The following is a 109,327-nucleotide window of genomic DNA, read 5'->3' as shown; positions in this document are numbered from 1 at the left end:
CCGCCATCGGTACGCCGAGTTGGGTGGCGGCAGCCTGAAGCAGCATCTGGCGCGCGGCGGCGCCGAGCTGGCGCATGGCATCGTAGCTTTTGCGGACCGACATGCTGCCGCCTGTGAAGCGGTAGCCGCCGATCAGCGTGTAGTCCGGGCCGGGAGGCGCCCCTTCCACGACGAACTGCGTGGGATCGACGTCGAGTTCCTCGCCCACGATCTGCGCCATGGCGGTGAAGATGCCCTGGCCGCCCTCAATAAAGGCGCTGCGGAACAGCACCGTGCTGTCCGGCTGGATCTGGATATAGGCATTGACCCGCGTGCCCGGCACGATGGCGGGCGCGGCCTCCTGGGCGAATGCACGTCCACCGGCCGGAAGAACCACGCCCAGCGCCAGGGCGCCGAGCGAGGCGCCGAGAAAGCTGCGGCGCGAGAGGTTGAGGGGCAAGGCGTCGGATTTGCGGGTCGCCGCCTTGAGGAGGGGTCTCATCTCGTTCATCGCGCCGCTCCTCAGGCCTGCGCCGCGTGCCGGACGGCAGCGGCGATTGCGTTATAGGTGCCGCAGCGGCACAGATTGACCATGGCCGCCGCGATGTCCTCGTCGCTGGGCTTGGGGGTCTGCTTGAGCAGCGCGGTCGCCGCCATTACCTGGCCGGACTGGCAGTAGCCGCACTGCGCGACCTGCTGCGACACCCACGCCTCCACCACCTTCTGGCCCACCGGATCCTGCGTCACCGCCTCGATGGTCATGATCTGGCTGCCCGCAACCGCCTCGACCGGCGTCACGCAGGAGCGCGTGGCCTGACCATCGACCAGCACGGTGCAGGCGCCACACTGGGCAACGCCGCAGCCATATTTGGTGCCGGTCATGCCGAGTTCGTCGCGCAGCACCCAGAGCAACGGGGTGTCAGGCTCGATATCCAGCTGGTGCAGCTGCCCGTTAATGGTGATGTCCACCGTCATTCTCCTTGTAAAAGGCCGCCGGAAACGGAAATGCTGCGCATGCAGGCGATCGCGACGCTGCGCAAGGCAGCGCTATCGTCGGTCATTCCACCGCTTCCATTTGGTCTAATTCTATCAGCCGCCGGATCGACAGATTAGGTGCACACCCCGCTTGCCCCCATGAGCCGCGCTCATGAACGGCTGCGTCAGAGCGCCTGAATGCTCGACGTCCGGCCTTCGTGCCCGGCGGCGCACTCGGCAGCAGTGAAACCGGCAGGACCGAAACCGGCGGGAGCGACGTGGGAGGGGCCCCTGCGGGAGGTGGCGTCCGCGAAGTCCGTCTCGTCATCGCTGGGGTCGAAGCGGGCCAGCGACAGCACCACGATGGCGGGTTGGGCGGCGCTCAGCGTGGCATGATCCGCGGTGGACGTTTCCGGAAAACACTGGGCGAAGAGTACGCCCAGCACGATGGCCGCGAGGAGATAGCTGCTGCCGAGGCGCCGGGAATCGACGACATAGTGGTCGGGGTCGTAGGACATGCTGTTCCTCTTGTGTTGCTCAGCTGCCCCCAGCCAATATTCAAGGTCTTGCCCGCTGTGTTTACGCATTGATCCGGCGCGCGGCGCAGCACACGCCGAAACGTGTTCTTGTGGCCGGACACGGTGGTCGACGCGACGCTCGCGTCACCCGGCAAGCGTCGCGGTCAACGGGAATTGCCCGCGTGTCAGCAGCGGCGTGATCCCGCCGTCGAGCCGCCCGAGCCGGATCAGGCCGGGCCAATAGTGGTAGTCCGCATAATAAAAGACGAGATTGCCCCAGGGCGCGAAATAGGCGATGTCGCCAGGTGCCTCATTGCCGAAGATCCCGCTGCCCGCTTCGGTCAGCTTGCGTGGTAGATGGGCGATCTTCTCGTTGGTCGAATAATCGTCGATCTTGAGCGTGAGCGGAAGCATCGACACGAAATCGCGCGTTGTCGGGTTGTCGAGCAGAGTCGCCGTGAACATCTGTCCACTGAAGGCAAATTCGAATTTCATGAACGGCTTCTCCGTTCCCTGGCCCCACGCGGGCCCCGACGCGCCAATGACGCGCGGCCACACAGGCTCCGAGCACCCTCCTGCGCGTCACAACCATGATCACTGTTCCATTTCCGGGCGTGGGTCGCCCACGACACGGCACTTGTCCGCCGTATCCGACGGTAAGGTAGCGAGACTGCCGGGTGTCCGTTAGCGGTGGGCTTCCGCATGGAGACATGAGGACGTTTCATCAATCTGGCCCGCCGCGATCATCGGGTTCTCAGCGTCGGCTTTGAGGGAGAGTTGATGAAGTCGTGACGGGAGGAGTGGCGCCGGGTGCCGGGCGGCACCTATCGGCCCTTCGTTCTTACGATATAATCAATCTGATCTTATGAGAGGTGATCATGGATGGCGCGCGAGAACATCAATGACCTTCTGGCCTTCATCGCTGTCGCCCGCGAACGCAGTTTCACGCGGGCGGCCTCGCGCATGGGTGTGTCGCAGTCGGCCCTTAGCCACACGATCCGCCAGCTCGAAGCCCGGCTCGGCGTTCGCCTGCTGACGCGCACCACCCGCGCCGTCTCGCCAACCGAGGCCGGCGAGCGCCTGCTGCAAGGGATCGGCCCGCACTTCGACGAGATCGAGGCGCAGGTCGATGCTCTGAACGATCTGCGCGACACCCCGGCGGGAACGATCCGTATCAGCGCCTCGGACTACGCCATCAGCAGTGTCCTCTGGCCCAAGCTGCAGAAATTCCTGCCCAGATATCCGGATATCAAGGTCGAGCTGATGCTCGACAATGGCCTCACCGACATCGTTACCGAGCGCTACGATGCCGGCGTACGTATGGGCGAGCAGCTTGCCAAGGACATGATCTCGGCCCGTATCGGGCCCGATTTCCGCTTCGCCGTGGTCGGCACCCCCGTCTATTTCGCGGAGCATCCGGTGCCCGAGCATCCGCAGGATCTCGTCCAGCACCGCTGCATCAACTACCGTTTCCAGACCTCCGGCGGCCTGTGGGCCTGGGATTTCGAGAAAGATGGACGCGAGCTGAAGATACGGGTCGACGGCCAGTTGGCCTTCAACAACATCTTCCATGTGCTCGACGCCGCGCTTGCCGGCGCAGGCCTTGCCTTTGTCCCCGAGGAAATCGCCCGCGACCATATCCGCGCGGGGCAGCTCATCCGCGTGCTGGAGGACTGGTGCGCCTATTGGGATGGCTTCTATCTCTATTACCCCAGCCGACGTCAGTCCTCGCCAGCCTTCGTCGCTTTGCTGGACGCCCTGCGCCATCGGACATGACGCCCACACTTGCGGAAGTTCAGCAGGCCATCTTTGGATGCCGATCAATCGATTGATGAGGCACGCTCATAGCTTCTAGCCAATTCATAGGCCTACTTACCGCGTCTGCCTCGCGCCACATTGTCTGGCATGCAGAGCCGCCCACGGCTCGCAAAGGAGACTCCTATGGATCGACACGCAAAAGACAAGACCGCTACGACGCAAGCCGCTGGCGAGCAGATCGACCGCCGCGACTTGCTCAAAATGACCGGCGTGGGCGTGGCCACCGTCGGTATGATGTCCCTTCTCGACGCGTCATCGGCCAACGCGCAGGACATGTCGCGCGGCGCCGCGAATTTCTACACCAGCGACAAGGTCACGCTTGAGAAGGTCACCTTCAAGAGCCAGTACCAGATGGACGTCGTCGGAAACCTATTCGCTCCGAAGGGCCTAAACCGGGGCACACGCAACCCGGCGATCATCGTCGGCCATCCGATGGGCGCGGTGAAGGAGCAAAGCTCCAACCTCTACGCGACCAAAATGGCGGAGCAGGAATTCGTCACGCTGGCCATCGATCTGCCCTTCTGGGGTGAGAGCGACGGACAGCCGCGCAATATGGTCTCGCCGGACCTCTATGCCGAGGCCTTCAGCGCCGCGGCCGATTATCTCGGCAGCCAAGCCTTCATTGATCGCAGCCGCATCGGCGTCCTCGGCATCTGCGGCAGCGGCAGCTTTGCCATCAGCGCGGCCAAGATCGATCCGCGACTGCGCGCGGTGGCTACGGTTTCCATGTACGATATGGGGTCGGTCAACCGCAACGCGCTCAACCATTCGCTCACCACGGAACAGCGCAAGGAGATCGCCGCCGCCGCCGCCGAGCAGCGTTATGTCGAATTTGCCGGAGGCGAGGTGGCGGTCGCCGGTGGCACCGATCTCGTGCTCAGCGCCGATACCCATCCGATCCAGCGCGAATTCTACGACTTCTACCGCACGCCGCGCGGTGAGTTCACACCGGCCGGCGCATCCGCGCAGAGGACGACGAAGCCGACGGTGACCAGCAATGTGAAGTTCATGAACTTCTATCCCTTCAACGACATCGAGACGATTTCGCCGCGTCCGATGCTATTCATCAGCGGAGATCAGGCGCACTCGCGCGAGTTCAGCGAAGACGCCTACAAGCGCGCGGCCGAGCCTAAGGAACTTGTCTGGGTTCCGGGCGCCGGCCACGTGGATCTGTATGATCGTGTCGATCTGATCCCCTTCGCCAAGCTCACGAGCTTCTTCAAGCAGAACCTGGCGGCCTGAGGGCCGGATCGCCTGCCGTAAGGTGCTCGCCTCATCTGCCGCTTCCTCCCGGCAGGACGCGCCCCGCGCGGCCTGCCGGATAATCGCAACGTGAGGAGCAATAATCCCCATTTCATGGGCTGCCTGAGTGTCGTGAAAGGGCTCAAGAGCCGCGGCCACGAGGGCCTTTTCTCCGTATCCTACAAAGCCAGTAAAGCCGTCGCCTTGGTGCTGAAGGAGATCTACCCGGCCGTGAACGCGGCTCCCGGGCGACTGACCGGCAGAGGGTGCAACTGCAGGGATGGGGACACCGCCAGCTATCGACCCAATGTTTGATAAGCGGCAAAATCATAACGCCATGCGCACCCCGGTGAGTAGCCGGTGACTGCAGATGCATTATGATGACTAGGGCTTTTGGGCAGAGAAAATGAGCGTCAGGCGTAGCTGTGGCGATGCCAGTGCAAGAATTCAGGTCCAGGATTAAAGACTTCCCGTCCTGTGACCACTCCGGAGGATGGAAATGTGGCGAATGACACGCGTGGCAGCGATCGTGGTCCTGGCACAAGGATTTATTGGATCCGCTATGGCCGCTGAGCGGATCCAAATTTCATCTAGTTGGGGGCGGGTGACCGCAACGCTGGTCGACAACGCGGCGACGCGTGCGCTCGTCAAGATGCTGCCGGTCACAGTCAGTATGAGGGACCACCTTCGTCAGGAGAAGACCGGCAATTTGCCCGCGCCGCTGCCCGAGGTTCGACGGCAGGTCGAATTTAGCGCGGGAACGCTCGGTCTTTGGAGTTCGTCCGACTTCGTGATCTACTATCGTGCCGGGCGTGTTCCGCAACCCGGCATCATTATGCTCGGCCAAGTCACGGGCGACGTATCAATATTCGACCGTCCCGGCCCACTCACCGTCAAAATCGAAGCAGCGGATTGAGGCCACGGGGGCGCTGATCGCAGCCTTTGGCGTGCCCAGACGGCCAGCTGGATGGTCACGCATGGATCGTATCCCACAGCGGGTGACGCTGTTGATCTACTGACCAAGAACTGGCGTACGCGCCTTCATAAACCGGAGCGGACCGGCCATTGTGTTTCGGCATGCAAGTTTGGCTCTGACGCATATTTGGTGGTGAACCCTCATGCCGGCGCGACGAGGCGTGCCTCCAGCAGGTCGAGCTTTCCGCAACCGTACATCTGGCGCTTCACCAGCTTGAGCTTGGTGATCTGTCCCTCGGTCTGTCCGTTCGACCAAGGGGATGTAATGGCTGCGGCGACCGCGGCATGATCATTTCTGACGCCGCGGCCGAACGCGGCCACGAGGCTTGAACTCGCGCGTTCCAGCCAGGGGCCGAGATCGGCAAGAGCCTTCTTACGGATCATGGTATGGAAGGCAGCGATGATCTCGCGGGCCTCGACAAGCGAGGGCACGCCGCTCTCGATCGCCGCGATCGGCACGGTTTCGGATCTGGAGAGCTTGTCCCGGGCGATGGTCATCAGTCGTGCAAGGGTTCGCGCCGATGGCGTCCGGTTCAGGGCGCCGCCCCTCGCCGCGTCGGCTCGCCGGCGGCGCGTGGTCCATTCCGTGACGACCCTCAGGCTGTCGCGAAACCCCTGCTGTCCGAGCCGACGCCAGAGTTCGGCACCATTGCGCTGCCCAGCCGCCCACTGCGCGTCGAGCCAGGGCAGGAACAGCTCGAGAGAACTTTCGCGAGTGCGGAAGATGTCCGAGCGCTGCCCGCGTATGACGCGCCGAACCAGACCGCGGCTGTATCCGGTGCGGCGAACGATCTCCTTGATCGTCACCTCCTCCTTTGCGAGTTCGAGAATGGCCATGTTGGTCTCCTCACGGTGCAGATATCCTTCATATTGGATGCGTTCGGCAGCGGTGAGCAGATCTGGGTTGATGGTGGATGTGCCGATGGCGGCGCGGATCTGGCGCATGGATTTGCGAACGGCGTCGACGAAGGCCCGGCTCGCATTCTCCATCAGGTGCTAGCGATCAGCGACCCGTGTCGCTGCTGGAAGGGCCTTAGCCGCGGCCAGGGTTTAGCCGCCGCCCCGGTCCCGGGCGACAATGGCGATCTGAGGCTGGGCCGTAAGCCACGTCTGCGCCGTTGCCGGCTCCCGGTCAGGCAATAGGACGATGGTCTGGCGCCGCTCCAGATCGCAGATCAATGTTCCGTAGCGCTGATCACGTCGCCAGGCCCAATCGTCGATCCCGATCACTGTAGGTGGAATGAAAGTAGGTCGCCCTCGTCTTCGGATCACCCGGAGCAACGTGTCGTTGCTCGCCGGCAGCATGAGCCGCCGCGCAAAGCGCGCAGCGGGCCGGCCACCCAAGGCGAGCCCCAGATGGTGGATGATGTAGTCGAGCCTCGCCATGCGCCGGGACCAGGGCGCTAGAACCTCGGTGTCGAAGTGCTCCGCGAAGATGCGGCGCGGACACAGGACCCCATCGCAATGAAAGCGCCGCGCCCGAATGAGGAGATGGACCGGCCTGCCGGAAAGCGACAGATCCGCCAGTTGCCGGGTATAGCGGCTGTGAACGCGCGTTGAGATCGTCCCGCATCCAGGGCAGCAACTCCTCGCGCTGGATGCTCGGAGACAGATCCGGATGCCGGATTCCGCGTCGGCCACCTCATCGACGATAAAACCGCCCGGCACCAACTCTGAGACCCGCAAATGCTGACCCATGGCATTGTTCTCCACGTGAACCAATGCCAGCCAGACGCTCAACTCCATCAAAAGTGAGTCAGAGCCAATATTGAGCGCCGTTTGACACTCATACGGCACCGCGTCGATCGCGGCCGTGAGCTGCATGTCCATCAGCAGCAGCGCGTGATTCAGCACGTCGCAACCGAGATAGGCGGTTGTGCCGATCGGCACTTGCGCCGCCCACTGGCAGACCGAGCGGCGGAACTCCCGCACCTGCCGCTGCATCTCCGCCGCCTGGCCGGGGTGCGGCCCGCGCTGTGTACGCTTCGCCATCACGACGCCTCCCGATGCCGAGACGGCCTGCCTCGCACGTAGCCCCAGCCGGCCTCTTCGCGGCCCTCCTCGAGAGCTATTCCCAACAGCTCGCCCGCGACCAGCAGCGCCTTGATAGCAGCACGAGGATCGCCGTCACAGGTCGCAATGGCCTCGTCGACGTCGGCCTCGGTGATGGGTTTTGGGTGTTCGTGTCCGGTCATGTCCGCCTCCTGTTCCCTATTTCATCATGAGAACAAAAAGAGAAAAATCCCGACCTGGGTAGGGTAGAAAATTTGCTCCGCGGCCCTCTTGCGAAGCTCCCAAGTGAAGTTAGATTTTTGCCGTTTCGTCAATTATCGCGGGTGTTTGTGAGAGATGCCGTCGCGTTTCATGCAATTTGAACCCGAGACGATCGCAATCCTCGACCGGTGCCTGGCCGCTGCCATGCGAGACGCTCAGGTTTTGGAGCCAAATGGCGACACCGACGACCACCGCAGACGTATTGCATCCGCCCTGATCGAAGCGGTGCGTGACGGAGAACAGGAAGAAAAACAGTTGCTTGAATTCGCCCTGCGGGTCTTGCCGGCCTATCGCGAGCGAGGAGCCCGGGCATTGGCTGCCGGCGGCTCTGAGGCATTATAGCGCGACCCCTTAGGGCTTCAGCTTCGGCTCGACGTCGACCGTGCGCGGCAGGCCAAAGCTGCACGCCCTACGCCCGCGCCCCGGAACAGGCTGGTGCGGATGTGCGTTGTTATCTGGTCCAATGGAGGGATTAGCCATGCCAATCATGGACCAGCTTCACACCGCACAAGCCGCCACCATCCCGATGGTTCGTGTCCGCCACGGATCGGTGGTTTTCGACATCGATTCGCTTGACGAGGCATTGGCCTTTGCGACGGCCCACCCCCATCCTGGGGGCGCCTATGAAGAGATGCTCCGTCTGCTGCGGGGCGCAACAGATCCCGAGGACGTTGCCGAGGCCGGCCACGCATTCCAGTGGTGGGCAGAAGCCACCAACTTGGTGGCGGGGCCTGTGCGCTGCTGAGGGGACACCTACACCCGAACCGCCCCGGCAGCCCGCACTGTGGTGATCAGGAAACCAGCCCATCGCTCCCCGCCGGTCGCTCATATGGGACCTGTTCGATGGCGGCGGTGAGCTGCACGCCCACCAACGGCGGGTTCGAGCCGGTAGTGATGATCGCCCGCTACGGCGAGACACCCGACGATTGGAGTGGGAATACGCTTTCAGCCAGGGTCACCGCGCGCTCAGGCAAACGCGCTTACGTAGAGATAATTCGGCACGCATATTTGTCGTCAGCGCTCAATCTGTGTATCCTAACGTTATCTCGTCATATCAATGTCCATCGCGTCGGAAAGAGCGGATGATGTCAATTGATTGGTTCGACGGAAAAGAATTTACGAGCAATTTTGCTACAAAACGCGTCTTGATATGGACGCCACTGTTCCAACACTGGGCTGACAAACCCATCAAGGTGCTGGAAGTCGGCTCCTATGAAGGGAGCTCCGCTGTTTTCTTTGCCAGGTTCTTCCCGAATGCCGAAATAACTTGTGTTGACACGTTCTGGAATTCCTACGAGATCCTGTTCGATAAGAATATCGCCGAATTCGGAGACAGGATCGAGAAGGTTAAGGGTAGCGGTATCGGCGCGCTGGACAGGTTCAAGGACGAGCGACGCCGTTTCCAGCTGATCTATCTGGACGGAGGTAAGAGCCGGGACCATGCGTTGGGCCTTGCGTTGCTGGCCTGGCCCATGCTGGCGTCCAACGGCATCATGATGTGGGATGATTACAATTGGGGCTCGAACGCCAAGCCCGAACAGCGCCCACACGACGGCATCGATGCTTTCCTCGCCCTGCACAGGGGGGAGTACCGCATTCGCTATTCAGGCGCGCAGATGATTATCCAAAAATTGACCCGACAACAATTAGCTAAAGCCGAGGCACAGGCGAAGACAGCAAAGGTTCGCTCTTCCTCATCCAGGGCGCCAGCGAACAACGGTCAGCTGCAGCTTGACGGCAGTCTTCTCGCTGGACTGCGCGGTGTGTGGAGCGGCTCAATCTCTCTTTCACGCAAGGCAATCAAGCGAGCACTTTCTTCGACGCGCTGACGAGAACTCCATTGACAGGCGATCCGTACGTGAATGTCGTCCTCTAATAGGTGACGGCCTGCGCGGCGTGCCTGCCTCACCCTGCCAGCGGGGCCCGTGCCCCTCAAACGCAAAAAGCCCCGCACACCCTCCTAGGAAGGCGCGCAGGGCGAATAAGGTCAGCATCCGGGACTATGCCGCGAGACGCTTGCCAATCTTGTACGAGCGTCTCGGCAGAATTCGCCATGTGCATGGCGGGGCAGTGATATGCAACGGCTCGGAGAATTGGCCCGTACTATCTGCGCACTCGGCCTCGCTTCATCCGGCGTGCCGCGGGAAGACATCCCGGCAATGGTCGAGCGGTTCTGGCCCGTCGTCGCCAACGAGGCGCACGACAGTGTGACCGTGATCGGGGTGTGGCCCTTCACCGACGACGAGATTGCAATGCTCGCCGAGGATTACCGCGCAATTGTCGGCCCGCACAGTGATGGCGGGATGCGGGGGGAGCCCGCTTCAATCCTCGAACGCCACTGACCACCACAACACGTGAGCCATGCCGAGGGGCGCCAGCCCCTCACGCCAATATCCCGCCTCTCGGCAGCGGCGATGAAGGCAAACCGAAACGGTTCGACAAAACTGGCCCCGATCAGCGCGTCCAAGGCGGATTCACGAGCCGCCTGGTAAAGGTCGGTATCATCGACTTTGGGCCACTTCTCCAGCATGAACCGCGCAGCCGTCTCGACATCCGTCAAGGTCCGCTTGACGCTATCGTTTTCGCAGACGCTGATGGGCTGCATGTGCCTGCGTATGAGGGGCGCAACGAAGTCGAAAGGGAAAGGTTGCAGTTAGACGCCTTCGTCTTCCAGTGTGCGCCGGCTACCAATTGGGCTGTACGGCAGCTGCTTGGACGTGGCGCCGAGGGCGCGGGCCTTTCGCTCCCAGTCCTTCAGGTCGAACTGGACTTGCATCAGAACATCCCCTAGCACGTCACGCCAGATCCATACTTGGCCAAGCTTGCCGGAATTGGCAAATATACTTCAGGACAAGGCGATCACAGCATTCTCGCTTGCAGATCATGTGGAGCGGCTGCGATAACTGACGCCTAAGAACTATTGTTCAAATCTAGAAAAGGGAGGTAGATAGTTGGATTTCTACGATAAATTCGGAACAGCAGCCGTATACGCCAAAATTAGCTACTTGATTACCTGGGAGGGCAAGCCCGTGGCACTGATCTCGCGCAATGCTCTATTTTCAATGCGCGGAACTCATATCGGCTTCATCAGCAGCGGATGGATTAGGGATAGGCACGGTGATGCGATTGCATGTGCCCCGACCCGGCGCGGGGTCGGCCCGATGACGCCAATTCGCGCTGTGCCCCCGGCGAAGGCGATTGCAGCTACGCCGCCGACGCCGGAGTTCTTGCCGGACGCGCCAGAAATGCCGAAACCGAGATCGTCATGGTCTGCAATTTCAATCGCTGACTTCTTCGAGGATAGACCCGCACGAGGCGGCCGGCTCAATTCAATTCTCCCTTGGCCCGCAGGAGGTCCACGGCCCGCCTAACCGCCAGCCGTTTCGTTCCCCATCAGCGCCCTCACCGCTCGCTCTTGGCGATATTCGGTGCCAGCAATGGCACGTTGCCCGCGTTGGTACATTGGGATAACGCAGCACGATGATCGTGAAACTGAAAACTCTTCGCACCCGGCTGCTCACCGCCCAGCGCGAACTCATCACCATCGCAGCGAATGCCGACACCATTCCTGCCGACAACGTGATGCGGAAGATTGCCGATCTCGAAGTGACGATCGGCGCCATCGAAACCATGATCGAAGAAAACGAGAAGTGAACACCGAGGAGCAACCCGCGTCCGGACCCGCGCCATACCGCAGCATGGGGATCCGGGCGCAGTCACCGCAGCGGAGGTGTCGTTGCAGGTGAAGTGGAGACGATGCCCGCGAGGGCTGCAGTCCCCGTGCCAGCGCGCTAAAGCGGCTGGGGGAGCATCGTCTTTCTCTGCGCGCCACGCTGGTAGCGGTTCAGCCCGCAGGCATCGCCTTAGTCGCGTGGTGCTTTAGGCATGAGGCGGGTCGGGTAGTGGCTGCCTTCTGGCGCGCTTGCTCGACACTGTCGCCTCAATCTCGGTGGGGATTTTTCATCCCCTTCATATAACCCGCTTGAAACCCCCATTTCGGTTATAACCAACTAGGCGGCACGCAAACTGGGCGCCGTCTCGTCCATGCGAATGCGGGCCAACTCGCTCGCTACGGCGTACAGGCCGATCAGCACCAGCGCCTTGCCAGCGCCCATGGCCCCTGCCGGATTGCCGCTGCCGGCCGTTCTGCCAACCTGCTCGAGCGTCTCGCCGTAGATCGTGGCGGCCTCGAATGCGTCGATGAGCGGACCAAGAACCCGATGCAGTCGCGTCAGCCTGCGCTGGGTCGTCCACCCGAGCATTGACCTTGGCGTCGCCATCCCATGCCTTTGGCACCGGAGCCGCTGTCCGCATCATGCCGTCGGATGCACGCGACGCCTGCGTCGGCAGCACCTCGGCGAACTTGGCCGCAGTCAGCTTGCATTCGCCCTTGTAGACGATCTGCCCGTCAGGGCGGATCCACGTCCGCTGGTCGATCTGCACCGGTTCAAGCCCAATGGCGGTCCCGCCAAGTTGCGCGCCGCTATTGGCGCTCGCCTCGATGCGGCGGTATTCCATCGCGGCCCGCAGAAGGTGCTCCTTGCCGTCGGCAATCAGGGCCTTGGCCAGCGGCCAGGTGCGGTTGTCGTTGTCGGCCTCGCCGTCCCAGCTCTCGCCAAGTAGCTGACGGTGACGGGCCTGTGCGCCAGCCCGGCGGCATGCACGAGATTCAAGCTTCGCTGCCGCGATCATTTCCTTGCGGTGCTTGTCAGCCAACGCCGCCGATGCCGCAGCAAGTTCGGGGTCGGCCTCGCGCCACTTGGGCTTGGCGGGGGTAGCGTCTACGGTTGCCGTACTGGGCACGTTATCGTTCGAAGCGTCGCACACGGGCGCTCTCCTGATTGGGTGAAGGTTCGTGTGCGGCTTTGAGGTGATGTACTAGATGTAGTGCTCTGCGCCATGCGGCGCCACCGGTGGCGGCAGGTGGGCGGGGCGTGACGCACAGGGTGTGCGGGCGTTAGGCGCCCATGGGCACAGGCATCCTCAGCGTTTGGCTTGGTCGGTGGATAGGCCGAAATCGGACCACCCTATTGGCCAAGCAGAGATTGCGTCGCCCCATTCGTTAACGATAAATTAATCTCAGTATCTGCTTCGATTGGGGGTGGGGAGATGCTGGCCCGGATTGACCGCAACACGATTCCGCTGTCCTGCAATGCATACGTTCGGTTCGTGCCGTATGGATCCGATACTTCGGCTCGTGTCATGACCACTCGCTTGGTCGAGCTTCGGCGCTTGGCCAATGATTATTGGTATATTGCGGATTCGCCTTCGCTAGTGGCGTTGGGCATCTGGGTCGATGGGCTAGGTCGCATCGACGGCGTGGCGGCCGAGACCTTTATCCGCACGATCGCCCGGCGGGTCGATGAGGCCATGGACCGCTGCTAGCCGCAAAAAAGAAGCCGCCGGTCTCTGCCGGCGGCTTCCAGAGGTCGCAGTCCCCGGCAGGACACCGGACGCAGCAAGGTACCATCCGGAACGCGAAGCGGTAAGGTTAAGTCGGGCGAGCACGGTTGAGCCGAAATTTTTCCGAAACCGGCTAATTGACTGCCGCAATTTACCACCATTCCAAACAAAATTTGGACAATGATTGCCGCATAGGCGCAATGAAAAAACGCCAATAAGTCGGAGGAAATTATGCCGAATTTGACGCTAAATAGCCAAGTCGATGTCTTGACGATCCGCGAAGGCGATGTGAACGTGACACTTGCTGAAGCTCTCGAGATGGTCGAAGAAAATCCGGCTTGGCACGTGAAGATTCCGGAGAACTATGTTCCGCACGGAGGTGAGGTACTGGGGCCCAATCAAGTGAAAGTCTTGATCAAGGGACTTCCTCGCCAGTGATAATGAGCCATAGCCGTTGAAGTGAACCCGCATCGCCACGGCGTGATGCGGGTAAAGAGGACCGACTGGATGAAGCCCGTGTGCGTCACCGGCAGACTGGAGCCGGGATATGGAATCTGCGGGTCGAGGAGCAGGTTTTTCGGAGCTTTTCGACGGTGATCAGCCGGCGAGGAGCGCCCGATGCTGAACGGAGGTGGTGTTGGAACCGCTCGGCATAGTCTCCTGCCACCGCGGCGATGACGCTCGGTCGTTCTGCCAGCGTCGACCGCCACGCTGTGACACGGGGCAGGTTCTCGAAGATTGCCTGCGACACTGCCGGGTCGAGGATGTCGAAATAGTGGAAGATAGGCGCGAACACGGCATCGACCATGCCGAAGGCGTCTCCGTTGAAATAGGGGCCTTCCGTGAGCACCGCTTCCAGTCGCAGGAGCCTGTCTCGGAATGCTGCCTGCTTCGCATCGGCGGTCTGGCGATCCGTGGCGTTGAGGAATTGCCAGGCGCCGGTGAGCGTCGCCGTACCGAACTCGATCAACCTCCGCTGCCGGGCACGAGCCAGCGCGTCGTCCGGATATAGTCTTCCGCCACTCTGGGTTTCTTCGAGATATTCGCAGATCACCATGCTTTCGAACAGGACGGCGTCCTGTCGATCTGCTTGGCTAATCTTGAGCAGAGGTACCTTGCCGGTCGGCGACAGCGCTAGAAACCAGTCGGGCTTGGCCGCGAGATTGACGTCGATCCTGTCGAACGACACACCTTTCTCCAGCAGGACGATCGCCGCCCGTTGAACGAACGGGCAAAGCGGATGGCTGATGAGCGTGACCTTGGCGTCGGGCATCATGTGTCCTCGTTCGGTGAAGCGCAGGCGGAGCTGGTCACTGATCCTTCGCGATCTTCTTGCCGAAATTGACGTCGAAATATTGCTCTATCGTCTCCTGCAGGGTCCGCAGGGGGGGCCTGTTGCGCCAGATCGCCCAGCCCGAGGGTGCGCTGGGCCGTATCCGGTGAGCGGTGGGGTGGATCAGGGACAATCACAACACACGGCTGCGCATCGAGGCGCTCTGCGATGCCAGCGGCATCAGCCGCGCCAAGAGGGCAATCGACGGTATTTGGCGCGCCGATGCTGTCTTCGTCGAGGCAAGGTGGAGGCCGGATGGTTAGGCTCAGGACCCATTGATTTGGTTTGGCCGATCTGATTCAGGCTCGTGAGGAGACTGGATATGAGTGACCTGTATTGGCTGACGGACGATCAGATGGCTCGGCTGCAGCCCTATTTCCCCAAGAGCCACGGCAAGCCCCGGGTAGACGATCGCCGGGTGCTGAGCGGGATCATCTTCGTCAATCGCAACGGGTTGCGCTGGCGCGATGTGCCGGCAGCCTATGGTCCGCCCAAGACGTTGTATAATCGCTGGAAACGGTGGAGCGATGCGGGTGTCTTCATCAAGATGATGGAGGGGCTGTCCGCCGCAGAAGCCGAGCGTCGAACGGTGATGATCGACGCGACTTATCTCAAGGCGCACCGCACGGCCTCGAGCCTGCGGGTAAAAAGGGGGATGTCGGGCGACTGATCGGACGCACCAAAGGCGGCATGAACACCAAGCTTCACGCCGTGACCGATGCGAACGGACGTCCGATCAGCCTCTTCAGACAGCGGGCCAGGTCAGCGACTACACCGGCGCCGCCGCCCTGCTGGACAGCCTGCCCAAGGCGCAATGGCTGCTGGGCGACCGGGGTTATGACGCCGACTGGTTCCGGGATGCCTTGCAGGCCAAGGGGATCAAGCCCTGCATCCCCGGGCGGAAATCCCGCACCGAGCCCATCAAGTACGACAAGCGGCGATACAAACGACGAAACCGCATCGAGATCATGTTTGGCCGCCTCAAGGATTGGCGCCGCGTCGCCACACGCTACGACCGATGCCCCACCGTCTTCATGTCCGCCATAGCCCTCGCGGCAACCGTCCTCTTCTGGCTATGAGTCCTGACCCTAAGGCCCTCCTTTCGCAAGATGGTGAAGGCTTGCCGTCCTGTTTGGTGAAGAGGTTTCGGATGCCGGTAGGCGTACGGTCTCGGCCGATGTCGTCGTCGGTGCGACGGCTGCCGGAACCCGGTGCGGTCTCTTGCGGACGGAATCATCCGGATCCCTTATTGTCTCACGTGGTCGCTTCAGTTCGCTTTGGCCTGCGGATCGAACGCACCGTGGCGCTGTTTCCGCCTCCGCAGAAAAAACGATCGCGTCCATCGGATTCAAGCCCCGTAACCCCCGCTCCCGTCGGCATGTCCAGTCGTTCCAGCACTTCACCGGTCGAAGGATCGATGCGGCGAACCTCGCTTTCGTCGTTCTCCCAGGTGCCATGCCAGAGTTCGCCGTCGACCCATGTGACGCCAGTGACGAAGCGATCGGTTTCAATTGTGCGCAGCACGGTTCCCGTCTCGGGGTCCACTTGATAAATCTTGCGGCCGCGATGCTGTCCGACCCAGAGTGCGCCTTCAGCCCAGGCAAGGCCTGAATCCTCACCATCGCCGGGGGCCGGGATCGTGGCGAGCACTTCGCACGTCTTTGGATCGATCTTCCGGATCACCGCTTCCGCGATCTGGAACAAATGCTCGCCGTCGAACGCCGTGCCCGCATCCGCGGCCATGTTGAGCGAACTCAGCATGTCTCCGCTGTCCGGGTCGAAAGCGAGCAGCTGCGGACCTGTCGCCATCCAGACCCGGCGACCGTCAAAGCTGACCCCGTGGACGCACTCCACCCCGGGAAAGGGACCATATTCACGGATGATTTCGGCGGCTGCGTGTCTCATGCTTCCATCCTAGCCGACAACGTCGATGGCGGGGAGCAACAAGCTTGTCGGGAAACCCGGAACGCTCGTCGCGATCCAGCGACGTGCGCGCCCTTGGCCGAACCATTCCGCCTTGCCATTTTCCGCAAGGCTGTGGAGCGCCCGCTGCACGGTGCGCGGACTGACATCGAGCGCCAGCGCCAGCGCGGAACTGGACCAGGCCTCGCCATCGGCGAGAAGCGCCAGCACTTCGCCATGTTCGTCTTCGACGGGCGGTGCCAGCACCGCGACCCCATCGGCTTGACGCGCGCCCAATACGAACCCCCGTTCGGTGGCGTGTATCTCCGCCCGGGATCCGATCGCTTCGCGCAGGCGCCCGATCTCGACCCGCAGCCGGGCGCGATGCGATTCATCGGCTTCCCGCGCGCTAAAGGCCCGCACGAGCAGCTCTTCGCGCGAGGCGTCTTCCGGCCAGGCCTCGCCGAGCACACGCATGAGCGCGAACAGGACCGGACGGCTGGCCAGAGAAAAGATGGTCGTCCCGGCGCGCACGACATTGCGGCACGCATCGATGACGAGCGCGTCCGATGCGGTCAGCGCCTCGACCTCCTCAAGCCGAAGGAGCCGTTCTCCATTGCGCGCGACCAGACGTGCGGCGGGCGCGTCGAACGCCTGCACGACTCGATCGACTTCGGCCTTCAACGCAGCGATTCCGATGCCGGCGGCGGCAATCCTGGCGCGCTCCAGCGCATCCTGTGCAGGTTTCGCGCTTATGCGGCGCATCGCAATGCCCGCCGCCGCCAGTTCGCAGCCCACCCGCGATGTCGCTGGCAACGCACCGGCATCTAGGCCGCCCAGAACCCGCTCGGCCTCGTCCAGGCGACCGATCAGCAGCAAGCCCCGTGCTTCGAGATAACCGGCATGGGCAGCATTCGCGAAGTCTCCGAACGCTTCCAGCGTCGCCTTGACTGCGCCCAGCCGCTCCATGGCCCGGCCGAGATCGCGTGACACCAGCGCGATCTCGGCTTCGGCGAGGCTACATCGCGCACGGGCAACGGGTTCCCTGTCGCCGAAGGCGCGCGCGGCGCTTCCCAGCAGCTCTTTCGCGCGTGCAAGGTCGCCGAGCTGCGCCATGGCGATGCCGCGCAGGGCAAGCGCCGGCGCGTCATCGCGCAATGAAACGCGCTTGAGCGCCGCAAGCGGATCGCCCGCAGCGAGAGCCTTCGCCGCGGCGGTCGTCAGAGGGTCCATTTGAGTCCCGTCAGACTTGTTACTCACGCTCTCCGGTCCTTCGGCCGTACCTCTTTCTGACGCCGGTAAGTAATGGCAAGGCTCAACGGGGCGTTCGAAAATGACGACATCCATAGTAGCAAGAAAACGCTCTGCCGATATCCGGCCGTCTCACCACACCGCGCGCTGGATCGGTCTTGCCGCTTCGCCAGCCTTCGCCCTGATGGCCTGGGCCTCGGCGAATGACATGCAAAACATGCTGTGCGCTTCCGCCCCCGGCATTCTGCCCCTCGGCGGCATGGCCTTCATGTACCTGCTGATGAGCTTTTTCCACCTGTCGCCCTGGCTGAGGCTCGCGCCCGCCTTATTGCGGCAACCACCACTCCAGGACCGAGAAGACTGACCATGCGTTCCATCGTTTCGCGCGAAGATTGGCTCACCGCGCGCAAGGCGCTTCTGGCCAAGGAACTCGAGATGACACATTCGCTCGACGCCTTGCGCGCCGAACGCCGGCGGATGCCCTGGGTCAGGATCGAGAAGGGCTATGTCTTCGACGGTTCCGACGGCAAGTGCACCTTGCTCGACCTGTTCGGCGGTCGCAGCCAGCTCGCCGTCTATCACTTCATGCTCACGCCGGGCTCGGATCATCTCTGCTCGGGCTGCTCCTATACGATGGACCACGTCGATGCCGCACGGCAGCATTTCGAACAAGCCGACCTCGCCTTCGCAGCCATATCGCGCGCGCCGATCGCGCGGATCGAACAAGTGAAAGCCCGAATGGGCTGGACGTTTCCTTGGGTTTCGGCCGGAGACGGCGACTTCAGCTACGATTTCGGCGTGTCGTTCACCGAGGCTGATCGCGCCGCCGGCCGCGCGCTCTACAACTACGACAAGATCAGAATCCAGAAGTCCCCGGACATGTTCGGCGTCAGCGTCTTCGTCAAAGACGGCGACGATGTCTTCCACACCTACTCGACCTACCACCGCGGCACCGAACTGCTGATGGGCGCCTTCAACTGGCTCGACCTCGCGCCCGGAGGCCGCAACGAGACCGCGGGAATCATGAGTTGGGTTCGCCTGCACGACGAATACCCGCAATCAGACTAGCCACGCGCGGCGACCCGCCGCGATACCAGGAACAGGAGGGCGTGATGTCCACAACCGTTTCAAATCGAACCTCTTGGCCGATCTCGACTTGGCTGTCCGTCGTCTCGCTTACCTTCGGCAGCTTTGCTTTGATCAGCAGCGAATTGCTGCCCATGGCAGTGCTCACACCAATGGCCGCCGATCTTGGCATTTCAGAAGGCGCTGCCGGTCAGGCGGTGACCCTCACCGCCCTGTTTGCCGGCATCGCGGCGCCGACGGTGGCGCTCGTCATCGGGCGACTGGATCGCAAGCTGATCAATCTGGTCCTCTGCGCCCTGGTGATTGCTTCGAACGTCACCGTCGCTTTCACATCCGACTACGTCGCGCTGCTAGCCGCCCGCATGCTCCTGGGCATCGCCATCGGCGGCTTCTTTGCGCTGGCTGGGGCAACTATCGTCCGGCTCGTCACCATGGAGGACATGGGCAAGGGCATGTCGATCGTCTTCATGGGCCTTTCGGCGGGGCTCGTTGTCGCTCCGGCGCTTGCCACCCTGATCGGAGAAGCCTTCGGCTGGCGCACGGCATTCCTGGCCGCGGCCGCCTGCGGCCTGGTCGCACTACTCCTGCAAGCTGTCTGCTTGCCCAGCGTGCCCGCGACAAGCGCGACGAGTCTTTCGAGACTGTTCGGTTTGTTGAAGCGGCGGCCTGTACGGGTGGGACTGGTAGCCGGACTGCTGTTCTTCGGGGGCGAGGTGAGCGGCTTCACCTTTATGCGGCCCCATCTTGAAACCAATGGCGGACTGAGTGCGACGTCCATCGCCCCTGTCCTGTTGGTGCTCGGCCTCGCCAGCCTGCTGGGGAGCGCAGTCGCCGGTGTGTTCGCAGATCGCGTGCTGCGCACAGGATTCGGCGTCACGTTCGTGATGCTGGCTATCGCCACGGTAGGTCTATTAGTGCTCAGTAACGTCTACGGTGCGGTCTTCGTCTTTGCCGCTGCCTGGGGCATCGCCATCGGCGCCGGACCAGTGATGACCCAGACGTGGATGGGACGGGCCGCGCCCGACGAACTCGAAGGCGTGGGTGGCCTCTTTCTCGCCGTCATCCAGCTTGGCGTCACTTTGGGCGCGATCGCTGGGGGCGTTGCCGTGGACCTCATCGGCACAAGCGCTTCGCTCTATGTAACTGGCATCTGTGCCGCTCTCGCGGCCGTGTTGATCGCAACGCAACGGGCTCCCGATGGGGAACCCCGGAATGCCGCTTCGGCGGCGGCCTTCGCCCAGTGAATGGCGGTGCTGATCGAGAACGTTTAGCGCCGCTGGTCAAAACAGGAAGGAAACGATCATGGTCCGCAAAACGGCTGATTACCCAGCACCTGAAATCGCCGATCGGGCAATATTCCAGGCCAAGGTGGATGCGCTGCGCAGTCGCGAAAAGGCGCATACCCGAGAAGGAGACGCAATCGCGGCGGCGCGGCGGCGGCTGCCGATGGTGAAGGTCGATGGCGGCACGCCCCTCATCGGCGGCAACGGATCGGTCACATTGCTGGACGCGTTCGAAGGACGCCGAATGCTCGTCGCCTATTATTACATGTGGTTCGACGGCCAGCCCGCGTCCGAGCAATGCGAGGGCTGCACCTTCTTCACGACGCAGGCGCGCGAGCTTTCCCATATCCATTCGCGCGACGCGACCTACGCCACCTTCTGTCAGGGCTCATATGAGGAGAGCGTCAGATACCGCGACTTCATGGGCTGGAAGATGCCCTGGTATTCGGTGCCGGAAGCATCGCTCCAGGCGCTCCTCGCCGGCCGGCCGCCGGGCATGATGTACCTCATCTGTTATCTGAGGCAGGGATCGGATATCTTCGAGACATACTGGACGACCCGCCGCGGCGTCGAGGCGATGGACAACAGCTACCGTCTGCTCGACCTGACGGTCTATGGGCGGCAGGAGGATTTCGAGGACTCGCCCGCCGGCTGGCCGCAGCACTGGGGCGAAACCAATCATCCGTTTCGCCGAGACGGCCGCCCGATCTCCCAATGGCGCCGCCTGGAGGCGGGATATTCAGACGATTTGGGATGTGGAGACGGCTAATTGTGGGCTTGCAGCACGAGCAGCAGCGAATAGCCACACGACATCTCGGTTCGGTAGCGGTAGTTCTGTAGGGGCCCACTCGTGTCTGCCGTCAGCGCGCATGAGACCGAACTCCGGGCCGGAGAAAGCGACGGCAGAACAGGTCGTGCAGGATCTCCGCCGAGCGACGCGGCGGCCGTTTTCGCGACGTACGCTGGACAAGCTCGGCATTCCCCGCGCCACGTTCTATCGCTGGTACGATCGCTATCTCACCGGCAGGATCGAGGCGCTTGCCTATCATCGCTCGCGGCCGGATCGTGTCTGGAACCGGATTCCTGATCCAATCCGGGCCGAGATCGTCGAGCTGGCGCTGCGCGAGACGGACCTCAGCCCGCGCGAGCTTGCGGTGCGCTTCACCGACGAGAAGAGGTACTTCGTCTCGGAGGCGTCGGTGTATCGGCTGCTGAAAGCGCATGATCTGATCACCAGCCCGGCGTACATCGTCATCAAGGCGGCGTCCGAGTTCAAGGACAAGACGACGGCGCCCAACCAGCTCTGGCAGACCGACTTCACCTATCTGAAGATCACCGGATGGGGCTGGTACTATCTTCTCCGGAACAGAGGGCGCATACCGATAATTCAAAGCCCCCCACGCCATCTCTGCAGAGGAGAAAAATCAGACTGACGCCCGTCAAAGTTCTTGAGCGTCAAGGATGTGAGGCCCAAACGATGTCGCACTTTCTGATGGTCATCCTCGTGATCCAGGGCGTCTGATGGATCACGAGGATGTGGGCGCGAGCAAATTCCTGAGGTGCCGACGCTACCGTTGGCGTGGAGATACGGCCACGCCTGGAGATGTTTCTGGTGCGCTGATTTCCGCGTCTGATAGCTTCTCGTCCAGGAAGATTGGAAAAAGCTGGCTTTTGAATTGGCCGTTATGATGGTTAAAACTCAGCTGCACGAAAACGAGGTGCCATTCGGAGGAACCTGGTGAAGCATTGGATTGATAGGCTTACCGATCTGACGGCGGTTGGATCGGGTGAAACCGATCTCAAATCGGCGCTGACAGATCTAGCAGAATCATTTGGCTTTGGTGGGTACGCCTATTTGCATATGCAAATGAACAATACGTTTGCCATTTCAAATTATTCTAATGAATGGCAGCGTGTATACTTCAGCGAAAGGTACGCCGGCGTTGATCCCGTCGTGGAGCGGGCACGGCGGCTGAAGCGGGCGTTCTCCTGGGACGGCGAGGCGGATCGCTCACGCCTGTCGAGGGAACAGCGCTCCTTTTTCTCACACGCCGCCGACTTCGCGATCCGGTCTGGATTTACCATTCCAGTCACCACCGCGAACGGCTTCATGTCGATGTTCACGTTGACATCCGACAAGCCTAGGATCGACCCAGAAAGGGATATTGACGCCATCGCGGCCGCTGCCGCTGTGGGCCAGCTCCACGCGCGCATTGCGCATCTGCAGGCGACACCGACGATCGAGGAGCACGCATGGCTCGATGCGAAGGAGGCAGCCTATCTGCGCTGGATTGCCCTGGGCAAGACGGTGGAGGAAGTGGCCGAGCTTCACAACGTCAAGTATAACAGCGTGCGGGTAAAGCTCGCCGAAACAAAAAAGCGGTTCAACGTGTATACGATTACGCAGCTTGTGGCCGTGGCTATCCGCCGGAAACTGATCTGATGATTAATTTACCGAAACATTCGGCGTATAGCCGAGAAGTGCGATAAGGGTGGCGACGGCAGCCATTTGGGAGTGCATCTCGATGGCTGCCTCAATATATCGGACATGCTGTTCGCCCCCTTGCGTCTTTCCGGCCTTGCAGGTGTCGGGAAGTTCGTGGAACAGCTCATCGGCGCGATCGACCAACTGCCTGTGGATGCGGATCGCATTGACCGTGATGGCCTCAAGATCCGACTGTGGCAGCCCTCGCGTCAGTCCGATGAGGGGACGAAGCTCGATTTTGGTCTCCGATGCGGACTCTTTCGTTTCCATCTCCTGCTCGCCTGAAGTTGTCCGCGGTGCGCCCCCGCCGACGTTAATCCCATGAACCCTAGCCGGGGGTTAGAATCCGAGATGAATCGGCCCTGCGACCTTTAGCACCGAAGCGCCTGGACATGCGTCACAGGCCCCCGGCCGTAAGGTCAGAGGATTCTGGTGCCATTCCGGTCGGCACCAACCGTTCATCAGGGGATTCTAAGCCCCAGGACAGCGCGTACTGCCCCAATCTCCTTATACGGAGCATGAGGCCGTCACGCCAGTGGCGGGCCTCACCAAGGCGATCCGCGTCCTAAGATCTGGCAATGGAAAAATCCGTGCCTGCCGGGTCAATGGAAATCAACAGCCCTGACGTCTCCGATTGCCGCTTGTCGGCGCGGGAGAGTCGACAGTCTTCCTACTAGAAGGTGGAATAGCATGAGCAATGTGTCCACGACCTCCGGCGACATCCTGGCCTGTGCGCGCTCGCTGATCGTCGCCGACGGCTATAACGGCTTCAGCTATGCCGAGCGAGGCGTGTGCTCGGGCTGTAGGTGCCGTTGGCGGGCCTCAGCAAGGCGGTCCGCGTCCTAAGGAACCTGTCAGAGGAACACTACCTTGGCGCGATCCCCTATCCCCGATATACGCCCGGAAACACGATATCCTGATCGACCAGCACGTTGAACTGGTAGCCCGGGCCGATCTCAAGCGTCGGCTGAACGTCCATATTGCGCTGGATGGTCTGTTCGGCCATCCGGCCGAAGGTCTCGGCAAAATTTATCCGGGCCGTATCCTCGGGGCTGTTGGAGTTGAACGGGTCATTGTTCTGCGGGATCGCCATGTCGATCCCGGTGCCGATCAGGGCGATCAGAATGGCGGAGCCGAAGGTCTCCAGCCATTTGCGATCGACCTTGTCGCGGAAGCCGCCATAGCCCTGTGCGTCCGTTCCCGCCATACCGCCGATCTGCAATGTCGAGCCATTCGGATAGATGATGTCAGTCCAGACGACGAGGACACGGCTCTGCCCGAACGATATTTTGCTGTCGTAGCGACCGAAGAGTTTCGTGCCTTGCGGAATAAGCAGGCGATGGCCGGTCGCGCTGTCATAGACATTCTGGCTCACCTGCGCGGTGATGCGCCCCGGCAGGTCGGAGTTGATGCCGGTGATCAGGGTAGCGGGGATCACCGAGCCGCGCTTCAGCTCAAAGGGCGAGAGCTGCGGCACCACCCGGTTCGGCAGATATCCGATGTTTTTGAGATCGGCATTGTAGAAGTCTTCCTTGGCGCGCTGACCGTTGGGATCCGGATTGATGCCGCCTGCGCCCGCTCGCAATGCGGCGGCGAGGAGGTTCGAAGCGCCGCTCGTGCCCGACGCCGGAACCGGTTCGCCGGGACGGGAGGATGAGCCGACGCCTCGCCCGTCGAGCTTGCTGCGATCGATAGCGAGGGGGGCATCATAGGCCGCGTCGTTCGCTTGCAACCGCGCCATGTCCTGACGATGACGCTCACGCAGATATTGCTCTTCCCTCTCGCGCTGCAAACGCGCCCGCCAGACCGTTTCCGGCTCTAGCGCAGGTTCCGGTCGTATGCCGGCCCGCTGTGCGGGCGGGGTCTTGAACGGGTTGGCCGCCGGCTCCTCCTTGGTCGGAACCGGCACGGGCGGGAGCGACGTCGCCGGCTGGGGCTCGCCAATGATCGCGTCGCCGACGCCGCGTTTGAGTTGGTCGGCGAAGGTGGAAGCCGGATTGCCGGCGCTCTCCCCAGGTCCGGTCGCGTCTCCCACGCGTAGGCCGCGCGACGCCAAGCCGTAGAAGATCACACCCAGGAAAGCGATGACCAGCACGATGACGATAGTGACGGGCAGCCGGTTGATCCGGCGCATGCCGGCATCGGCCCCGTCATTCGCAGCACCGCCGAGCTTGAGGGATTGCGTCATGGCAGTCTTCCTATCCGCGTCGCATGACGGAGACCGGGCTCGCCGGCGTCGCGCCGGCTGCCGTCACGCTATAGGCGCGACCCAGTTCCACATCGGCTGTCGAGAGCCGGGCCAGAACCTGGCCCTCGAAGGGAATGATCTTGTAGGCAAGCGGGACAATGCTCGATCCGCCATCGGTCTTCTGGTCCGTGACGACGGAATAGCCCCAGCCCTTCAGGGCGGTTTCAAGCGCCTCTCCGAAAGGCGAACCGTCCTGCTTGAGCGCGATCGTGGCAGTTCCCGGCCCGACCTGTTCGGCCAGTCGGCTCACCATTTCGCCGGCGATGGCGCCTGCGGCAGGGCCGGACACGGCGGCGGGCGCGTCGCTCACGATGAGGCTACTCTGCCCGGCGGTCTGACATCCGGCAAGGACAAGCGCGAGCACTGCCACGCCGGCGAGGGACCGCAATGTGGGAGCAAGGAGCATCAGCCACCCCTCCGGATCGTCACCTTCTCCTGGTTCCAGCCGACGCCCGACACGAGTACCGCCCCGGCGACATGATAATCGACGATCATCATGTCGCCCTTCATGCGGTAATTGACGATGCGGTTCTGTCCGCCTGAGGTCAGGAAGAGAACCGGCGCATCCTGGCCCGTGATCGAGCGCGGAAACTGGATGTAGGTTTTCTGGCCGTCGCTATAGACCCGGCTCGGCCGCCAGCCGGCCCGGCCGGAGATCGAATATCCGAACTGGAGCTGCTCGGCCGGCACGCCGGCGCCGGGGATCGTGCTGGCCTCGATCCGGGCATTGATGTCTGCCATTCTGGCGGAAACATCCTCGGGATAGTCGAAGCCGACGCGGGCCATGTACTGGGTTGCGTGCGACTTCAGTTGGATGTGGTAGGTGCGGCGCGATGTCGTCACCACCATCGAGGTGATGAGCCCCGGCTCCGACGGCTTGACGATCAGGTGGATCGCCTGGCCATCGGCCGCTCCCGACGTCGCTGGCTCGACCTTCCAGCGGACGGTGTCGCCGACGAGCACGTCACGGACCACCTCGCCCGATTGGAGCTCGATGTCGCAGACCTGCAGCGGCGAGCAGACGACGGAGGGCTGTATCTCGCCATAGAGAAAAACGACCTTCCCGTCGGGCCCTCGCGTGACCAGGCCGGGGCTGCCTCGCCAGCGCCCGGAGAGGCCGGTGCCCTTGGCCTCGTTGGCGCTGAGGCCCTGCGCTTTCACGGGGGTGGGGGGCGTAAAGAGGGAGGCCAGGAGGGCAATAGCGATGGCGGTCGGCAGAAAAGGCCGGACTGCTGCGTGTTGTTCGTGCATGCGTGCGTGCGAGCCTTTCAAAGCTGGGCCGTCCAATCGAAGTCACGCAGATAGAGGCCGATCGGGTTGAGACGGATGCTCGCCTCGTCCTGCGGAGGCGTCAGGGTGACGGTGGCAATGCCACGGAACCGGCGTGTCGCGGTCTCCTTGCCCTTGCGGTCGCGCTCGAACTCGGTCCAGTCGATCTGGTAGCTCTGGTTCGACAGCGCGACGATGTTGTTCACTTCGATGGCGACCGTCGCGTTCTTCGCCTTGTCGAAGGGTGGGGAGGAACGGAACCAGGCATTGACCTTTTCGGTCGCCGGATCGGAGGTGCGCAGATGGGCATAGGTGCGGTCGATATACTGCTTCTGCACCACGGCATCCGGCGTCACGCCACGGAAGTTCGAGACGAAGCTTCCGAGCGTCGCGCGCACGACGCGCGGATCGGCATATTCGATCTGCTGCGGATAGCCGGCGCTCGAGGCGGTGCCGAGTTTGTCGACTTCGACGATGTAGGGAACGAGCCTGACCTGCGTGCTCTGGAACAGCGCGTAGGAAAAGCCGATCACCGCCATGACCATGCCGGTGATGCCGACGGCACGCCAGCCGGCGGCGGCCTTCACATAGGAGCCATAGCGCTCGTTCCACTCCTGTCGGGCGGCAATATAGGGGTTCTCGGGTGGATTGCCGGAGGCCATGCCGGGCGTCTCCTTATTTGTTGTCGTCGATGGGCGGTGGCACGGGGCGGGATGAGCGCGTGCCGCCCGACTGCCGGCTCTGGTCGAGCTTGGCATTGGCGAGCCCGAGCAATGAGCCGGCATAGGCGCCGGGTGCGGCGATCGCCTTTTCCTTTGCCGCCGATCCGGCCGCTCCCGCGGCGCTGCCGATGCCGGACGCCATGCCGCGCAGGGCGGCGCCGGCCAGCGAGGAGCCGGCAGCTCGGGCGTCGCTCGCGGCCTGCGCGCCCTTCCCGGCCGCGCTGGCACCGAGAAAGGCGCCACCCGCCGCGAAGGTCGCCACCTGTGCGCCGTGCCGGATCGCCTCCATGCCGCCGGAGATCGAGGCACCCTGGACGACGCCCTGCATGATGGGCGGCACATACATGGCGATGACGAAGACGACGACCGAGATGCCAGCAATGGCCAGCGTGGTGATGAACTGGTCCGAGGTTGCGGTCGGGGCCTCGGCAAGGCCGAGCAGGATGTCCGAGCCGATCCTGGCGATCATCACCAGCGCCATCAGCTTCATGCCGACCGAGAAGGCATAGACGAGATAGCGGATGGCGAAGTCCTTGGTGAAGGACGAACCGCCGAGGCCGAGCATGATCATGCCGGCGAGCAGGCCGACATACATCTCCACCATTACCGCGACGAAGATCGCCGCAACCAGCGAGAAGGAGATGACGACAACCACCATGGCGAAGACGGCGGCGATCGCCAGCGCATTGTCCTCGAACAGGCCGAACTTGGCCTGTTCCGACATCTTGGACGCGACGCGGATGCCGGCATCGAAGATGTTGGCGGGTGAGGCGTCTCCTCCGCTGCCGCCCATCTGGAAGAGGCTGTCGACGACGGCCTTCGCGAAGTCCGGGCCCTGGTCGAGAATGAAGGCGAACAGGCCGACGAACATGATGCGGCGTACCAGCTCGGCGAACCAGGCGTCGAGCGAGGCGGCATTGATCGCCAGCCATACGGCGGCGACGCCGATCTCGATGCCGGCGAGAATCCAGAACAGCGACCGGGCGGCATCCATGACGGTGGTTTCCCAGCCGCGGGCCGCGGTCACGACGGAGTTCTCCAGTGTGGTGAGGACGGAACCCTCCTGCGCCAGCGCGGGGGAGTTCGTGAGCAAGACGATCGCTGCGACAGCCGCCGCAGCCCCGAACGGAGGGCAAGGACGGAGGATTACCATTGCGGCTTCATCTCCTGGCCACCGCGAACATCCCTGTTCGGGTCGCCGCCGAAGAAGCGTTCGAGATGGTTGCGACGTGCTGCGTCGGATGCCGGAGGTGGCGATGGTTCGGCTGTCGCGGAGGCAGGCTCGGTGGACGATGGCCCGACCACCCGGACAGCGAGAGCGGCGCACAGGCCAAGTGCCCCGGCGAGCAGGAGGATAACGACAAGACGGTGGCTCACCAGCGCGGTTCCATGGTCTGCCCGCCGCGAATGTCGTGGGTGGGGGCGTTGAAGAACTGCTCGCGGCGGGCCTGGGCGAGATCCTTCTGCGCCTGGTCGGACTGATACCAGGTGCCCATCATGGTCATCTGCTGGGACACGAGGCCGCGCAGCTTCTGCATCTGCGCAACCTGCTGGGTCGCAATCTGGTGGCCGACCTGAAGGGCCTTCATCTGGCCATCGGCACTCTCCGACATCGCGCGCAGCGACGACATGGTGGCCTCCTCGCTGCCGAATTGCTGCGCGGTCAGGTTGGCGGCCTTTAGCGTGCCGGCGACGGTGTCGCGATTGGTGGTCGACCAACCCTGATAGGTGGAGGAAAAGGAAGCGCCATCGGGCAGGTTGCTCTTCATCTCGGCGAAGCTCTGGAAACGCTGCCGTAGCACGTCGTCGACATTGCCCATGGAGAAGGCGATGCCCTGGCCCTGCGAGACAACGTTCTGCAGGCCCTTCAGGTCGTTCTCGGCTTGGCCCCAGACATGGTTCGGCAGCTGCGCCGTGTTCTGCAGCATGTTGTTGTAGATATTCAGCTGGTTCTGGATCTGCTCGGCGAGCTGGGAAATCTGTTTGATCTGATTGTTGACCTGTTCGGCGGACTGGCCGACCAGGCTCACCAGCTCGGCATTGTTGGCGAGCTGCGTCCATTCGGTCGCGCCACCCGTGGCACCGCCGGCGGGTGCTTCTCGAGGCAGTGTCGAGATGAGCACCATAGTTGCCGTTACGAGAACGATTGGTGACCTACGCGATGGGAAGGATGGTTTCGGCATGGGCGATCCCCCTCTGCTGGAGCCAGGAGAGAGGCCAGCCGGCCCCCTGTTCGGAATGCAGCGCGCGGATGCGCTTGAGATCCTCCTTGCCGGACGCTCCTACGAAGGAGAGGGCAATGGGACCGAGCGCCATGTCGAAGAGCCGCCGGCCGTCCGGAGAGGCGACATAATATTCGCGCTTGGGCAGTGCGCTCGCGACGATCTCGATCTGACGCTCGTTGAAGCCGAGGCGCTCGTAGAATTCGCGGGTGCCCGGCTCGCGTGCCGATCCGTTCGGCAAGCAGATCTTTGTCGGGCAGCTTTCCCTCAGCACGTCGATGATGCCGGAGCGCTCGGCGTCCGAGATCGATTGGGTGGCGAGGACGACCGCGCAATTGGCCTTGCGCAGCACCTTCAGCCATTCCCGTACTTTGGCGCGGAAGGTCGGGTGTCCGAGCATCAGCCAGGCCTCGTCGAGAATGATCAGGCTCGGCGCGCCGGTCAGGCGCTTCTCGATGCGACGGAACAGATAGGTGAGCACGGGAACGAGATTGCGCTCGCCCATGTTCATGAGTTCCTCGATCTCGAAGCACTGGAAGGTGCCGAGCGACAGACCGTCCTGTTCGGCATCGAGCAATTGTCCCATCGGGCCGTCCACGGTGTAATGGTGGAGCGCGTCCTTGATCTCGCGCATCTGGACGCCCGACACGAAATCGGAGAGCGAGCGCCCACGCGAGCTCGCCATCAGGCCGATCTGCCGGGAGATGGCATTGCGATGGTCGGGCAATATCGTCACGCCCTGCAGCGCGACGAGGGTCTCGATCCATTCGCTCGCAAAGGCCCTGTCGCCATCCGTCGACAGCTCGGCAAGGGGGCAGAAGGCGAGCGAAGCCCCCTCCCCTGCCCCGGCGCTCTCGCCGCCGATCTCGTAGTGTGCGCCGCCGATCGCCAGCGTCAGCGGCAGCATGGAGCGGCCTTTGTCGAAGGCGAAGACCTGCGCTTGGCAGTAGCGTCGGAACTGCGCGGCGATGAGCGCCAGCAGGGTCGACTTGCCGGAGCCGGTCGGCCCAAAAACCAGCGTGTGCCCGACATCGTCGACATGGAGATTTAGGCGGAACGGCGTGCTGCCGCTCGCCACCTGCATCAGCGGCGGCGATCCGGGCGGATAGAACGGACAGGGTGCATCGACGCTGCCTGACCAGACCGAGTTGAGCGGGATGAGGTCGGCGAGATTGCGGGTGTTGATTAGCGGCTCGCGGATATTGGCGTAGGAGACGCCGGGCAGGCTGCCGATGAAGGCGTCGGTGGCGTTGAGCGTCTCGATCCGGGCACCGAATCCCTCCGCCTGGATCAGCCGGCGCACCGCTTCGCATTTTTCCTGCAGGCGGGTCTGCACCGTGTCGAACAGGACGATGACCGGCGTGTAATATCCATAGGCGACGAGCTGCGAGGAGGCTTCGGCAATGGCATCCTCGGTTTCCGCCACCATCATCATGGCGTCCTGGTCGACCGATCGGCTCTGCGTCTGGAACAGCTGGTCGAAGAAGGGCCGCACCTTCTGCTGCCATTTCTTGCGCGTGCGCTCGAGCCTCGCCCGGGCCTCCTGCTCGTCGAGACAGACGAAGCGCGACGACCAGCGATAGGTCAGCGGCATCAGGTCGAGGGCGTTGAGAATGCCGGGCCAGCTCTCGGCCGGCAGCCCGTCGATGGCAACGACGCCGAGATGGCGGTTCTCGACGAGAGGTGTGAGCCCGTGCCGAAGCTCGGCCGTGGCCAGCCAGTCGAGATACATCGGGATGTCCGGCAGCCGGACGGGATGGTTCTCGCCGGTGATGCAGAAGCGGATGAACTGGAACAGCTCATCATAGCGTGCGGTGCGAAAACCTCCGGCCTCTTCGGTCTCGCGGGTCACCATGCGGCGGATCGAGACGACATTGGCGAGATATTGCTCGATCTCCCGGATCGAGGTCCGGAAGGTGTCGAGCGTCGCCGAGGCATAGGAGGCGGTGCGGCTTGCCGCGTCGGAATAGATATAGCGCGTGAGGCCGGAGCGCCGCGGCTCCGGCGGGCGCCAGGTGAGGATGAGCGCGTGGCGGCTCTCAAAATGGCCGCGCTCGCGCTGGAAATGTGACCGGCGCTCGGCGTCGATCGCGCGGGTCACCGGATCGGGGAAATGGCAGTCCTGCTCGTCGGGATAATCCGATGTCGGGACGCGGACGGCCTCGACCTGGATCATCCAGCCGGAGCCGAGGCGCGACAGTATGGTATTGATCTGGCGTGACACTTCGTTGCGCTCGACCGGAGTGGAGCTCTCGCTGTCGGGGCCGGCAAAGTACCAGCCGGCCATCAGCGCGCCGTCCTTGAGCAGGAGCACGCCATTGTCGACGAGGCCGGCATAGGGCACGAGGTCGGCGAAGGACGGACCGGCATGACGAAAGGATCTGAGCGCGACCATGGGCGGACTCAGAACCGCCGCCAGGGCGTCGAGGTCGCCCGGTAGTCCGACTGGTAGGTGATGTGGCGGACATAGATGCGCCGCATCAGCGGGTCGGATTTGGCCATCATGCGCAGTGCTGCCACCACGACCAGCCAGATCGTGACGCCGAACAGCGTGGCGTACCAGGTCAGTACGACGAAGATCAGGATCGCGGAGGCAAGGCCCGTCAGCAGCACCAGTTCCCGGTCGGCGCCCATCAGCAGGTTCGGGCGGGACAGGGCGCGATGGATGCGCGATCGTGCGAGGCTGGAGCCGGTGTCAGCCATCGGTCTCCTCCCCTGCCCCGGCATGGGAGGATCCGGGAGCCGTCGTTTGTGCAGGTGCGACCGGTGTGCCGATCGAGGCGCCGGTCGATCCGAACAGGGCGACGATCTGGGTGGCACCGAGTAGGATGCCGGCGACCAGCACGACATACATCAGCCGCCGCGCGAAATCGTTCAGCTCGCCGCCGAAGATCAGCATGCCGCCAGCGACCGCAACGGCCGCCAGGGCGATGAAGCCGGCGACCGGCCCGGTGATCGACTGCTGGATCTGCTCGAGCGGACCTTCCCAGGGAAGGCTTCCGCCTGACGAGGCGAAGGCCGGCTCGATGAGCGAGGTCGCGACGAGGGTCGCAAGGCCGGCGCTGGCGAGAGCAAGGAGAAGACTACGCGACATGGCTGTCCCCGTCGGTTTTCCCATAATGTTCGGTCTGATACCGGGAGGCGCAGAAGCCCTCGACGTGAAGGATCTCTCGCACCCGCCTCCCCCGGCCCGAGCGTTCGATCGAAACGATGAGGTCGACCGCCTCACCGATGACGTCCTGCATGGGCTGTTGGCTGACCTCGGCGGTGAGTTGTTCGAGACGGCGCAGGGCCGACATCGCGGTGTTGGAATGGATCGTGGTGACGCCGCCGGGATGGCCGGTGTTCCAGGCCTTGAGCAGTGTCAGCGCCGCGCCGTCGCGGACTTCGCCGACGATGATGCGATCCGGGCGCAGGCGCATCGTGCTCTTGAGCAGGCGCGCCATGTCGACGGTGTCGCTGGTATGAAGGCAGACGGCGTTCTCCGCCGGGCACCGGATCTCCGTGGTGTCCTCGAGGATGAGAACGCGGTCGTCGGGAGCCTCCGCCACGATCTCGGCGATGACCGCATTGGCCAGCGTCGTCTTGCCGGAGCCAGTGCCGCCGGAGATGACGATGTTCATCCGCGAGGCGATCGCGCTGCGCAGGACCGAGGCCTGAGCCTCGCTCATCACCTTCGCCTTCACATAGTCGTCGAGCGGGATTAGCTGCGAGGCGCGCCGGCGTATGGTGAAGGTGGGAGCCGCCACGACCGGGGGCAGCAGCCCCTCGAAACGATGACCGCCGATTGGCAGTTCGCCGGAGATGATGGGCTGCTCGTCGTCGGCCTCCGATTGCAGGGCATGGGCGACGCTACCGATGACGACCTCAGCGGCGGCCGGATTCATGGCCCCCACCTCGGTGACCCCATGGCCGAGCCGTTCGATGAACAACCTGCCGTCGGGATTGAGCATGATCTCTACGACGGTGGCGTCGTCGAGGGCGACGCAGAGCTGGTCGCCCAGTGCCTCCTGGAGCTTGCGCACCAGCCGGGAATGGGAGCGGAGCGGGTTCACGCCGCGCTCCTGAGCGTTGCGAGGGCGTTTTCGCTGAGTTCGGACTGGTAGTTGACCGGACGCACATTCCGGAGGCTGGACACATCGATGGGCAGGGCCCCCGCGACCGCCATCGTGTTGCCGATCCGGACGGGTTCGCCCAGCCGCTTCATCGGCCAGCCCGCGCGCTTCAGGATCCGCTCGAAGCGCAGGTCGGTGGCGGTGACGAGTTCACGGTGGCCATTCGCCATCGACCATTCGATGATCCCGGCGAACAGGAGCAGCGTCGTCTGGTGTAGCAGGCCCCCTGCCCTGTCGGTGGCCAGCGTGGTGTCGACGCAGAAGCGTGAGCTCTCGATCATCGCGGCATGGGTATCGAGTGCACCGTTCGCGAGAAGCTGGGGGAAGGTTCTCTCCAGCATCGTCGGTCCGACCGCGGGCAGCAGACGACAGCATCCGGCAACCCGTCCCGAGGCGGTCACCGCCAGAACGTAGGAGGGCTGCTCGTCGTCATACTGATCCCTCTCCTCCCCGTTCTCGATGGTGACGTCCCATTCGAGGCGTCCGGAAAAGACGGCGGCGCGCAGGCGCCGCATCTGCGCCAGAAGGTCGGCGCACGTCTCATACTGTGCCGGGGTAACAACCTGAATCCGCATCAACGTCTCCACATGAACGCGCTGTGTGGAGACAGATCATCGGTGCCTTGGTCCGGCTATGTGCAGATTTGCAGCGGGTGATTCTGGTGCCTGGGTGATCGAGAGGACGACCTCGGAGGCGCGGGATCAGCCCGCCTATGGGTGCAAATTTGCAGTTCCCATGGGGCACGCGCTTCGCGGCGACTCACGGTAAGTCTCGGAAAACGTAGCGAAACGTCCTGCGGACTGACGAAGGGCGATCCGCGCCTTAAGTTGTTGTTAACCTTAAGGCTCTGGACGCGGAACCAGAATCGTGGCCTACCTTTGTCGGGTAGAGGGCGATAAATCGCATGTAGGCCGACAACGAGGATCAGAATCGACAATGCCTACGCAGGCCGCAACCAGAATGCAGGGCGAGGACCCGGCGGACAAGATCGTCCGGCACGCCGGTATGCTTTCCGAACATCTGCAGGCTCGGCGCCAGCAGATGTATCCTCCGGACGCACAAAAGAGTCTCAGAACCTTCATGATTCATGAAGTTTCCAAGCTGACGTCGATTCCGGAATCGACTCTTAAGTTGATGTCAAATGAAGGCAAAGGGCCGGTGCCCGCCCGGCTCGAAAACAATCATCGCGTCTATACGCTGGCGCAAATAAACGAACTTCGCGAACTGTTCGCGGCTCAGCGTCCGGCAGAGGCGTTGCGGTTTCTACCCCACCGACGCGACGGTGAGCACCTTCAAATATTGGCCGTCGCGAATTTCAAAGGCGGCAGTGCCAAGACCACAACGAGCGCGCACCTGGCACACTATTTGGCCCTTCATGGCTACCGCGTCTTAGCCATCGACCTCGACCCTCAGGCGTCTTTGTCGGCGATGTTCGGCGCACAGCCGGAAATGGATGTGCAACAGAACGAGACGATCTATGCGGCGCTACGGTACGACGATAAGCGCCGACCGATCGCGGAGATTATTCGGCCCACATACTTCACCGGAATCGACCTGATTCCGGGAAATATCGAGGTCATGGAATATGAGCACGAGACGCCGCGATATCTCTCGAAAAGGCCGACGAGCTCCGACAGCATCTTTTTCGAACGGCTGCGTCTCGCATTGGCGGAGGTGGAAGATGACTATGACGTTGTCATCTTGGACACCCCCCCTTCCCTCGGCTTTCTGACGCTCGGTGCGATCTACGCCGCAACGGGTCTTCTCGTGACCGTCCATCCAGCGATGCTCGATGTGATGTCGATGAGTCAGTTCCTTCTGATGATGGGCGACCTGATCTCCGTCATTCGCGATGCGGGCGCGACGATGAGGCAGGACTTTCTGCGCTACGTCGTGACCAGGCACGACCCGATGGACCAATCGCAGGTCCATGTCGTTACCATGCTTCGGCACCTTTTCACCGAGGACGTTCTGACGTCGACGGCGGTCGAGAGTGCGGCGATTGAAACGGCTGGCCTGGCCAAGCGGACGCTCTATGAGCTCGAATCTGGGAACATCTCGGCTGCGACCGCCAAACGTGCTCGGGAGTCGATCGACGCGGTCAACGATCAAATTCTCGGCTTGATCAAGCAAAGCTGGGGACGAACATGATGTCCAAGCGCCCGGGTGGGAAGTCGATTTTAGCGAACTTCGGATCCTTCTCGCAGCCCGAAGCCGCCGCCACGGATGCCGCAGCAAGCGAAGAGCAGAAGCCGTCAACGCCGTCTCAGCCATTGGCTCGGGTCGGTGCGGGCGTCATCGGCGCTACCCAGAGATCGCTTTCCGAGTTGCGAGAAGAGCGGGACAGCTTACGGGCGCTCGTCGATGCCGGTGGCGGTTCTGAGATCGATCCCAAGCTTATCGATCCGTCGCCTTTTCCCGATCGGTTGCCCGACGACAGCGATGCCGACTTCGAGGCACTGAAGAAGCTAATTCTGGAAGAGGGCCAAAAGGTTCCTATCCAGGTGCGCCGGCATCCGATTGCCGAAGGCCGCTTTCAGGTCGTTTACGGGCACCGCCGTTGGCGGGCTGCATCTGACCTCGGCATTAAGGTCAAGGCGACAATCCTGGCGTTGTCGGACAGCGAACTCGTTGTCGCGCAGGGAATAGAGAATGCCGCTAGACAGGACCTGAGTTGGATCGAGCGCGCACTCTTCGCTTGGCGGATGGACGAGGCGGGGATCAAGGCGCGTGACATTCGAGCGGCCTTGTCGATCGACGATCCAGAATTGGCCCGGCTTAGGTCTGTCTGCAGGACGCTTCCTGTCGACGTGATTGAAGCGATCGGACGCGCTCCGAAGGTGGGACGCCCGCGCTGGGTCGCCTTGGCGTCGGTGGTGAGCGAGGACGAGGCCGCGTTGGGCCGGGTGCGCAAAACCTTGTCAGATGACAAGGTTTTGCAACGGCCGTCGGACGATCGGTTCAAGCTGGCATTGGCGGCCGTTAAGAAGCCCGCCGCGCGACCCCGCAGCCAGGTGGAAATCAGAAGCCCGGCTGGGAAGGTCGTTGGGAAGGTGACATTCTCAAGCGGTGACGTCAGATTTGCGGTTTCGACTGATCATGCTCCGGCTTTTAGCTCCTTCGTGGAAGATGAGCTGCCGGCGCTCTTAGAGAAGTTTTTCGCCCGGGAGGGCGAAGGATGATTTCAGCGGTGCTCACAAAACCTTGTCAGCTGACAAGGGTGGATTGGCCCGTTGGAGGGGTGGAAGCCTCGGCTGACGCCGAACGTCGATGCAACAAAGATAGAGGTCGCATGAGGTAAAAAGAAAGGCCCCCGAAACAGTGTCCCGGAAGCCCCTCTCGTTCGTTTGGCGACAATGAGAATCCCACTTCCGCGAATCACAGTCAAGAGTCTTCGCAAGAAGATTGGACACCGTTTTGGTGAGCGCTTTCGCTTTGCCTGAAAGCTGAAGGGCAGAACCATGACGGAACTAGTAGCAACGACGCCCTTTGGGCGGCGACCAATGACGCTCGGCCAAATTTCTAGCCAGCTCAGAGCAAAAGCGGTGGCAACGGACGCCGTCGCTCATAAATGGCAGGTGTTCCACGACATCCGGAACGCACGCGAGCTCCTCGGTGCGACAGATCGTGCGCTCGCGATCCTAGAGGCGCTGCTGACGTTCCACCCGGAAACGGCGCTCACTCCTGACAGCGGGCTCGTGGTGTTCCCGTCGAACGAGCACCTGATCAGCCGCGCCAATGGCATGTCGCCAGCGACGCTTCGGCGTCACCTCGCTGTCCTGGTGCAATGCGGGCTGGTCATTCGCCGCGACAGCCCGAACGGCAAGCGCTACGCCCGGAAGGGGCGGGGGGGCGAGATCGAGCAGGCCTATGGCTTCGATCTGACGCCGATCCTCGCGCGTGCGGCCGAGTTCAAAGACCTGGCCAATGCCGTGGAAGCCGAGAAGAAGGCGTTCAAGCGCGTTAAGGAGAAACTAACCATATGCCGCCGCGACATCGTCAAGATGATCGACGCAGGAATTGGTGAGGGCGTGCCAGCCGATTGGCGTCGCTTCCGTCGTGAATATGAGACGATTATCGGGCGCCTGCCGCGGACGGCCCCTCGACAGGTGCTGGAGACGATCGCGCAGGCCCTCGAAGCGCTCTGGCTCGACATCAACAGCGTATTGGAATCCTTCGTTAAATCAGAAGATTCGAACGCCAATGAGTCTCATAGTGAACGCCACAAACAGAATTCAAATCCAGACTCAATTTATGAAATTGAACAAGCTTTTCGAAAAGACGAAGAAGCGAGCGGCAGCGTTGCGGAGACCGACAACCTGCGGAGCTTGCCAAAGCGAGATCTGCCCTTGGGCATGGTGCTGAGCGCCTGCCCGGATGTGGTGGACTACGCCAAGGGCCGCGAAATCCGGACCTGGCGTGATTTTTTCGCCGCGGCGGAGCAAGCCCGCCCCGCTCTGGGCATCAGCCCGAGCGCCTGGATGGAAGCGCAGGAAGCAATGGGGGCGGAAAACGCGGCGATCACCGTTGCGGCGATCCTGCAGCGGGCCGAGCGCATCAGCAGCGGCGGGGGTTATCTGCGAAATCTGGTGGAGCGCGCCCGGGATGGAAAATTCACGGTTTGGCCGATGGTAATGGCGTTGCTACGGGCGAAAATTGAGGAATCGAAGCTCTCTGCGAGGGCTAGCGGGGCAGGGGGCGGCGATGTCGCTCGGCCCGATGATAGCAGCGCCGGTGGAAACTCTTCCTGGACGGTGTCTCCGGCACTCCTGAAAAGCCTTGAGAAGCCGAGGCGGCCATGATGGTCTCTCAATTGTCGCTCTCGTCGAGACGTCCACCGAACATTTCGACGAATGGTCCGATCATTGACAGATCGGCGCGGTATGATTGCTCAACGGCCGGAGGCCAGAAGCTGGTCGCCGAGTTCCCGCAGGGGCAATACTTCGATTTTGTCGGCAAGCGGAAAGGCTTCAGTTCCCGGATAGACGACAATCCTGCGGTCGGGCAGCAGGTCCTCGCAGGCATGATGGAAGCCGCGTTCGACTTTCGGACTCAGGCTTCTCTTGATCTCGATCGCCCATTTTTGGCCGCCCGGAAGCGTGATGACCAGATCGATCTCGGCGCCCGCCGAGCTACGGTAGAAATTCGACCGGCTGCCGTCAGGCAGAACCGCATGCACGGTCTCGATCACAAAGCTTTCCCAGCTCGCGCCGCTGATTGGATGGCCGAGGACGTCGTCGAGCGTTTCAAGCCCGAGAAGCGTGTGAACAAGTCCGGAATCGCGAACATACACCCGAGGCGATTTCACGAGCCGCTTGCCGGCGTTGCTGTGCCAGGGCTCGAGCCGCCGCACCAATAGCAGATCGACCAACAGATCGAGGTAAGAGGCGACCGTTTTGCCGTCGACGCCCAGCGAGCGCGCGAAATCCGCCGCGTTCAGCAATCCCGATTGGTGATGCGCCAACATCGTCCAGAAACGCCTCAGCGTTTCTGCGGCAATGCGAGGGCCGAGCGTCGGGATGTCGCGCTCAAGATAGGTGCGGATGAAATCGGCCCGCCAGCGCTGACTGGCGCGATCATTCGCGGCGAGAAGGCTGTCCGGGAACCCGCCGCGGATCCATAGCGTGTTGAGCTCGCCGGCGTCGACCTCCAGTCCGTCGATCGGCGCCAGCTCGACATAGGCGATCCGACCGGCAAGGCTCTCGCCGGACTGCTTCAGAAGATCGATGGATGCCGAGCCTAGCAAAAGGAAGCGCCCGGAGCGCAATCCCTTGCGGCGGCCGCAATCGATCAGCCCGCGCAGGTTCTGGAACAGGCCCGGCAGCCGATGGACCTCATCAAGGATGACCAGCCTGTCCTCGAACCGGCTGAGATACAATTCCGGTTCGGCGAGTTTGGCGCGGTCCGCGTCGGACTCGAGATCGAGATAGATCGACGGTCGTCGTTCTCCGATCTCCAAGGCGAGCGTTGTCTTGCCTACCTGGCGCGGTCCCAGAAGGGCGACGGCTGGGCTGGCATCGAGGAGTTCCTCGACCTGTTTGGCTTTGCGACGGTGAATCATCCTTGCAATTATGGATCGCAATTCCTGATTTGCAAGGCATCACGACTCGATCCGATATCGCGTTGCAACGTCCGAAGGGCAGGGGAGGGGTTCTCGTGGCTGGCCATAGCCCCGCCACCTTGGTGAGATTGCCCCGGAAGCGATCGCGCCTGCGCTGGTAGCGCCGCGTCATCTCGGCCGAGGCATGGCCGAGCTACAGGGTATTTTGTGGTGTCCTTGAAACTTGGCCATCCATGTAATACTTTTCTCATCAGGGTCCTTACTTAGGTGGAAGAATGAGCACGACCGTGACCTCCAAGGGCCAGGTGACAATCCCTAAGTCGGTGCGTGACTTGCTCGGCATCGCACCTGGCAGCCGTGTTGATTTTCGGCGTGCGCCCGATGGCAGCGTGGTGTTGGCCCGGGCTGATGAAAAGCGCCCACCCAGCCGGTTCGCCAGATTTCGTGGGCATGCTGGCAAGGGACTGACGACTGATGCGATCATGGCATTGACCCGCGGTGATGTGTGACGTTGGTCGACACGAATGTTCTGCTGGATCTCGTCACTGACGATCCGCATTGGGCAGATTGGTCGGTTGCCCAGTTGGAGACCGCGTCGCTGCGCGGTCCGCTGCTGATAAACGACGTCGTCTATGCCGAGCTCTCGGTGCGCTATGAACGGATTGAGGATATCGAGGCCGTCTTGACGGAAACTGGGATCGACATCGTTCCAATGCCGCGGCCGGCCCTGTTCCTGGCCGGCAAGGTTTTCGCTCAGTATCGTAAGGCGGGTGGGACACGGACCGGCGTGTTACCCGATTTCTTCATTGGTGCCCATGCGGCCGTAAGTGAACTACCGTTGCTGACGCGCGATAGTGGCCGATATGGGCGCTACTTTCCGTCGCTTGTTCTCATCACACCTGACGCTCGGAGTTAGGGAAGGGGAGGACGCCTAACCGTGATCATTCATAGGCCTGCTGCTTTGGTGAGATTGACGCGGAAGCGATCGCGCCGGCGCTGGTAGCGCCGGGTCATCTCGGCGGAGGCATGGCCGAGCTGTTTCTGGACGTAGCGCTCGTCGACCTCGGCCGAGGAGGCGAGGCCGGCGCGCAGCGAATGGCCAGCAAACATCATCTGGCGCTCGCCCTCGCTGAGATCTGCCCGAACGCCGGCGGCGAGTGCCGTGCGCTTGACCAGCCGCGCCACCTGCTGGTCGGTGAGGCGGTCCGGACCGACGTCCTTGCCCCGGCTGGTGACCCGCCGGAACAGCGGTCCGTGGCCGATCTTCGCCAGCTTGAGCCACGTCTGGACTGCGACGACCGGGCAGGTGGAATCCGATGAGCCCCGACCGATCTCGACCTCGCGCCAGCCGGTCTTGCCGCGCAGCGTGACCAACATTCCCTTGTCGAGGATCTCGATCCAGCCACGGCCATCCTCGGTCTGATCGCGGCCGGCATCGAGCGCGACGATCTCGGACCGCCGCAGTCCGCCGGCGAAGCCGAGCAGCAGCATGGCGCGGTCGCGCAGGCCGCGTAGCGTGCCGCGCTCGAGCGTCTCGAGCATGGCGATGACGTTCTCGGGAAGCACCGCTTCCTTCTGCACCGGCGGACGGCCGTGGGTGTTGCGGATGCCGGCCAGCACAGTGGCGATATGGCGATCGGCACGGTCGAGGGGCGTGCCGTGCTGGGCAAAATTCCAGCCAAGGGCCGACAGCCGCCGCTCGATGGTTGAGACTGCGTTCGGCTTGCCCCCCGGAATGGCGGCGCCAGAGGCACAGGCCGTGATGTAGAGTCCGACCACCTGAGGGGAGGGCGGGAACAGCTCGAGGCCCTGCCGCCGGCACCAGCCGGAGAAATGCTTCCAATCGGCACCATAGGCCCGGCGAGTGTTCGCCGAGCTCGCTGCATCGACATAGTCCCGCGCCCGTTCGGTGAGACGCTCAAGATGCGCGGGGAGGGTAGGGGAGGGATGCTCGGAGACTTCTGTCACTTGTCCCGCGACCTGCGCCGGCGCGTCGTCGTCGGTCGTCCGGGTAGCTCCGTCGGATGGCCCGGATGTCATGGGCTCGCCTCCCATGGATTGATCACCGAGGCGCCGGTATCCTCGAAGTCCGCGATATTGCGGGTGACAAGAATGAGGTCGTGGACGATGGCAGTGGCGGCGATCAGTCCGTCGATGTCGCCGCGCGGCCGGATGGCGGCGATCCGCCCCCACTCGACCGAAATCGGGTCGGTGACCGGCAGGATACGCTCGGCATGATCGTGGCGGATCTTGCGCAGCCACTCGGCGAGGTGCCCGGCCGTCTTGGGCTCGGCCTTCTGCTTCAGCGCGATGCCGCGCATGATCTCGCCAAGGGTCAGTGTGCTGAGATGGACGCTGAGCGGATCCACGCCGCGCAGCCAGGAGGTCGCCTGCGTCGAGCCGCGCCGGGCCTCCGAGATGATGTTGGTGTCGACCAGGTACATCAGAGCGCGACGTCGCGGCTCGGGGCGCTGGCGCGCGTTTCGACCGCCTCGGTGAAGTCGGCGTCCCAGGCCGGCCCGGAGAGCAGGTCGTCGACCAAGCTCGGCCGGCCGGCGCGCAGCGCGTCATAGTCGGCGGCCGAGAGTACGACGGCGGCGCGATCGCCGCGCAAGGTGACGATCTGCGGCCCTTCGGCGCGGGCTTTCTGCACCACCTTTGAGAACTGGTTCTTGGCGTCCTGCAACGGCCATTCCATGCGCGGGCACTCCTAGCTAGCCTGTCTAGCTATATAAGGGGCGAGTCCGATGGGTCAACCAGCGGGATTTTTAGCGAACACTGGATTCTGGCGAGAGCGTGGGGTGGCGCATAGAGCGTGATAGACAGGCTCGATAATCATGCAACTCATAGGAGTGATCTGCGAACACGGCGCGGATTGCATGATGCGTAACGGACAGGGCACTCGGTCTTGGGGCGCCTGTTCGATTAGACAGGAGAACCAGTTCAGATACAGTCGAGGGATGGCGGCTCCGTTGATTCCCCGAGCTCACTTGTTCGGCAACCCGAGCAAGGCATCTACTCAAATCAGTCCGGACGGACGCTTGCTCTCGTGGTTGGCGCCGGCCGATGGGGTGCTTAATCTATGGGTGGCTCCGGTTGAGGCGCCACATGAGGCGCAACCTGTCACTGCCGATCATGGCAGCGGCATCAGGGCATATCGCTGGACCTATGACGGCCAGCATCTGGTCTACCTACAGGATCAGGATGGCGACGAGAATTACCACATCTATGCCGTTGATCCGATATCGCGCACCACCCGGGATCTGACGCCATTCAACGGCGTCACCGCTGTGATTCGCGGGGTTAGCCGTGTGATTCGCGATCGAATCCTCGTTGGATTGAACCAACGCGATCGACGTTTCCACGACCTTTATACGGTTGATCTCGTCACGGGGGATATTGCCCTTGTAGAAGAGAACCTGGGCTTCGCCTCCTTCGTCACCGACCGACTTTACAAGACCCATCTCGCGGTCAGGAATGCGTCCGACGGAGGCCGCGTCATACTGCATCGTGCCGGAGACGCCTGGAGGCCATGGATCACTTTCGCGCCGGAAGATGCCCGTGTTTCCATGCCGAGCCACCTTGATGCACGAGCCAAGGCTGTTTTCCTGCGGGATAGCCGCGGACGGGATACCGCCTCACTCAGCCGCGTCGATCTTGCCACTGGCGAGACCATGGAGATCGCAGCCCACGCCACGGCCGATCTCGGATCGCTACTTCTCGACCAGGATACTCTTGAACCACTGGCCTACAGCGTCATCACCGAGCGTCAGGAATACGTCGTGCTCGATTCTCGGGTTCAGGCCGATCTCGACTTCCTCCAGGAGCAGGATATCGGTGACTGGTCTCTTAAAAGCCGGACCGAGGATGATCGCACGTGGATCATTGACGTAACCTCCGACACTGAACCAGGGGCCAGCTATCTCTACGACCGCCAGGCAAAATCACTGCGGGAGCTACACCAAAGTCGTCCGGAGCTTGCCGATGCGCCGCTTGCATCGATGCGTCCAGTGACGATCGTTTCGCGCGATAAACTCGACCTGGTCTCCTATCTCACGCTGCCCAGGGAGGTTCCGGAGGGAGTCCTCCAACCAATGGTACTTCTTGTTCACGGAGGCCCGTGGCAGCGGAACATCTTCGGCTACCATTTCTTGCATCAATGGCTCGCCAATCGCGGCTATGCCGTTCTCAGCGTGAATTTCCGGGGTTCCACCGGCTTCGGCAAAGCCTTTGTGAATGCCGGCGACCAGGAATGGGGCCGGCGGATGGACGACGATTTGCTCGACGCTGTTGCCTGGGCTGTCGACCGGAAGATCGCCGATCCAATGCGAGTCGCGATCATGGGAGGAAGTTACGGTGGCTACGCGACGCTCGTCGGCCTAACCCGCAATCCCGACATCTATGCCTGTGGCATCGATATCGTCGGCCCCTCCAATCTCGAAACGCTCCTGCGCACCGTACCGCCCTATTGGGAAGCCATCCGCGTCCAAATGCACAAGGCGATCGGCGACCCTGACACGGACGAGGGGTTAAGGCTCGCCCACGAACGCTCGCCGCTCTTCCAGGCCGACAAGATCTCCAAGCCGCTGCTCATTGGGCACGGCGCAAACGACCCACGAGTGAAGCAGGCTGAATCCGATCAGATGGTCGCGGTTCTCAAGGATAAGGGCATCCCGGTCGACTATGTTCTTTTTCCCGATGAGGGCCATGGCTTCGTGCGGCCTGAGAACAAAATAGCTTTCTACGCCGTGGCCGAAGCTTTCCTCGCCCGTCATCTCGGCGGCCGATGGGAGCCTATCCACCCGGAAGAACTGAAGTGTAGCTCGATGCTGATAAAGGAAGGCATAGAGGGCTATCTCTACCCTTGTGAGCAGAAAGATGAACCGTCAACTGGCTCCAACCGATATGACCGAACTGATCGACATCCGCGCCATTGAGCCGCACGACGCGCCTGCAATCTCCGTACTGATGCGCGGCCTGGGCTTCAAGCATTCGGTCGAGGAAATCGCCCGACGCTTGGCTTTGGCGTCCGATCGCAAAATGGACCCGGCGTTCCTGGCAGAGCAGCGAGACGCACCGGTGGGACTCCTCGCACTTCATATCGCGCCGCTGCTCTTCTATCCGCAGCCGCTCGCGAGGATCACGACGATCGTGGTGACGGAAACAGCTCGGCGACGCGGCGTAGGCCGAAGTTTGGTGGAGTTTGCACGGGCCGTTGCCAAGCGAGCAGGTTGTGACACGCTGGAACTCACAAGTGGTCTCGGCCGAACAGAAGCCCATACGTTCTATGAGGCCGTCGGCTTCCACCGGTCTGGAGTGCGGATGGCCTGCCAGATAGCATGAAATGACATCGTTTCCGATCGGGAAGCGGTGTTGGGAGGAGGGAGAGATGACGCCGCCGCATGATTTCGAGCATGTTCGGATGCTGGAAGAACAACTGCTGGATCAAGCTGTGCGCGTTAAGCCGGAGATCGTCGCGGGACTTCTCGCCGACGATTTCCTCGAATTCGGAAGATCGGGGTGCGTCCACAGCAAGAACGACGTGGTCCGCAGCCTCGCCAATGAAGGCGAGAGCTCGCGAGCGTTGACCGCTCACGACTTCAGGTTCAGGTCTCTCGCAGAGGACGTGGTGCAGATCACCTATCGAACCGTACGAAGTGACGGTGCCGGTGAGGCCTATTCCCTGCGAAGTTCCATCTGGAAACGGACCGAGGGCCGCTGGCAAATGCTGTTCCATCAAGGAACGCCCTCAGGGACTCAGCACGGAGAGCCTGAGTGATCAGACAGGCTCCCAGGGATTGACTACGGACGCGTTTGTGCCGTCGAAATCCCGCTCGATGCGGGCGATGAGGATGAGCACATTGACGATTGCGTGGCGGCGATCAGGCCATCGATATCACCGCGCGGCCGAATCGCGGCGAGCCGAGGCTACAAGCGCGGAGGACAGAGGTGCGCGCCCCCGTCTCGGGCGCCTCGCGCGCGTGGCCGCCGACTCGCTCGCACGCAGAATACCTGGCGCTTGCATGCTCGATCCTGGCGAGTGAGGAATGGCGTGCTGCTCAAGGTCGCGACCCGGCGCAGCGTCGGACGCTCAACTTGCTAGTCGACAAGACATTGGGCCCTCGCCGGAATCATCATTGCCGGAAATCCGAGTGCCGCATTGTGCGCACCCGGAACCCTAGGAACGGAGTGAGATCAGGTCACGTCCGGCGTGGCGAATGGTGGCGCAGCAAAGCGATCGAGAAAGCGGTTGGCGCGCGGTAGGGCATCATGCAGGAACTGTCCCGGCTCTCTCAGTCGCAGGCCGGGAAACGTGCGGGAGCGCGCCTCGCTGACGAGAACATCTCTGGGCAGCGGAACGATGTCCGCATTCCATCCCGGCCAGAGTTTGCCCGCTCTGCGCCATGTGTGCGCAAGATAGCGACGTCGATCGGAATAGCCGTGGTAGTCGAACGCCCATTCGCCCCCGGCCACAAAAATATGGTTGCCAGTGTATCCCTCGATGGGTTTGATCCAGAGCACCTCATGCTCCGGGCGGCCGTGTCGATGCAGGAATGCATGCGCGAGAATGTGGCAGGCGCCGCATGCGAAGAATATCCGGTCTGGCAACGCCCAGCGCATGACCGGATCCTGCTTCGAGTAGCCGGACGTGCTGATCTGATACATGCGGGCATGCTAGAGATGACGCGAGCCAGTTTCCACCCGTTGCGGCCCTTGGGAGCCAAGGGCATTGTGAAAAGATGCGACAAGCGTTTGATGACCTCGACGCCCTCATAGAGCGCGCTGGCGTGCCGGGAGCATCGGTCGCGGTGGTGCGGTCGGGCCGTGTGGATCTGCGCTGCGCGGGGGTCATCCACACTGTGACAAGGGTTGCGGTGAACGACGAGACCATCTTCGACGCGGCGTCGCTCAGCAAGCCGGTGTTCGCTTATGCCGTGTTGCGGTTGATCGATGCGGGTTACCTCTCGCTGGAGACCAAGCTGTCGGCTTGGGTTCCCGAATATGTGGATGACGATACGCGGTCCGCAGTCGTTACCGTCGGTCAGGCGCTCTGTCATTCGACCGGATTGCCCAACTGGCGCTCGGCTGAGTTCCCTCTGCGGTCCCATTTCGCGCCCGGGCAGCGCTTCTCCTATTCGGGGGAGGGCTATACGTGGCTCCAGAAGGTGGTGGAGCGCATAACGGGGGAACCTCTCGAACAACTGATGTGCAGCCTCGTCTTTCAGCCTTTGGCGATGACGAGATCGAGCTATGTCTGGCAGCCGGCCTTCGAGACCAATCACGTCGCGCCGCATGACAGCGCGCAGCAAGCCGGACCGAAGCGCAAGCCTCAGGAGGCCATGGCGGCGTTCTCGTTGCATACCACGGCGGGCGACTATGCGCGCTTCCTTCAGGCGGTCTTGACAGGCGCGCACCTTCGATCCGAAACGGCGTCACTCTGGCTGAAGCCTCATGTGTCCGTGCGCCGACGTGGGATTACGGCCATTCGTCCCGGGTTAGATGTAGATACTGACATCTCCTGGGGACTGGGGTGGGGACTCGACCCGGCACAGGGCGCCTTCTTCCAGTGGGGAGACGGCGATCAGGGGCGACACAAGACATTCGCGATTGGCTCCGTGTCCGAGCAAGCAGCCACGGTGATTCTGACCAATGGATCGCAGGGAATGGCGATCGTGCCCGAGCTGGTTGAAGGCGTGCTTGCGGGCAATCAACCTTGCATCGAATGGCTTGGCTACGAACGTCTTCCCAAAGACAGCTCGTAGCGACAGGATTACCCGTCGTCGCGAAGAAGGCAGCCGGCTGCCATCTACACTGGCAGCCGTCACGCTGATCTGGCGACAGCCGCCAGCATGGAAGGTCGGAACCCGCAGCATGTCGCTGACGATCAGCTTGAAGCCCGCTGAAACCGTAGACTACGCGTTTGCGCTGGATCTCTATCTCATGACCATGAGGCCGCTGACCAGCCAACTCATGACGTGGGACGAAGGCAGACAGATCGCCAGCTTTGCGCATCAGTGGCGAGGGGACGAAGTGCGGATCATTTTGCTCGACGGATCGGAAGTTGGCTGGATCCAGACACGTGAAGAGGCGCCGAAAATCCGCTTGCTTCAGTTTTTCATCATGCCCGACCAACAGGGCAGGGGTATCGGCTCGGAGGTGCTGGCGCAGCTGCTTGCTCAAGGCGATTCCGCTGGCAAACCGGTGACCCTAGCCGTACTTCGCAACAATCCAGCGCGCCGCCTCTATGAGCGATTTGGATTTACCGTAGTTGATGAGACCGGCCTAAAACTCCGAATGGAGCGGCAATCATCTCCAATGTAGCGCGAGGACGCCCCACCGTCCTGCAGCACGGGGACTGACGCCGTCCTCATGCCACTCATGCATCCTCCTGCGGCTGCGGGACGATTAAGCCCAGCCGGCGCGCCTGGTCCAGCAATGACTTCACCGAGGAGGCGGCCCATTGTCGCCCGCCACGCGGCGTGCGCTCCCGCATCCGCTCGAGCTGGGCGGCGATGTCGCGCAGGCTGAGATCCGGGTCGGCGATGGCGATGCCGGCGACGAGGGTCATCAGCCGGTCCTCCGGCGGCCGCCGTGGCGAGCGCTGGAGCAACTCGGCTTCCGCTATTCTCTCGCTCACCAGCCGGTGCACGGCGCGCCGCAGCTTCTCGATGGTCCAACTCTGGCCGCGATAGTTCAGCACCCGCACGACGTCGTCCCAGCTGTGCTGCGGCCGCATCCGTCTTACGATCGGCAGCCAGGTCGAGGCCGAGGCGATCAGGTCGCCGACATAGACCCGTTGGCGCGCCGCCGCTGCGGCGCGGATGGCTTCCGGCCGGCGCTCGCGCAGGCCAGGGTTGCCGGCCAGCTTGCCGCGGGCCTTGGCCGCCTTCATGCCGGCCTTGGTGCGCTCGGCGATCAGGGCGCGCTCGAGCTGGGCAACGGCGCCGAGCACCTGCAGCGAGAACATGCCCTGCGGCGTCGAGGTGTCGATCGGGTCGCGCAGCGAGCGGAAATGCGCCTTGCGCTCCTCGAGATCCTCGATCACCGCGAGGAGGTGGCTGACCGAGCGGGCGAGGCGATCGAGGCGCACGACCACCAGGACATCGCCGGCGCCAAGCTCGCGCATCAGCCTGGCCAGCACCGGCCGGGCCCGCGAGGCGCCGGAGCCGTGCTCCTGATGGATGATCTGGCAGCCGGCCGCGCGCAGCTCGTCGACCTGCGCATCGGTCGCCTGTTCCTCGGTCGAGACGCGGGCATAGCCGATCAGGCGGCGGATCGGCCGGGGAGGGGAGGCGTAAGGTGAGGCCATAGGCTTTCCGGCGACGATTCATGCCTATTGTACACTCTCGACAGATGTCAAGAAACGGTCCTTTGCAGGCGCGTTTTATCGGCCGCCTCAGAGAGTCATAGAGGCCGATCTGGCGTATTGGATGAGCCAAGGATGGAGAGATCCAGAATCGCCGCCTATGGGGCTCTGAGGCGATTTTCGCCATTTTCAGAGCGTTCTCGGTCCAAAGGGCAGCGGAAACGGCGTTCGCGGCTCGTCGACGCCGCCGGCGAGCCGTCATACCGGGCAGGCGAGGGTGAAAGTCCGCCGATCTGGACGGAGCATCCGCCGAACTAGGATGAGGAATCCGCTCAATCGGGATGAGGAAGACGTCGAAATCCAGCGCTTTCGGCCTATCCCGCCGTCTCGGCCGAGCAATATCAGGCTTCTCCAGCTGCCTCGGTATAACGACCGATAATGCAACATTATCGGTCGTCCTCATTCCCAGACATGGCGTGCGGTTAATGCGCTTTTTACTGGATATAAGCGCACCACGCGAGTAGGCTTCCACCATGGATGTTGCGCTGATTCCGCCTCCTCCGGGGCCCTTTACTGTCCCGGCCGTGCCGGGCTGGGCGATCCCGCGTGGGTCGGTGGCGGACTTGGCTGAGGCTGCCTTCCTGGCCGGCGCGGCATTGAATTCCCTCGACAATCTGGTGCGAGCGAACCCGCCCTGGGCCGGCGCGTGGCGCGCACGGCTGGCGCTCTGCTGCGCCGCCGCAGCGGCGCGCTACGCTGGCCGGGCGGAGGACGAAGCCGCCCTGCGCGATGCCTGGATGCTGCGTCCCGCCGATGGCGATCCCGGCCCCGCCGGCCGGCTGTTGGCTGCCTGGCGGCGCCTCGCCGAGCGCTCCCCAGGTGCCGATGTGACGAGCCTTCAATCGACCTGCGGACTGCTCGGCATCGGCTGGAGCCCGGAACTGGCCGCTCTTCCAGAAGAGATCGATCGCGAGCTCGGGGCCGCTCGTCCGGCGCCACTGGCTGCGGCGGCGATCCTTCGCGCCATCGACGCCGCGGCGCCGGGCGCCGGGCTGCTCGGCTGGTGGCTGGCCGAGCAGGTGCTGGCGCTGCGGCTGCGCTGGCCGCTGCCGGTGCCGTTGCTGATGGGCGAGGCACAGAGCTCCGCCTTCCGTGGCCCCGGCCGGGGAGGGCGGCTGCGCCCCGCCGACGACGGCTTCGACGCCGCGGTCTGCCTCGCTGTGGCGCAGGCCTCGGCGCGGGTCCTGCGTTGTGCCGCCGAGATCGCGCCGCGTGCCGGCCGGCTGCAGGCGGTCGCCCCAAAACTGCGGGCCAAGGGGGCAGGGGAGGCGATCGCCCGACTGCTCGACGACGACGCGGTACCGGGCACGCTGACCACGCCAAAGCTGTCGCGCTGGGGCGCGCGGCGGCTGTTCGAACGGCTCGAGACGCTGGGAGCGGTGCGCGAGCTCACCGGCCGCTCCAGCTTCAAGCTCTACGGCCTTTGAGATGGGGCGGCGCACGAAAACCCCGGTGAGCTTCGACGCCGAGCTCGGGCATCTGCCGGCCGCGCTGCGCTGGCGTGAATGGATGGGTCGGGTCGAGGCGGTGATCTTCGCCTCACCGGAGCCGGTGACGCGGGAGGTGCTGGCCCGGGTGGTCGGCCGCGACTGCAGCCTCGACCTGTTGATCGACGACATCCGCGCCGAGCTGCGCGGCCGGCCCTACGAGTTAGTGGCGGTCGCCGGCGGCTGGCAGCACCGCACTCGTAAGAGCTTTGCCGAGGCGATCCAGGTGGCCACCGGGCTCGGCACGGACGATCCCAAGCCGCTGTCGCCCTCCGAGGCGCTGGTGCTGCTGTGTGTGGGGTATTTCCAGCCGATCACCCGCGGCGAACTCAGCGCCTTCTTCGGCAAGGAGATCAGCCGCGACACCATCGGCCATCTGCGGCGGCTGGGCTTCATCGCCGCCGGGCCGCGGTCGCCGCAGCCCGGCGCGCCCTACACCTATGTGACGACCAAGGAATTCCTGTCTCATTACGGGTTCGACACCCTGCGCGACCTGCCGGACATGGAGGCGCTCGAGGATGCCGGCCTGCTCAGCAAGGACAGTCTGCTGGCGGGGGATATCCCGCTCGGGCTCATGGGCGGGGACGGAGGCGATGAGGATCCGGACGAGGAGGTCGACGCCGACGACATGATTTGACCGCCCGCCTCACGCCGGGATCTGGTGCTGTCCGTCGTCGTTATGACCAGTTTCGCAAAAAGAGTCATAGCTCGTCCAACAGGTCATTCTGTGTTCTGACCATGTGGCAGAAATGGTCAGAACACGATGAAGCTCCTCGATCACAGCTACCGCCTTCGGGCCATGAGCGAGGACACGCGCGAAAGGCTTCTAGTTGCCTTGACGGCCGCCGTTCGCGCGCTCGGTGCCGATCCGGTGAGCTATCATCTGCCAGCGTGATACCGCGCCGATGTTCGGGCTCTCGGGCTTTGCGAAGCCCGCTCTCAGGCGAGGAGTGCACCGGCTCGTGCCGGTGCCCCTAAGTTCATGCGGCTTTCAGCGCCTTCTGGTTGGCGACCTGATCAGCGAGCTTCGACAGGATCTCGTCGGTCATGGTCTCTTCCTTCAGCGTCGCGTCGAGCAACTGCACCGCCTCCTTCATGCCAAGCACCTGCGCCCAGCGCTTCAGCGTGCCGTAGCGGCTGATCTCGTAGTGCTCGACCGCCTGCGCGGCTGCGGCGAGGCCGGCATCGAGCGCGGGCTGGCCCTTGAACTCCTCGAGGATCTCCTCGCCTTCCTCGATGATGCCGTCGATCGCCGGGCAGGTCTTGCCCTGGGCGCGTTTGCCGATGAGGTCGAACACCTGCTGCAGGCGTTCGATATGGCCTTCAGTCTCGCCGCGGTGTTTCTCGAAGGCGGCCTTGACCTCCGGCGACTGCGCGCCGCGCGCCATCTTCGGCAACGCTTTCAGGATCTTGCGCTCGGCGTAGTAGATGTCCTTGAGGGTCTCGTGAAAGAGGGTGTCGAGGGTCTTCTCAGCCATGTCCGTCTCCATCGGGATGTCCCCCCAAGCCCGAGCGAAGAACAATGACGGAGGCGCTTCGTTCCGCCTCGGGTTCGGGATTTATGGACCGAACTGCCCGGGCAGCTCCGCTGCCCGCAGGACGCTGATCTGCTCGGCGAAGCGGCTTCGATAGATCGCCAGAGCGGCGTCATGGGCCTGGTCGGAGGAAGAACAGACCGCATCCTCCACCACGACGATGCGGTAGCCCCGGTCGAGGGCGTCCATTGCCGTCGCCAGCACGCACATATCGGTTTCGGCGCCGGTGACCACCAGCGTGTCGACGCCATGGCCGTTGAGGATCGGCGCGAGTCCAGGGGCGGAGAAGGCCGAGAAGCGACGCTTGTCTACGATGTACGCGGGCGGGCAGAAGCCTTTCAGCTCGTCGATGAGGCCGATCTCGCCGGGATCGAGCCGTTCCAGCGTGAGGTGCGACCAGCGTCGGTAGTAGTGCCGCCAAGTGCCGATCTCGGCCTCCGGATCGGCGGCGGGAATGAAGCGGGTGAAGACGGTGCGCGTGGCGAACAACTCCGCCACCGCCACCACCTCGGGCAGCACCCGCGCCATCCACGGCGTCGGCCAGGGCCCATCCGGCGAGAACAGCCGCTGCATGTCGAGGCACAGGTGAAAGGCGGTTTCGACCCGCACCGGGCGATCATGCATACCCATCGCGGCGACGTGCTGCTAGCTGCGCAGCCGGCGGCCGGCGTCGCCGCTCATCGTGCCGACCGGGTCGCCCGCTGGCGATGTCTTTCCGCGGTGCGCCGGAGGCACCTCAAGCGTGCGATGTATGGTGTCGATTTCGCTCATTGGCTCGTTCTCGCCGGCCATCGCCACATTGGGGTCGACATCCAGGGCAGGCTCGGGTCGATGAGGGAGCTGCATCCCGCCCTGGTCGGCCAAAGTGGGGAAATCGCCGGCATTGGCTAGCGCATCGATAGGCTCGACCGGCGGCGCCTCGGCGGCATCGACCGGCCTGAAGGTATCGGGGCGTTCTTCCATCGCCACGAGCTCCTTGGCCTGGAACCAGTGTTCCTCTGCCCGCCCTTCGCGACATCCCTCCTCCTCCCAGAGGCGGTGCGCGCTCGCCAATGAGGTGTTCTCGCTCGTCCATCGTGCCCTCCTATTTCGTTCGGGAAAGAACGCATGGGCGGGTAGGAACGTTCCGGCTGGAACGCGTCGGATGCGCCAACGTTTAGGTCGGCGTGCGGAGGCGCTTTCATCGATCATGGCTGAGAAGACTACCATCGGGCGCCTGGCGCGCCGTTTCAATCTGCGGATTATCTCTCCCGCCGAGCTCACCATCCGCCGTAGGCTCCGCGGACGCGGCTTCAGTTATGAGACCGGGGATGGCAAGCCGGTGAAGGAAGTGCAGCTCATCGCACGGCTGAAGCGCCTGTCGGTGCCTCCGGCGTACCGGAATGTACGCTTTGCCGCTGATCCGCGCGCCCATCTGCAGGCGGTCGGCGAGGACGCCGCCGGGCGCCTGCAATACCGCTATCACCCAGACTGGACGCTGATACGCGAGAGGTTGAAGGCGCTCCGCCTCTCCAGCCTCGCGCAGGCGCTGCCGGCGGTCCTGCGTTCTGTGCGCCAGGAGCTGCGGCGGCCCGGTTGCGATAGACGTTTTGCGTTCGCCGCCGTTGTGCAACTCGTCGCTCTTACATCTATACGCGCCGGTAGCGACGAATATGCCGAAGAGCACGGCACACGGGGCGCCACCACGTTGCTCAAGTCGCATGTGCGGATCGATGGCGAGGAAGTGACCATCGCCTTCACCGGAAAAGGCGGTAAGGACATCCGCAAGCAGGTTCGCAACGCGGATTTGGCCGGAGCCCTGACCCGGCTGAAGGCGATCCCCGGGCCGCGCCTGTTCCAGCATCGCGATGCCAACAGCGCCGTGCATGCCGTGCGGGCGAACGAGGTGAACGCCTTCCTGAAGACGGTCAGCGGCCAGTCCATCTCGCTGAAGGACTTCCGTACGCTAACCGCTTCACTCGGCGTGCTCGACGAACTCGCCCGGCTGGAACCGGAGACGAGCCAGCGCGGGAGGCGGCGGCAGATACGTGAGGCCATCGCACCACTGGCGGATGAACTCGCCAATACGCTCACCGTCTGCCGGACCAGCTATGTTCATGACAGTGTGATCGCCGCCTTCGAGAGCGGCAAACTTGGCAAGGTTGGTCAACCGCCGCGATCCGCCACTGCCCGCGCGCAACTGCTGGCCCGTCTTCTGAGCAGCAATGCTTGCCACCCTTCCAGGCCCGCCCCGCCAATCCCGACCGGCCACGTCAAGGTGCCAACAGGTTCTTCAAAGGCAGCTACTGCGCGTTTTCGCCGTGGATTGGCACGAGCTTCTCATACTCAGCAGTAAGAGCGGCAATCTCTTCGACGGTGAACGGCCACTCGCCAATGACGACCACGCCTTCGCGGGCTTCATTAGCAACAACTGGCCAATAGCGGTCCACCATCGCCGGGATTTCATCGGCATCGGCTCCGGCCGCTGCGAGGTCGAGAGCGCAGATACGACGGGCTGCTTGTTCGAGCGCTTTCATGCATCGAGCCTACCAAAGTACTGTTTGTCTTTCAGCACATTTGTCGGCAACTCGTAAAAGGAACCGGATCAGACCGAACACGAGAATATAAGCCTTGTCGCGATAAGACCGACAACTGATGCGGCCTCGGCGCCGTTCTCGGTGGAGCGGACATTCTTCGGCTGCAGCGGCTGTTACGGGAAGCATCCAAGACGCATCTGGATATTTGCGTCCTTCCGTTGATAGGCTTTGCGCAGAACGCCGGGCCGAGGAAACATCGTTTCTGCGTCTAGGGATCGCCCGCATAGAAGTGGGCGACCGCGTCGATGGCGTCGTCCGGCAGGCGCCCGGCGATCTTCTGCATCACGTGGGCATATCCAGTTCCGCCGCGGTGGCCCTGCTTGAACAAACGAAGCTGCCCGGCGAGGTAGCCAGCGTCCTGGCCAGCGAGGCGGGGATAGCCCGGATTGCGCCGGCTGGAGGCGCCATGACAGCTCTCGCAGGCGGGCACGTCGGCCTCGGGCAGGCCGCGTAGCGCGATCCGCGCGCCTCGCGACATATCATCGTGCCGAACCGTCTCGCTCACGCCGGCCTGGGCAGCGTAATGTCGGGCCATGCGCTCGAGATCGCCATCGGAGAGCCCGTCCACGGCGAACTGCATGAAGCCGCTCGGGCGTGTTGCGTTGTTAAAGGCGCGCAGCGTGGCGAGGAGATAGGCTTCGCTCTGGCCGCCAATGACCGGAAAGGCGCCGTCCTTCGAGGCGCCGTCCATCCCGTGGCAGCGGGCACAGCCTTCCAGCACGGGGTCCTCCGGTACGGTCGGCCCAAAGGCGATACCGCGATAGCGCTCCGGCGGCATCTGCGACAGCGCATGCAGGAAGGCGACCATTGCCAAGACCTCATCGTCGCGCTGCAGCGCAAGCCAGGACGGCATGCCGGTATATTTGACGCCGTGCCGGACGATGTGCGCCAGTTCGCGCGGCCGCCACTTCCGCGCGGCGTCTTCAAGACCGGGCGGCATGGGCGTCATGTGCGCGGCGAGCCTTGGTTGGTCATGCAGCGGCGAGCCATGGCAGAAGGCGCAGCTCGTCTCGAAATGCCCGGCAGCGCGGCGGATGCGATCCTCGGTGTCGAGGTCGGTGGGTGGTTTCGGCTCGAACAGGGCATAGGTGCGAACGGAATTCTGCATCGCCCAGTGCAGCGCCCAGGAGGTGATGCGCCAGTGGCCAGAGCTCGCGCCGATATTGATGATGCCGGACCAGGCGACCAGCAGTCCGAGCGCGGCGATGCCGGCGAGGGCGGTGAGGGCGCGGCGTGGCGTGACGCGGAAGACTGGCCTCATGGCGTTGCTTCCCCCCGTGAAGAGGGATCGGCCAGCACAACGCGTGCCATCAGCACCAGCCCGCCGGCGAGATAGGCCAGCCCGCCGGCCAACAGCATGATCACGCCGCCGAATTGCTGGTCGGCGACGGTCGCGGCCAGGTCGCCGCCATGGGCGTGGCCGTAGAGTGGCCGACCGGCGAAGGCGATGAGCGCCCCCAGCAGCGTCATGTGCATGGAGGTGGTGAGCAGGCCCAGCGTACCGAGAAGAGCACCCGCCACCGTGCCGCCGGACGCGCGGCCGAGGCAGGAAAGCCAGAGCATGAGGCCGGCGAGCAGGAAGCTGCCCTGTTCTGCCACGAGGCGCCAACCTCCCGAACGCGCGGCCCCATGCAGCGCCGGCATGTGCCAGCTCCAGACGATGGCGAATTCCAGCATCGCCGCGAGGAGCGGGCTGCACAGCAGGGGGACGCTGGCCGAAGGATCGAGGCGGGTGCCTGCGAGGCCAACGGCGATCAGCGGCGCGGCCAGCGCCACGACGCTCATATGCATCGTCATATGCGCGCTGAAGGAATGCGCTGCCATGGCAGGCAACGGTCCGCCCCATATGAGAGCCAGCATGAGCAGGCCAGTGACTACTGCCGCCGCCTTCATCGCATGCACTCCGCGATGAACAGCGCGGGCATCGCGCCAAAGATCACCGCGACGGCACTGAGTGCGCAAAGCAGCATCGTTGCGAGGCCGAGGAAATGCTGCTGGTCCTCGTCGGTTGGCGTATCGTGCGGGGGCATGTCCGAGCCGAAGCCCCAGTGCCGGTGCGCCTGCATCCCGGCGACGACAATGAACACCAGCGCAAGGATGGTCGCCGCGGCGATGGCCAGGCGCAATTCGTCGAGCGCCTCCGGCGCCTTGGCGCAGATGATGGCGCCCGCGACGTAGCAGAACAGGAAATGCAGCGCCCACACGGTCGGCGGCGCCAGCAGCGTCCAGAGGTTCGGCGTCTCGCTGCGGAAGAGCATCATCGCCTCCTCACGTCGCGAGTGGGGCGAGGGCGAGCACCACGAGGGTGGTCGCCATGGTGAGGGCCGCGAAGTGCCAGTAGAGCACAACATTGCGCAGGTCGATGTCGTGCTCGCGGCTGAGCCGCCCGGCGAGGCTTCCCGCCAGGCAATATCCCAGCATCAGCATGCCCACCGCGAGGTGCAGCGCGGTCCAGATGGCGACCACCCACACGATGGCGGGATAGACATGGGCGGTGGGATGGAGCCCCGCCCGCCATGGCGCGAGCAGTAAGAGGGCGCCGCCGGCCAGCGCGAGCAGGGTAGAGGCCGTGAGCGCGATGCGCACCATGTCCGGGTACCCGGCGCTATTCGCGCGGCGCGCGCCCAGCACGGCGAGCCAGGCGAGCAGAGTGGCGGCGCTGCCGGCCAGCATGAGCGGACCATCCGGCGGCGCCATGCCGGCAGGTGGGAAGGCGTTCTGGATGGTCCAGTAGTAGAAATAGGCGAAGATCAGGCTGAGGAAGGCGGTGCCGTCGCCGACCATGGTGATGAACATGGCCCACCAGCCGACCGAGGCAGAGCCGGAGGCATAGAGCGGCAGGGTAACGCCCATGCCGGCGTCCTTCGATGGTCGGCTGGGGATCACCGCGGTGGCGGTCCACAGCCAGACCATGATGACGCCAATGCCGATGACGCCGGAGACGATAGCGGCGATCCACCAGTGGAAGGTCGAGGCGATGAAGCTGCCGCCGATGAACCCGGCCGCCAGCAGAGGAAGGAAGCTGTCACCCGGCACGCGCAGCACCTGCTGCGGCGTGGCGTCGAGCACGTCGGTGATCAGCGTCTCGCGCTTGCCCTCCGGCGCGCCGGGCAGGAAGAAGCGTCCTGCGCCGATGTCGCGCATCAGGTTCTTCTGATCCCAGAGCGGGTAGCGGCTGGAGACAGGTGGCACGGAACGGATGCCCCACGGCTCGGACGGGTCGCCGGCAACCCATTCCAGCGTCCCGGCGTTCCACGGGTTCTGCGGCGCGCGCGGCTTTCCGGGACGCAGCACGTCGAAGACTAGCAGGCCGATGCCCGCCGCCATGGTGAAGGCCCCGGCCGTCGAGACGAGGTTCAGCCCGTCCCAGCCGAGCCCTTCCGGATAGGTGAAGACCCGGCGTGGCATGCCGCGCAGCCCGGTGATGTGCATCGGCAGGAAGGCGATGTTGAATCCACAGAACATCAGCCAGAACGACCAGCGCCCCAGCCTGTCCGATAACATCCGGCCAATGATGAAGGGATAGAAATAGTGGACGCCGGCGACGAGCGGGAAGAACATGCCGCCGATCAGCGTGTAGTGCAGGTGTGCGACGACGAAGTAACTGTCATGCGCCTGCCAGTCGAAGGGGGCGAGCGCCACCATGACGCCCGTCAGCCCGCCGAATACGAAGATGGCGAGCGCCCCGGTCGCGAATAGCATGGGAATGGCGAAGATCACCCGCCCGGCCAGCAGCGTCGCCACGAAGACGAAGATCTGCACGCCCGTCGGGATCGCCACCGCCTCCGAGGCCGCCGAGAAGAAGCCGATGGAGAGCGCCGGCAGCCCGATGGTGAACATGTGGTGGGCCCACAGCCCGAAGCTGAGGAAGCCGGTACCGACCGCCGCCAGCACGATCCAGCCATAGCCGAGGATCGGGCGCCGCGCGAAGGTCGGCACGATCATCGCCAAGAGGGCGATGGAGGGCAGGAAGATGATGTAGACCTCGGGATGACCGAAGATCCAGAACAGGTGCTGCCACAGCACCGGGTCGCCACCGCGCGCGACATCGAAGAACGGCCAGTCGAACAGCCGCTGCATCTCGAACAGGATATCGCCGGCAATGAGCGGGGGGAAGGCGAAGAGGATCATCCCGCCGACCACCAGCACATACCAGCAATAGAGCGGCATGAGGTTTATGCGCATGCCGGGCGGACGGCATTTCAGCACGCCGACGATCAGCTCTACCGCGGCGGCGATGGAGGCAACCTCGATGAAGGACAGGCCGAGCAGCCAGATGTCGGCGCCGATGCCGGTCTGGGTCGTGTCGGTGGCGAGCGGGGGATACATGAACCAGCCGCTGTCGGGGGCGGCATCGAAGAAGATCGAGCCGCCGACGAATACCCCGCCGATGAGGAAACACCAGAAGCCGAAAGCCGAGAGGCGCGGGAAAGGCAGGTCGCGTGCCGCCAGCATCTGCGGCAGGACGAGGATCGCCACCGCCTCGAAGATCGGCACGGCGAAAAGGAACATCATCATCGTGCCGTGCAGCGTGTAGAGCTGGTTGTAGGTGCCGGCCGAGACGAGATCGTTGTTCGGTACGGCGAGCTGCATGCGCATGATGAGCGCGAGTACGCCGGCAAACAGAAAGAAGACGAAGGCCGTACATGTATACCAGAGGCCGACGATCTGGTTGTTGACATTGGCGGCGTAGCGCCAGCCGGAGGAGTAGGCCCAGACACGTCGCAGTTCGGCCTCCTCGCGGCGGCCGCGTTCGGTGTCGGTTTCCTCGCGCGGGGTCATTCGAGACTCCCCAGATAGGCCGCGATCGCGCCGAGCTCCGCCGGTGGCAAAGCGCCGAAGGACGGCATGCGCACGCCGGGCTTCAGCGTCTCCGTCTCGGCGATGAAGCGGCGCCGATTGTCCGGCGTGTTGGGCAGGATGCCGGCACCGATGGATTGGCGGTCAGCAAAATGAGTGAGGTCGGGCCCGATGCTACCCGTTGCCTGCGTGCCGCGGACGGTGTGGCAGCCGCCGCAGCCATTTGCGAGAAAGGCGCCGTTGTCGGCTTTGCTCAAAGCGGGCGCGGCCTCGCGCGCGAGCCACGCCTCGAAGGCGGCGGGCTCCATCACCACGACGGGAAAAGCCATGAAGGCGTGGGAGCGGCCGCAGAACTCGGCGCAGACGCCGCGATAGATGCCGGTCCGTTCGGGATGCAGCACCAGCCGGTTGGTGCGGCCGGGGATCATGTCCATCTTGCCGGCGAGGGAGGGAATCCAGAAAGAATGGATGACGTCGACGCTATCGAGTGTGATCTCGGCGGCGCGCCCGGCGGGGAGCCGCAGCTCATTGGCGCTCTCGACCTTTGAGCCGTCTGGCGCCGCATAGGTGACGCGCCACCAATATTGCTCGCCCGACATGGTGATGCGCAGCTCGGGCTCGCCGGCGCGCAGCATCGGCATCAGCCTCAGGCCGAAGACAAGCAGCGCGGCTAGCACGATGGTGGGAATCACCGCCCCGCCATAGAGCACGATGCGTAGTCCGGCCCGCTCACTGAGCGGTTGCTTCTGCCATTTTCCGCCGAACATGGCGGCGCCGATCACCACGAGCCAGATGATGGCGGCACCGACGAGCATCACCCAGAACAGCAGTGCGACTTCCGAGGCCTCGCGCCCCGCCGGATCGAGCGCCGATTGCGGCCCGCTGCATGCGCCAAGCAGCACGCCGCAGCCCGCTCCTGCAATACCTCGGATTCGCTGATGCCGTCCCGGCCGCGCTCCCACGCCCTCCGCCTGTTCAGGTCAGGGATGTCCAGGGCGAACCGGAGCCTGGATCCTCCACGCCCAGCGTGCTTTCATCAGCGCGGGAGGCCGGAACCAGGATCACCACCTCATGGCCGTCGCGTATGGCGTTGGACGCCGCCGCAACCGCCGCCTCGAAGGCGGCTTCCTTGCTGGCGTAGGACATGCTGGTGTGGTCGCTCTGCTCGACATGCCAATCCGCCTCGCTGCCGCGAATGCGATAAATGTCCTGCCGGGACCGGGGTGCCGTCTGCATCGATTCTACCTCCCGTTAGGGAATTGAACGGCCGGAGCCCGGATGTGTTCCGGCCTCCAAAGTACTTTCCTGGGCGGCTAGAGCATTGGCCCGCCGCCGGTGACGGCGATGGTGGCGCCGGAGACGTAGCTCGACAGCGGATCGGCCAGCATCACATAGGCGGTGGCGAGTTCGGCCGGCTGTCCCGGACGCCCCATCGGCACCTGCTCGCCGAAATGCGCCACCCTCTCCGCCGGCATGGTGGAGGGGATCAGCGGCGTCCAGATCGGGCCCGGCGCCACGGCATTGGCGCGGATGCCCCTCTTCGCCAGTAGTTGCGCCAGCCCGGCGGTGAAGTTCTGGATCGCGCCCTTGGTGGTGGCGTAGGCGAGAAGCGACGGGTTCGGCTTGTCGGAATTGATCGAGGCCGTGTTGATGATGGCGCTGCCCGGCTTCATGTAGGCGACCGCCGCCTTGGTCAGGTAGAACATGGCGTGGATGTTCACCCGGAAGGTGAGGTTCCACTCCTCGTCGCTGATGTCCTCGATATCCTCGAAGCTAGCCTGGTGCGCCGCGTTGTTGACCAGTATGTCGAGGCCGCCGAGCTCCTTGACCGCCGTCTCGACGATGGCCCGGCAATGGGCGGCATTCTGCACGTCGCCGGCCAGGAGGACGGCGCGCCGGCCGGCCTCACGCACCAGGCTCGCGGTCTCCTCGGCGTCGTCATGCTCGTCGAGATAGGCAATGAGCACATCCGCGCCCTCGCGGGCATAGGCGAGAGCGACGGCACGGCCGATACCGCTGTCCGCACCGGTGATGATCGTCCTTTTTCCGGTGAGCCGGCCGGAGCCCTTGTAGCTTTCCTCGCCATGGTCGGGACGCGGCGACATGGCGTCGGTGTGTCCCGGCATCGGCTGCTGCTGTTCGGGAAAGGGTGGCGTGGGGTGACGCTCGAGCATCGGCTGGACTCCTGTCGCTATTCGCTATGCGGATTTTCCGGTCAACGGACGGGCCGGGGGGATGGTTCCGCCGAGGACTGCGCGGAACCGGGAGGCGGCTAAGCGATTTATCCCAAGGGCTTGGGCAAGGAATGCCGTTCGCCCGGGAAGCTGCCAATGGACGTGTTCGACCCGCCGATTTCCTACCTGCGAGACAAGCCATGACGGTGCGCCGTGGCGACATACGCGTCGGCGTCTCCGGCTGGACCTACGCGCCCTGGAGGGGGAATTTTTACCCCAAGGGCCTCACGCAGAAGCGCGAACTCGGCTTTGCCGCGCAGCAATTTCCCGCGCTGGAGATCAACGGCACCTTCTACGGCCTGCAGCGCCCGGAGGTGTTCGCCCGCTGGGCAGCCGAGACGCCCGACGACTTCCTCTTCGCGGTGAAGGGTTCGCGCTTCATCACCCATACCAAGCGGCTGCGCGAGATCGAGATCCCGCTCGCCAATTTCCTTGCCTCGGGGGTGCTGCGGCTCGGGCCGAAGCTCGGCCCGCTGCTGTGGCAGTTCCCGCCGAGCTTCCGCTTCGATGCCGGGCTGATCCGCGACTTCCTTGCCCTGCTGCCGAAGGATACGCGCGCCGCCTCCCGCCTCGCCCGGCGGCACGATGTCCGTCTCGACGGGCGCGACGCGACCGGGACCGATGCGAAGCGGCCGCTGCGCCATGCCATGGAGATCCGCCACGACAGTTTTCGCGATCCCGCTTTCGTGGAACTGCTGCGCGAGCACGGCGTGGCGCTGGTCTGTGCCGACACGGTCGAGTGGCCGCGGCTGATGGATCTGACGGCGGACTTCGCCTATTGCCGCCTGCACGGCTCGACCGAACTCTACCGCTCGCGCTACGAGCCGGCGGCCCTGGACCTGTGGGCCAAGCGTGCAAAGGCCTGGGCCGAGGGACGGCCGATGAAGGACGGCGCGTTCGCCGGCGAGCCCGAGACCCGCGCGAAGCCACGCGATGTGTTCGTGTTCTTCGACAACACCGACAAGCTGCATGCGCCGGAAGATGCGGCGCAGCTGATGAAGCGGCTCCATGTCCATTGGCAGCCGGAAGCGGCGAGGGCGGCATGACCGCGCGCGATACAGCCGACGACGTTCGGGTCGAGGAGCGCACCTTTCCCACGCTCGACGCGCTCAACGCGGCGCTGGCGGCGGAGCCCCCGGTCGTGCCGGGTGGTACCCGCGCCGTGCCGGGCGAAGGGCCGGTCGGGGCCGCCATCGCTTTTGTCGGCGAGCAGCCGGGTCACCAGGAAGACCGGCAGCGCCGTCCCTTCGTCGGGCCGGCGGGCCGGCTGCTCGACCGGGCGCTGGCGGAGGCTGGCATCGCGCGCGAACGCGTCTATGTGACCAATGCTGTGAAGCAGTTCAAATTCGTCCAGCGCGGCAAGCGGCGCATCCACCAGAGGCCGACGGCGGGGGAGGTGTCGCATTCCCGTTGGTGGCTCGACCGTGAGCTCGGACTTGTCCATCCGCGTGTCGTCGTCGCGCTTGGCGCCACGGCGGGCCTTGCGCTGGCGGGGCGCCGGGTCACCGTGACCCGCGAGCGCGGGCCGCTCGCCCTGGCCAACCGGCGCGGCTATCTCACCGTGCATCCTTCCTACCTGCTGCGCCTGCCTGACGAGGCGGCCAAGCACGCGGCCTATGAGGCCTTCGTCGCCGACCTCAATGCCATTCGTGAGATGGCGGGCTAGCGCGCGCCGAGCACCATCTCGCGGATCCAGCCCAGCAGCACCGCCGAATAGGCTGCTCGGGTTTCCTTTTCGGAGAGGGCGTGATCGGCGCCCTGGATCACGCGATAGGTCATCGAGCGGGCCTGCCGGAAGGCGGCGACGTAGTTTGCCACCGTCATATGCGGCACGAGGTCGTCGAATTCGGATTCGATGGCCAGCACGTCGCCCTGGAAGCGGGCGCAGGCGGCGAGAGCACGGTTCTCCTCCGGGCTGACCTGGGAATTGCGGTAGTTCGTCAGGTCCAGCCGGTCGAGTTGCTCCTTGGCGAGCGACCAGTGCTCGTCGCGATAGAGCGCGGGCACGCGCAACGAGAGCCAGCGCACCGGGCGGTAGCTGGAGAGGATGGTGGCGAGATAGGCCCCGTAGCTCGAGCCGATCACCGCGATGGCGGAGCGGTCGACCATCGGATGGCCGACGAGCGCGTCATAGGCGGCAACGGCGTCGTGCAGGTTCTTGCGCGGCGTGACGCTCATCCGCATGGCTTCGGTGGCGGCGTGGCCGCGGAGGTCGAAGGTGAGGCAGACGCAGCCGAGAGCGGCGATCTCGCGGGCGCGCGTCAGGTCGCCCTGCTGGCTGCCGGTCCAGCCGTGGAGAAAGAGCACTCCCGGCACCCCGGTGCGCGGAACGGCGAAGGTGCCGTCGATATGGTCCTCGTCGACGGCGATGCAGATCGTCTCACAATGCACGGTGCCCGGCCTCGATTCTCGCAAATTTGATCAGCGGGCCGACCTCCGGATCATCGGCGTCAAAATAGACGATGCTGTCCTCGGGCGCCTCGTGCCGGGCGCCGTAGCGTTCGACGCAGCTCGCGCGCACGCAGACCAGGGCCGGGTCGGCATGGAACGCCTCGACGGCGGCGATCTCCGCGCCGGAGGCGCCTCCGATGCGCCAGGACTGCTCCAGCACGCCGAGGCGCGGATCGCCGCGCGCGTCGCGGCCGGCGATGACGTCGTAGTTGCGGCGCGAGGCGATGAGGCCCGGGAGGTGCCGCAAGGCGGCGCGGTCATAGGCTTGCGCATATTCCACCGCCTGCCGGACCGGCGCGTCCATCGGCCTCTCGAGCAACTCATCGAGGGCGCCGGGAAAGACGGTAAGGGTCGAGCCGCCATAGGCGGTCTGGCCGGCATTGTTGCGCGTGGTTTCCTGATGGCCGAAATAGGCGAACACCCTATTGCCGAAGCGCAGGCGGCCGATGCTGTAGACCGTGGCTTCGTTCAGATCTTCCTCGACCACAAGGCCGAGGCTCTGCAGTTCGTCGGCGTCCATTGCCTCGAGCGCGGCGTCGAGCGCGCCGACCTCGTCGAGGACCTGCTGGCCGTGCCCGCCATCGGCCCAGGCGGGCTTGAGGCGTATCGGCCCCATCGCCAGCAGCGCCCGTCCGGCCTGCGCCGCGCTTCGGCGGTCGAACACGGAAGCGCCGCGCAGCGTCATGCCGCGTACCGCCTCGCCGAAGGTTGGCGACCAGCCTTCCGGCCGCAGTGCGTCCGCGTCGACGAGGCCATGGGTGATCGCCTTGCCCGCCAGGACCGCGTAGGGGACAAGACCGCCGAACAGGTCTTCCTCGGACTGGATGCCTAGGCGGCCAGCGAGGCGGTCGCCGACCAGGGTCTCGGTCGGGACGGCATAACTCCCATGTGGCAGCGGCCCGGCCGGCGCCTCGATGAAATCGCTCCCGCGCAACCGGGCGATGCGGCGGGCGAGCGCGCGTACTCCTTCCTGCCGGTGGTTGCGGCCAGCGGGATCCGCCGGGAGGAAGACGACAGGCGTGGCGCGCCCGGGCGCGCTGGCGATGTCGGTATACTGGCGGTCCGCGGCTGATGCGTCCATGCGATGTCCCCGCTGAAGGTGGCGAAGGCACGTCCTCCGCTGGCAGGCAGGTCCCTCGCTAACCGCTCCCGGTCATCACTGGTTCCCTCGCGGCTTCCACCGGGTGCGCGGCAATGCGTTTGGAACGAGACCCAGCCCGACCCGCCGGGTGCGCCGCCGGTCACGCGCCAGACCGTGTTGCCGACATCGTCCGCCACCAGCAAGCCGAGCGCGACGCCGGCAGGCGAATGGACGGCCCGACCTCGGCCGGGCGCGAGGAACTGATCCGGCTCCGCCGGGAGAACCAGCGTCTGCGCCTGGAGCGCGATATCCTGTCAAAGGCGGCGGCCTGGTTCGCGCGGGAGAGCAAGGCAAAGGCGATACCAGTGGTCATTGGGGCGTTGTCACGTTAACTTCGGGCGGTCGCGAAGAGGTGCATTTGGCCTGGTGACAGGCTCAGGCAGTGACGCCAGCGACGGCTTTCCAGTGCGCCATAGCATTGAGGCGATAGAGGTGAGTGGCTAGGGCAGAGCGGCGGGACCGGGGTGGAACGAACAGATTGCGGAGGGCGGAGAAGACCACGACGAAGCGTTGAAGGCTCCCCGGTGATCGAAAACCCTGCATCGCCCGCTCGCGCTTTCGGAGTGGCAGGTGCGAGTTCTCGGCGCGGTTGTTGAGGCCCTTATGCGCGCGATGCTCGATCGCCGGCATGATCTGACGCCGGGCGGCGGCATAGGAGCCGAGCTTGTCGGTGATCATCCGCCGGGGCGCGCAGCCCTGCTTCTTCAAAAGACGCCTCAGCAAGCGCCGCGCTGCCTTGGTATCCCGTCGCGTCTGGACGATCTCATCGAGGATATAGCCGTTCTGGTCGACGGCACGCCACAGCCAGTGCTTCTTCCCGACAATGGTGACGACGACCTCGTCGAGATGCCAGATGTCGCGCGGACCCGATTTCTTCCGCCGGAGCCGGCGGGCGTAATCCCGCCCGAACTTCATCGCCCAGCGCCGCAGCGTCTCGTAGGAGGCGGCAATGCCACGTTCCAGCAGCATCTCCTCGACCAGGCGAAGGCTCAGGGGAAAGCGAAAATACAGCCACACCGCGTGGGCGATGATCGCCGGCGGGAATCGGTGGCGCTTGTAACTGATGGTCGGCGGGCTCATGCGCCCCCATCTACACGGCCTGCCGCAACGCCGAAGTTAATGTGACAACGCCCCTCGCCCGGCGTGAAGCGGCCGGCATAGACGACGGTGGTGCCGTGCTCGCCCTTGCGCACGCTGCCGCCGAGCCCGAGCGCCTGGCGGAAGGTGAGCCAGGTCTGGGTGCTGAAGCCGTGCTCGATGACGGCGTCCCAGAGAATGAGGATGTTGATGCCGGAGTATTTTCGCCCCGTGGTGGCGTTTCGCGGCATCGTCAGCGGGGCCGCGGCGGCGGCCCAGGGCTGGGCCCAGGGGACGCGGCCGGCCACCAATTCGACGATGATGCGGTCGGTGATGTCCTAGTAGAGTGACGCCCGGTTCGGGGCAGGGCGCCGGCGGGTGGCTGCATGGTCCATGGCGGGTCTCCGCGACAGGCCGGCCGCGAGCCACTCTCGCTGGTCCCTTGACCCGTCACGGCCGACCGGCCGCCCTCTCGCTCTCCTAGAGGGCCTGCCTCCCGCGCCTATCCTTTCCCGGCGATCCGCGGCTTGGCCGCTGCCGCGCGAGCGATCGTTACCGCAGGCGCAGACCCGGGACGGGGCTGAGTGGAAACGGTGCAGCCGGCGGCATAGAGCGGGGTCCGACCCTCATCGGACGCGCCCTTGAACTGCCACCTTTATGGTGGCATATTTCGACCATGGAGAAACGACGGCCGACCTATGATCTCGAGGCCATCAAACTGGCACTGGGGTCGGTCGACCGCTTGGCGATGACGACATCGGCGCTGCGGGATGCGACGGTGCTCGGATTCGATCGTGGTGGCATCGTCGAGACGATTATCGGCATCGAGCGGCGCATGTTCTTCAAGTCGATGACAACGTTCGCCGATCATCGCGTCTGGCAGGACGTCTATCATGTGCCAGCGCGAGGATTGACGCTCTATGTGAAGTTCCAGGCGGACGTCATCACCGAGTTCACGGTCATGTCGTTCAAGGAGAAATGACCATGGCGATGAAAGAGACGGCGCTTCCCGATACCATGACGGCGCCGGAAACCGGCGAGATCCTGACACGCAGCGTGCGGCCGTTTGTGGTGGCCTATAAGGGTATCAGCCTCACGGTCGAGCTGCCCGGCTATTATCCGGCCGGCGAGGGCGATGGCATCCATGTCGGCAAGGACATGGAGGTGGTGGACGTGGCGCTGCGCACGCTGAAGGAACAGGTTGATGGCGTCCCGTCGCCGGCGACCATCCGGCGTATCCGCACCAAGCTCAATCTATCCCAGCGTGATGCCGGCGCGTTGCTCAAGGTCGGTGAGAACGCTTTCGACAAATACGAGCGCGGGCTGGTCGAGCCGAGCGGCCCGACCAGCCAGCTGATTAAGGTGCTCGATCGTCATCCGGAGATCGCCGACGAGTTGCGCTAACGGAATAAACGTTCGGAGCACTGCCATGCCGACCTGGCCGAAGGACAAATTGCTGAAGCATGGACCCGAACTGCCGATGGAGGAGCGGATCCGGCGCTACCAGCACAATATACGCGCCATCCGGGAGTCCGGATGTCCAGTGCCGACATCGGCCTACGCCGATACGCTCGACCCTGCCGAGATCGAACTCTGGTTCGCCGACAGCGCGTATCGTAGTCATCGCCTGAAAGAGGCGATCAAGGGATTGGCGAAGCTGTCCCCGGACAGCGAGATTCCTTGATTACCTGCTCTTCAAGGAATGAATGCCCCTATTCGATAAGGTCGATGCCCTCATCATATGCAGAGCTTCCGCGCATAGTTAGCGCTCCTTCGCGGATTGGGCCGTAAAGGCCAGGACGGCATTCAGGAACTTCTGCCGATCCGGCGTTGGCTGGAGATGCACATAGTGGGAGACGGCCGGAATCTCGACGAGACTGGCCGAGGCGGCACTGGTCAGATGGGCGAGAAGCGTTTGCGCATCCACCAGTCTTGACCAGAAATCATTCGCCGAGCGCAAAATCAGCACATGCGAGCGGATGAACGACGCGTCGAAGATCTGGCGCCCGTTGACCAGCTTCAGCGTGTCGGCGGTCGGGCCGGAGGGAAACCTGAAGCTCGCGGGCTCGCGCTCACGCGCGGTTTCGTCTCCCTCCATGGACAGCGCGACATAGCGATCGAGAAAGGCAGGATCGATCCCTTCGTCACGCCAGCGTCCGGCCAGGTTTTCGGCCGTCGCCAGCCGCCAGGAGCCGTGCCGCGCATAGTCCAGCTCGGCGGGATGTTGCGGGTCGCCGAATTCCGCCTGCAGACGCCACCCGCCGGCCGGACCGCTATAGGCGCCGTTGTAATAGACCAGATGGCTGATGCTCTCAGGATTGAGCGAGGCGTAATGGCCGAGCCACTGCGATCCGGTGGCCCAGCCCACCCCCGGTCGAACCGGGCCTCGCTGTCGCGAAGCTCCCGGACGAAGATCCGCAGGCCGTCCTCACTCGACACGGCAAAATCCCGGCGTAGCGGCTCGGCGCCGGCCGTCGGCGGCGCCAGCGCGGCGCAACTGACGGTGACTGCGGCGATCAAAGGGATGAAGCGCATAAATTCTCCGGCGATTGCTGGCTACTCCGCCGGAGGATGGTTCGTCCGAGCACATAAAACGATGATGCAAATGAAGGTTCTTGATATCGTGGCGATATGGAACTGCGTCACCTCCGCCATTTCCTCGCCGTCGCCGACGAACTCCACATGGGCCGAGCGGCCGAGAAGCGCCTCGTTCGGGACTATGAACAGCGCCTCGACGTCTCTGAGGCCATGATCCACATCGCGCTCGGAAGCCTCATGCTACGCAGAATCGCCCACCCTTGAACATTCTCAAACAGATGGGGTGATTGGGGTCTCAGCCTGAGGGTGGCCGCTCCGTTCGGGATGTTGGAACGTGGTCCGTGTTGAGCGGCCACAAGCATCGGGAAGGAGCAGCCATGAACTACTATGCCGGACTGGACGTGTCGCTGGAAGAGACCGCGATCTGCGTTGTGGATGGGACGGGTCGGATCGTGAAGGAGGCGCGCGCGGCGAGTGAGCCTGTCGCTCTGGCGCAGGCGTTAAGCCAGCTCGACCTGCCTCTGGAGCGCATTGGTCTGGAAGCATGCTCGCTGACGGCCTGGCTTCATGAAGGGCTTCGCGCGGCGGGCTTGCCGGCGATCTGCATCGAGACGCGCCAGGCCAATGCCGCGATGAAGACGATGCCCAACAAGACCGACCGCAACGACGCCCGCGCTCTGGCGCAGATCATGCGGACGGGCTGGTTCCGGCAGGTCCACGTCAAGAGCCGCCAAGTCGCGCGGCATGGCCCGCGCCCGCGTCGCGGTCGCCCGCAAGCTCGCCGTCATCCTCCATCGCATGTGGAGCGACGGTGCCGAGTTCCGCTGGGGCAAGGACCCCGCCAACGGCGCCACGGCCGCAGCCTGACGCCGCAGCGCCGAAACGGGAGGACCAGACACGACGCATGATCCCGAAAGGGTGAACCGGATCGTTCCCGTGGGGACGATGGGCAAGGCGATCTCGTTGAGAGTCCAGAACCTGCGGGCGCAAACCCCAAGGTCGTGAAACAGATTGAGACGCCTCGCCCTCCTGACCCCATCATGCGGCGGCCCAGCGCCGACCGCGAAGAGAAGCGTGTGACCCATGGGGCGACACGAACCGGAAAAGCCAAGATGGGGAGACCCGAACGAGCAGCTTGACCTCAACGACCCCAATCAGAGAGGACTCTCAGTCATCGAGCCCCGCAATGTACAAAAGTGGGCAACTGCTATTGCGAACACCAAGTTGGCCAGCAGTAGCCCGTGATGGAACGCAGGGCCGATATAGTCGTTGCTCGCTGGTAGGGAGGCGAAGCTATGACCACATCCGGCCTGTCCAACACCGAGCAGTTGCGCCACGATATTGATCGAGGACGCGGCGGGGACAAAGTGCCGTTCCCCGACCCAGCTGCGGCGCCCCTTGGAACTGATGACGAGGCGGCTGGTACCACGGCGAGTTCTGAGCGGGTTGAATTGGCGCGCAACGAAGTGTTGCATGCTGGTGCCGAAGATCGGCCGGGTGTGACGCATGAATCAAGCTGGGGCTTCGACGATAATCGCGGTGGAACTTCGCCGCTTCCTTTCGTGGCACGCGTTGCTCTCTGGCTGGGTTGCATCGTCATCGGCGGTGGATCCGTTGCCGCGTGGCTCGTGAGATAGCAAAGGCAGTTCGCCGTGACAGCAAAGCTGAAGGTCGCCCTCTGGCAGGAAAAAAGAGTTGGCAGAGTATCCCCTGCGCGCTGATAGCCGAGAGGATATTGCAGCCGGCGTGAATGAGGCACTCACACAGTTTGCGATGACGCTGCCACATGTGATTATCGGCGAGAAGGGTGTTTCGCTTCGGGTGGAGCCGCTCGACACCTCCGATGCCTGAGGCCCTTTTTAGTCGCCCCAGCAATACTTCACCTTAACATGTACGGAGGCCGAAGGCCTAACATACGATGGCCGTGACTTTCCCGGCATTCATCGGCAAGGTCTCGGTTGAGACGTTCTCCGGGCGGCGCGCACCACTCGTTCGGAGTAAGTCGCCGTTGGGCAAAATCTCGAACGGCGAGGCCTACCCGCTGGTAAGTGGTCCCTTGGGTGCCGGAAGCATCGCGGCTGCGACAATAATGCCGAAAAGGGCCACGACGAACGTCAGACTAAAGCCGTCAATGTATGCCAGAACGTTGGCCTCTCGTTGCACGATTGCAGCCAGCCTCGCCGTGGCACGCGCCTTGGCGTAGGCGACACCATCGGCTTGGAACATGGCCGCCCGCGCCGCTATCGCCTGCGCGATGTCGGCGTCGCCCCGAGCGACGTGCAACCCGATGAGGTTCGAGTGCGTCTGCTCCCGAATGCGCAGAAACGTCGACATGACCGCGATGCCGAACTCGACCGCAACCAGCCGAAGGATCTGAATATAGGCGGCAAAGGCCGAGGCTACCTCGGGTTTGACGCTGGTGAAATTGCCGATCATGACAGCCGTGAAGGTGATGCCCAGGCCGACAGCCTGGAAGGCTGCGATCGGGATGAAATCCACCATCCGCCATTCGTTCGTCAGATGCGTCGCCCAGAGGCTACCTGCCGCGAAGGAGGCGAACCCGGCGATCATCACGAAGCGGAAGTCGAACCTTCTGAGCAGAAGGACGCCGAGCCAGATCGTCACGCCAAGCGGCAGGGCAACCCAGACGACCAGGAACCAGCCGAACTGCTCAGGCCTCAACTGACCGATGCCGATCATGAAGCTCGGCACGAGCAGGCTGTTCGACACCGTAACGAAACTGAAGACCACGCCCGTCGCGAGGCCCAGAATGGTGTTCCTTCGCGCGAGGATCTTGGGGTTTGCCCAAGGCGCCGGCGTCGTCGCCTCGTGCACGACGAAGCAGGCCATGAGAGCCGCTCCGCCTCCCAGCATCGCGGCGATGGTTCCAGAGTTGTGCCAGTCCAGCCGATTCCCTTGATCGAGGCCGACATAGACGAGCGTGAGACTGAGGCCGAACAGCAGCATTCCGCCCCAATCCGCCCTTGCCAGCATGTCCAGGTTCGGTCGCTGCGGCATCGACCCGTACCAGGCAAGGCCGACCATGAGCAGCGCGATCGGGACATCGACCCAGTACAGCCACCGCCAGCCCCAAGTCTGGACCAGATAGCCGGTCATCCACGGCCCGGTGTTCAAGGTGAAGGCGAGGCGAAACGCATAGAGGGCGAAGGCCGGCAACCAGAGCGCGGGGGAAAGATTCCTGACGATCACCAGCAGCGTGGCCGGCACGAACAAGCCGAGCAGGAGCGCGGTGACCGCGTGAAGCGCGAACAGCTGCGCAAGGTCGGTGGTGAATGGGATCAGGGTCACCAGCAGCGCGTAGGCCAAGCCTGGCCACATCAGGATCGGGCGAATGCCGAAAACCATCACCAGCCACGGAACGGCCGGAGCGGTCAGGATCTGCGGCGCGTTCGCGACCGTCGAGAGCCATGAGGCCTCGTCCACGGAAAGGCCGAACCCGCCTCGCAGGTCGGGAAGGCCGATACCGAAGAAGCGCGTGTGATAGCTCGCGAGAAAGCAGCCAGCGAGTGCGGCGCCTACAGCCGCGTAAGGATTGGCCCGGCGTTGCCGGGCAATATCTCCGAGCGCTCCGTCGATCATTGCCGAACCTGCCCGTCGGTGTGGATGCTCGTCACGACCGACATGCCGGGGCGAAGCCGCTCGATCAGTAGCTGGCCCGGGTCGAGGGCGATGCGGACCGGAATGCGCTGGACCACCTTGGTGAAGTTTCCCGTCGCATTGTCGGGCGGCAGCAGCGCGAATTGCGAGCCGGATGCCGGCGACAGATTCTCGACATGGCCGTTCAGCGTGGCGCCCGGAAAGGTATCGACGGTCATGCTGGCCGGCTGGCCAGCGACCACGTTGGTCAGCTGGGTTTCCTTGTAGTTCGCGATCACATAGACGCGCGGCAGCGGCACGATACTAATCAGGCTGCCCCCGACGGTGACGTAGTCGCCGGGCTGAACCTGACGCTGGCCCACAATGCCGTCGAAAGGCGCCAGGATGCGTGTATATCCCAACTGAAGCCTGGCGCCGGCCAGGCTGGCTTGCGCGGTCTGCAGTTCTGCGTCCCGCTGGCCCCTAGTCCCCTCCAGAACATTGAGCTGCTCCTTCTGCGCCAGGACAGCCGCCGTCGCGGCCTGTTGCGCCGCCTTGGCGATCGCGAGATCCGCCTCGACCTGCTCCACCTTCTGCCGGGTACCATAGGTGGATTGAAGCAGATTGTATTGCCGCTCCCTCTCCTGCTCGGCCTGGACCGCGCGCGCCTGCGTGGAGGTAAGCTGGGCCTGCGCCTGGAGGATCAACGCCTTCTGCAGCGCGACCTGGTTGTCGAGGTTCTCGAGCGCCGCGCGTGCGCCGGCCACGCCGGCTTCCGCCCTCGCGACCGCGACCTCGTAGTCGGCCGGGTCTATCCGCATGAGGAGATCGCCCTGGCGGACGGACTGGTAATCGCGAACCGCGACCTCGACCACGTTTCCTGTCACGCGCGCCGCGAGCCCGGTCAACTCCGCTCGGACGGTCGCGTCGTCCGTCGACTGCACCGCCGCCACACCCAACCAGTAGTCCCATCGCGTGATGGCCAGAACCATGAAGGCGCTGACGATCGTCACCGCCACGAGCGGCAGCAGCATGCCGCCGCGGACGAGCCTGTGCTTTGTGCCTGGCTGCGGGCTCGACGCCGGCCCTTGCGGTACCGAGGGCTGGGACGTTGCCGGATAAACCTCCGCCTTCTGTTGAAAATCCGAACTGGGCGTTGCGACGGACATCTGACCTACTGCTCGTGCGTTTCATGAATTGATGTCGGCGAGCGGACACAGAGCGGGCGTCAGGGCGAACCGGACCTTTCGTCCGCCGTGAGCTGTGCTCGTGCCTGCCATGGGATCGCCGGCGCGAAGCGGCGAGATGTTCCGCCAAGATCGGCCGTTCGCGGGGCCTGCTCCCTATCGCCCCCGACAAGGCTGGGTGAGGCGACCAGGGCAATCCTAGTGAAAACGGCGGCGGGCGGTACCATACCAAGGGGGTAGCCTTCATCTGCCGAAGTTTAGTTGCAGGGAGCCTTGCGGGCTCGACAAGGCTTGTGCGGAAGCCGACTGACCGCCGCACTCGCGCGGCGCGCCGGCCTTGACGAGGCGACGAGGTCCCCGAACTGGTGCGGTTGTGTCGCCGGCTATTGAAGGCGGTCGGCGCGACGCTGCTCGTCGATGACGGGTGTACGCTCAGCGTTGCGCTTCCGACAGGATCGGACTTTCCGGCGGGACGTGGCGCCAGAATTCCCCGCGCCGGCCCATCTGGAGCCCGAAATCGAACAGCCTCACCATATAGGCCGAATCGAATTCGCTTTTCGGGACTTCGGAAAATGCTTCGGGAATGGAGACGAACGACAGATTGATATGGGCGGCCGAGCTCTCGTATATAGATTTCTGATGTTCGAGAGCGTCTGATACTTAACCATTGTTCCGACGGCTCGCTTTGCGAGATCGGGGGCACTTTGGTCGACCGCCATGTATTCCGGTTCGATCTTTCCATTTCGGATCACATATAGGTTCTTGATCCGGTGCGCGCCGAAGGCTGTGCGCTCGGCGCGATTCAAGTCGAGTCCCGGCGGGCCGAAGGTAATCTGTGAGGTGACGCCGCCATCCACGTGCAGTTCGTCATAGACGCGATCGCCGCTCCGAACCTTGATCGAAACGGGCGGAAAGATGACCGGTATCGCCGCCGAGGCGAGAAGTATATTGACGAAGAGCGTCCGGCGTTCCTTTGAGCGGCTGGCGGCGATGGCGCCCATGTCCCAGATGACCGGGCGCTGCGCGTCTATATTCGTTGTCTGGACGAGGAGGCGCCGGCCTCTGAGATGCTCCCTGGAAATCTCGTCCAGGAGATTTTCGGTGACCAGCTTCGTTATAAGATCGCGCAGTGGCGCATTATCGTACAATGACGGACCGGCGAGGGCGAATGCACCCTTGTTGATGTAGATGTCCTTGTCGCTTATCTGCGTGTATACTTCTTGAAGTGCCGTATCGTATCGCTGGCCGAGAAAGGCGAACGGAGCCGCGAGCGATCCGGTACTGACACCGGTAACGACCTCGAAAACGGGGCGATTACCATGCTGGCTCCAGCCGTTCAGCATGCCCGCGGCGAACGCGCCGTCCGCTCCGCCGCCGGACAAGGCGAGGAAGTTCGCTTCCTTGGTGCAGCGTCGGCAGCCGGAAGCGCGAACTTGCTCAAATTGCGTGTCGACATAGGAAGAGATCTCAGGCGACGTTTCGTCTCCCCAGAACCTTATCAGGCCGAACTCGGCAATATGAGTTGTATTCAATGCCGAATAGGGAAGCGGTGCCGACCGGGATGCACTGACGCAGGAGGTTAGAAACGAACACATGACGATCAGAGAAAGACGAATTATCGTCATGGTTTTATTTCCAAGGGCATTAGTATTGTGTACGATATTTCGATTTATCGAATGTTAGGGCGAATTAAGTTGATACCATATCTGTTGCTCGCTTAACGATACACGCGGTACAAACGACTTTACGTGGGGCCGTAGGTGCGTGCCATTGGGTCGAGGGAGAGGACGGGCCATACCGCGGTATAGGTGCCGGCCCCAGGTTGGGCCCGTTGAGCGGTCCGAAAGGTCACTCGGTTCGTTAGCCAAAGTCGCGCAAGTCGTCAGGGCACCGGCCGAACGGCGGGAGAACGTCGTCCGCCTAGCCGCGCCGCCCTATGGGGCTTCACCAGGAGGGACGTTCTTATGGGTTTCCATAAGATGCGGCGAAAGTCGCGCGGGGATAATAGGAGATTTCGGTTCGAAGGCCCCGCGTGAACTGGCGGCGTGCAACGAAAGAGATCGACAGCGTGGCAACCCTTGCCCCCAAGAACGGCGGATCATGAGAGCTGCGATACGGCGAAGCCGCCCGCTGCCGGCGGTGCTTTCGACCATCGTCGGCCTTGGGGCCTGCTGGCTCACGACAATGCCCTTCGGGCTGCTCGCCCCGATAGCCGGTCTCAATCTTCACGCACGCGGCCAAGGCTGGCGCTGCTGAACGCGGTGCTGGGCGCAGGGCTTGCCGTCTCGGCATTGGCAGGGATTTCCCGCGCTGCCGGGCTGGGGGATCCTGCTCTGACATGGGCCGCCTTCTTCGTCCTCGGACTTTGCATCAGGGCGATGGTGGCGGAGGGGACCGCCGTATCGGCGGACGACGAAGCGAGCGCTGTCAGGGTCCTGCCTCTTGCAGGCGAAGAAACGCCTGCCGCGACCCGCGCAACTATCGCCGGCGAGGCCGCGGCCGCTGGTCCTTCCTTGAGCCTCATCCACTCGGAGGACCGCGAACTGGCCGCCCACGCGGCCGCCCGCGCGTTCTGGACCGGCGTCCCCCAGGTCGTCCGCTATCGGCAGCTCCAGGCCGATGGCAACTATCGCTGGATCGAGACGCGATCCGAGCCCGATTACAGCATCAGCGTCGACATAGACGACGTGATCACCGACAGGCAGCCGCCCGCATGGGCTGCGGAACCGGACGGCGATCACGACCGGGACGTGATGCAGGCGGCGAAGATCATCGAGAGCCTGTTCGGTAACGGATGGGCGTTCGATGCCGAGGGGAGATGGATCTACCTTCACCCGTTCGCCCAGAATTCCCTCGGGGTGACGCTGGACGATCTGAATGCCTCGCTGAAGGAGGGGCACACGGCCTGGAAACGGCTGCTGCATCCCGAGGATTACGAACCGATCGCCGCCGCATGGCGTCATTGCCTGCGGACCGGGGACCACTTCAATGTCGAGTTCCGCTTCCGGCGTGCGAGCGGCGCCTATGTCTGGGCCCGGACGCGGCGCGGCCGAGCCGTGACAGCGAGGGGCGTATCACCGGATGGTTCAGTATCGCCCTCGATATCAACGTCTACAAGAAGACCGTCGCGGCGCTCCGCAATCGGGAGCGCGAGCTTTCGCAACTGGTCGACATGGTGCCCAGCCATCTCTGGAGGCTGACGCCCGACGGCGAGCCGAGCTTCTTCAACCGGCGCATGATCGACTTCCTCGGCACGGACGTTGCCGACATCGACCTGCCGAGCATGAGCCGGCTGGACGCGTTCATGGGGATCATTCACCCGGAGGATGTGGCGGGATTCAGGGAGAAGGTAGAGCGTTGCCTCATCACCGGGGACGGCTTCGACCTGCGCTATCGCCTGCGCCGGGTCGATGGTGTCTATCGCTGGATGTCGAGCCGCGCGGAACCCCTGCGCGATCAGGCCGGGCGCATCGTGCAATGGCACGGCGTCTGTCACGACATCGATGATGAAGTGCGGGCCGAGGAAGCGCTGCGGCGGAGCGAGCGGGAGCTCCAGCAACTGATCGACGCCCTGCCGATTTATATCTGGAGCTGTCCGCCTCGATCGCCCATAAGGTGAACCAGCCGCTGACGGCGATCGTCGCGAATTCCCACGCTTGCCAGCGTTGGCTCTAGGTGGAAACCCCCAACATCGAGCGGGCCCAGAGGATCGTGGAACGCATCATCCGTGATGCCAATTCGGCAGTGGATGTCGTCGGCCGCGTCCGCGCGCTGTTCAGGCAGTCGACGGATGCCCGCGGCACCACGTCGCTCGCAAGCATCCTCTCGAAGACCCGCGAACTGCTGGCCGACGAGTCCCTACGGCGTCACACGTCCGGGTCGAGGTCGATGCTGAAGAAGGGTTGCCGCCGCTCACGCTCGACCGCGTTCAAATTCAGCAGGTGCTGATCAACCTTATCCGCAACGGCATGGACGCGATGGATACGGTCGGAGATGACAAGGCCATCGGGTTGCGCGTTCGGCGCGATGTCAATGCGGTTCAGATCGAGATCCGCGACCGCGGCCAAGGCATCGTATTTCCCGAAAGAATATTCGAGCCATTTTTCACGACGAAAGAGCACGGAATGGGCATGGGACTGGCGATTTGTCGTTCGATTGTCGAAGCGCATGGGGAGCGGCTTTGGGCCGAGAATAACGAGCCTCATGGCGCAGCGTTCATTTTCACGCTGCCGATCGGGCCGAAGGCGGCGGCATGATGACGGAGAGCCATACGGTGTTCATTGTGGATGACGATGAGCGCATTCGCGAAGCACTCGAAGAATTGTTGGCGTCGCACGGTATGCGGGCCGTCACCTTCGCATCCGCGCGGGACTATGTGAGCGCGGACAAGGCGAATGTTCCAGCGTACCTCCTTCTCGATGTCGAGCTGCCAGACATAAACGGCCTCAAGTTGCAGAACCAGCTTGCGCGGCGCAATCACCCGCCGATCGTTTTCATAACAGGGCACGGCGATATCTCTTCGTCAGTGCGAGCGATGAGACACGGTGCCATCGATTTTCTGACCAAGCCGATCAGCGAGACCGTGCTCCTGACCGCGGTACACGCTGCGATCGAACAGGATCGAAAGAGTCGGACGGAGCATGCTGAACTCGAAGAATGGCGGCAGCGCTACCTCGAACTTTCGCCGCGCGAGCGCGAGGTGCTCTCTCTCGTTGTGAGCGGACTTCTCAATAAGCAGGCCGCGGCCGAACTGGGGATCAGCGAGGTCGCCCTGCAACTCCACCGCCGCAGCGTGATGCAAAGAATGGCGGTTGCGACGCTCGCCGATCTCGTGCGTATCGCGGAGCGCTTAGCCATACCGATTACCCATTCGCGCTGAGAGGGAAGGCCGCACGTGTGAAGAAGGGCCTGTGGTGATGATTGTCGACGAAGATCGAAGAACTCCGTCACGAGCGGGGCTTCTGGAGCCGTGGCTGTGCGCGACCTCGTCAGTGGGTTCGGCCCGACTTGCCGGTGTTTCTGATCAGCGCTCGTCAGGAGCTTGTTGATCGCGCTCAGGGCTTGCGACCGCTGGCATCTCGCTTCGCGATGAGCAAACGCCCAAGTTGCCTTGGTGCCCGCCCAATCGCCTGAGAGCATTCAGGCCGACCTAGCATTTGAAGACCAGAACCTATCCCTCAGCATAGTATAGGCCCGCAATCGAGAATGCGATCATCCCAACATTTCCGAGCGACGGCGCCATCACCGGCAAATCGCTCGCATGAGGGGGAATGGTCTCGATATGAAAAAGCGACTTGTAATCATCGGCGCCGGATTTGCCGGCATGTATGCGGCCTTGTCGGCAGCGCGCCTGCGCGACAAGGAGAATGTCTCGATCGAGGCGCTCGAGATCATGCTGGTTTCTCCAGAGCCACGACTGGTAATCCGCCCTCGTCTTTACGAACCCAAGCCGGAGACGTTGACCGCGCCGCTCGATGATGTCCTCTCGGCCATCGACGTGACCTACGTGCGGGGCACGGTGGCGGCCGTCGACACAAGCAAACAGTCGATCGAAATCGCGGATGGCACAGGTAAGACCTATGCTGAGAGCTACGACAGGCTGGTTCTCGCCACCGGCAGCTGCCTCTTTCGTCCGCCGATTCCCGGATTGGCCGAGTTCGCTTTCAGCGTCGATCAACTTGACGACGCCATCAAGCTCGATCGTCACCTCCAGGCGTTGCCGCGGCGGCCCACGTCGGCGGCACGTGAAACGGTCGTCGTGGTCGGCGGCGGTTTTACCGGAATCGAGGCAGCAACGGAGTTGCCAGCGCGGCTGCGCGCGGTCTTCGGCACGGCGGAGGGGACGCGAGTCGTTCTTGTCGAGCGAAACGATGCGGTCGTTCCCGATCTGGGGCCAGGGCCGCGCCCCATTGTCGAAGCCGCACTGAGCAAGCTCGGGATCGAAACCCGCGTCGGTCTTGGGGTCACGGCTGTCGACGCCGCGGGCGTTACGCTGTCAAATGGAGAGCATATCGCCAGTGAGACCGTTATCTGGGCGGCGGGTATTCAAGCGGCGCCTCTCACCGAGCAGATTCCTGCCGAGCGCGACCGGTCCGGCCGCCTCGTCGTAGACCGAGAGCTTCGCGTTCCTGGCGTTCCCGGCGTGTTCGCAACCGGCGACGCCGCCAAGGCCGCCAGCGACGACATCGGCAACTACGCGCTGATGTCGTGTCAGCACGCGACGCGATTAGGCGCGTTTGCCGGCAACAACGCTGCCGCCGAACTGCTTAGCCTGCCCACGCTCCCTTATCACCAAGAGGCATATGTGACCTGCCTGGATCTGGGCGCAGCCGGCGCGGTCTTCACGCGTGGCTGGGACCGCAAGGTGGAACTCGTCGGCGACGAGGCCAAAGCATATAAGCGGGAAATTAATACGGTGTGGATCTATCCGCCACGAGCCGAACGCACCGCCGCTCTGGCTTCTGCCGATCCGGAACAAGTGACAAATCTGTAGCGCAGGCTTGCCCTTGCGGCCTCCATGAGGTGGAGCCGTCCAATCCCAGCGATGCGGCGCTGTTGTTGGCCGGCCCCCCTTCAAGGTGTAAAAGAGCGGTGCAATCTCGGCGATCGACTGTTAAGGCACGTCACAGGGTTTAGCGTGCTCTATATCTGTCAGCCTGCGGGTGGGTGCCGCCCGAGCGGTCGCTCAGTAGTCCCACCAGGCAGGTACCCAGCGAAAGAGCTGGCCTTCAGCGGCCACGCGACCGACGGATGGGAATGGCATATGCGTGGACACCAGCCAGGAGCCGGTCGTCGCCAGTTCCTGCATCAGGCGCAGCCGAACACGGGTCGCCTCCTCGGGATCGTGTTCGAAACCGTTATGCCATTCGGGGTGGTCGAACGAGACCGGGAATATGGCGTCGCCGCCGAACATCAGCCGGTCGTTGCCGGACGCGATGCGGACCACGCTGTGGCCAGGGGTATGGCCGCCGGTGCGAGTGACGACCACCCCCGGCGCAACCTGCTGGTTCTGCTCGAAGGTGCGCAGCTCGGCGCGGTACACCTCCAAAAAGCGCTTCGACGCATGTCTGGCAATCTCCGCAAGATCCGGCGGCATGCCGGTGCGGGAGAAATCAGGCGCTTCCCAGAATTTGGCCTCGGCAGCGGACACATGGACCCGTAGGTCCGGACGCATCTGCTCCTTCACCCCTTCGACGAGAAGCCCCCCGACATGATCAAAGTGCATATGCGTCAGCACCACGTCGGTCACAGAAGCCAGATCGACGCCGGCCGCCGCCAGTCGATGGCCGAACAGCCCGGCCCGCGTGAAATCCGGGACCTCGCCGCCAATTCCACTGTCGATGAGAATGGTTTGGTTCCCGCTGCGCACCACGACCGCGTTCAGCGCCCAATCGAAGGTATCGTGCGCCAGGAACGAACGGTCCAGCCAGGCGTTCCGGGTCGCCGGGTCGGCATTGGTCGCCATCGACTCGGCCGGCGGCTCCAGAACACCGTCGCTGATCACCAGTACATCGATCTCGCCGACCCGGACCGCGTAACGCGACGGAACCAAATCGTCGCGCTCCTGCCTTTCGTCGGATGGGGTATCGATGTTCTTCTTTGTTTGTGGCTGTCTCATTTGAGCCTCCTGCAGATCCTGTCAACTCAGCCGTATCGGCCACCTCCGTCAGCGACGTCGGCGTCGGCAAGTAGGCTCGGATCTGGTGCCCGGCGAAATCAAACGGAGGTCTATTCGATTTGAACCAACGTCCAGGGAATGCCCTCCCCAGCGGATAGGCTTCCATCCGCATTTCGGACATTCGACGACCTTGCGCTAGCTGAAAGCGGATTTTCCATCGAGAAGTGATGGAGTGGATGCCCCTCCCGACGGCATCGAGTGTGCCAGATTGATGTTTGCACCAACGTCACATTGAGGAGGTGAATTAGGTTAGCATTATCGGCCTGGACCTCGTAAAACGGGTCTTCCAGCTTCACGGCGGGCATCTCGACGGGAGCGTGGCCTTTCGCCGGAAGCTTTCGCGCCATCATCTGCTGACATTCCTGTCCAATCGGCCCCGTTGTGTGGTGGCGATGGAAGCCTGCGCGACGGCTCACTATTGGGCCCGGGCGAGATTGGTCATAAGGTCCGCCTCATTCCTCCAGCCTACGTCAAGCCTTTCGTCAAGCGCCAGAAGATCGACGCGGCCGACGCCGAAGCAATCGCGGAGGCGGCCAGCAGGCCGACGATGCGTTTCGTGGTGGCCAAGACGACCGCGTAGCAGGCCGGTGCCATGGTTTTCCGGACACGGGACCTCTTCGTCCGTCAACGCACCCAGTTGATCAATGCCTTGCGCGGGCACCTCGCTGAGCACGGCGTTGTCGCGCCACAGGGCGTGCTGAACGTGAAGGCCCTTGCCGATATCATAGAAGACACAGCGTCCGGCCTTGACCTGCTGGTTGTAGAAACCGCTCAGCTCTATCTGGAACAGATAGAGCTCTTTGTCGCTGAGGATCATCACGCTCGAGAAGGCACTTCGGAATGAAGCTGCGCAAGCCACCACCACGTCCCGGCTGATGATCATGCCCGGCATAGGGCCCGTGACAGCCATGGCTATCGAGGCGTTTGCACCGGCGATGACGACATTCAAGCGCGGCCGGGATTTCGCCGCCTGGCTAGGGCTGGTGCCGAGGCAGAATTCCAGTGGTGGCAAGCAGGCGCTCGGCAGCATATCGAAGATGGGCCAGCGCGATATTCGGCGCCTGCTCATCATTGGCGCCATGGCTGTGCTCTGATCGGTTAGCCGCAAGGGGCTCCCCGATGGTTCCTGGATTACCGGCATGCTGTCGCGCAAACCGCGCAAGCTTGTAGCCATTGCCCTAGCGAACAAGATGGCCCGAGCCGCATGGGCCATGCTGTCGAGGAATGAGGATTACAGGGCACCAGTCGCTGTTCCTGCCTGATCGCAACGATCCAGGGTTGACAACGTCGGCGTGTGGGAAGGTCAACGCATGTAAGGGCAAAGTGATCGGTCAGAGCGATCTGGAAAAGCATGCGGGTCAGTGAGCCACTCAAGCTCGCAGAAGTGATTTGCACCAGATCTGCGCATCTCCATACCGGCCGGCGGTCAATAACTGGCCGCTTCAAAGGCATGATACATGACCGAAAGGACGCCGGAGCAGCATCCCCGGCGTCACGGGAAGCTTTACCTTCGAACGAACCCGCTGTTCGACGACGTCTTCCGCTCTTTCGATCACGGCCTGCCGGCCGTCGGCGCGTTGCCGACCTTCAATGTCGGTTGGCCGAGCGTCGAGATCTCCAAGACCGACAAGGAGATCAACGTGACGGCGGAGATCCCCGGCCTCAAGGAAAAGGACGTCGATGTGCTGCTCGACAACGGTGTGCTGACGCTGAAGGGCGAGAAGCGCTTGGAGACGCAAGATAAGGAGAGGCAGTTCTCCGAACGATTCTACGGCCACTTCGAGCGGCGTTTTCCGTTGGGCGTGGAGGTCAAGGAGGACAGGATCGATGCGCATTTCAGGAACGGCGTACTGAGCGTCGTGCTGGCGAAAAGCGCGAAGGCGCAGTCGCAGGTGAAGCGCGCCGCGATCAAGCACTGAGACCATCGCGGTCGGCTGGCCAGCTGCCGGTCGCATCCTTCGCCGAGAGGGAGGGATGAGATGCTGGAGACCGTCAGAGAGGCAGGTCGAGCGCGCTGCAAGGGTCGGAGCCTTGACTTCGAGCACCGCCGCCCACCGGCCATCGAGCCGCTGGTGGGCTGAACGGCCGGCGGCGACACGCGGCTCTCGGCTTCTCGGCGCTTTCAGTAGTCATTTCCGCCCAATGTGCTTGATCCGCCTCAGCTCGTCGTGAGCACTCGCAACGGCCCGCGCCGGTTGAGCACATCGACCACCACCTTGGTGCCTGAGCGGCGGAGCGCGACGGCGGCAGATCCACCTTCGAGACGCAGGTTGCGCAGCGTGACCTCGTCGAGGAAGTCCGGCAGAATCGGTTCGTCGAAGGTGATGTGCAACCGTTCGGAATCGAAGCTGAGACCCCAGACAGGACTGCAGCAGATGGAGCGGCGCCACCGCCGCCCACGCCTGCGGCATGCAGGCGACCGGATAGAATGTCGGCCCGAGAGTCAGCTTGCGTGCAAAGCCGCAGAATAGCTCCGGCAGCCGCCGCAGGTCGATATAGGTCGAGGCGGCGAACAGGCCCTCGAAGATCTTGGTGGCTTCCCGCTTGAAACCATAGCGGGCGAGGCCCGCTGCGATCAGCGCATTGTCATGCGGCCAGACCGAGCCATTGTGATAGCTCATCGGATTATAGTGCGCACCGAGTCATGGCTGTCCTTCCAGCCCTGATTGATCAGGCCCTCCACGGTCTGCCTTCCATATTCGACAAAGCCGTCTTCATTCGATCCCTCGGCTGCATGCGGCTTCGCAATTGCGAAGGTCGACACGAACCCGGTCACCATTAACGGCAAGGTCACCTCTCCGCCGACGCTACCGCACGAAAACGCCTCGCGACGCCTTCGGACGGTTCTCGACGAGGGAGGCAAGAAGCACGTGCCGCGTGCCCTCGATATGATCAATTATGGCGGCGCGCGCGGCCGGGGCATCCCGCTGTTCCATGGCAGTGACGATGTCCAGATGTGTGGCGTAGCGGACGGGGTAGGCGGTCGAGGCCTGTGCTTCGATATAGAAAAACCGCTCCAGTTCATTCAGCATCTGCACGACCGAACGATGCAGCCTTGCGTTTCGTGACGCCAATGCCAGGCTTTCGTGAAACAGGTTGTTCACATTGTTCGATTGGCCAGGCTCCGCTTGATAGATCGCGTCGGATATCGACTGCGCGATTTCGTCGAGTTTGTGGAGGTCCTCATCCGTCGCGCGCTGGACGGCGAGGTCCATGGCGCCGCCCTCCAGGATCAGACGCATGTCGAAGATCTCGTTGATATCGGAAATCTTGACCGGCTCGACCATGTAGCCGCGGCGCGGATAGGCCTTCACCAGTCCCTCGAATTGCAGCCGCATCAGCGCTTCGCGCACTGGCGTCTTGCTCATCGCGAACCGCTCAGCGATGTCCAACTCGGTGAATTCAAGGCCGGGCGCCAGCGCACAGGCCATGATCTCCTTGCGGATCGTGCGATAGGCCTGGTCGGTCAACGACACCCTGCCGGCACGGGCCCGCTTGCTCTCGTTTGCCGCTGCATCGTCCGCCACCGCGTCCTCCCCTGAATGGTTTCCATCAAAACCCGAGCGGCGCCTCAAAAGAATGCCGCGTCGCACAAAAAATGAGCTTGCACCCGACAGGTCAACTTATAACATACTGTGTAATATATTATGTGATAAATCAAATCTCTCACAATCAGAGCGCGAACGACCGGCAAACGGCGGCGCGGGGAACAGCGCAGCGGAGAACGACACGTGGGAAGCTACGTGATCAGACAGGCATGTCTTGCCGTCGGCGTCTTGCTGACCGCGATCATCATCCTGTTCTGTCTCATCTATCTGGTGCCGGGCGATCCCGCGACGGTCGCTCTCGGCCCGCGCGCCAGCGCGGAGCAGAAGGACGTGTTCCGCCAGGCGATGGGACTCGACCAGCCGATACCTGTGCAGGCGGTCCGCTTCCTCGGCAATCTGCTCAAGGGCGATCTCGGCACCGACCTGCTCACCCGCCAACCCGTGCTCACGCTGGTGGCGAGCGCGCTGCCCCGCACCGTGACCCTGGCGCTGGTCGGGCTCGGCTGGGCCCTGATCGTCGGCATTCCGCTCGGCTGCCTCTCCGCGCTTCGCCCCAATAGCGGGATCGACCGGCTGATCGGCGTGTTCTCGACCAGCGTGATCGCGCTGCCCTCCTTCCTGCTGGCGATCTATGCACTGATCCTCTTCGCCGTGGTGCTGCGCTGGCTGCCCGCCATGGGCGCGGGCGAGCCGGGCGACATTCCCGACCAAATCACCCATCTCATCCTGCCGGCCTTCGCCGTCGGCCTCGGCTGGGTCGGCTACATCGCCCGGCTGGTGCGCGCTTCGCTGCTGGAAACGCTGCAGGAAAACCACATCCGCACCTACCGCGCCTTTGGCGTTTCCGACATGCGCATCACCCTGCGCTTCGCGCTGCCGATCGCGATGATCCCGGTGGTGGCGGTGATCGGCGTCGGGCTCGGCAGCCTTCTGTCCGGCGCCGTGCTCGTGGAGGTGGTGTTCTCGCGCCCGGGTCTGGGCTCACTGGCGCTTCAGGCCGTCACCTCGCGCAACTCGCCCGTTCTGGTCGGCACCGTTCTGGTGACGACGCTGCTCTATGTCGTCGCTAATTTCGCGACCGACCTGCTCGCCGCCTTCCTCGACCCCCGCATCCGCAAGGAAGGGTGAGCATGGCGCCGATCACCGATACCGTGGCCGTCGCACCGCCGGCCAACCGAACCGGCGCTCATCCGGCCTGGGTCGGCCTGCGGCGCCTGCTGGCCCATCCGGCCGGGCTGGTCGCCTTCATCGTGGTGCTCGGGTTGGTCGCCTGCGCACTGTTCGCGCCGTGGATCGCGCCCTACGATCCGGTGAAGATCGCCCCGCGCATCCGCTTCCAGGGACCCTCCTGGGAACACTGGCTCGGCACCGACCAGCTCGGACGTGATGTGCTGTCGCGGGTGATCTATGGCACCGGCGTCGCACTCAAGGTCGCCCTGTCCGGCACCTTGGCGGCGCTGCTGATCGGCGCCACGCTGGGCATTGTCGGCGGCCTGTCGCGCGGCTCGGTCGACGGCGCGCTGCTGCTGCTCTGCGATGCCATGCGCTCGCTGCCGCTGATCCTGTTCGCGCTGGCGATCGTGGCGATCTACGGGCCGAGCCTCGCCACGCTCATCGCCATCATCGCCTTCTCGATGGCGCCCGGCTATTTCCGCGTGGTGCGCAACCAGGTGCTGGTGCTGCGCAGCATGGATTTCGTCGCCGCCTCGCAATCCATGGGCGCCTCGCTGCCGCGCATCGCGCTCACCCATCTGGTGCCAAACCTGCTCGGCCCGATCATCGTGCTGATCGCCATGGACATTCCGGCGGTCATCGGCATCGAATCCGGGCTGTCCTTCCTCGGCCAGGGCATCCAGCCGCCGGACCCGAGCTGGGGCTCCATGCTGAGCGACGGCTACAGCTTCATCCGCCAGGCGCCGCATCTCGCCATCGCCGCCGGCCTGCCGGTCATCGTCTCGACGGTGGCCTTCACCTTTCTCGGCGAGGCGCTGCGCGACGTCCTCGACCCCAAGAGCTCGCGGGGACGCGGGTGATGACGGCCATTGTCGACCTCCGCGACGTCTCCATCACCTATGCCGGTGCCCATGGCCCGGTGCCGGCCGTGCGCGGCGTCACCCTCGCGCTGGAGCGCGGGCGTATTCTCGGCCTCGTCGGCGAAAGCGGCTCGGGCAAGTCCAGCCTCGTCAGCGCCATGCTGGCGTTGCTGCCGAAAAGCGCCTCGGTGCAGGGCCGCATCGTCCTAGACGGGCGCGATCTCTATTCCCTCGGCGAGCATGAGCGGCGCGCGCTGCGCGGGCGCGAAATGGCGACCGTCTCGCAGGATCCGTTCACCGCGCTGAATCCCGTCGTGCGGATCGGCACCCAGCTGGTCGAGTTCCAGCACGCGCTGCCCAATCTGACGAAGCCGGAGAAGCTCCGCCGCGCCGGCGCCATGCTGGAGCGCGTCGGCATCGCCGACCCCGCGACCCGACTCAACCAGTATCCGCATCAGCTTTCGGGCGGCCTGCGCCAGCGCGTCGCCATAGCCGGCGCCCTGCTGGTCAGCCCGAAGCTGCTGATCGCCGACGAGCCGACCACCGCGCTCGACGCCACTACCGAGATGGAGGTCATCGAGCTGATCCGCGACATGCGCGGCGAGGTGGATGGCTCCATCGTGCTGGTGACGCATGACATGGGCGTGGTCGGCCGGCTCTGCGACGATGTCGCTGTGCTCTATGCCGGCGAACTGGTGGAAAGCGGGCCGGTCGACGACGTGCTCAACCGGCCGCGCCATCCCTATACGCGCGCGCTGCTCGCCTGCGATCCGGCGCGAATCGATACGCCTTCGCGCCATCTGCCGACCGTTCCCGGTACGGTTCCCAGTCCCACAGCGCTGCCAGCGGGCTGTATCTTCGCGGCGCGCTGCCAGGACGTGATGGCGCTCTGCCATGAGGTCAAGCCGCTTCTTTCCGCCGCTGGCGCCTCGCGCGTGGCCTGCCTTCGTGTGAGCGCGCCATGACCGCGCTGCTTGAGGTGAACGATCTAGTCGTGCGCTACCCCACTGGATCGCTGTTCGGCCGGCTGCGCGGCGAGGTACGGGAGGTCACGGTGCTGGACGGCGTCAGCCTGACGCTCGATCAGGGCGAGACGCTCGGCCTCGTCGGCGAGAGCGGCAGCGGCAAAACCACGCTGGGGCGCGCCATAGGCGGCATGACGCCGATGGCGGCGGGCTCGATCACGCTCGCGGGTATCAGCGCCACCGGCCGCCAGGACGTGTTCTGGCGGGAGATGCGCCGGCAGGTCGGCTTCATGTTCCAGGACCCGATGGCCGCGCTCGATCCGCGCATGCGGCTCGCCGCCTCGATCACCGAGCCGCTGGCGGTGAACGGCATCGGCCGCACCGAACGCCGCCGGCGCGCGGGCGACCTGCTGGCGGAGGTCGGGCTGTCGCCGGATTTTGCCGAGCGCTTCCCGCATCAGATCTCCGGCGGGCAGGCGCGCCGCGTCACCGTCGCGCGGGCCTTGTCGCTGCGCCCCAGGCTGGTCATCGCCGACGAGCCGACCGCCGGGCTCGACCTGTCCGTGCAGGGCGAGCTGCTCAACCTGCTGAACGCCATCCAGGCGGCCTCCTCGGTGAGCTTCCTGTTCATCACCCACAATCTGGCGGTGGCGCGCCACGTTACCGACCGGGTGGCGGTGATGTATCTCGGCCGCATCGTCGAGAGCGCCCGCACGGCGGATATCTTCGCCCGGCCGGGCCATCCCTATACGCGCGCGCTGCTCTCCGCCCATGGCGCGCCCGGCGCAACGCCGCGGCTCACGGGCGAGATCCCCAGCCTGAAGCGCCGTCCGCAGGGCTGTGAATTCCACACCCGCTGCCCGCTCGCCACAGACCGGTGCCGCAGCGAGCCGCCGGCCGAGCACCTGATCGGGCCACAGCATCAGGTGCGCTGTCATTTCCCGCTGGCACCTGCCGGCAAGGCATCCCCGCAAGTGCCTCCCGCTCATCCCGAACCCGCACGGAGCCAGCCATGACGTTGCCTATCCTTACTCGCCGGCAGATCTTGCAGACATTGAGCGCGACGGCCCTCGGTGCGGTCGGGTCCAGCGTGCTCGGGAGCACTGCCTCCTTTGCCATCGACGGCAAGACGCTGAAGATCCGCAATGACGGCGACATTCGCAATCTCGATCCGGCAACGCGCGGCGGCTGGTACGACGAGACGGTGATGTTCGCCATTTTCTCCGGGCTGGTGCAGTTCAAGGCCGGCGACGAATGGGGCTGGCAGCTCGACGCCGCCGAGAGCCTCGACACCAAGGACCCCCTCGCCATCCCTTTCAGGCTGAAGCCCGGCCTGAAATGGACGGGCGGCTATGGCGAGGTTACCTCCGAGGACGTGAAATATTCCTATGAGCGCTTCGCCGATCCGAAGGTGAACGCCGTTTATGCCTCGGACTGGGCGGCGCTCGACAAGGTGGAGATCACCGACAAATATTCCGGCGTCATCCGCCTCAAGAAGCCGTTCGTGCCGCTATTCACCTCGACGCTGCCGCATGCCTCGGGGCTGATCGTCTGCAAGGCGGCGGTGGAGAAGAATGGCGGTGTCATCGGCACCGATCCGCTCGCCACTTCCGGCCCCTACATGCTGTCCAAGTGGCAGCCCAAGGAACGCATCACCCTGACGCGCAACCCGGATTGGCCGGGCCCGAAGCCCTATTTCGACGAGATCCAGCTCTACCCGCTCGCCGACAGGGTGGCGGCCGAGACCGCCTTCGACGCCGGCGACCTCGACGTGACCCAGATCAACATCAGTTCCGTCGCCGAGCGCAAGAAGAAGGACACCGCCACCCTCACCGTGAAGCCGGCCCTCGCCTATACCTGGATGGGCATCAACATCGAGAATCCGAAATTCACCGACCTGCGGGTGCGGCGCGCCATCCAGCGCGCGATCAACGTGCCCGAGGTCATCGAGGCGACCTTCGGCGGCGCGGTGCAGCCGGCCTTCGGCATCATCCCCCCGCCGCTGCTCGGCGCCCGCGACGCGCTGCTCTATCCTTATGATCCCGCCGCGGCCAAGGCGCTGTTGAAGGAAGCCGGCGTCACCGACCTCAAGATCAAAGTCGAGTTCGGCACCGACGCCGACTTGCTGGTCGCCGCGCAGGTGATGCAGGCGCAGCTCGCCGAGGTCGGCATCACGCTCGACGTGCGGCAGATGGACGGCGCGACGCTGACCGCCCAGCAGCAGGACACCAAGGACGGTACCTGGAAGGACGTGGAGATGTTCTTCATCACCTTCACCACCGCGCCGGACCCCAGCTGGGTGACGGAATGGTTCAAATGCGACCAGGTCGGGGTGTGGAACTTTCAGCGCACCTGCGATGCCGGCTGGGACGCCGAGAATGCCAAGGCCTCGGAGGAGCCCGACGCGGCCAAGCGGGGGGCGATGTACATCGACCTACAGAACAAGCTGGAGGAGACCGGCGCCTATGTCTTCCTCTATCACGGCGTCAACGCCTGGGTGTCGCCCAAGGCGCTGAACGGCGCTTGGACGCCGGACGGCCAATGGGCGCTGCTGCGCGATATGTCCGCGAAATGATCGAAACCGCCGACAGCCACGACCTGTCGGCAGCGCCCCGGCGTTCGGCTTCTGCCGGGCGCCGGAGGCCAATGGCGTTGCCTGCATGACCTTCGCTACACCGGAAACACCCGCGATCCACTGGCGGCAGCGGGCGGCGCGCGCGCTGCGCAATCCGCTCTATCGCCGCTATTTCCTTGCCCAGATGCCGCTGGTGGTCGGCTCGTGGATCCACTCCATCGCCATCGGCTGGCTGATGTGGCGGCTGAGCGCCTCGCCCTGGCTGCTCGGCCTCTTGGCCCTGTGCGAGCTGGGACCGACTTTTCTGCTGGGGCCGATCGCCGGCACGGTCAGCGACCGGCTGGACCGCCGCCGGCTGCTGATCTGCACGCAGGCGGCTTTCATCACACTGGTCTCGCTGCTCGGCTTCCTTACCCTCACCGACCGGGTGACGGTCGAGACGGTGATGCTGCTCACCCTGTCGATCGGCATCGTCACCGCCTTCGACAGCCCGACCCGACAGGCCTTCGTTGCAGAGTTGGTCGGGCTCGACGACCTGCGAAACGCCATCGCGCTCAATTCCATGCTGTTTAACGCCGCGCGCCTGATCGGCCCGGCGGTGGGCGGCGCCATCGTCGCCAGCTTCGGCGAGGGCTGGTGCTTCGCGCTCAAGGCGCTCGCCTATGTGCCGATGCTGGTCATGCTCGTGAGGCTGAAGGGCGTGGCGCCGATCCGGCGTGTGCGCGAGCCGTTCTTCACCGAGATGCGCCGCGGCTTCGCCTTCATCCGGAGCCGGCCGACGCAGGCGCGCATCCTCGTTCTGGTCGGCATCTGCAGCTTCACCAGCGTGCCGTATTTCTCGTTCCTGCCGGCGCTGGCTAACACGATGCTGAATTCGGACGCCACCGTGGCCGGCATGCTGATGAGCCTTACCGGCATCGGCGCGGTGATCGCCGCCGTGTTGCTCACCGTGTTCGACCGGCTGTCGATCCTGCGGCTCTATCCCGGCTGGTCGGCCCTGCTTCTGGGCCTGACGCAGATCGGCATCGGCCTGTCGACCAGCTTGGCCGTCACCGCCGCGCTCGCTTTGCCGATGGGCTTTGCCATCCTGTCGCAGAACCTCGCCTCGAACTCGCTGCTGCAGCAGTTCACCCCGCCGGCGTTCCGCGGCAGGGTGATGGCGATGTACGCGATGATGATGCTCGGCACGGTGCCGTTCGGCTCGCTGATCGTCGGCGGGCTCGGCGACCGGCTCGGCATGCCCTTCACCTTCATCGCCGGCGGCATCGTCTGCGCGGTGGCGGCGCTGGTCATCCTGCTGCTGCCCGAGCCACCGACCGAACCCCATTCCACGTCTCAGATCGTTTGAAGGACTGCTCTATGGAGAACGCCTATCTCGCGGACACGCCCGCTCCCTATGAGCAGATCGCCATCACGCTGTCCGACGGCGTCGTCCTGACCGGCCGGCTCTGGCGGCCGGAACGGCCGGCGGCGGCCAGGGTACCCGTGGTGCTGGAGTGGATTCCCTATCGCCAGTCCGACAACACGGCGGTCGGGGATTCCATGGTGCATGGCTATTTCGCCATGAACGGCATTGCTTCCGTGCGCGTCGACCTGCGCGGCAGCGGCAATTCCGAGGGACTGCTGCACGATGAATATCTCAGGCAGGAGCAGGACGACGCCTGCGAGGTGATCGCCTGGCTGGCGGCGCAGGAGTGGTGCAACGGCAAGGTCGGGCTGATCGGCATTTCCTGGGGCGGCTTTGCCGGCCTGCAGATCGCCGCGCGGCGCCCCCCGGCGCTCAAGGCCATCGTTACCTGCTGCTCGACCGACGACCGTTACAGCGACGACGTCCATTTCATGGGCGGCGGCCTGCTGATCGACGGTATCCAGTGGGGCGCCGGCCTGTTCGCCCAGCTCGGCCGGCCGGCCGATCCTGTCCATGTCGGCGAGCGCTGGCGCGACATGTGGATGAACCGGCTGGAGAATATCACGCCGCCGCTCGCGAGCTGGTTTGCCCATATGGAGCGCGACGACTTCTGGAAGCATGGCTCGGTCTGCGAGGACTATGACGACATCAACTGCGCCGTTTACGCTGTGACCGGCTGGACCGACGGCTATTCCGACCCGGTGCTGCGGCTGATGCAGAATCTCAAGGGGCCGCGCAAGGGCATGATCGGCCCCTGGACCCACATGTACCCGAACTGGGGCGTGCCGGGACCGAAGATCGGTTTCCTGGAGGAGTGCATGCGCTGGTGGCGGCACTGGCTGCTCGACGAGGCGACCGGCATCATGGACGAGCCCATGCTGCGGCTGTGGGTCGGCGAGGAACTCACGCCGCATCCGCGCTTCCCGACCATTGGTGGACGCTGGATCGGCGTGCCGGGCTGGCCCTGCGAGGGAGACAGCCAGGCCTTCCATCTCGACAACGGGCGGCTGACGACCGCGCCCGCTGTGGCGGGCGATCCGGTGCGCGTCGATACCCCCCAACATCTGGGCGCCTATGCCGGCGAATGGTGCCCGCTCGACGGCGGCGGCGACGGCCCGGAATTCCAGGCGGACAACCGCCCCGACGACGCCCTGTCGGTCTGCTACGATACGCCGATGCTGGCCCATGCCGTCGAGCTGGTCGGCATCCCCCGCCTTAGGCTCGACATGGCGATGGATGGACCCACCGCGACCGTGATCGTCCGGCTAAACGAGATCGCGCCCGACAGCACGTCGGCGCGCGTGACCTTCGCGATCCGCCGGGTGACGCGGCCGGAAGGCGTCGCCGTCGGCGAGCGCTTTTCCTATGAAATCCCGCTCAAGGGCGTCGCCTACACCTTCAGGCCGGGCCGCCGGATCCGGCTGGCGATTTCCACCACCTACTGGCCGATGGTCTGGCCGGAGCGGGAAGCCGGCGCCATCACGCTCTATCCCGACGCCACCACGCTGCTGCTTCCGGGCATGCCGGCGCAGGCCGTGCATGACTTGGTGCCGTTCGGCCCGCCGATCTCCGCCGCGCCCATCCCGTCAGAGGACATCGAGCCGGGCGATATCACCCGAACCGTCACATGGGACGCGACGACCGGGGAATCTACGCTGACCAGCGCCAACCAGCGCAAGACCTGGCGGCTCGGCGAACTCACGCTCGGCGGACGCGGCGCGCATGGCTATTCGATCCTCCCCGCCGACCCGAATTCGGCCAAGGCCTATTTCGAGAGTATGCAGCGATACGAGCGGCCAGGCTGGACGATCCGGCTGGAAGCGCGCAGCGAGGTGTTCTGGGAAGGCGACAAGCTGGTACTGGAGTCGCGCTATGAGGCGTTCGAGAATGAGAAGAGCGTGTTCTCCCGGCTTTGGCGCAACTGCTTCGACTACTGACGTGTCCGGTCTCCCCGCGAGGCAATCCATGGAGAAATCTATTTTTGCGGTGGTGGCCGGCACCGCGCGGGTCGTCCGGCTGGCGCCGGACGACCATGTTGACGTGGTCAACCTAGTTGGCGATGAGCTTACGGTCGATTTTCCGTTGCTCCAATCGCAGCGGGCCGAAGTCGCTGCCATACTATGCGCCCATCAGCAGCGCTGGAACGACGCGGACCGCGCCATTGGCACTCTGTTACACGTCAGCAAGAGGCTATGATTGCCGCGCTCCGCCGGTGGAACGCTCGACCTATCACTACCGCTCCCGACAGACCGGGCAGGCCGATCTCATCAAACGGATCCGGAGATCGCCGAGAACTTAAACAAATGCAATATCAAATAACATACGCGTTCATAGGTCCCCCTTGATCGGCGTGCCGACCAAAGCGAAACTGCAAAGACATTGAATGGCATGATCGACATTGTCGCGGACCATCTCACACGACATCACACGGACCGCTCATTCAGCGGCAAAAGCAGGTCAAGCCCAACGCAACGGAGAACTATGTCTAAACTATGCACACGCCGCACCGAGGTCGTGAGTCTCATTTACGCGTAAGCGAAGGAACGGACTCGATTGCGTCCGCGAAGCGGGCGAGTTCCTCTAGCAGGCGCGTCAACGCCTCTGTGTCCAGTGGCTTGAGACGCACCCATTGCGCGTCGAAGACGTCGGGGATCGCCTTGTTGATCACCGTTTCGCCCGAGGCGGTGAGCTGGATGCGGATGGTGCGCCGGTCACTCGGCTCCGGCAGCCGGGCGATGTAGTGCAGCGCCTCGAGCTTGTTGATGCGGCTGTTCAATCCCGCTCCGCTCAGCAGCAGCGAACGGGATAGCTCCTTCGGCGTCAGGCTGTAGGGCGCGCCGGCCCGGCGCAGCGCGGTAAGCACGTCGAAGGTGCCGCGCACGAGATCGTAGGGCTCCAGCACCTCGTCGATGAAGGCGGTGGACTGGATGTGGATGCGGCCGATCAGCCCGTAGATGTGGACGGGCACGGGGTCGATGTCGGGTCGTTCCGCTTGCCATTGCCGGAAGATCTCGTCGACCCGCTGGCGCGCGGCGCTGTCGGTCGAGATGCGGCGGCCCTTCTTCGCCGGCTCCTGCCCCATGCCTTGCTCCTCCTTCCCGGTCACGGGCTCCACGTCACCACCCGCTTCTCGAGATATTCCAGTATGTAGAACAGCGCCACGCTCATGACGGTCAGCAGCAGCAGCGCCGCGAAGGCGACCGGCGTCTGCGATTGCGAGGTGGTGATCAGGATGAGGTAGCCGAGCCCGCTCTGCGCCGAGACGAACTCGCCGATTACCGCGCCGATGACGGCGAAGGTGATCGCCACCTTGCAGCCGGTAAACAGCGCGGGCAGCGCCGCGGGAAGGCGCAGTCGGCGCAGGATCATGTGCTGCGAGGCCCCCAGCGAGCGCATCATGTCGAGCATCGACTTGGGCACGGCGTCGAAGCCGGCGACGACGTTGACGAGGATGGGAAAGAAGCAGACCAGCACCACGATGACGATCTTCGGCCATTCGGAAAAGCCGAACCACAGCAGCACCAGCGGTGCCAGCGCCACCTTGGGGATCGACTGCAGGCCGAGCAGCACCGGATAGATGATGCGGCGCGCCAGCGCGTTGAAGGCGATGAGCGCCGCGAGCGGCAGCGACAGCGCGAGCGCCAGCAGGAAGCCGAACACCGTCTCGCGCAGCGTGACCAGGGCGTTGGTCGCGAGTTCCGGCGCCCATTCGACACCGGCGGCGAGGATCTCGGACGGCGCCGGCAGCACCCAGCTCGGCACGGAGAAATAGAGAGTCAGCCCTTCCCAGGCGGACAACATGGCGAGATAGACGACGGGGATGAGCAGGCGGCCGCCGAGCGACGAAAACGACATGCCTCAGCCCTTCCTGTGACCGAAGATGAGGTGGCGCACCTGGTTCTTGATCTCCTGGAAGCGCGGCAGGGCGGCGGTGTCGATGGAGCGCGGGCGCGGCAGGTCGATGGCGATGTCGGCCTCGATCCGGCCGGGCCGCGGCGACATGACCAGCACGCGGTCGCCGAGCAGGATCGCCTCCTCGATATCGTGGGTGATCATGAAGGCGGTGCGCCCGAGCTCATCCCACAACCGCGAGAGTTCGAGCGAAAGCTCCTCGCGGGTGAGCGCATCGAGGGCGCCGAAGGGCTCGTCGAGCAGCAGGAAGCGCGGATCGGCCAGCATGGCGCGGCAAAAGGCGGCCCGCTGCTTCATGCCGCCCGACAGGTTCTGCGGGCAGTGATGGGCGAAGTCCCTGAGTCCGGTCATCTCCAATAGCCGCCAGGCCCGCGCCTGCGCCGCGCTCTTCTCCAGCCCGAGGACATCGGCCGGCAGCAGCACGTTTTCGAGCACGCTCGCCCAGGGGAACAGCACATGTTCCTGGAAGATGATGCCGACCTCGTGCGAAGGGGCGTCGAGCGGCTGCCCGTAACGCCGCAGCGTGCCGCCGCTCGCCGCCTCCAGCCCGGCAATCAGGCGCAGCAGCGTGGACTTGCCGCAGCCGGACGGACCGACGACGCAGACGAACTCGCCGGGCCGGATAGTCAGGTCCACCGGCCCAAGGGCGTGAACCTCGCGGCCAGTCTTTTCCCGGAACCGCTTGATCACGTCGCGCAGATGGATGACGGGAACGCTTGGCCTTCCCGTTCCGGTCCGTTCCGCCCGCTCCACATCGGAGCGGGCGATATCGGCAGTCATTCGACGAATCCTTCCACCGCCAGGTCCTTCGGATCGACCGGCGCGTTCAGCTTGAAGTATTTGGCGATGACGTTCACCGTCTCCTTCACGCGCACCGGGTCGATCCTGCCGAGCGGCTGGCCCGGCACGGTGGCGAGTTCCTTCACGAGCTTAATTTCGCCCTCGATCACCGCCGGGTCGATCTGCTTCTGGTACCGGTGCATGATCGCGGCGGCCTCTGCTGGGGTGGCGAAGGCCTCCTCCATGCCCTTCAGCGTCGCGCGCACAAAGCCCCGCACCATCTCCGGCTGGCTGGCGATAGCTTCTTCCGAGGCAATGAGGCCGTTGCTGTAGAAATTGAGGCCGGCATCTTTGTAGGCCAGCGCCGTCACCGCCTTGGGAGCGGTCGCCTTCTCCACCAGCGGCTGGCCGACGAGGAACTGGCCGATGCCGTCCGCCCGGCCGGTCGCCAGCACCGAGGACAGCGCCGCGCCGTCGGCCGTCACCCAGGTCACCTTGGAGGCGTCGATGCCCGCCGCCTCGGCATAGGCGGGAAAAAGCAGGCGCACCGAACTCGAGGCCGTGTCGGCGAGGGTCTTCCCCTCGAGGTCCTTCGGTGTCCTGATGCCGCTGTCAGCCAGCGCGAAGATCGCCTGCGGCGGCGTCGCATAGACCACGGCCACCATCTTCACCGGTACCTTGTCGTTGCCGCGCGCCAGCACCAGCGAGCCGGCATCGGCGAAGCCGAACGCCGCCGCCCCGGACGCCACCTTCTTGATCGCGTCTGCCGAGCCCTGCCCGCGCAGGATGTTCACGTCGAGCCCCTCGGCCTTGTAGTAGCCCTTGTCGAGCGCGACGTAGAAATAGGCGTGCCGGCCATTATAGCCGAAATCGGTGGTGACGTTGACCTCTGCCGCCCCGGCCGCGAGCGGGACCGAGAACTGGGCGGAGAGCACAAAAAGGGCTGCCAAGCGCTTTAACATCGGCGGGCTCCATAAGACCGACGCGAGGTTTTCGACGGCCGCTGCGCGGGGTCGCGACGAACATTCGCCATTCTTTCTATATCGAATGACTTCAGGCTAGGCTGAGGCTTGAACTGCGTCAATCAACAGCTTGGATCAATTGGCAGGCACTATCCGCCAACGGACGCACATATGTCGGGCACTCCGCACAGATCTTGATCTCTCAGCCATTGGAGTGCGCCTAGGCATGCCGTTCCGGTTCCATGCATCAATAGAATTCGATCGGAACTTCGGAACTATCGGGCCGCTCTTGACATGCGTCGTCCCACCGCCCCAAGCTAATTTATTCGTTATCGAATAATCTGGACCTTCATGGATCGCGCTACTAGGATCGCCATTGTCGGCGCGGGCATCGCCGGCCTGACCGCTGCCGGCCTGCTGCAGCAACAGGGCTACGGCGTCACGGTGTTCGAGCAAGCGGAGAATTTCAGCCGCATCGGCGCCGGCATCATCCTAGGCGCCAGCACGGCCAAGGTGATGCGACGCCTCGGCATCGAGGACGTCATGGTGCGCACCGGCATCAAGCCGGACGCCTTCGTCAGCCGCGACGTCGCCAGCGGCGCGGTCCTAAATGAGTTCGTCTTCGACGCGGTCGCCGAGCGCCGTTTCGGCGGCCCCTTCGTCAACATCCATCGCGCCGACCTGCATCGGCTGCTGGTCTCGCGGCTGAAGCCGGGCAGCATCCGCTTCGAGCATCACCTCGCCGGGCTCGACGAGACCGGCGACGGCGTGAGGTTGACTTTCGTCAATGGCGCGCGCGTCGAGGCCGACCTCGTCATCGGCGCCGACGGCATACGCTCGGTGGTGCGCGAGGCGATCGTCGGCCGCGCGACGCCGCGCTATGTCGGCAAGGTGGCGCTGCGCGCGGTATTCCCCGCCTCCCGCGCCGTCGGCGTGCCGATACGCGACTGCACCAAATGGTGGGGCGAGGAGCGCCACCTGCTCTCCTATTTCATGACCGAGCGGCGCGACGAATGCTACGTCATGGCGGCGGTGCCGAGCGACGCGTGGCACGCGGATTCGCCGCCGGGCCCCGGCTCGCGCGAAGACTTCCTCGCCGCCTTCCCCACCGCCCACCCGGATCTGAGGGCGCTGCTGGAGGCGACCGACAACGTTTCGCTGCTGCCCATCTGCGATCGCGTCCGCAACGACGTCTGGAGCGCCGGCCGCGCGGTGCTGATGGGCGACGCCTGCCACGCGGTGCGCCCCTTCATGGCGGCTGGCGGCTCCATGGCGATCGAGGATGCGGCGATACTCGCCCGCGCCATCGCCGCCTGCAACAGTCCGGAGCAGGCCTTCCACGTCTACGCCGCCAGCCGGATTCCCCGCGTCGGCGACGTGCAGCGCATCTCGGCCGAGAACTCCTGGATGAAGCTGCCGGGTGATACCAGCTGGTTCTTCGGTTACGACCCCTTCAGCGATGCCCTCGATCAGGCCGCCTGACCGGCGCCGGAGACCGCCCATGCCCGCCTGCGCTCCCGACCCGATGATCGCCCGCGACCTCGTCGGCTATGGCGAGACGCCGCCCGATCCGAAATGGCCGGGTGGCGCCGCCATCGCCGTCAACTTCAACCTCAATGTCGAGGGAGGCGGCGAATCCACCCTCGCCAATGGCGATCCCATCTCGGAAGGCATGCTGAACGACATCGGTGTGCCGACCTTCGCCGGCCGCCGGGTGCCGCTGGTCGAATCCGTCTTCGAATATGGCAGCCGCCGCGGCTCCTGGCGCCTGCTCGACCTGTTCGCGCGCCATGACATCCTGATCAGCGTGCTCGGCGTCGCCCGCGCACTGGAGCAGAACCCGGAGCTCGCCCGCGCCTTTGTCGCGCGCGGCCACGAGATGGTCAGCCACGGCTATCGCTGGATCGACTATGGCGAGGTGACGGAAGACGAGGAGCGCGCGCATATCGCCAGGGCGCGCGACATCCTGGCCGCGCTCACCGGCACCCGCCCGCTCGGCTGGATGACCGGCCGGCCGGGACCGAACACAAGGCGGCTGCTCATGGAGGAAGGCGGCTTCCTCTATGACCGCGATTCGCTCGCCGACGAGCTGCCCTACTGGATCGAGGGGCCGGGCGGCCCGCACCTCGTCATCCCCTATTCTTACGAGGCCAACGATAACCGCTTCAACGAGAACAGCGGCTTTCCGACGGCCGAGCATTTCTTCCACTACATGCGCGACGCCTTCGATACGCTGTATGACGAAGGCCGGCGCGGCGCGCCGAAGCTGCTCTCCATCGGCCTGCACGACCGGCTGATCGGCCGGCCCGGCCGCTTCCCCGGCCTCGCCCGGCTTCTCGATCATATGCGCGCCCGTGACGACGTGTGGTTCTGCCGCGGCATCGACATCGCCCGTCACTGGCACGCGCATTTCAAGCCGGCCTGACATTTCGGGAGAACGCCGCTATGACGCTCGCTGCCCTGCCGCTCGCCGCCATCGAAGCCGATCTCGCCCATCTGACCGCGCTGCGGCGCGATCTCCACGCCCATCCCGAGCTGGGTTTCGAGGAGCATCGGACCGCCGCGCGCATCCGCACCGAGCTCGAGGCCTGCGGCATCCCGGTCTTCGCGGAGATCGGCGGCACCGGCCTCGTCGGCCTCGTCGAGGGCAGGGGCGGACCCGGCCGCTCTATCGGGCTGCGCGCCGACATGGACGCGCTGCCCATCGAGGAGGACAGCGATTTCCCCTGGCGCTCGACCGTGCCCGGACGCTTCCACGGTTGCGGACATGACGGGCACGTCGCCATGCTGGTGGGCGCCGCGCGCCATCTCGCCGCGCATCGCGACTTCCCCGGCCGGGTGGTGCTGGTCTTCCAGCCGGCGGAGGAAGGCCTCGGCGGCGCCCGCGCCATGCTGAGGGACGGCCTGTTCGCCCGCTTCCCCTGCGACGAGATCTACGCGCTGCATAACGACCCCAACCGCGGCTTCTGCGAAGTCGGGCTGCGCCGCGGGCCGGTCAGCGCCAGCGCGGATTTCTTCGACATCGACGTCAGGGGCAATGGCGGCCATGCCGCCTTCCCGCACCGGACGATCGATGCTGGACTGGTGGCGATCGCCATCGCCCAGGCGTTGCACGCCATCGTCGGGCGTGACATCGATCCGAACGAGGCGGCGGTGGTCTCGGTGACGGCGATGAACGCCGGGACGACCTATAACGTCATTCCCGGTACGGCGCGCCTCTCCGGCACCATCCGCTCCTTCTCGCCGCTGGTGCGGGAGCGGATCGCCGGGCGGATCGGGACGCTCGCCGCCGGCATTGCGCAGGCCTATGGCGCGGAGGCGCGCGTCTCGATCCGCGACGTGTTCAGCACCCTGGTCAATCACGACGCGCAGGCCGCGGCGCTGGCCAAGGCGGCGCGCGCCGTCGTCGGCGCCGGCAAGGTGGACACGGACGTCCCAAAAGTGACGACCAGCGAGGATTTTGCCGACATGCTGATGGCGGTGCCCGGCGCCTATTGCTTCCTCGGCCAGGGCGCGGGTGCCGCCCTTCACAATCCGCGCTACGCCTTCAACGACGCGGTCATCCCAATCGGTGCCGCGCTGTTCGCGCGGATCGCGCTCGATCGCCTGGCACGGCTGTCACTTTCCATTTAAATCCCGGAACCGCGGTTCAGCATTTTCACCACAACACGATGTCCGTGTTGCCGCGCGTCGCTTACCTCGCCGCCGGCGATTTCGAGCGCATCCACCACATGGAAGCGCATCTTGTCATGCAGGATGTGGTCTTCAACGACCTTTTCCTCCGAATTGGAGAATATCGTCATTTTGTACCCGGCGTAAGGCCAGTATTCCGCGAGCGTTCTTGCGTGATCGACATTGCCGCCAAGAAGAGCGAGGCGGAACGCCGGCGCGTCGGGCACCGCCGCGGCGAGCGCGATCGGCCCGTGGCACAGTAGCGCCGTCGGCTTGCCGGTGGCGTGGAAGTGCCGAAGGATCGACGGATGGTTTGTGTAGAATTCCTGCGCCTCTCGCCACGCCTTCTCGTCGCCCTCGAATGCGGGAAGGCCATGGCGGGCACGACGGTCTCGTTGAGATACTGACCGGTCTTGCCCCAGCCGCGACGGACCTCGATGCGGATGGCGTTTGATCCGATGATGAGTACTTTTCCTTTGGCCATGGAGAAGGCATGGGCCAGCGGGTAGCAGCCCGATCCCGCTCTCTGTTGATGTCTCCTGGTCCGGTTCCGGATCTTCTATGATCACCCCGCTTCGGGGTCGGCTACGCAAGCGTGCCCCCGCGGCGGCTTCTTTATGCCGGCCTCCCGCCGCCGAGAGGCTGCGGCCGCTCAGATTTGAACTGTATCAATTCTTGTCAGGGGCGACTTCTGACCCGTCTCGCGACATCTTCCTTTACGGAGGACATGATTCTGCGACAGCGCGAACCTAGCCTGAGATCTCGTCGCAACGGGCTCAAAGGGAGGTTCAAGGCATGGCTCGATTGACCGTTAACGGCCGCGTCGAGGAGTTCGAGGCCGAGCCCGACACGCCACTCCTGTGGGTCCTGCGCGAGCAGCTCGGCATGACGGGCACCAAGTTCGGCTGCGGCATCGCCCAGTGCGGCGCCTGCACCGTGCACATAGACGGCGTGGCGACGCGCTCCTGCGTCATGCCGGTCTCCTCCATCGAGGAAAGCCAGAAGATCGTCACCATCGAAGGACTCTCGCCCGATGGTTCCCATCCGGTGCAGAAGGCCTGGCTGGCGCTCGATGTGCCGCAATGCGGCTACTGCCAGACCGGCATGATCATGGCCGCCGCCAGCCTGCTGGAGACCAATCCGCAGCCGAGCGACGAGGACATCAGCGCCGAGATCACCAATATTTGCCGCTGCGGCACCTATAACCGCGTCCGTGCCGCCATCCATATGGCGGCGGATGAGAAGGCGGGCTGAGGGAGGCGGACATGACGATCGCACAGAGATTTCCCGGCGTATCCCGCCGCAACTTCCTCGCCGGCTCGGCTGCCGCGCTCGGTGGCCTGTCGCTCGGCTTCCACATCCCCTTCTCGGATGAAGCGCTGGCGCAGGACGCGGCGGCGAGCCTGCCGCCTGAGGTCAATGCCTGGGTGGTGGTGAAACCGGACGACACCGTCGTCATCCGTGTCGCCCGCTCGGAGATGGGCCAGGGCACGCTCACCGGCCTCGCCCAGTTGGTGGTCGAAGAGCTAGAATGCGACTGGTCGAAGGTGACGACCGAGTATCCCCCGCCGGGCGAGAATCTCAAGCGCAACCGCGTCTGGGGCAGCTACTCCACCGGCGGCTCGCGCGGCATCCGGGATTCGCACGACTATGTCCGCAAGGGCGGCGCGGCCGCGCGCGAGATGCTGATCGCCGCCGCCGCGGCGCAGTGGAACGTGCCGGCGGGCGAATGCGTGGCGGCCAACAGCGTCATCACCCACGGCCCCAGCGGGCGCACGCTGCGCTTCGGCGAGGTGGCCGATGCCGCCGGCAAGCTGACGCCGCCGAGCGACGTCAAGCTCAAGGACCCGAAGGACTGGAAGATCGCCGGCAAGCCGCTGGCGCGCCTCGACACGGTGGACAAGCTCACCGGTAAGCAGGTCTACGGCGCCGACCTCAAGCTGCCGGGCATGGTGAACGCCGCCATCAAGGCCTGCCCGGTCTTCGGCGGCAAGGTGGCGAGCTTCGATGCCGCCGCGGTGGAGAAGATGCCGGGCGTGAAGAGCGTGGTGAAGGTGGACGATGCCGCCGTCGCCGTGGTCGCCGACACCTGGTGGCGGGCCAAGACCGCGCTCGACGCACTGCCCATCACCTGGGATGAGGGGCCGAACACCGGCATCTCCTCCGCCTCCATCGCCGAGATGCTGCGCGCCGGGCTCGATGCGGATGAAGCCTTCGTCGGCAACCGGCAGGGCGACGCTAAGGCCGAGCTCGCCAAGGGCGCCCCGGCCGGCGGCAAGATCGTCACCGCCGGCTACGCCTTCCCCTACCAGAACCACGCCACCATGGAGCCGATGAACGCTACCGCGCTCTACACGGACGAGAAGTGCGAGGTGTGGGTGCCGACGCAGAACGGCGAGTCGAGCCTCGCCGTGGTGGCGGAAGCCTCCGGCCTGCCGGTCGACAAGTGCGAGGTCTACAAGATCCATCTCGGCGGCGGCTTCGGCCGGCGCGGCAACTTCCAAGACTATGTCCGGCAGGCTGTCAGCATCGCCAGGCAGATGCCCGGTACGCCAGTGAAGCTCTTGTGGTCGCGCGAGGAGGACATGCTCCATGGCGCCTATCACCCGACCACGCAGGCCAAGCTGAGCGCCACGCTCGACGCGCAGGGCAACGTCACGGCGATGCATATGCGCATCTCCGGCCAGTCCATCCTCGCTTCGGTGCGGCCGGAAGGCATGCAGGGCGGCATGGACCCGGTGGTGTTCCAGGGGCTCACGGCGAATTTGCCGGAGGGGCATCTCGGCTACACCGTGCCCAACCTTCTGATCGATCACGCCATGCGCAACCCGCCGATCCCGCCAGGCTTCTGGCGCGGTGTGAACCTCAACCAGAACGCCATCTATGTCGAATGCTTCATCGACGAGCTGGCGCATGAAGCGGGGATGGAATCGCTCGCCTTCCGCCGCAGGCTGATGGCGAACCATCCCAAGCACCTCGCGGTGCTGGAGGCCGCCGCCAAGGGCATCGGCTGGGACACGCCGCCGGCTGAGGGACGCGGGCGCGGGCTCGCCCAGATCATGGGCTTTGGCTCCTATGTCGCCGCCGCCGCCGAGGTCTCGGTGACCAATGGCGAGCTCACCGTCCACCGCATCGTCGCCGCGACAGATCCTGGCCACGCCGTCAACCCGGCGCAGATCGAGCGGCAGGTCGAGGGCTCCTTCGTCTACGGTCTCTCCGCCTGCCTCTATGGCGAGTGCACGGTGAAGGGCGGGCGCATGGAGCAGGAAAACTTCGACACCTATGAGGTGATGCGCCTCGCGCAGATGCCGGCGGTCGAGACCATCATCCTGACTTCAGGCGGCTTCTGGGGCGGAGTGGGCGAGCCGACCATCGCGGTGGCCGGGCCGGCAGTTCTCAACGCGCTCTTCGCGGCGACGGGCAAGCGCTACCGCACTCTGCCGCTCAAGAACCACGAGCTGAGCTGATGCGCCTTATGCTTTTGCTGCTGCCGGCGCTGTGGGTGGCCATGCCCATGGCGCCGGCCGAGGCCGCCCCGCCACGCGGCGCGACCTCCTGTTCCGGCTGCCATCCGCGCACCGCGGGTCGCGGGCCGATTCCGAGCTTGAATGGACAGCCGGCGGAGCAGATCGTCTCGCAGATGACCGCCTTCCGCAGCGGCGAGCGCACATCCACCGTGATGACGCGCATCGCCAAGGGGTTCAGCGATGAGGAAATCCGCGCCATCGCCGACTATTTCGCTGCCGGCGGCAACGCCCCGGCCGGCTCGGCTGCACCGGCTTCCCCTGCACCGACTCAGCCGTAGGAGCCTCTTGCGCGGCTTCGCCGCCGGCGCCGCCGTGCTCGGTGCGCCGCCGGTGCTGGCGCAGACGGGCCCGCGCGTCGTCGTGGTCGGCGGCGGCTTTGCCGGGGCGAGCTTCGCCCGCGCGCTCAAGCGCGAGGATCGCACCATCGCCGTCGCCCTTGTCGAGCCGAGCGAGCACTACACCGCCTGCCCGATGAGCAATGCCGTCATTACTGGCCTGCGCGACATCGGCGCCCAGCATTTCGGCTATGGCGGGCTGGAGGATGACGGCATCGTCCATGTGCCGCAGAGGGTGGTGCGCGTCGACGCCGCCCGGCGCCGCGCGGTGCTCGCCGACGAGGTGATGCTCGATTATGACCGGCTCGTCGTCGCGCCGGGCATCGACATGCGCTTCGACGCCATCCCCGGCTATGACGCCGCCGCTGCCGAGCTGCTGCCGCATGCCTGGAAGGCGGGCGAGCAGACGCTGCTGCTGCGCCGCCAGTTGGAAGCGATGGAGGATGGCGGCCTCGTCGTCATCTCCGCGCCGCCGAATCCATTCCGCTGCCCGCCCGGCCCCTATGAGCGGGCGAGCCTGGTCGCCCACTTCCTCAAGACCCGCAAGCCGCGCTCCAAGCTGCTCATCCTCGACGCCAAGGACGCTTTCTCCAAGCAGCGCCTGTTCGAGCAGGCGTGGAGCGAGCTCTATCCGGGGCTGGTGGAATGGGTGAGCCTGTCCTTCGGCGGCAAGGTCACAGAGGTCGATGCGCCCGCCCGCACGCTCACCACCGAGTTCGGCAGCCACAGGGCGGCGGTCGCCAATGTCATCCCGCCGCAGCGGGCAGGCGCCATCGCGACCACCATTGGCGTCGCCGACCAGACCGGCTGGTGCCCGATCGACCCGGTGACGTTCGAATCCCGTTTGACACCGAACGTCCACGTCATCGGCGACGCGGCGATCGGCGGCGCCATGCCGAAATCCGCCTTCACCGCCAATGCGCAGGCGAAGGCCTGCGCCAGCGCCCTCGCCGGCCTGCTGCGCGGAAGGGAGCCGGAAAGCCCCAAACTGATCAACACCTGCTACAGTCTGATCGCGCCGGACCAGGCGGTCTCCATCGCCGGCGTCTACCAGCCGGCGAACGGCCTGCTCGCCGAGGTACAGGGCGCCGGCGGCACCAGCCCGCTCGACGCCCCGCGCTCGGTCCGCGAGGAGGAGGGGGCCAATGCGCAGGCCTGGTTCGAGACCATCACCCAGGAGGCCTTCGGATGAACGCCCCGCTGCTGGCGGCGATGGTCGGCCTCGCCGTGCCCGGCACCGCGCTGGCGCAGGACGCCATGCCGCGCCCGGCGGGAATCACGCCCGGCGAGGCGACCGAGGGCGCCCGGCTCGTGGCCGACCGGCAGAAGAGCCTGTGCGTGCTCTGCCATTCCGGCCCGTTCCCGAATCCGCATCTGCAGGGCAACCTAGCCCCCGACCTGTCCGGCATCGGCGCGCGGCTGTCGGAGGACGAGATCCGCCTGCGCGTCACCGACATGAAGCGCCTCAACCCGGACAGCCTGATGCCGACCTATGCGGCGTCAAAAGCCGGCGAGCGGGTCGGGACGGCATGGCGCGGACGGCCCATATTGGTGGAGCAGGAGATTGAGCACATCGTCGCCTATCTCGCGAGCCTGAAGGAATGAATGTGAGAGAAACCGGCCTCATCGGACGACGCGGGCTGATCCTTGCGGGCGGTGCCGGACTGCTGGTGCTCGCTTTGCCGCCCGCCCGCGCGCTTGCCCGCCCCTCGCTACAGGAGGCGGTGAACGGCTTCACCGGTGGCAAGCCGGTCGAGACTGGCAAGGTGAAACTCGACGTGCCGCCGCTGGTCGAGAACGGCAATGCGGTCGGCGTCACCGTCGCGGTAGAGAGCCCGATGACCGCCGGCGACCATGTGCGCCGCATCGCTTTGTTCAACGAGAAGAACCCGCAGGCGGACGTGGCGGTGTTCACCCTCGGGCCGCGCACCGGGCGGGGACGCCTTTCCACCCGCATCCGGCTCGCCACCTCGCAGACGTTGATCGCCGTCGCCGAGCTGAGCGACGGCAGCTACTGGTCGAGTTCGGCCAACGTCATCGTCACGCTGGCCGCCTGCATCGAGGATCTGTCATGAGCCGCACCCTCGTCAGCGTGCCGAAGACCGCCAAGGTGGGCGAGGTCATCGACATCCGCGCCATGATCGCCCACCCGATGGAGACCGGCTACCGCATGGGGCCGAACGGCCAGGCGATCCCGCGCAAGATCATCCGCCATTTCGCCTGCGAGTATGACGGCGAGGAGGTGTTCTCGGCAGAGTTCCATCCGGCCGTCTCCGCCAATCCCTTCGTCGCCTTCAGCACCGTCGCCACGAAGTCGGGCGCGCTTACCTTCCGCTGGACCGACGACGACGGCAAAGTGGAGACGGCGAGCGCCGAGATCGCGGTGAGCTGATGGCCTTCCGGCTCGCATTCGCGGCCGCCCTGCTCTGCGCCGGCATAGCTGTGGCGCAGGAAATTCCTCCGGGCGAGCGCCGCTCCGGCACCGACTTCATGTCGGCCGAGACGCGGGCGATCCAGGCCGACGACGGCTCCAACCCCGGCATGCTCTGGGTGCTGCAGGGCGAAAGCCTATGGAAAGAGCCGGCGGGTGCCTCGCGCCGCTCCTGCGCCTCCTGCCATGGCGAGGCGGCCACCTCGATGCGCGACGTGGCGGCGCGCTATCCGGCCTTCGATACGGCGAGCGGCGCGCCCGTCGACCTCGCCGGGAAGATCGACCAGTGCCGCACGACGCGCCAGCACGCGGCCGGCCTGCCGCGCGAGAGCGAGGAACTGCTCGGCCTTAGCACCTATGTCGGCCACCAGTCGCGCGGCCTACCCATCGCCCCGCCGGACGATCCCCGGCTCCATGCGGCGCGTGCCGAGGGCAAGCGGCTGTTCGAGACGCGGATGGGCCAGCTCGATCTTTCCTGCTCGTCCTGCCACGACGCCAACTGGCGCGGGCGGCTGGGGGGCAGCGCCGTCACCCAGGCGCACCCGACCGGTTACCCGATCTATCGTCTCGAATGGCAGGCGGTCGGCTCGCTGCAACGGCGCATGCGCGGCTGCATGGTCGGCGTGCGCGCCGAGCCCTTCGCCTATGGCTCTGCGGAATTCATCGCACTGGAACTCTATCTCGCCGAGCGCGCGGCCGGACTTGCGCTCGAGACGCCTGCCGTCCGCCCCTAAGTATTTTGTTTGGACGCCGCCCGCGGGACAGGGGGGGTGTCATCTGCTCAAGCTCCGGACGGGACTGTGTTTAGTCCTCGCAGGATGTCCCGATTGATAGCCTAGGACAGGAGACAGACATGGCAGAACTGACCAAAGCCGCCTTCTTCAATGCAAGGCCCGGCCGATCGGACGAGCTTGGCTCCGAGCTGCTCAAGCTCGTCTCTGCGTCCAGATCGGCGCATGATCGGGCATATACTCGCGATAGAGCCGCGCCATCGTCTCGTTGACCTCCGGGGAAAGCCGCCGACATGGTAGGAGTTGACGTGCACCACGTGTTCCCAGCCCGCGCTGGCCGTCGCCAGCGTGCGCTCCACATTGCGGAGCGCCTGAGCGATCTCTTCCTCCAACGCATCGGGAATCCGCAAATTGTCATCCCAACGGCCTTGGCCCAATATCTCCACGCGTTTTCCGATCCTCACTGACTGTGAGTAGTGCAGCAGGTCGCGCAGAAGTTCCCCATAGCCCGGGGTGACGAAGAATTCCGGCTTTTCCATTCTGTCGTCTCTTCAGTGATTCAACTTGGACAGCACATCGGGAGACGATGACGACGCGCCCGAGGATGGAATGGCTTTCGGCATAGGCGTGAGCCTCGGCAGCCGCCGCAAGTGGAAACGACCTGTTCACGATGAACTCAAGATCCCCGGTCGCCGCCGGTTCCAGCATCCTGGAAACCGTGCAGTAGGCATTCGGCTTTTCCAACTGCGTTCCCATGAAGACCCCGAAAAGTGATTGGTTCGCCCGTAGCGCCGGCCACAGATCGATACCGAACCACTGGCGTTGCCGACGAAGACCAGGCGCACCTCAGCACGCCATCGCTTGGGCAAACCGGATCGGGGATATCCGCATAACGAAGGACATCGAGCCGGCCGGGGGTAATCATAGATGGCTGCTTTCATGGTTCTTTCACGGCGCCATCACTCGCTTGTCCGAGCGGGACCCGAGCTTCGCTGAACAGGGGCGCTAGGTGTTTAGTCCCAGCATGTCATGGCTTGGCTGACGGACGAATAGCTCCGGCTTTTCGGCGCTGATGAGCTTGAGCGCTTCGAGCGGTGTCTTGAACCGAAGCGCCTTCAGCTGCTTGGCGTAGTTGTAGGCGAGCAGCCAGTCCCGGACGTGGCGTCGCAGATCGTCGATCGAGGCGTAGTGGAAGGCGCGGACGGTCGCGTCCTTGATCGTGCGGACCATCGGCTCGGCCTGGCCGTTGGTTCAGGGATGATACGGCTTGGGGAGCCTGTGCTCGATGCTGTTCTCGGCGCAGACTCTTCCGAAGGCATGAACAAGGAAGCCGCTCTCGGCCCTCTTGTCGTGCTGGACGAACTGGACGCCGTTGTCGGTCAGCACGGTGTGGATCTTGTAGGGGACCGCCATGAGCAGAGCCTTGAGGAAGCCCGCCGCGACCAGCTTCGTCGCCTTCCGATAGATTCTGGCGAAGACCAGCTTGGAGGTCCGGTCGACCGCCACGAACAGGTACGGCCAGGAAGAACAGCCCCATGAGCAGGCCGCGAAACGGCTCGATGTCACTTTCGATCTGGTGCCGGTAGCTCGAACTCGACAGCATCACCCCGGCGAGGAAC

At 64.3% G+C, this 109,327-nt stretch carries 112 protein-coding genes and 17 pseudogenes (1 of these 129 cut by a window edge); 67 read left to right on the top strand and 62 right to left on the bottom strand.

What is annotated here, in order from left to right; translation table 11 throughout:
- From KHC24_RS22835 to KHC24_RS22820, 4 genes are all read right to left on the bottom strand, one after another.
- On the bottom strand, positions 1 to 490 hold the start of the coding sequence (locus KHC24_RS22835) for a xanthine dehydrogenase family protein molybdopterin-binding subunit (RefSeq protein WP_213366296.1). The gene continues 1,760 nt to the left of window position 1, outside the view; only the first 490 of its 2,250 coding nucleotides appear in the window; it begins with the start codon at positions 488 to 490; the stop codon falls past the left edge of the window.
- An 11-nt stretch (positions 491 to 501) separates the two neighbouring features.
- Positions 502 to 948: a (2Fe-2S)-binding protein gene (locus KHC24_RS22830; RefSeq protein ID WP_271180519.1), complete on the bottom strand. Its 447-nt coding sequence runs from the start codon at positions 946 to 948 to the stop codon at positions 502 to 504.
- Positions 949 to 1,139: 191 nt separating this feature from the next.
- A complete protein-coding gene (locus tag KHC24_RS22825; protein WP_213366290.1) occupies positions 1,140 to 1,472 on the bottom strand; it encodes a hypothetical protein in 333 nt (110 codons plus the stop codon).
- Between the two features lie 144 nt (positions 1,473 to 1,616).
- Entirely contained in the window at positions 1,617 to 2,030 is a 414-nt protein-coding gene (locus tag KHC24_RS22820; RefSeq protein WP_271180518.1) for a cyclophilin-like fold protein, read from the bottom strand.
- A 324-nt stretch (positions 2,031 to 2,354) separates the two neighbouring features.
- Between KHC24_RS22820 and KHC24_RS22815 the strand changes: the two genes are divergently transcribed.
- From KHC24_RS22815 to KHC24_RS22805, 3 genes are all read left to right on the top strand, one after another.
- On the top strand, positions 2,355 to 3,248 hold the full coding sequence (locus tag KHC24_RS22815; RefSeq protein WP_213366287.1) for a LysR family transcriptional regulator: 894 nt from the start codon (positions 2,355 to 2,357) through the stop codon (positions 3,246 to 3,248).
- Between the two features lie 165 nt (positions 3,249 to 3,413).
- On the top strand, positions 3,414 to 4,532 hold the full coding sequence (locus tag KHC24_RS22810) for an alpha/beta hydrolase (protein WP_213366285.1): 1,119 nt from the start codon (positions 3,414 to 3,416) through the stop codon (positions 4,530 to 4,532).
- A gap of 508 nt (positions 4,533 to 5,040) precedes the next feature.
- Positions 5,041 to 5,448: a cyclophilin-like fold protein gene (locus tag KHC24_RS22805; protein ID WP_213366282.1), complete on the top strand. Its 408-nt coding sequence runs from the start codon at positions 5,041 to 5,043 to the stop codon at positions 5,446 to 5,448.
- Between the two features lie 200 nt (positions 5,449 to 5,648).
- Here KHC24_RS22805 and KHC24_RS22800 read toward each other — a convergent pair.
- Positions 5,649 to 7,205: pseudogene (locus tag KHC24_RS22800) on the bottom strand (ISL3 family transposase).
- 293 nt (positions 7,206 to 7,498) lie between these two features.
- A complete protein-coding gene (locus tag KHC24_RS22795; protein WP_213366279.1) occupies positions 7,499 to 7,702 on the bottom strand; it encodes a hypothetical protein in 204 nt (67 codons plus the stop codon).
- A 154-nt stretch (positions 7,703 to 7,856) separates the two neighbouring features.
- Here KHC24_RS22795 and KHC24_RS22790 point away from each other — a divergent pair, with 154 nt between their 5' ends.
- From KHC24_RS22790 to KHC24_RS22775, 4 genes are all read left to right on the top strand, one after another.
- Positions 7,857 to 8,123 (top strand): hypothetical protein, encoded by a 267-nt coding sequence (locus KHC24_RS22790; RefSeq protein ID WP_213366276.1) that lies wholly within the window; start codon positions 7,857 to 7,859, stop codon positions 8,121 to 8,123.
- 136 nt (positions 8,124 to 8,259) lie between these two features.
- Positions 8,260 to 8,526 (top strand): arginase family protein, encoded by a 267-nt coding sequence (locus tag KHC24_RS22785; protein ID WP_246547530.1) that lies wholly within the window; start codon positions 8,260 to 8,262, stop codon positions 8,524 to 8,526.
- A 337-nt stretch (positions 8,527 to 8,863) separates the two neighbouring features.
- Positions 8,864 to 9,610 carry a class I SAM-dependent methyltransferase gene (locus tag KHC24_RS22780; protein ID WP_213366274.1) on the top strand — a complete coding sequence of 249 codons (747 nt, stop codon included), beginning with the start codon at positions 8,864 to 8,866 and terminating at the stop codon, positions 9,608 to 9,610.
- A gap of 246 nt (positions 9,611 to 9,856) precedes the next feature.
- Positions 9,857 to 10,123, top strand: a complete 267-nt coding sequence (locus tag KHC24_RS22775; protein WP_213366590.1) for a hypothetical protein — start codon at positions 9,857 to 9,859, stop codon at positions 10,121 to 10,123.
- On the opposite strand, the gene KHC24_RS25685 is transcribed toward KHC24_RS22775, so the two are convergent.
- Positions 10,048 to 10,386: a DUF982 domain-containing protein gene (locus KHC24_RS25685; protein WP_213366271.1), complete on the bottom strand. Its 339-nt coding sequence runs from the start codon at positions 10,384 to 10,386 to the stop codon at positions 10,048 to 10,050. The genes KHC24_RS22775 and KHC24_RS25685 overlap by 76 nt on opposite strands.
- Before the next feature lie 346 nt (positions 10,387 to 10,732).
- Here KHC24_RS25685 and KHC24_RS25680 point away from each other — a divergent pair, with 346 nt between their 5' ends.
- Both KHC24_RS25680 and KHC24_RS22765 read left to right on the top strand, forming a co-directional pair.
- Positions 10,733 to 11,152 (top strand): 4-fold beta flower protein, encoded by a 420-nt coding sequence (locus tag KHC24_RS25680; RefSeq protein ID WP_373878554.1) that lies wholly within the window; start codon positions 10,733 to 10,735, stop codon positions 11,150 to 11,152.
- 109 nt (positions 11,153 to 11,261) lie between these two features.
- Positions 11,262 to 11,435, top strand: coding sequence for a hypothetical protein (locus tag KHC24_RS22765; protein ID WP_213356132.1), 174 nt, complete (start codon positions 11,262 to 11,264; stop codon positions 11,433 to 11,435).
- A 315-nt stretch (positions 11,436 to 11,750) separates the two neighbouring features.
- On the opposite strand, the gene KHC24_RS22760 is transcribed toward KHC24_RS22765, so the two are convergent.
- A complete protein-coding gene (locus tag KHC24_RS22760; protein ID WP_213366268.1) occupies positions 11,751 to 12,608 on the bottom strand; it encodes a hypothetical protein in 858 nt (285 codons plus the stop codon).
- A 282-nt stretch (positions 12,609 to 12,890) separates the two neighbouring features.
- Between KHC24_RS22760 and KHC24_RS22755 the strand changes: the two genes are divergently transcribed.
- Together KHC24_RS22755 and KHC24_RS22750 are read left to right on the top strand one after the other, a co-directional pair.
- Positions 12,891 to 13,166: a hypothetical protein gene (locus KHC24_RS22755; protein ID WP_213366265.1), complete on the top strand. Its 276-nt coding sequence runs from the start codon at positions 12,891 to 12,893 to the stop codon at positions 13,164 to 13,166.
- A gap of 249 nt (positions 13,167 to 13,415) precedes the next feature.
- Positions 13,416 to 13,622, top strand: a complete 207-nt coding sequence (locus KHC24_RS22750) for a hypothetical protein (protein WP_213366262.1) — start codon at positions 13,416 to 13,418, stop codon at positions 13,620 to 13,622.
- 85 nt (positions 13,623 to 13,707) lie between these two features.
- Here the strand turns inward: KHC24_RS22750 and KHC24_RS22745 are convergent, their stop codons facing one another.
- The gene (locus tag KHC24_RS22745; RefSeq protein ID WP_213366538.1) at positions 13,708 to 14,457 is read right to left on the bottom strand and encodes a glutathione S-transferase family protein; all 750 of its coding nucleotides are present in this window, start codon (positions 14,455 to 14,457) and stop codon (positions 13,708 to 13,710) included.
- A gap of 79 nt (positions 14,458 to 14,536) precedes the next feature.
- Between KHC24_RS22745 and KHC24_RS25260 the strand changes: the two are divergent.
- Together KHC24_RS25260 and KHC24_RS22740 are read left to right on the top strand one after the other, a co-directional pair.
- A pseudogene (locus KHC24_RS25260) lies at positions 14,537 to 14,708 on the top strand (AraC family transcriptional regulator); the annotation flags it as partial.
- A 131-nt stretch (positions 14,709 to 14,839) separates the two neighbouring features.
- Positions 14,840 to 15,596 (top strand): annotated as a pseudogene (locus tag KHC24_RS22740) (IS5 family transposase).
- A gap of 175 nt (positions 15,597 to 15,771) precedes the next feature.
- Here KHC24_RS22740 and KHC24_RS22735 read toward each other — a convergent pair.
- Both KHC24_RS22735 and KHC24_RS22730 read right to left on the bottom strand, forming a co-directional pair.
- Complete coding sequence (locus KHC24_RS22735) at positions 15,772 to 16,422, bottom strand: DUF5074 domain-containing protein (protein WP_213366259.1); 651 nt, start codon at positions 16,420 to 16,422, stop codon at positions 15,772 to 15,774.
- A 9-nt stretch (positions 16,423 to 16,431) separates the two neighbouring features.
- Positions 16,432 to 17,652, bottom strand: coding sequence for a helix-turn-helix domain-containing protein (locus tag KHC24_RS22730; RefSeq protein ID WP_213366256.1), 1,221 nt, complete (start codon positions 17,650 to 17,652; stop codon positions 16,432 to 16,434).
- 100 nt (positions 17,653 to 17,752) lie between these two features.
- Between KHC24_RS22730 and KHC24_RS22725 the strand changes: the two genes are divergently transcribed.
- The 6 genes and pseudogenes from KHC24_RS22725 (at position 17,753) to traR (ending at position 22,482) form a co-directional block, all read left to right on the top strand.
- Complete coding sequence (locus tag KHC24_RS22725; RefSeq protein WP_213366253.1) at positions 17,753 to 18,034, top strand: hypothetical protein; 282 nt, start codon at positions 17,753 to 17,755, stop codon at positions 18,032 to 18,034.
- A gap of 2 nt (positions 18,035 to 18,036) precedes the next feature.
- A complete protein-coding gene (locus KHC24_RS22720; RefSeq protein ID WP_213366250.1) occupies positions 18,037 to 18,738 on the top strand; it encodes a DUF899 domain-containing protein in 702 nt (233 codons plus the stop codon).
- Positions 18,739 to 18,782: 44 nt separating this feature from the next.
- Positions 18,783 to 20,000: an MFS transporter gene (locus KHC24_RS22715; protein WP_213366248.1), complete on the top strand. Its 1,218-nt coding sequence runs from the start codon at positions 18,783 to 18,785 to the stop codon at positions 19,998 to 20,000.
- Between the two features lie 58 nt (positions 20,001 to 20,058).
- The gene (locus tag KHC24_RS22710) at positions 20,059 to 20,808 is read left to right on the top strand and encodes a DUF899 family protein (RefSeq protein ID WP_213366245.1); all 750 of its coding nucleotides are present in this window, start codon (positions 20,059 to 20,061) and stop codon (positions 20,806 to 20,808) included.
- Between the two features lie 184 nt (positions 20,809 to 20,992).
- Positions 20,993 to 21,397, top strand: a pseudogene (locus KHC24_RS22705) (helix-turn-helix domain-containing protein); the annotation flags it as partial.
- Positions 21,398 to 21,777: 380 nt separating this feature from the next.
- Positions 21,778 to 22,482 (top strand): autoinducer-binding transcriptional regulator TraR, encoded by a 705-nt coding sequence (gene traR / locus KHC24_RS22700; protein WP_213366242.1) that lies wholly within the window; start codon positions 21,778 to 21,780, stop codon positions 22,480 to 22,482.
- Positions 22,483 to 22,485: 3 nt separating this feature from the next.
- Here the strand turns inward: traR and KHC24_RS22695 are convergent, their stop codons facing one another.
- Positions 22,486 to 22,794 (bottom strand): transcriptional repressor TraM, encoded by a 309-nt coding sequence (locus KHC24_RS22695; protein WP_213366239.1) that lies wholly within the window; start codon positions 22,792 to 22,794, stop codon positions 22,486 to 22,488.
- A 420-nt stretch (positions 22,795 to 23,214) separates the two neighbouring features.
- Here KHC24_RS22695 and KHC24_RS25255 point away from each other — a divergent pair.
- A pseudogene (locus KHC24_RS25255) lies at positions 23,215 to 23,331 on the top strand (TetR/AcrR family transcriptional regulator); the annotation flags it as partial.
- Between the two features lie 76 nt (positions 23,332 to 23,407).
- Here the strand turns inward: KHC24_RS25255 and trbI are convergent.
- The 12 genes from trbI to traI are packed head-to-tail and all read right to left on the bottom strand — an operon-like array spanning position 23,408 to position 33,675.
- The gene (trbI, locus tag KHC24_RS22690) at positions 23,408 to 24,712 is read right to left on the bottom strand and encodes an IncP-type conjugal transfer protein TrbI (protein ID WP_213366237.1); all 1,305 of its coding nucleotides are present in this window, start codon (positions 24,710 to 24,712) and stop codon (positions 23,408 to 23,410) included.
- Positions 24,713 to 24,722: 10 nt separating this feature from the next.
- Complete coding sequence (gene trbH / locus KHC24_RS22685; protein ID WP_213366234.1) at positions 24,723 to 25,178, bottom strand: conjugal transfer protein TrbH; 456 nt, start codon at positions 25,176 to 25,178, stop codon at positions 24,723 to 24,725.
- Entirely contained in the window at positions 25,178 to 26,023 is an 846-nt protein-coding gene (gene trbG / locus KHC24_RS22680; protein WP_213366231.1) for a P-type conjugative transfer protein TrbG, read from the bottom strand. Before trbG ends, trbH begins: the two co-directional genes overlap by 1 nt.
- A gap of 17 nt (positions 26,024 to 26,040) precedes the next feature.
- Positions 26,041 to 26,703 (bottom strand): conjugal transfer protein TrbF, encoded by a 663-nt coding sequence (locus KHC24_RS22675; protein WP_213366229.1) that lies wholly within the window; start codon positions 26,701 to 26,703, stop codon positions 26,041 to 26,043.
- 13 nt (positions 26,704 to 26,716) lie between these two features.
- Positions 26,717 to 27,916 (bottom strand): P-type conjugative transfer protein TrbL, encoded by a 1,200-nt coding sequence (gene trbL, locus KHC24_RS22670; RefSeq protein WP_213366227.1) that lies wholly within the window; start codon positions 27,914 to 27,916, stop codon positions 26,717 to 26,719.
- Positions 27,910 to 28,140 carry an entry exclusion protein TrbK gene (trbK, locus tag KHC24_RS22665; protein ID WP_213366224.1) on the bottom strand — a complete coding sequence of 77 codons (231 nt, stop codon included), beginning with the start codon at positions 28,138 to 28,140 and terminating at the stop codon, positions 27,910 to 27,912. The genes trbL and trbK overlap by 7 nt, the downstream gene beginning before the upstream one ends.
- On the bottom strand, positions 28,137 to 28,889 hold the full coding sequence (gene trbJ / locus KHC24_RS22660; RefSeq protein ID WP_373878553.1) for a P-type conjugative transfer protein TrbJ: 753 nt from the start codon (positions 28,887 to 28,889) through the stop codon (positions 28,137 to 28,139). Before trbJ ends, trbK begins: the two co-directional genes overlap by 4 nt.
- 28 nt (positions 28,890 to 28,917) lie before the next feature.
- Positions 28,918 to 31,380, bottom strand: coding sequence for a conjugal transfer protein TrbE (locus KHC24_RS22655; protein ID WP_213366219.1), 2,463 nt, complete (start codon positions 31,378 to 31,380; stop codon positions 28,918 to 28,920).
- Between the two features lie 8 nt (positions 31,381 to 31,388).
- Positions 31,389 to 31,688: a conjugal transfer protein TrbD gene (locus KHC24_RS22650; RefSeq protein WP_213366216.1), complete on the bottom strand. Its 300-nt coding sequence runs from the start codon at positions 31,686 to 31,688 to the stop codon at positions 31,389 to 31,391.
- On the bottom strand, positions 31,681 to 32,079 hold the full coding sequence (locus tag KHC24_RS22645; RefSeq protein ID WP_213366213.1) for a TrbC/VirB2 family protein: 399 nt from the start codon (positions 32,077 to 32,079) through the stop codon (positions 31,681 to 31,683). The genes KHC24_RS22650 and KHC24_RS22645 overlap by 8 nt, the downstream gene beginning before the upstream one ends.
- Positions 32,069 to 33,040 (bottom strand): P-type conjugative transfer ATPase TrbB, encoded by a 972-nt coding sequence (trbB, locus tag KHC24_RS22640; RefSeq protein WP_213366210.1) that lies wholly within the window; start codon positions 33,038 to 33,040, stop codon positions 32,069 to 32,071. Before trbB ends, KHC24_RS22645 begins: the two co-directional genes overlap by 11 nt.
- Positions 33,037 to 33,675, bottom strand: a complete 639-nt coding sequence (gene traI, locus KHC24_RS22635; RefSeq protein WP_213366207.1) for an acyl-homoserine-lactone synthase — start codon at positions 33,673 to 33,675, stop codon at positions 33,037 to 33,039. The genes trbB and traI overlap by 4 nt, the downstream gene beginning before the upstream one ends.
- A 361-nt stretch (positions 33,676 to 34,036) precedes the next feature.
- Here traI and repA point away from each other — a divergent pair, with 361 nt between their 5' ends.
- The 3 genes from repA (at position 34,037) to repC (ending at position 37,902) form a co-directional block, all read left to right on the top strand.
- Positions 34,037 to 35,251: a plasmid partitioning protein RepA gene (gene repA, locus KHC24_RS22630; protein ID WP_213366204.1), complete on the top strand. Its 1,215-nt coding sequence runs from the start codon at positions 34,037 to 34,039 to the stop codon at positions 35,249 to 35,251.
- Positions 35,251 to 36,282, top strand: coding sequence for a plasmid partitioning protein RepB (repB, locus tag KHC24_RS22625; protein WP_213366535.1), 1,032 nt, complete (start codon positions 35,251 to 35,253; stop codon positions 36,280 to 36,282). The genes repA and repB overlap by 1 nt, the downstream gene beginning before the upstream one ends.
- A 279-nt stretch (positions 36,283 to 36,561) precedes the next feature.
- Positions 36,562 to 37,902, top strand: coding sequence for a plasmid replication protein RepC (gene repC / locus KHC24_RS22620; RefSeq protein ID WP_213366201.1), 1,341 nt, complete (start codon positions 36,562 to 36,564; stop codon positions 37,900 to 37,902).
- A gap of 89 nt (positions 37,903 to 37,991) precedes the next feature.
- Here repC and KHC24_RS22615 read toward each other — a convergent pair whose 3' ends face one another.
- Positions 37,992 to 39,161, bottom strand: coding sequence for an ATP-binding protein (locus KHC24_RS22615; protein ID WP_213366198.1), 1,170 nt, complete (start codon positions 39,159 to 39,161; stop codon positions 37,992 to 37,994).
- Between the two features lie 275 nt (positions 39,162 to 39,436).
- On the opposite strand from KHC24_RS22615, the gene KHC24_RS22610 reads away from it, so the two are divergent.
- Together KHC24_RS22610 and KHC24_RS22605 are read left to right on the top strand one after the other, a co-directional pair.
- Entirely contained in the window at positions 39,437 to 39,670 is a 234-nt protein-coding gene (locus KHC24_RS22610) for an AbrB/MazE/SpoVT family DNA-binding domain-containing protein (RefSeq protein WP_213366195.1), read from the top strand.
- On the top strand, positions 39,667 to 40,077 hold the full coding sequence (locus tag KHC24_RS22605) for a type II toxin-antitoxin system VapC family toxin (protein ID WP_213366192.1): 411 nt from the start codon (positions 39,667 to 39,669) through the stop codon (positions 40,075 to 40,077). Before KHC24_RS22610 ends, KHC24_RS22605 begins: the two co-directional genes overlap by 4 nt.
- Positions 40,078 to 40,106: 29 nt before the next feature.
- Here the strand turns inward: KHC24_RS22605 and KHC24_RS22600 are convergent, their stop codons facing one another.
- The 3 genes from KHC24_RS22600 to KHC24_RS22590 are packed head-to-tail and all read right to left on the bottom strand — an operon-like array spanning position 40,107 to position 41,859.
- Positions 40,107 to 41,201 carry a site-specific integrase gene (locus KHC24_RS22600; protein WP_213366189.1) on the bottom strand — a complete coding sequence of 365 codons (1,095 nt, stop codon included), beginning with the start codon at positions 41,199 to 41,201 and terminating at the stop codon, positions 40,107 to 40,109.
- Entirely contained in the window at positions 41,198 to 41,605 is a 408-nt protein-coding gene (locus KHC24_RS22595; RefSeq protein ID WP_213366186.1) for a type II toxin-antitoxin system VapC family toxin, read from the bottom strand. Before KHC24_RS22595 ends, KHC24_RS22600 begins: the two co-directional genes overlap by 4 nt.
- Complete coding sequence (locus KHC24_RS22590) at positions 41,605 to 41,859, bottom strand: type II toxin-antitoxin system Phd/YefM family antitoxin (RefSeq protein WP_213366184.1); 255 nt, start codon at positions 41,857 to 41,859, stop codon at positions 41,605 to 41,607. Before KHC24_RS22590 ends, KHC24_RS22595 begins: the two co-directional genes overlap by 1 nt.
- 292 nt (positions 41,860 to 42,151) lie before the next feature.
- Here KHC24_RS22590 and KHC24_RS22585 point away from each other — a divergent pair, with 292 nt between their 5' ends.
- Genes KHC24_RS22585 through KHC24_RS22575 form a run of 3 tightly spaced genes read left to right on the top strand, consistent with a single transcriptional unit; the run spans position 42,152 to position 44,940 of the window.
- On the top strand, positions 42,152 to 44,098 hold the full coding sequence (locus KHC24_RS22585; protein ID WP_246547524.1) for a S9 family peptidase: 1,947 nt from the start codon (positions 42,152 to 42,154) through the stop codon (positions 44,096 to 44,098).
- Entirely contained in the window at positions 44,067 to 44,504 is a 438-nt protein-coding gene (locus tag KHC24_RS22580) for a GNAT family N-acetyltransferase (RefSeq protein ID WP_213366178.1), read from the top strand. The genes KHC24_RS22585 and KHC24_RS22580 overlap by 32 nt, the downstream gene beginning before the upstream one ends.
- A gap of 46 nt (positions 44,505 to 44,550) precedes the next feature.
- Entirely contained in the window at positions 44,551 to 44,940 is a 390-nt protein-coding gene (locus KHC24_RS22575; protein WP_213366175.1) for a nuclear transport factor 2 family protein, read from the top strand.
- On the opposite strand, the pseudogene KHC24_RS25250 reads toward KHC24_RS22575, so the two are convergent.
- Positions 44,941 to 45,086: pseudogene (locus KHC24_RS25250) on the bottom strand (type II toxin-antitoxin system VapC family toxin); the annotation flags it as partial. It abuts the gene before it with no gap.
- Between the two features lie 270 nt (positions 45,087 to 45,356).
- On the bottom strand, positions 45,357 to 45,827 hold the full coding sequence (locus KHC24_RS22570; RefSeq protein ID WP_213366172.1) for a hypothetical protein: 471 nt from the start codon (positions 45,825 to 45,827) through the stop codon (positions 45,357 to 45,359).
- 74 nt (positions 45,828 to 45,901) lie between these two features.
- Here KHC24_RS22570 and KHC24_RS22565 point away from each other — a divergent pair, with 74 nt between their 5' ends.
- Together KHC24_RS22565 and KHC24_RS22560 are read left to right on the top strand one after the other, a co-directional pair.
- Positions 45,902 to 46,924, top strand: coding sequence for a serine hydrolase domain-containing protein (locus tag KHC24_RS22565; RefSeq protein WP_213366169.1), 1,023 nt, complete (start codon positions 45,902 to 45,904; stop codon positions 46,922 to 46,924).
- A 109-nt stretch (positions 46,925 to 47,033) separates the two neighbouring features.
- Complete coding sequence (locus tag KHC24_RS22560; protein ID WP_213366165.1) at positions 47,034 to 47,483, top strand: GNAT family N-acetyltransferase; 450 nt, start codon at positions 47,034 to 47,036, stop codon at positions 47,481 to 47,483.
- A gap of 55 nt (positions 47,484 to 47,538) precedes the next feature.
- Here KHC24_RS22560 and KHC24_RS22555 read toward each other — a convergent pair whose 3' ends face one another.
- The gene (locus tag KHC24_RS22555; protein WP_213366162.1) at positions 47,539 to 48,471 is read right to left on the bottom strand and encodes a recombinase family protein; all 933 of its coding nucleotides are present in this window, start codon (positions 48,469 to 48,471) and stop codon (positions 47,539 to 47,541) included.
- Positions 48,472 to 49,001: 530 nt separating this feature from the next.
- Between KHC24_RS22555 and KHC24_RS22550 the strand changes: the two genes are divergently transcribed.
- Entirely contained in the window at positions 49,002 to 49,955 is a 954-nt protein-coding gene (locus KHC24_RS22550; RefSeq protein WP_213366159.1) for a DUF1403 family protein, read from the top strand.
- A 1-nt stretch (position 49,956) separates the two neighbouring features.
- Positions 49,957 to 50,652, top strand: a complete 696-nt coding sequence (scpB, locus tag KHC24_RS22545) for an SMC-Scp complex subunit ScpB (protein ID WP_213366155.1) — start codon at positions 49,957 to 49,959, stop codon at positions 50,650 to 50,652.
- A 343-nt stretch (positions 50,653 to 50,995) separates the two neighbouring features.
- Here scpB and KHC24_RS22540 read toward each other — a convergent pair whose 3' ends face one another.
- The 4 genes and pseudogenes from KHC24_RS22540 to KHC24_RS22525 all read right to left on the bottom strand — a co-directional run.
- Entirely contained in the window at positions 50,996 to 51,493 is a 498-nt protein-coding gene (locus KHC24_RS22540; RefSeq protein ID WP_213366152.1) for a YciE/YciF ferroxidase family protein, read from the bottom strand.
- 81 nt (positions 51,494 to 51,574) lie between these two features.
- Positions 51,575 to 52,180, bottom strand: a complete 606-nt coding sequence (locus tag KHC24_RS22535) for a cysteine hydrolase family protein (RefSeq protein ID WP_213366149.1) — start codon at positions 52,178 to 52,180, stop codon at positions 51,575 to 51,577.
- 15 nt (positions 52,181 to 52,195) lie between these two features.
- On the bottom strand, positions 52,196 to 52,513 hold the full coding sequence (locus tag KHC24_RS22530) for a DUF2934 domain-containing protein (protein ID WP_213366588.1): 318 nt from the start codon (positions 52,511 to 52,513) through the stop codon (positions 52,196 to 52,198).
- Between the two features lie 12 nt (positions 52,514 to 52,525).
- Positions 52,526 to 52,741: pseudogene (locus KHC24_RS22525) on the bottom strand (DUF2934 domain-containing protein); the annotation flags it as partial.
- On the opposite strand from KHC24_RS22525, the gene KHC24_RS22520 reads away from it, so the two are divergent.
- Positions 52,740 to 53,885, top strand: coding sequence for a DNA topoisomerase IB (locus KHC24_RS22520; RefSeq protein WP_213366146.1), 1,146 nt, complete (start codon positions 52,740 to 52,742; stop codon positions 53,883 to 53,885). The pseudogene KHC24_RS22525 and the gene KHC24_RS22520 sit on opposite strands and share 2 nt — an antisense overlap.
- Here KHC24_RS22520 and KHC24_RS22515 read toward each other — a convergent pair.
- The 8 genes from KHC24_RS22515 to KHC24_RS22480 all read right to left on the bottom strand — a co-directional run bounded on the left by KHC24_RS22515 (position 53,833) and on the right by KHC24_RS22480 (position 61,100).
- Positions 53,833 to 54,066, bottom strand: coding sequence for a hypothetical protein (locus KHC24_RS22515; protein ID WP_213366143.1), 234 nt, complete (start codon positions 54,064 to 54,066; stop codon positions 53,833 to 53,835). The two genes, KHC24_RS22520 and KHC24_RS22515, sit on opposite strands and share 53 nt — an antisense overlap.
- A gap of 268 nt (positions 54,067 to 54,334) precedes the next feature.
- Entirely contained in the window at positions 54,335 to 55,387 is a 1,053-nt protein-coding gene (locus KHC24_RS22510) for a c-type cytochrome (RefSeq protein WP_213366141.1), read from the bottom strand.
- Positions 55,384 to 55,986 carry a cytochrome c oxidase assembly protein gene (locus tag KHC24_RS22505; protein WP_246547577.1) on the bottom strand — a complete coding sequence of 201 codons (603 nt, stop codon included), beginning with the start codon at positions 55,984 to 55,986 and terminating at the stop codon, positions 55,384 to 55,386. Before KHC24_RS22505 ends, KHC24_RS22510 begins: the two co-directional genes overlap by 4 nt.
- Before the next feature lie 29 nt (positions 55,987 to 56,015).
- The gene (locus tag KHC24_RS22500) at positions 56,016 to 56,387 is read right to left on the bottom strand and encodes a hypothetical protein (protein WP_246547519.1); all 372 of its coding nucleotides are present in this window, start codon (positions 56,385 to 56,387) and stop codon (positions 56,016 to 56,018) included.
- 7 nt (positions 56,388 to 56,394) lie between these two features.
- On the bottom strand, positions 56,395 to 58,908 hold the full coding sequence (locus tag KHC24_RS22495) for a cbb3-type cytochrome c oxidase subunit I (RefSeq protein ID WP_213366135.1): 2,514 nt from the start codon (positions 58,906 to 58,908) through the stop codon (positions 56,395 to 56,397).
- On the bottom strand, positions 58,905 to 59,828 hold the full coding sequence (gene coxB / locus KHC24_RS22490) for a cytochrome c oxidase subunit II (RefSeq protein ID WP_213366131.1): 924 nt from the start codon (positions 59,826 to 59,828) through the stop codon (positions 58,905 to 58,907). Before coxB ends, KHC24_RS22495 begins: the two co-directional genes overlap by 4 nt.
- Positions 59,829 to 59,901: 73 nt before the next feature.
- Positions 59,902 to 60,162, bottom strand: a complete 261-nt coding sequence (locus KHC24_RS22485) for a hypothetical protein (protein ID WP_213366128.1) — start codon at positions 60,160 to 60,162, stop codon at positions 59,902 to 59,904.
- 77 nt (positions 60,163 to 60,239) lie between these two features.
- Positions 60,240 to 61,100: an SDR family oxidoreductase gene (locus KHC24_RS22480; protein ID WP_213366125.1), complete on the bottom strand. Its 861-nt coding sequence runs from the start codon at positions 61,098 to 61,100 to the stop codon at positions 60,240 to 60,242.
- A 200-nt stretch (positions 61,101 to 61,300) separates the two neighbouring features.
- Between KHC24_RS22480 and KHC24_RS22475 the strand changes: the two genes are divergently transcribed.
- Both KHC24_RS22475 and KHC24_RS22470 read left to right on the top strand, forming a co-directional pair.
- Positions 61,301 to 62,206 carry a DUF72 domain-containing protein gene (locus KHC24_RS22475; protein ID WP_213366123.1) on the top strand — a complete coding sequence of 302 codons (906 nt, stop codon included), beginning with the start codon at positions 61,301 to 61,303 and terminating at the stop codon, positions 62,204 to 62,206.
- Between the two features lie 50 nt (positions 62,207 to 62,256).
- Positions 62,257 to 62,826: pseudogene (locus KHC24_RS22470) on the top strand (UdgX family uracil-DNA binding protein); the annotation flags it as partial.
- On the opposite strand, the gene KHC24_RS22465 reads toward KHC24_RS22470, so the two are convergent.
- The 4 genes and pseudogenes from KHC24_RS22465 to KHC24_RS22450 all read right to left on the bottom strand — a co-directional run.
- Positions 62,823 to 63,551 carry an alpha/beta hydrolase family protein gene (locus KHC24_RS22465; protein ID WP_213366117.1) on the bottom strand — a complete coding sequence of 243 codons (729 nt, stop codon included), beginning with the start codon at positions 63,549 to 63,551 and terminating at the stop codon, positions 62,823 to 62,825. The pseudogene KHC24_RS22470 and the gene KHC24_RS22465 overlap by 4 nt on opposite strands.
- Complete coding sequence (locus KHC24_RS22460; RefSeq protein WP_213366114.1) at positions 63,541 to 64,692, bottom strand: DUF3182 family protein; 1,152 nt, start codon at positions 64,690 to 64,692, stop codon at positions 63,541 to 63,543. The genes KHC24_RS22465 and KHC24_RS22460 overlap by 11 nt, the downstream gene beginning before the upstream one ends.
- Before the next feature lie 435 nt (positions 64,693 to 65,127).
- Entirely contained in the window at positions 65,128 to 65,832 is a 705-nt protein-coding gene (locus KHC24_RS22455) for an IS6 family transposase (protein ID WP_213366111.1), read from the bottom strand.
- Between the two features lie 53 nt (positions 65,833 to 65,885).
- Positions 65,886 to 66,164: pseudogene (locus tag KHC24_RS22450) on the bottom strand (ArdC-like ssDNA-binding domain-containing protein); the annotation flags it as partial.
- A gap of 341 nt (positions 66,165 to 66,505) precedes the next feature.
- Here KHC24_RS22450 and KHC24_RS22445 point away from each other — a divergent pair.
- From KHC24_RS22445 to KHC24_RS22435, 3 genes are read left to right on the top strand one after another with little or no spacing between them, the layout of a single operon-like run.
- Positions 66,506 to 66,811, top strand: a complete 306-nt coding sequence (locus KHC24_RS22445) for a type II toxin-antitoxin system MqsR family toxin (RefSeq protein WP_213366108.1) — start codon at positions 66,506 to 66,508, stop codon at positions 66,809 to 66,811.
- 2 nt (positions 66,812 to 66,813) lie between these two features.
- Positions 66,814 to 67,233, top strand: coding sequence for a type II toxin-antitoxin system MqsA family antitoxin (locus KHC24_RS22440; RefSeq protein WP_213366105.1), 420 nt, complete (start codon positions 66,814 to 66,816; stop codon positions 67,231 to 67,233).
- A gap of 25 nt (positions 67,234 to 67,258) precedes the next feature.
- A complete protein-coding gene (locus tag KHC24_RS22435; protein ID WP_213366103.1) occupies positions 67,259 to 67,513 on the top strand; it encodes a hypothetical protein in 255 nt (84 codons plus the stop codon).
- A gap of 78 nt (positions 67,514 to 67,591) precedes the next feature.
- Here KHC24_RS22435 and KHC24_RS22430 read toward each other — a convergent pair whose 3' ends face one another.
- A complete protein-coding gene (locus KHC24_RS22430) occupies positions 67,592 to 68,197 on the bottom strand; it encodes an alpha/beta hydrolase (protein ID WP_213366101.1) in 606 nt (201 codons plus the stop codon).
- A 332-nt stretch (positions 68,198 to 68,529) separates the two neighbouring features.
- Between KHC24_RS22430 and KHC24_RS22425 the strand changes: the two are divergent.
- The 4 genes and pseudogenes from KHC24_RS22425 to KHC24_RS22410 form a co-directional block, all read left to right on the top strand.
- A pseudogene (locus KHC24_RS22425) lies at positions 68,530 to 68,631 on the top strand (IS5/IS1182 family transposase); the annotation flags it as partial.
- A gap of 113 nt (positions 68,632 to 68,744) precedes the next feature.
- Positions 68,745 to 69,101: pseudogene (locus KHC24_RS22420) on the top strand (IS110 family transposase); the annotation flags it as partial.
- A 561-nt stretch (positions 69,102 to 69,662) separates the two neighbouring features.
- The gene (locus tag KHC24_RS22415; RefSeq protein WP_246547515.1) at positions 69,663 to 70,004 is read left to right on the top strand and encodes a hypothetical protein; all 342 of its coding nucleotides are present in this window, start codon (positions 69,663 to 69,665) and stop codon (positions 70,002 to 70,004) included.
- Between the two features lie 58 nt (positions 70,005 to 70,062).
- Positions 70,063 to 70,218, top strand: coding sequence for a hypothetical protein (locus tag KHC24_RS22410; protein ID WP_213366098.1), 156 nt, complete (start codon positions 70,063 to 70,065; stop codon positions 70,216 to 70,218).
- A gap of 183 nt (positions 70,219 to 70,401) precedes the next feature.
- Here KHC24_RS22410 and KHC24_RS22405 read toward each other — a convergent pair whose 3' ends face one another.
- The 3 genes from KHC24_RS22405 to KHC24_RS22395 all read right to left on the bottom strand — a co-directional run bounded on the left by KHC24_RS22405 (position 70,402) and on the right by KHC24_RS22395 (position 74,776).
- On the bottom strand, positions 70,402 to 71,967 hold the full coding sequence (locus KHC24_RS22405) for an MFS transporter (RefSeq protein ID WP_213366095.1): 1,566 nt from the start codon (positions 71,965 to 71,967) through the stop codon (positions 70,402 to 70,404).
- Positions 71,964 to 72,998, bottom strand: coding sequence for an HlyD family secretion protein (locus tag KHC24_RS22400; RefSeq protein WP_213366092.1), 1,035 nt, complete (start codon positions 72,996 to 72,998; stop codon positions 71,964 to 71,966). The genes KHC24_RS22405 and KHC24_RS22400 overlap by 4 nt, the downstream gene beginning before the upstream one ends.
- Positions 72,999 to 73,678: 680 nt before the next feature.
- The gene (locus KHC24_RS22395; RefSeq protein ID WP_213366089.1) at positions 73,679 to 74,776 is read right to left on the bottom strand and encodes a patatin-like phospholipase family protein; all 1,098 of its coding nucleotides are present in this window, start codon (positions 74,774 to 74,776) and stop codon (positions 73,679 to 73,681) included.
- Between the two features lie 753 nt (positions 74,777 to 75,529).
- Here KHC24_RS22395 and KHC24_RS25675 point away from each other — a divergent pair.
- The 4 genes and pseudogenes from KHC24_RS25675 to KHC24_RS22380 all read left to right on the top strand — a co-directional run.
- A pseudogene (locus tag KHC24_RS25675) lies at positions 75,530 to 75,748 on the top strand (hypothetical protein); the annotation flags it as partial.
- Positions 75,749 to 76,066: 318 nt separating this feature from the next.
- Positions 76,067 to 77,407: pseudogene (locus tag KHC24_RS25670) on the top strand (PAS domain-containing protein); the annotation flags it as partial.
- Entirely contained in the window at positions 77,404 to 78,030 is a 627-nt protein-coding gene (locus KHC24_RS22385) for a response regulator transcription factor (protein WP_213366086.1), read from the top strand. The pseudogene KHC24_RS25670 and the gene KHC24_RS22385, both read left to right, overlap by 4 nt.
- 402 nt (positions 78,031 to 78,432) lie before the next feature.
- Entirely contained in the window at positions 78,433 to 79,644 is a 1,212-nt protein-coding gene (locus tag KHC24_RS22380; protein ID WP_213366083.1) for an NAD(P)/FAD-dependent oxidoreductase, read from the top strand.
- 192 nt (positions 79,645 to 79,836) lie between these two features.
- Here KHC24_RS22380 and KHC24_RS22375 read toward each other — a convergent pair whose 3' ends face one another.
- Positions 79,837 to 80,769: an MBL fold metallo-hydrolase gene (locus tag KHC24_RS22375; protein ID WP_213366080.1), complete on the bottom strand. Its 933-nt coding sequence runs from the start codon at positions 80,767 to 80,769 to the stop codon at positions 79,837 to 79,839.
- A gap of 314 nt (positions 80,770 to 81,083) precedes the next feature.
- Between KHC24_RS22375 and KHC24_RS22370 the strand changes: the two are divergent.
- Together KHC24_RS22370 and KHC24_RS22365 are read left to right on the top strand one after the other, a co-directional pair.
- Positions 81,084 to 82,091, top strand: a pseudogene (locus tag KHC24_RS22370) (IS110 family RNA-guided transposase).
- A 195-nt stretch (positions 82,092 to 82,286) separates the two neighbouring features.
- A complete protein-coding gene (locus tag KHC24_RS22365; protein ID WP_213366077.1) occupies positions 82,287 to 82,748 on the top strand; it encodes an Hsp20/alpha crystallin family protein in 462 nt (153 codons plus the stop codon).
- Between the two features lie 239 nt (positions 82,749 to 82,987).
- Here KHC24_RS22365 and KHC24_RS22360 read toward each other — a convergent pair.
- Both KHC24_RS22360 and KHC24_RS22355 read right to left on the bottom strand, forming a co-directional pair.
- A pseudogene (locus KHC24_RS22360) lies at positions 82,988 to 83,465 on the bottom strand (amylo-alpha-1,6-glucosidase); the annotation flags it as partial.
- Positions 83,466 to 83,636: 171 nt separating this feature from the next.
- A complete protein-coding gene (locus KHC24_RS22355; RefSeq protein ID WP_213366074.1) occupies positions 83,637 to 84,356 on the bottom strand; it encodes a GntR family transcriptional regulator in 720 nt (239 codons plus the stop codon).
- 216 nt (positions 84,357 to 84,572) lie between these two features.
- On the opposite strand from KHC24_RS22355, the gene KHC24_RS22350 reads away from it, so the two are divergent.
- The 8 genes from KHC24_RS22350 (at position 84,573) to KHC24_RS22315 (ending at position 93,554) form a co-directional block, all read left to right on the top strand.
- Positions 84,573 to 85,505, top strand: a complete 933-nt coding sequence (locus tag KHC24_RS22350) for an ABC transporter permease (RefSeq protein ID WP_271180516.1) — start codon at positions 84,573 to 84,575, stop codon at positions 85,503 to 85,505.
- A 2-nt stretch (positions 85,506 to 85,507) separates the two neighbouring features.
- Entirely contained in the window at positions 85,508 to 86,410 is a 903-nt protein-coding gene (locus KHC24_RS22345; RefSeq protein WP_213366069.1) for an ABC transporter permease, read from the top strand.
- Complete coding sequence (locus tag KHC24_RS22340; RefSeq protein WP_213366066.1) at positions 86,410 to 87,375, top strand: ABC transporter ATP-binding protein; 966 nt, start codon at positions 86,410 to 86,412, stop codon at positions 87,373 to 87,375. Before KHC24_RS22345 ends, KHC24_RS22340 begins: the two co-directional genes overlap by 1 nt.
- Complete coding sequence (locus tag KHC24_RS22335; protein WP_213366063.1) at positions 87,372 to 88,391, top strand: oligopeptide/dipeptide ABC transporter ATP-binding protein; 1,020 nt, start codon at positions 87,372 to 87,374, stop codon at positions 88,389 to 88,391. The genes KHC24_RS22340 and KHC24_RS22335 overlap by 4 nt, the downstream gene beginning before the upstream one ends.
- Positions 88,388 to 89,950, top strand: a complete 1,563-nt coding sequence (locus KHC24_RS22330) for an ABC transporter substrate-binding protein (protein ID WP_213366060.1) — start codon at positions 88,388 to 88,390, stop codon at positions 89,948 to 89,950. The genes KHC24_RS22335 and KHC24_RS22330 overlap by 4 nt, the downstream gene beginning before the upstream one ends.
- A gap of 85 nt (positions 89,951 to 90,035) precedes the next feature.
- On the top strand, positions 90,036 to 91,298 hold the full coding sequence (locus KHC24_RS22325) for an MFS transporter (protein WP_213366057.1): 1,263 nt from the start codon (positions 90,036 to 90,038) through the stop codon (positions 91,296 to 91,298).
- 11 nt (positions 91,299 to 91,309) lie between these two features.
- Positions 91,310 to 93,295: a CocE/NonD family hydrolase gene (locus KHC24_RS22320; RefSeq protein WP_213366054.1), complete on the top strand. Its 1,986-nt coding sequence runs from the start codon at positions 91,310 to 91,312 to the stop codon at positions 93,293 to 93,295.
- A 28-nt stretch (positions 93,296 to 93,323) separates the two neighbouring features.
- A complete protein-coding gene (locus KHC24_RS22315; RefSeq protein ID WP_213366587.1) occupies positions 93,324 to 93,554 on the top strand; it encodes a hypothetical protein in 231 nt (76 codons plus the stop codon).
- 325 nt (positions 93,555 to 93,879) lie between these two features.
- Here KHC24_RS22315 and KHC24_RS22310 read toward each other — a convergent pair whose 3' ends face one another.
- From KHC24_RS22310 to KHC24_RS22295, 4 genes are read right to left on the bottom strand one after another with little or no spacing between them, the layout of a single operon-like run.
- Positions 93,880 to 94,440: a MarR family winged helix-turn-helix transcriptional regulator gene (locus KHC24_RS22310; protein WP_213366051.1), complete on the bottom strand. Its 561-nt coding sequence runs from the start codon at positions 94,438 to 94,440 to the stop codon at positions 93,880 to 93,882.
- Positions 94,441 to 94,460: 20 nt separating this feature from the next.
- The gene (locus KHC24_RS22305) at positions 94,461 to 95,213 is read right to left on the bottom strand and encodes an ABC transporter permease (RefSeq protein ID WP_213366048.1); all 753 of its coding nucleotides are present in this window, start codon (positions 95,211 to 95,213) and stop codon (positions 94,461 to 94,463) included.
- A gap of 3 nt (positions 95,214 to 95,216) precedes the next feature.
- Positions 95,217 to 96,050, bottom strand: coding sequence for an ABC transporter ATP-binding protein (locus tag KHC24_RS22300; protein WP_213366047.1), 834 nt, complete (start codon positions 96,048 to 96,050; stop codon positions 95,217 to 95,219).
- Positions 96,047 to 97,000: an ABC transporter substrate-binding protein gene (locus KHC24_RS22295; RefSeq protein WP_246547507.1), complete on the bottom strand. Its 954-nt coding sequence runs from the start codon at positions 96,998 to 97,000 to the stop codon at positions 96,047 to 96,049. Before KHC24_RS22295 ends, KHC24_RS22300 begins: the two co-directional genes overlap by 4 nt.
- A 363-nt stretch (positions 97,001 to 97,363) precedes the next feature.
- Here KHC24_RS22295 and KHC24_RS22290 point away from each other — a divergent pair, with 363 nt between their 5' ends.
- The 3 genes from KHC24_RS22290 to KHC24_RS22280 are packed head-to-tail and all read left to right on the top strand — an operon-like array spanning position 97,364 to position 100,645.
- Positions 97,364 to 98,494: an FAD-dependent monooxygenase gene (locus KHC24_RS22290; RefSeq protein ID WP_213366041.1), complete on the top strand. Its 1,131-nt coding sequence runs from the start codon at positions 97,364 to 97,366 to the stop codon at positions 98,492 to 98,494.
- Between the two features lie 19 nt (positions 98,495 to 98,513).
- Positions 98,514 to 99,437, top strand: a complete 924-nt coding sequence (locus KHC24_RS22285; RefSeq protein WP_246547505.1) for a polysaccharide deacetylase family protein — start codon at positions 98,514 to 98,516, stop codon at positions 99,435 to 99,437.
- Between the two features lie 20 nt (positions 99,438 to 99,457).
- Positions 99,458 to 100,645 (top strand): amidohydrolase, encoded by a 1,188-nt coding sequence (locus KHC24_RS22280; protein WP_213366038.1) that lies wholly within the window; start codon positions 99,458 to 99,460, stop codon positions 100,643 to 100,645.
- On the opposite strand, the gene KHC24_RS22275 is transcribed toward KHC24_RS22280, so the two are convergent.
- On the bottom strand, positions 100,642 to 101,253 hold the full coding sequence (locus KHC24_RS22275; RefSeq protein ID WP_213366035.1) for a type 1 glutamine amidotransferase family protein: 612 nt from the start codon (positions 101,251 to 101,253) through the stop codon (positions 100,642 to 100,644). The two genes, KHC24_RS22280 and KHC24_RS22275, sit on opposite strands and share 4 nt — an antisense overlap.
- Before the next feature lie 226 nt (positions 101,254 to 101,479).
- On the opposite strand from KHC24_RS22275, the gene KHC24_RS22270 reads away from it, so the two are divergent.
- Genes KHC24_RS22270 through soxA form a run of 8 tightly spaced genes read left to right on the top strand, consistent with a single transcriptional unit; the run spans position 101,480 to position 107,711 of the window.
- Entirely contained in the window at positions 101,480 to 101,938 is a 459-nt protein-coding gene (locus tag KHC24_RS22270) for a (2Fe-2S)-binding protein (protein ID WP_213366032.1), read from the top strand.
- 11 nt (positions 101,939 to 101,949) lie between these two features.
- On the top strand, positions 101,950 to 104,151 hold the full coding sequence (locus tag KHC24_RS22265) for a xanthine dehydrogenase family protein molybdopterin-binding subunit (RefSeq protein WP_213366029.1): 2,202 nt from the start codon (positions 101,950 to 101,952) through the stop codon (positions 104,149 to 104,151).
- Positions 104,151 to 104,489, top strand: a complete 339-nt coding sequence (locus tag KHC24_RS22260) for a c-type cytochrome (protein ID WP_213366026.1) — start codon at positions 104,151 to 104,153, stop codon at positions 104,487 to 104,489. The genes KHC24_RS22265 and KHC24_RS22260 overlap by 1 nt, the downstream gene beginning before the upstream one ends.
- Before the next feature lie 7 nt (positions 104,490 to 104,496).
- Positions 104,497 to 105,738 (top strand): NAD(P)/FAD-dependent oxidoreductase, encoded by a 1,242-nt coding sequence (locus tag KHC24_RS22255; protein WP_213366023.1) that lies wholly within the window; start codon positions 104,497 to 104,499, stop codon positions 105,736 to 105,738.
- Positions 105,735 to 106,151 (top strand): sulfur oxidation c-type cytochrome SoxX, encoded by a 417-nt coding sequence (gene soxX / locus KHC24_RS22250; protein WP_213366020.1) that lies wholly within the window; start codon positions 105,735 to 105,737, stop codon positions 106,149 to 106,151. The genes KHC24_RS22255 and soxX overlap by 4 nt, the downstream gene beginning before the upstream one ends.
- Positions 106,148 to 106,621: a SoxY-related AACIE arm protein gene (locus tag KHC24_RS22245; RefSeq protein ID WP_213366017.1), complete on the top strand. Its 474-nt coding sequence runs from the start codon at positions 106,148 to 106,150 to the stop codon at positions 106,619 to 106,621. The genes soxX and KHC24_RS22245 overlap by 4 nt, the downstream gene beginning before the upstream one ends.
- Entirely contained in the window at positions 106,618 to 106,938 is a 321-nt protein-coding gene (gene soxZ / locus KHC24_RS22240; protein WP_213366014.1) for a thiosulfate oxidation carrier complex protein SoxZ, read from the top strand. The genes KHC24_RS22245 and soxZ overlap by 4 nt, the downstream gene beginning before the upstream one ends.
- Positions 106,938 to 107,711: a sulfur oxidation c-type cytochrome SoxA gene (soxA, locus tag KHC24_RS22235; protein WP_213366011.1), complete on the top strand. Its 774-nt coding sequence runs from the start codon at positions 106,938 to 106,940 to the stop codon at positions 107,709 to 107,711. The genes soxZ and soxA overlap by 1 nt, the downstream gene beginning before the upstream one ends.
- A 101-nt stretch (positions 107,712 to 107,812) precedes the next feature.
- On the opposite strand, the gene KHC24_RS22230 is transcribed toward soxA, so the two are convergent.
- The 3 genes and pseudogenes from KHC24_RS22230 to KHC24_RS25225 form a co-directional block, all read right to left on the bottom strand.
- The gene (locus KHC24_RS22230; RefSeq protein ID WP_246547503.1) at positions 107,813 to 108,247 is read right to left on the bottom strand and encodes a Rid family hydrolase; all 435 of its coding nucleotides are present in this window, start codon (positions 108,245 to 108,247) and stop codon (positions 107,813 to 107,815) included.
- Positions 108,248 to 108,305: 58 nt separating this feature from the next.
- Positions 108,306 to 108,416: pseudogene (locus KHC24_RS25665) on the bottom strand (quinone oxidoreductase family protein); the annotation flags it as partial.
- Between the two features lie 297 nt (positions 108,417 to 108,713).
- Positions 108,714 to 109,223: pseudogene (locus KHC24_RS25225) on the bottom strand (integrase core domain-containing protein); the annotation flags it as partial.
- Between the last annotated feature and the right edge of the window lie 104 nt (positions 109,224 to 109,327).

It is taken from the genome of Ancylobacter defluvii (assembly GCF_018390605.1).
Lineage (GTDB): Bacteria > Pseudomonadota > Alphaproteobacteria > Rhizobiales > Xanthobacteraceae > Ancylobacter > Ancylobacter defluvii.
The sequence above is the reverse complement of the archived record's forward strand: the minus strand, read 5'-3'. Positions and strand labels throughout refer to the sequence as shown.

Coding starts and splice junctions, on each gene's coding strand:
- KHC24_RS22825 (WP_213366290.1), bottom strand. CDS start 1,472: ATGTCCTACGACCCCGACCACTATGTCGTCGATTCCCGGCGCCTCGGC.
- KHC24_RS22815 (WP_213366287.1), top strand. CDS start 2,355: ATGGCGCGCGAGAACATCAATGACCTTCTGGCCTTCATCGCTGTCGCC.
- KHC24_RS22810 (WP_213366285.1), top strand. CDS start 3,414: ATGGATCGACACGCAAAAGACAAGACCGCTACGACGCAAGCCGCTGGC.
- KHC24_RS22805 (WP_213366282.1), top strand. CDS start 5,041: ATGACACGCGTGGCAGCGATCGTGGTCCTGGCACAAGGATTTATTGGA.
- KHC24_RS22795 (WP_213366279.1), bottom strand. CDS start 7,702: ATGACCGGACACGAACACCCAAAACCCATCACCGAGGCCGACGTCGAC.
- KHC24_RS22790 (WP_213366276.1), top strand. CDS start 7,857: ATGCCGTCGCGTTTCATGCAATTTGAACCCGAGACGATCGCAATCCTC.
- KHC24_RS22785 (WP_246547530.1), top strand. CDS start 8,260: ATGCCAATCATGGACCAGCTTCACACCGCACAAGCCGCCACCATCCCG.
- KHC24_RS22780 (WP_213366274.1), top strand. CDS start 8,864: ATGATGTCAATTGATTGGTTCGACGGAAAAGAATTTACGAGCAATTTT.
- KHC24_RS22775 (WP_213366590.1), top strand. CDS start 9,857: ATGCAACGGCTCGGAGAATTGGCCCGTACTATCTGCGCACTCGGCCTC.
- KHC24_RS25685 (WP_213366271.1), bottom strand. CDS start 10,386: ATGCAGCCCATCAGCGTCTGCGAAAACGATAGCGTCAAGCGGACCTTG.
- KHC24_RS22765 (WP_213356132.1), top strand. CDS start 11,262: ATGATCGTGAAACTGAAAACTCTTCGCACCCGGCTGCTCACCGCCCAG.
- KHC24_RS22755 (WP_213366265.1), top strand. CDS start 12,891: ATGCTGGCCCGGATTGACCGCAACACGATTCCGCTGTCCTGCAATGCA.
- KHC24_RS22750 (WP_213366262.1), top strand. CDS start 13,416: ATGCCGAATTTGACGCTAAATAGCCAAGTCGATGTCTTGACGATCCGC.
- KHC24_RS22745 (WP_213366538.1), bottom strand. CDS start 14,457: ATGCCCGACGCCAAGGTCACGCTCATCAGCCATCCGCTTTGCCCGTTC.
- KHC24_RS22735 (WP_213366259.1), bottom strand. CDS start 16,422: ATGAGACACGCAGCCGCCGAAATCATCCGTGAATATGGTCCCTTTCCC.
- KHC24_RS22730 (WP_213366256.1), bottom strand. CDS start 17,652: ATGGACCCTCTGACGACCGCCGCGGCGAAGGCTCTCGCTGCGGGCGAT.
- KHC24_RS22725 (WP_213366253.1), top strand. CDS start 17,753: ATGACGACATCCATAGTAGCAAGAAAACGCTCTGCCGATATCCGGCCG.
- KHC24_RS22720 (WP_213366250.1), top strand. CDS start 18,037: ATGCGTTCCATCGTTTCGCGCGAAGATTGGCTCACCGCGCGCAAGGCG.
- KHC24_RS22715 (WP_213366248.1), top strand. CDS start 18,783: ATGTCCACAACCGTTTCAAATCGAACCTCTTGGCCGATCTCGACTTGG.
- KHC24_RS22710 (WP_213366245.1), top strand. CDS start 20,059: ATGGTCCGCAAAACGGCTGATTACCCAGCACCTGAAATCGCCGATCGG.
- KHC24_RS22695 (WP_213366239.1), bottom strand. CDS start 22,794: ATGGAAACGAAAGAGTCCGCATCGGAGACCAAAATCGAGCTTCGTCCC.
- trbI (WP_213366237.1), bottom strand. CDS start 24,712: ATGACGCAATCCCTCAAGCTCGGCGGTGCTGCGAATGACGGGGCCGAT.
- trbH (WP_213366234.1), bottom strand. CDS start 25,178: ATGCTCCTTGCTCCCACATTGCGGTCCCTCGCCGGCGTGGCAGTGCTC.
- trbG (WP_213366231.1), bottom strand. CDS start 26,023: ATGCACGAACAACACGCAGCAGTCCGGCCTTTTCTGCCGACCGCCATC.
- KHC24_RS22675 (WP_213366229.1), bottom strand. CDS start 26,703: ATGGCCTCCGGCAATCCACCCGAGAACCCCTATATTGCCGCCCGACAG.
- trbL (WP_213366227.1), bottom strand. CDS start 27,916: ATGGTAATCCTCCGTCCTTGCCCTCCGTTCGGGGCTGCGGCGGCTGTC.
- trbJ (WP_373878553.1), bottom strand. CDS start 28,889: ATGGTGCTCATCTCGACACTGCCTCGAGAAGCACCCGCCGGCGGTGCC.
- KHC24_RS22655 (WP_213366219.1), bottom strand. CDS start 31,380: ATGGTCGCGCTCAGATCCTTTCGTCATGCCGGTCCGTCCTTCGCCGAC.
- KHC24_RS22650 (WP_213366216.1), bottom strand. CDS start 31,688: ATGGCTGACACCGGCTCCAGCCTCGCACGATCGCGCATCCATCGCGCC.
- KHC24_RS22645 (WP_213366213.1), bottom strand. CDS start 32,079: ATGTCGCGTAGTCTTCTCCTTGCTCTCGCCAGCGCCGGCCTTGCGACC.
- traI (WP_213366207.1), bottom strand. CDS start 33,675: ATGCGGATTCAGGTTGTTACCCCGGCACAGTATGAGACGTGCGCCGAC.
- repA (WP_213366204.1), top strand. CDS start 34,037: ATGCCTACGCAGGCCGCAACCAGAATGCAGGGCGAGGACCCGGCGGAC.
- repB (WP_213366535.1), top strand. CDS start 35,251: ATGTCCAAGCGCCCGGGTGGGAAGTCGATTTTAGCGAACTTCGGATCC.
- repC (WP_213366201.1), top strand. CDS start 36,562: ATGACGGAACTAGTAGCAACGACGCCCTTTGGGCGGCGACCAATGACG.
- KHC24_RS22615 (WP_213366198.1), bottom strand. CDS start 39,161: ATGATTCACCGTCGCAAAGCCAAACAGGTCGAGGAACTCCTCGATGCC.
- KHC24_RS22610 (WP_213366195.1), top strand. CDS start 39,437: ATGAGCACGACCGTGACCTCCAAGGGCCAGGTGACAATCCCTAAGTCG.
- KHC24_RS22600 (WP_213366189.1), bottom strand. CDS start 41,201: ATGACATCCGGGCCATCCGACGGAGCTACCCGGACGACCGACGACGAC.
- KHC24_RS22595 (WP_213366186.1), bottom strand. CDS start 41,605: ATGTACCTGGTCGACACCAACATCATCTCGGAGGCCCGGCGCGGCTCG.
- KHC24_RS22590 (WP_213366184.1), bottom strand. CDS start 41,859: ATGGAATGGCCGTTGCAGGACGCCAAGAACCAGTTCTCAAAGGTGGTG.
- KHC24_RS22580 (WP_213366178.1), top strand. CDS start 44,067: ATGACCGAACTGATCGACATCCGCGCCATTGAGCCGCACGACGCGCCT.
- KHC24_RS22575 (WP_213366175.1), top strand. CDS start 44,551: ATGACGCCGCCGCATGATTTCGAGCATGTTCGGATGCTGGAAGAACAA.
- KHC24_RS22570 (WP_213366172.1), bottom strand. CDS start 45,827: ATGTATCAGATCAGCACGTCCGGCTACTCGAAGCAGGATCCGGTCATG.
- KHC24_RS22565 (WP_213366169.1), top strand. CDS start 45,902: ATGCGACAAGCGTTTGATGACCTCGACGCCCTCATAGAGCGCGCTGGC.
- KHC24_RS22560 (WP_213366165.1), top strand. CDS start 47,034: ATGTCGCTGACGATCAGCTTGAAGCCCGCTGAAACCGTAGACTACGCG.
- KHC24_RS22555 (WP_213366162.1), bottom strand. CDS start 48,471: ATGGCCTCACCTTACGCCTCCCCTCCCCGGCCGATCCGCCGCCTGATC.
- KHC24_RS22550 (WP_213366159.1), top strand. CDS start 49,002: ATGGATGTTGCGCTGATTCCGCCTCCTCCGGGGCCCTTTACTGTCCCG.
- scpB (WP_213366155.1), top strand. CDS start 49,957: ATGGGGCGGCGCACGAAAACCCCGGTGAGCTTCGACGCCGAGCTCGGG.
- KHC24_RS22540 (WP_213366152.1), bottom strand. CDS start 51,493: ATGGCTGAGAAGACCCTCGACACCCTCTTTCACGAGACCCTCAAGGAC.
- KHC24_RS22535 (WP_213366149.1), bottom strand. CDS start 52,180: ATGGGTATGCATGATCGCCCGGTGCGGGTCGAAACCGCCTTTCACCTG.
- KHC24_RS22530 (WP_213366588.1), bottom strand. CDS start 52,513: ATGGAAGAACGCCCCGATACCTTCAGGCCGGTCGATGCCGCCGAGGCG.
- KHC24_RS22520 (WP_213366146.1), top strand. CDS start 52,740: ATGGCTGAGAAGACTACCATCGGGCGCCTGGCGCGCCGTTTCAATCTG.
- KHC24_RS22515 (WP_213366143.1), bottom strand. CDS start 54,066: ATGAAAGCGCTCGAACAAGCAGCCCGTCGTATCTGCGCTCTCGACCTC.
- KHC24_RS22510 (WP_213366141.1), bottom strand. CDS start 55,387: ATGAGGCCAGTCTTCCGCGTCACGCCACGCCGCGCCCTCACCGCCCTC.
- KHC24_RS22505 (WP_246547577.1), bottom strand. CDS start 55,986: ATGCTGGCTCTCATATGGGGCGGACCGTTGCCTGCCATGGCAGCGCAT.
- KHC24_RS22500 (WP_246547519.1), bottom strand. CDS start 56,387: ATGATGCTCTTCCGCAGCGAGACGCCGAACCTCTGGACGCTGCTGGCG.
- KHC24_RS22495 (WP_213366135.1), bottom strand. CDS start 58,908: ATGACCCCGCGCGAGGAAACCGACACCGAACGCGGCCGCCGCGAGGAG.
- KHC24_RS22485 (WP_213366128.1), bottom strand. CDS start 60,162: ATGCAGACGGCACCCCGGTCCCGGCAGGACATTTATCGCATTCGCGGC.
- KHC24_RS22480 (WP_213366125.1), bottom strand. CDS start 61,100: ATGCTCGAGCGTCACCCCACGCCACCCTTTCCCGAACAGCAGCAGCCG.
- KHC24_RS22475 (WP_213366123.1), top strand. CDS start 61,301: ATGACGGTGCGCCGTGGCGACATACGCGTCGGCGTCTCCGGCTGGACC.
- KHC24_RS22460 (WP_213366114.1), bottom strand. CDS start 64,692: ATGGACGCATCAGCCGCGGACCGCCAGTATACCGACATCGCCAGCGCG.
- KHC24_RS22455 (WP_213366111.1), bottom strand. CDS start 65,832: ATGAGCCCGCCGACCATCAGTTACAAGCGCCACCGATTCCCGCCGGCG.
- KHC24_RS22445 (WP_213366108.1), top strand. CDS start 66,506: ATGGAGAAACGACGGCCGACCTATGATCTCGAGGCCATCAAACTGGCA.
- KHC24_RS22440 (WP_213366105.1), top strand. CDS start 66,814: ATGGCGATGAAAGAGACGGCGCTTCCCGATACCATGACGGCGCCGGAA.
- KHC24_RS22435 (WP_213366103.1), top strand. CDS start 67,259: ATGCCGACCTGGCCGAAGGACAAATTGCTGAAGCATGGACCCGAACTG.
- KHC24_RS22415 (WP_246547515.1), top strand. CDS start 69,663: ATGACCACATCCGGCCTGTCCAACACCGAGCAGTTGCGCCACGATATT.
- KHC24_RS22405 (WP_213366095.1), bottom strand. CDS start 71,967: ATGATCGACGGAGCGCTCGGAGATATTGCCCGGCAACGCCGGGCCAAT.
- KHC24_RS22400 (WP_213366092.1), bottom strand. CDS start 72,998: ATGCTGCTGCCGCTCGTGGCGGTGACGATCGTCAGCGCCTTCATGGTT.
- KHC24_RS22395 (WP_213366089.1), bottom strand. CDS start 74,776: ATGACGATAATTCGTCTTTCTCTGATCGTCATGTGTTCGTTTCTAACC.
- KHC24_RS22385 (WP_213366086.1), top strand. CDS start 77,404: ATGATGACGGAGAGCCATACGGTGTTCATTGTGGATGACGATGAGCGC.
- KHC24_RS22380 (WP_213366083.1), top strand. CDS start 78,433: ATGAAAAAGCGACTTGTAATCATCGGCGCCGGATTTGCCGGCATGTAT.
- KHC24_RS22375 (WP_213366080.1), bottom strand. CDS start 80,769: ATGAGACAGCCACAAACAAAGAAGAACATCGATACCCCATCCGACGAA.
- KHC24_RS22365 (WP_213366077.1), top strand. CDS start 82,287: ATGACCGAAAGGACGCCGGAGCAGCATCCCCGGCGTCACGGGAAGCTT.
- KHC24_RS22345 (WP_213366069.1), top strand. CDS start 85,508: ATGGCGCCGATCACCGATACCGTGGCCGTCGCACCGCCGGCCAACCGA.
- KHC24_RS22340 (WP_213366066.1), top strand. CDS start 86,410: ATGACGGCCATTGTCGACCTCCGCGACGTCTCCATCACCTATGCCGGT.
- KHC24_RS22335 (WP_213366063.1), top strand. CDS start 87,372: ATGACCGCGCTGCTTGAGGTGAACGATCTAGTCGTGCGCTACCCCACT.
- KHC24_RS22330 (WP_213366060.1), top strand. CDS start 88,388: ATGACGTTGCCTATCCTTACTCGCCGGCAGATCTTGCAGACATTGAGC.
- KHC24_RS22325 (WP_213366057.1), top strand. CDS start 90,036: ATGACCTTCGCTACACCGGAAACACCCGCGATCCACTGGCGGCAGCGG.
- KHC24_RS22320 (WP_213366054.1), top strand. CDS start 91,310: ATGGAGAACGCCTATCTCGCGGACACGCCCGCTCCCTATGAGCAGATC.
- KHC24_RS22315 (WP_213366587.1), top strand. CDS start 93,324: ATGGAGAAATCTATTTTTGCGGTGGTGGCCGGCACCGCGCGGGTCGTC.
- KHC24_RS22310 (WP_213366051.1), bottom strand. CDS start 94,440: ATGGGGCAGGAGCCGGCGAAGAAGGGCCGCCGCATCTCGACCGACAGC.
- KHC24_RS22305 (WP_213366048.1), bottom strand. CDS start 95,213: ATGTCGTTTTCGTCGCTCGGCGGCCGCCTGCTCATCCCCGTCGTCTAT.
- KHC24_RS22300 (WP_213366047.1), bottom strand. CDS start 96,050: ATGACTGCCGATATCGCCCGCTCCGATGTGGAGCGGGCGGAACGGACC.
- KHC24_RS22290 (WP_213366041.1), top strand. CDS start 97,364: ATGGATCGCGCTACTAGGATCGCCATTGTCGGCGCGGGCATCGCCGGC.
- KHC24_RS22285 (WP_246547505.1), top strand. CDS start 98,514: ATGCCCGCCTGCGCTCCCGACCCGATGATCGCCCGCGACCTCGTCGGC.
- KHC24_RS22280 (WP_213366038.1), top strand. CDS start 99,458: ATGACGCTCGCTGCCCTGCCGCTCGCCGCCATCGAAGCCGATCTCGCC.
- KHC24_RS22270 (WP_213366032.1), top strand. CDS start 101,480: ATGGCTCGATTGACCGTTAACGGCCGCGTCGAGGAGTTCGAGGCCGAG.
- KHC24_RS22265 (WP_213366029.1), top strand. CDS start 101,950: ATGACGATCGCACAGAGATTTCCCGGCGTATCCCGCCGCAACTTCCTC.
- KHC24_RS22260 (WP_213366026.1), top strand. CDS start 104,151: ATGCGCCTTATGCTTTTGCTGCTGCCGGCGCTGTGGGTGGCCATGCCC.
- soxX (WP_213366020.1), top strand. CDS start 105,735: ATGAACGCCCCGCTGCTGGCGGCGATGGTCGGCCTCGCCGTGCCCGGC.
- KHC24_RS22245 (WP_213366017.1), top strand. CDS start 106,148: ATGAATGTGAGAGAAACCGGCCTCATCGGACGACGCGGGCTGATCCTT.
- soxZ (WP_213366014.1), top strand. CDS start 106,618: ATGAGCCGCACCCTCGTCAGCGTGCCGAAGACCGCCAAGGTGGGCGAG.
- soxA (WP_213366011.1), top strand. CDS start 106,938: ATGGCCTTCCGGCTCGCATTCGCGGCCGCCCTGCTCTGCGCCGGCATA.
- KHC24_RS22230 (WP_246547503.1), bottom strand. CDS start 108,247: ATGGAAAAGCCGGAATTCTTCGTCACCCCGGGCTATGGGGAACTTCTG.